Origin of the sequence: Marinomonas sp. UCMA 3892 (assembly GCF_012726345.1) — a bacterium.
Taxonomy (GTDB): Bacteria; Pseudomonadota; Gammaproteobacteria; order Pseudomonadales; family Marinomonadaceae; genus Marinomonas.
Genome location: NZ_PTXN01000012.1, coordinates 1 through 115,343 on the forward strand (window position 1 = coordinate 1; position 115,343 = coordinate 115,343).

The 115,343-nt window shown below is 44.4% G+C and carries 104 protein-coding genes (1 of these 104 running past the window's edge); 28 read left to right on the top strand and 76 right to left on the bottom strand.

The window, feature by feature from the left end:
* The coding region (locus B6N13_RS16345; protein WP_282434087.1) for a group II intron maturase-specific domain-containing protein at positions 1-314 on the top strand (314 nt) is incomplete at its 5' end.
* A gap of 99 nt (positions 315-413) precedes the next feature.
* Here the strand turns inward: B6N13_RS16345 and B6N13_RS16350 are convergent.
* The 15 genes from B6N13_RS16350 to B6N13_RS16420 all read right to left on the bottom strand — a co-directional run bounded on the left by B6N13_RS16350 (position 414) and on the right by B6N13_RS16420 (position 15,870).
* Entirely contained in the window at positions 414-1,607 is a 1,194-nt protein-coding gene (locus tag B6N13_RS16350) for an O-succinylhomoserine sulfhydrylase (protein ID WP_169459987.1), read from the bottom strand.
* A 79-nt stretch (positions 1,608-1,686) separates the two neighbouring features.
* Positions 1,687-3,195 (bottom strand): amidophosphoribosyltransferase, encoded by a 1,509-nt coding sequence (gene purF, locus B6N13_RS16355; protein WP_012069749.1) that lies wholly within the window; start codon positions 3,193-3,195, stop codon positions 1,687-1,689.
* 77 nt (positions 3,196-3,272) lie between these two features.
* Entirely contained in the window at positions 3,273-3,788 is a 516-nt protein-coding gene (locus B6N13_RS16360; protein ID WP_157036077.1) for a CvpA family protein, read from the bottom strand.
* Positions 3,789-3,881: 93 nt separating this feature from the next.
* On the bottom strand, positions 3,882-4,487 hold the full coding sequence (locus B6N13_RS16365; RefSeq protein WP_248280364.1) for an SPOR domain-containing protein: 606 nt from the start codon (positions 4,485-4,487) through the stop codon (positions 3,882-3,884).
* Between the two features lie 2 nt (positions 4,488-4,489).
* Positions 4,490-5,746: a bifunctional tetrahydrofolate synthase/dihydrofolate synthase gene (gene folC, locus B6N13_RS16370; RefSeq protein WP_169459988.1), complete on the bottom strand. Its 1,257-nt coding sequence runs from the start codon at positions 5,744-5,746 to the stop codon at positions 4,490-4,492.
* A gap of 4 nt (positions 5,747-5,750) precedes the next feature.
* Positions 5,751-6,614 (bottom strand): acetyl-CoA carboxylase, carboxyltransferase subunit beta, encoded by an 864-nt coding sequence (gene accD / locus B6N13_RS16375; RefSeq protein ID WP_012069745.1) that lies wholly within the window; start codon positions 6,612-6,614, stop codon positions 5,751-5,753.
* A gap of 31 nt (positions 6,615-6,645) precedes the next feature.
* Positions 6,646-7,452, bottom strand: coding sequence for a tryptophan synthase subunit alpha (gene trpA, locus B6N13_RS16380; RefSeq protein ID WP_169459989.1), 807 nt, complete (start codon positions 7,450-7,452; stop codon positions 6,646-6,648).
* A complete protein-coding gene (gene trpB, locus B6N13_RS16385; RefSeq protein WP_012069743.1) occupies positions 7,449-8,660 on the bottom strand; it encodes a tryptophan synthase subunit beta in 1,212 nt (403 codons plus the stop codon). Before trpB ends, trpA begins: the two co-directional genes overlap by 4 nt.
* Positions 8,653-9,270 carry a phosphoribosylanthranilate isomerase gene (locus tag B6N13_RS16390; RefSeq protein ID WP_169459990.1) on the bottom strand — a complete coding sequence of 206 codons (618 nt, stop codon included), beginning with the start codon at positions 9,268-9,270 and terminating at the stop codon, positions 8,653-8,655. Before B6N13_RS16390 ends, trpB begins: the two co-directional genes overlap by 8 nt.
* Positions 9,254-10,078: a tRNA pseudouridine(38-40) synthase TruA gene (gene truA / locus B6N13_RS16395; RefSeq protein WP_012069741.1), complete on the bottom strand. Its 825-nt coding sequence runs from the start codon at positions 10,076-10,078 to the stop codon at positions 9,254-9,256. The genes B6N13_RS16390 and truA overlap by 17 nt, the downstream gene beginning before the upstream one ends.
* Positions 10,071-12,290, bottom strand: a complete 2,220-nt coding sequence (locus B6N13_RS16400; RefSeq protein ID WP_169459991.1) for a FimV/HubP family polar landmark protein — start codon at positions 12,288-12,290, stop codon at positions 10,071-10,073. Before B6N13_RS16400 ends, truA begins: the two co-directional genes overlap by 8 nt.
* 146 nt (positions 12,291-12,436) lie before the next feature.
* Positions 12,437-13,159, bottom strand: coding sequence for an EAL domain-containing protein (locus B6N13_RS16405; protein ID WP_169459992.1), 723 nt, complete (start codon positions 13,157-13,159; stop codon positions 12,437-12,439).
* A 111-nt stretch (positions 13,160-13,270) separates the two neighbouring features.
* Entirely contained in the window at positions 13,271-14,914 is a 1,644-nt protein-coding gene (groL, locus tag B6N13_RS16410; RefSeq protein ID WP_012069738.1) for a chaperonin GroEL, read from the bottom strand.
* 56 nt (positions 14,915-14,970) lie between these two features.
* Positions 14,971-15,261: a co-chaperone GroES gene (locus tag B6N13_RS16415; protein ID WP_012069737.1), complete on the bottom strand. Its 291-nt coding sequence runs from the start codon at positions 15,259-15,261 to the stop codon at positions 14,971-14,973.
* 129 nt (positions 15,262-15,390) lie between these two features.
* Positions 15,391-15,870 (bottom strand): FxsA family protein, encoded by a 480-nt coding sequence (locus B6N13_RS16420; protein ID WP_012069736.1) that lies wholly within the window; start codon positions 15,868-15,870, stop codon positions 15,391-15,393.
* A 47-nt stretch (positions 15,871-15,917) separates the two neighbouring features.
* On the opposite strand from B6N13_RS16420, the gene B6N13_RS16425 reads away from it, so the two are divergent.
* Positions 15,918-16,238, top strand: coding sequence for an MGMT family protein (locus B6N13_RS16425; RefSeq protein WP_012069735.1), 321 nt, complete (start codon positions 15,918-15,920; stop codon positions 16,236-16,238).
* 43 nt (positions 16,239-16,281) lie between these two features.
* Here B6N13_RS16425 and B6N13_RS16430 read toward each other — a convergent pair whose 3' ends face one another.
* The gene (locus B6N13_RS16430; protein WP_012069734.1) at positions 16,282-16,767 is read right to left on the bottom strand and encodes a YajQ family cyclic di-GMP-binding protein; all 486 of its coding nucleotides are present in this window, start codon (positions 16,765-16,767) and stop codon (positions 16,282-16,284) included.
* Positions 16,768-16,850: 83 nt separating this feature from the next.
* On the opposite strand from B6N13_RS16430, the gene B6N13_RS16435 reads away from it, so the two are divergent.
* Positions 16,851-17,798: a 2-dehydropantoate 2-reductase gene (locus B6N13_RS16435; RefSeq protein ID WP_012069733.1), complete on the top strand. Its 948-nt coding sequence runs from the start codon at positions 16,851-16,853 to the stop codon at positions 17,796-17,798.
* Positions 17,799-17,819: 21 nt separating this feature from the next.
* Here the strand turns inward: B6N13_RS16435 and B6N13_RS16440 are convergent, their stop codons facing one another.
* Both B6N13_RS16440 and B6N13_RS16445 read right to left on the bottom strand, forming a co-directional pair.
* Positions 17,820-18,653, bottom strand: coding sequence for a S1-like domain-containing RNA-binding protein (locus B6N13_RS16440; RefSeq protein ID WP_012069732.1), 834 nt, complete (start codon positions 18,651-18,653; stop codon positions 17,820-17,822).
* A 79-nt stretch (positions 18,654-18,732) separates the two neighbouring features.
* A complete protein-coding gene (locus tag B6N13_RS16445) occupies positions 18,733-19,293 on the bottom strand; it encodes a DUF1415 domain-containing protein (RefSeq protein WP_169459993.1) in 561 nt (186 codons plus the stop codon).
* A 181-nt stretch (positions 19,294-19,474) separates the two neighbouring features.
* On the opposite strand from B6N13_RS16445, the gene B6N13_RS16450 reads away from it, so the two are divergent.
* A complete protein-coding gene (locus B6N13_RS16450; RefSeq protein ID WP_248280365.1) occupies positions 19,475-20,728 on the top strand; it encodes a DEAD/DEAH box helicase in 1,254 nt (417 codons plus the stop codon).
* A 432-nt stretch (positions 20,729-21,160) separates the two neighbouring features.
* On the opposite strand, the gene B6N13_RS16455 is transcribed toward B6N13_RS16450, so the two are convergent.
* A complete protein-coding gene (locus B6N13_RS16455; RefSeq protein ID WP_248280366.1) occupies positions 21,161-21,703 on the bottom strand; it encodes a TetR/AcrR family transcriptional regulator in 543 nt (180 codons plus the stop codon).
* A gap of 361 nt (positions 21,704-22,064) precedes the next feature.
* Between B6N13_RS16455 and B6N13_RS16460 the strand changes: the two genes are divergently transcribed.
* A complete protein-coding gene (locus B6N13_RS16460) occupies positions 22,065-23,582 on the top strand; it encodes an MFS transporter (protein ID WP_169459994.1) in 1,518 nt (505 codons plus the stop codon).
* Between the two features lie 883 nt (positions 23,583-24,465).
* On the opposite strand, the gene ribA is transcribed toward B6N13_RS16460, so the two are convergent.
* Together ribA and B6N13_RS16475 are read right to left on the bottom strand one after the other, a co-directional pair.
* The gene (gene ribA / locus B6N13_RS16470; protein WP_012069727.1) at positions 24,466-25,074 is read right to left on the bottom strand and encodes a GTP cyclohydrolase II; all 609 of its coding nucleotides are present in this window, start codon (positions 25,072-25,074) and stop codon (positions 24,466-24,468) included.
* A 97-nt stretch (positions 25,075-25,171) separates the two neighbouring features.
* Positions 25,172-25,645, bottom strand: coding sequence for an Lrp/AsnC family transcriptional regulator (locus B6N13_RS16475; protein WP_012069726.1), 474 nt, complete (start codon positions 25,643-25,645; stop codon positions 25,172-25,174).
* Between the two features lie 211 nt (positions 25,646-25,856).
* Here B6N13_RS16475 and leuA point away from each other — a divergent pair, with 211 nt between their 5' ends.
* The gene (gene leuA, locus B6N13_RS16480) at positions 25,857-27,530 is read left to right on the top strand and encodes a 2-isopropylmalate synthase (protein ID WP_169459996.1); all 1,674 of its coding nucleotides are present in this window, start codon (positions 25,857-25,859) and stop codon (positions 27,528-27,530) included.
* A 99-nt stretch (positions 27,531-27,629) separates the two neighbouring features.
* Here the strand turns inward: leuA and B6N13_RS16485 are convergent, their stop codons facing one another.
* The 15 genes from B6N13_RS16485 to B6N13_RS16555 all read right to left on the bottom strand — a co-directional run bounded on the left by B6N13_RS16485 (position 27,630) and on the right by B6N13_RS16555 (position 47,503).
* Positions 27,630-28,568 (bottom strand): diguanylate cyclase, encoded by a 939-nt coding sequence (locus tag B6N13_RS16485; RefSeq protein WP_169459997.1) that lies wholly within the window; start codon positions 28,566-28,568, stop codon positions 27,630-27,632.
* Entirely contained in the window at positions 28,568-32,344 is a 3,777-nt protein-coding gene (locus tag B6N13_RS16490; protein ID WP_169459998.1) for a response regulator, read from the bottom strand. Before B6N13_RS16490 ends, B6N13_RS16485 begins: the two co-directional genes overlap by 1 nt.
* Positions 32,345-32,465: 121 nt before the next feature.
* On the bottom strand, positions 32,466-32,717 hold the full coding sequence (locus B6N13_RS16495) for a hypothetical protein (protein WP_157035964.1): 252 nt from the start codon (positions 32,715-32,717) through the stop codon (positions 32,466-32,468).
* 184 nt (positions 32,718-32,901) lie between these two features.
* Complete coding sequence (locus B6N13_RS16500; protein ID WP_169459999.1) at positions 32,902-34,290, bottom strand: ATP-binding cassette domain-containing protein; 1,389 nt, start codon at positions 34,288-34,290, stop codon at positions 32,902-32,904.
* Positions 34,287-35,069, bottom strand: coding sequence for an ABC transporter permease (locus B6N13_RS16505; protein WP_169460000.1), 783 nt, complete (start codon positions 35,067-35,069; stop codon positions 34,287-34,289). The genes B6N13_RS16500 and B6N13_RS16505 overlap by 4 nt, the downstream gene beginning before the upstream one ends.
* Positions 35,066-36,001, bottom strand: coding sequence for an ABC transporter permease (locus B6N13_RS16510; protein ID WP_169460001.1), 936 nt, complete (start codon positions 35,999-36,001; stop codon positions 35,066-35,068). Before B6N13_RS16510 ends, B6N13_RS16505 begins: the two co-directional genes overlap by 4 nt.
* Entirely contained in the window at positions 35,998-37,554 is a 1,557-nt protein-coding gene (locus B6N13_RS16515; protein ID WP_248280367.1) for an ABC transporter substrate-binding protein, read from the bottom strand. Before B6N13_RS16515 ends, B6N13_RS16510 begins: the two co-directional genes overlap by 4 nt.
* Positions 37,555-37,788: 234 nt before the next feature.
* Positions 37,789-39,015, bottom strand: a complete 1,227-nt coding sequence (locus tag B6N13_RS16520; protein WP_169460003.1) for an extracellular solute-binding protein — start codon at positions 39,013-39,015, stop codon at positions 37,789-37,791.
* A gap of 111 nt (positions 39,016-39,126) precedes the next feature.
* Positions 39,127-41,100 (bottom strand): beta-galactosidase, encoded by a 1,974-nt coding sequence (locus tag B6N13_RS16525; RefSeq protein WP_169460004.1) that lies wholly within the window; start codon positions 41,098-41,100, stop codon positions 39,127-39,129.
* Between the two features lies 1 nt (position 41,101).
* On the bottom strand, positions 41,102-41,971 hold the full coding sequence (locus tag B6N13_RS16530; protein WP_169460005.1) for an SMP-30/gluconolactonase/LRE family protein: 870 nt from the start codon (positions 41,969-41,971) through the stop codon (positions 41,102-41,104).
* Between the two features lie 40 nt (positions 41,972-42,011).
* Positions 42,012-42,647: a 2-dehydro-3-deoxy-6-phosphogalactonate aldolase gene (locus B6N13_RS16535; protein WP_169460006.1), complete on the bottom strand. Its 636-nt coding sequence runs from the start codon at positions 42,645-42,647 to the stop codon at positions 42,012-42,014.
* Positions 42,648-42,651: 4 nt separating this feature from the next.
* Positions 42,652-43,611, bottom strand: coding sequence for a 2-dehydro-3-deoxygalactonokinase (locus B6N13_RS16540; protein WP_169460007.1), 960 nt, complete (start codon positions 43,609-43,611; stop codon positions 42,652-42,654).
* Positions 43,604-45,772 (bottom strand): alpha-galactosidase, encoded by a 2,169-nt coding sequence (locus B6N13_RS16545; RefSeq protein WP_169460008.1) that lies wholly within the window; start codon positions 45,770-45,772, stop codon positions 43,604-43,606. The genes B6N13_RS16540 and B6N13_RS16545 overlap by 8 nt, the downstream gene beginning before the upstream one ends.
* Positions 45,773-45,776: 4 nt before the next feature.
* Positions 45,777-46,628 (bottom strand): carbohydrate ABC transporter permease, encoded by an 852-nt coding sequence (locus B6N13_RS16550; RefSeq protein WP_169460009.1) that lies wholly within the window; start codon positions 46,626-46,628, stop codon positions 45,777-45,779.
* A complete protein-coding gene (locus B6N13_RS16555) occupies positions 46,628-47,503 on the bottom strand; it encodes a sugar ABC transporter permease (RefSeq protein WP_169460010.1) in 876 nt (291 codons plus the stop codon). Before B6N13_RS16555 ends, B6N13_RS16550 begins: the two co-directional genes overlap by 1 nt.
* 203 nt (positions 47,504-47,706) lie before the next feature.
* On the opposite strand from B6N13_RS16555, the gene B6N13_RS16560 reads away from it, so the two are divergent.
* Together B6N13_RS16560 and ugpC are read left to right on the top strand one after the other, a co-directional pair.
* Positions 47,707-48,489, top strand: coding sequence for an IclR family transcriptional regulator (locus B6N13_RS16560; protein ID WP_169460011.1), 783 nt, complete (start codon positions 47,707-47,709; stop codon positions 48,487-48,489).
* Between the two features lie 16 nt (positions 48,490-48,505).
* Positions 48,506-49,609, top strand: coding sequence for a sn-glycerol-3-phosphate ABC transporter ATP-binding protein UgpC (gene ugpC / locus B6N13_RS16565; RefSeq protein WP_169460012.1), 1,104 nt, complete (start codon positions 48,506-48,508; stop codon positions 49,607-49,609).
* A gap of 22 nt (positions 49,610-49,631) precedes the next feature.
* On the opposite strand, the gene B6N13_RS16570 is transcribed toward ugpC, so the two are convergent.
* The 5 genes from B6N13_RS16570 to lysA form a co-directional block, all read right to left on the bottom strand.
* Positions 49,632-50,579, bottom strand: a complete 948-nt coding sequence (locus tag B6N13_RS16570; protein WP_169460013.1) for a LysR substrate-binding domain-containing protein — start codon at positions 50,577-50,579, stop codon at positions 49,632-49,634.
* A gap of 35 nt (positions 50,580-50,614) precedes the next feature.
* Positions 50,615-52,180, bottom strand: coding sequence for an MFS transporter (locus B6N13_RS16575; protein WP_169460014.1), 1,566 nt, complete (start codon positions 52,178-52,180; stop codon positions 50,615-50,617).
* Positions 52,181-52,182: 2 nt separating this feature from the next.
* Positions 52,183-53,325, bottom strand: a complete 1,143-nt coding sequence (locus B6N13_RS16580) for an HlyD family efflux transporter periplasmic adaptor subunit (RefSeq protein WP_169460015.1) — start codon at positions 53,323-53,325, stop codon at positions 52,183-52,185.
* Positions 53,326-53,643: 318 nt separating this feature from the next.
* Positions 53,644-54,354, bottom strand: a complete 711-nt coding sequence (locus B6N13_RS16585) for a dienelactone hydrolase family protein (RefSeq protein WP_012069704.1) — start codon at positions 54,352-54,354, stop codon at positions 53,644-53,646.
* A gap of 127 nt (positions 54,355-54,481) precedes the next feature.
* Positions 54,482-55,729: a diaminopimelate decarboxylase gene (gene lysA / locus B6N13_RS16590; RefSeq protein WP_348981553.1), complete on the bottom strand. Its 1,248-nt coding sequence runs from the start codon at positions 55,727-55,729 to the stop codon at positions 54,482-54,484.
* A gap of 128 nt (positions 55,730-55,857) precedes the next feature.
* On the opposite strand from lysA, the gene B6N13_RS16595 reads away from it, so the two are divergent.
* Together B6N13_RS16595 and B6N13_RS16600 are read left to right on the top strand one after the other, a co-directional pair.
* Entirely contained in the window at positions 55,858-56,784 is a 927-nt protein-coding gene (locus B6N13_RS16595; RefSeq protein WP_012069702.1) for a LysR family transcriptional regulator, read from the top strand.
* Between the two features lie 102 nt (positions 56,785-56,886).
* Positions 56,887-57,288, top strand: coding sequence for a GFA family protein (locus B6N13_RS16600; RefSeq protein WP_169460016.1), 402 nt, complete (start codon positions 56,887-56,889; stop codon positions 57,286-57,288).
* A 92-nt stretch (positions 57,289-57,380) separates the two neighbouring features.
* Here B6N13_RS16600 and B6N13_RS16605 read toward each other — a convergent pair whose 3' ends face one another.
* A complete protein-coding gene (locus B6N13_RS16605) occupies positions 57,381-66,218 on the bottom strand; it encodes a glucoamylase family protein (protein ID WP_248280368.1) in 8,838 nt (2,945 codons plus the stop codon).
* 130 nt (positions 66,219-66,348) lie between these two features.
* On the opposite strand from B6N13_RS16605, the gene B6N13_RS16610 reads away from it, so the two are divergent.
* On the top strand, positions 66,349-67,176 hold the full coding sequence (locus B6N13_RS16610; protein WP_169460017.1) for a PRC-barrel domain-containing protein: 828 nt from the start codon (positions 66,349-66,351) through the stop codon (positions 67,174-67,176).
* Between the two features lie 67 nt (positions 67,177-67,243).
* Here B6N13_RS16610 and B6N13_RS16615 read toward each other — a convergent pair whose 3' ends face one another.
* Positions 67,244-67,972, bottom strand: coding sequence for a VIT family protein (locus tag B6N13_RS16615; RefSeq protein WP_012069699.1), 729 nt, complete (start codon positions 67,970-67,972; stop codon positions 67,244-67,246).
* A 52-nt stretch (positions 67,973-68,024) separates the two neighbouring features.
* A complete protein-coding gene (gene corA / locus B6N13_RS16620; protein WP_169460018.1) occupies positions 68,025-69,212 on the bottom strand; it encodes a magnesium/cobalt transporter CorA in 1,188 nt (395 codons plus the stop codon).
* A gap of 253 nt (positions 69,213-69,465) precedes the next feature.
* Between corA and B6N13_RS16625 the strand changes: the two genes are divergently transcribed.
* Positions 69,466-69,681 carry a hypothetical protein gene (locus B6N13_RS16625; RefSeq protein WP_169460019.1) on the top strand — a complete coding sequence of 72 codons (216 nt, stop codon included), beginning with the start codon at positions 69,466-69,468 and terminating at the stop codon, positions 69,679-69,681.
* Positions 69,682-69,702: 21 nt separating this feature from the next.
* On the opposite strand, the gene soxR is transcribed toward B6N13_RS16625, so the two are convergent.
* A complete protein-coding gene (gene soxR / locus B6N13_RS16630) occupies positions 69,703-70,137 on the bottom strand; it encodes a redox-sensitive transcriptional activator SoxR (RefSeq protein WP_169460020.1) in 435 nt (144 codons plus the stop codon).
* Positions 70,138-70,284: 147 nt separating this feature from the next.
* Between soxR and B6N13_RS16635 the strand changes: the two genes are divergently transcribed.
* Positions 70,285-71,478 (top strand): MFS transporter, encoded by a 1,194-nt coding sequence (locus tag B6N13_RS16635; protein WP_169460021.1) that lies wholly within the window; start codon positions 70,285-70,287, stop codon positions 71,476-71,478.
* Between the two features lie 100 nt (positions 71,479-71,578).
* Here the strand turns inward: B6N13_RS16635 and B6N13_RS16640 are convergent, their stop codons facing one another.
* The 4 genes from B6N13_RS16640 to umuD all read right to left on the bottom strand — a co-directional run bounded on the left by B6N13_RS16640 (position 71,579) and on the right by umuD (position 75,055).
* A complete protein-coding gene (locus B6N13_RS16640) occupies positions 71,579-72,670 on the bottom strand; it encodes a sodium:proton antiporter (protein WP_211172910.1) in 1,092 nt (363 codons plus the stop codon).
* Between the two features lie 12 nt (positions 72,671-72,682).
* On the bottom strand, positions 72,683-72,853 hold the full coding sequence (locus tag B6N13_RS23210; RefSeq protein ID WP_211172911.1) for a hypothetical protein: 171 nt from the start codon (positions 72,851-72,853) through the stop codon (positions 72,683-72,685).
* Between the two features lie 484 nt (positions 72,854-73,337).
* Complete coding sequence (umuC, locus tag B6N13_RS16645) at positions 73,338-74,609, bottom strand: translesion error-prone DNA polymerase V subunit UmuC (protein ID WP_169460022.1); 1,272 nt, start codon at positions 74,607-74,609, stop codon at positions 73,338-73,340.
* Complete coding sequence (gene umuD, locus B6N13_RS16650) at positions 74,609-75,055, bottom strand: translesion error-prone DNA polymerase V autoproteolytic subunit (RefSeq protein ID WP_169460023.1); 447 nt, start codon at positions 75,053-75,055, stop codon at positions 74,609-74,611. Before umuD ends, umuC begins: the two co-directional genes overlap by 1 nt.
* Positions 75,056-75,258: 203 nt before the next feature.
* On the opposite strand from umuD, the gene B6N13_RS16655 reads away from it, so the two are divergent.
* Positions 75,259-75,588 (top strand): helix-turn-helix transcriptional regulator, encoded by a 330-nt coding sequence (locus B6N13_RS16655; RefSeq protein ID WP_169460024.1) that lies wholly within the window; start codon positions 75,259-75,261, stop codon positions 75,586-75,588.
* 20 nt (positions 75,589-75,608) lie between these two features.
* On the opposite strand, the gene B6N13_RS16660 is transcribed toward B6N13_RS16655, so the two are convergent.
* Positions 75,609-75,998, bottom strand: coding sequence for a type II toxin-antitoxin system RelE/ParE family toxin (locus B6N13_RS16660; RefSeq protein WP_211172912.1), 390 nt, complete (start codon positions 75,996-75,998; stop codon positions 75,609-75,611).
* Between the two features lie 885 nt (positions 75,999-76,883).
* On the opposite strand from B6N13_RS16660, the gene B6N13_RS16665 reads away from it, so the two are divergent.
* Positions 76,884-77,777: a cation diffusion facilitator family transporter gene (locus B6N13_RS16665; RefSeq protein WP_169460025.1), complete on the top strand. Its 894-nt coding sequence runs from the start codon at positions 76,884-76,886 to the stop codon at positions 77,775-77,777.
* A gap of 125 nt (positions 77,778-77,902) precedes the next feature.
* The gene (locus tag B6N13_RS16670) at positions 77,903-79,237 is read left to right on the top strand and encodes a sorbosone dehydrogenase family protein (RefSeq protein ID WP_169460026.1); all 1,335 of its coding nucleotides are present in this window, start codon (positions 77,903-77,905) and stop codon (positions 79,235-79,237) included.
* Positions 79,238-79,332: 95 nt separating this feature from the next.
* Here the strand turns inward: B6N13_RS16670 and B6N13_RS16675 are convergent, their stop codons facing one another.
* The 7 genes from B6N13_RS16675 to B6N13_RS16705 form a co-directional block, all read right to left on the bottom strand.
* Entirely contained in the window at positions 79,333-79,620 is a 288-nt protein-coding gene (locus B6N13_RS16675) for a hypothetical protein (protein ID WP_012069680.1), read from the bottom strand.
* A gap of 50 nt (positions 79,621-79,670) precedes the next feature.
* The gene (gene arcC, locus B6N13_RS16680) at positions 79,671-80,600 is read right to left on the bottom strand and encodes a carbamate kinase (protein ID WP_169460027.1); all 930 of its coding nucleotides are present in this window, start codon (positions 80,598-80,600) and stop codon (positions 79,671-79,673) included.
* Positions 80,601-80,629: 29 nt separating this feature from the next.
* Positions 80,630-81,631 carry an ornithine carbamoyltransferase gene (argF, locus tag B6N13_RS16685; protein WP_169460077.1) on the bottom strand — a complete coding sequence of 334 codons (1,002 nt, stop codon included), beginning with the start codon at positions 81,629-81,631 and terminating at the stop codon, positions 80,630-80,632.
* 93 nt (positions 81,632-81,724) lie between these two features.
* A complete protein-coding gene (locus tag B6N13_RS16690; RefSeq protein ID WP_169460028.1) occupies positions 81,725-82,966 on the bottom strand; it encodes an arginine deiminase in 1,242 nt (413 codons plus the stop codon).
* 115 nt (positions 82,967-83,081) lie between these two features.
* Positions 83,082-84,488 carry a YfcC family protein gene (locus B6N13_RS16695; RefSeq protein WP_169460029.1) on the bottom strand — a complete coding sequence of 469 codons (1,407 nt, stop codon included), beginning with the start codon at positions 84,486-84,488 and terminating at the stop codon, positions 83,082-83,084.
* 200 nt (positions 84,489-84,688) lie between these two features.
* Complete coding sequence (locus B6N13_RS16700) at positions 84,689-85,624, bottom strand: OmpA family protein (protein WP_012069676.1); 936 nt, start codon at positions 85,622-85,624, stop codon at positions 84,689-84,691.
* A complete protein-coding gene (locus tag B6N13_RS16705) occupies positions 85,621-86,037 on the bottom strand; it encodes a DUF4398 domain-containing protein (RefSeq protein ID WP_012069675.1) in 417 nt (138 codons plus the stop codon). Before B6N13_RS16705 ends, B6N13_RS16700 begins: the two co-directional genes overlap by 4 nt.
* Before the next feature lie 430 nt (positions 86,038-86,467).
* Between B6N13_RS16705 and B6N13_RS16710 the strand changes: the two genes are divergently transcribed.
* The 8 genes from B6N13_RS16710 (at position 86,468) to B6N13_RS16745 (ending at position 93,740) form a co-directional block, all read left to right on the top strand.
* A complete protein-coding gene (locus tag B6N13_RS16710) occupies positions 86,468-87,850 on the top strand; it encodes an NAD-dependent succinate-semialdehyde dehydrogenase (protein ID WP_169460030.1) in 1,383 nt (460 codons plus the stop codon).
* Positions 87,851-87,860: 10 nt separating this feature from the next.
* The gene (locus B6N13_RS16715) at positions 87,861-89,012 is read left to right on the top strand and encodes an NAD(P) transhydrogenase subunit alpha (RefSeq protein ID WP_169460031.1); all 1,152 of its coding nucleotides are present in this window, start codon (positions 87,861-87,863) and stop codon (positions 89,010-89,012) included.
* Positions 89,013-89,083: 71 nt separating this feature from the next.
* Positions 89,084-89,425: an NAD(P) transhydrogenase subunit alpha gene (locus B6N13_RS16720; protein WP_169460032.1), complete on the top strand. Its 342-nt coding sequence runs from the start codon at positions 89,084-89,086 to the stop codon at positions 89,423-89,425.
* A gap of 10 nt (positions 89,426-89,435) precedes the next feature.
* The gene (locus B6N13_RS16725; RefSeq protein ID WP_248280369.1) at positions 89,436-90,386 is read left to right on the top strand and encodes an NAD(P)(+) transhydrogenase (Re/Si-specific) subunit beta; all 951 of its coding nucleotides are present in this window, start codon (positions 89,436-89,438) and stop codon (positions 90,384-90,386) included.
* Positions 90,364-90,855 (top strand): zinc-binding dehydrogenase, encoded by a 492-nt coding sequence (locus B6N13_RS16730; protein WP_248280370.1) that lies wholly within the window; start codon positions 90,364-90,366, stop codon positions 90,853-90,855. Before B6N13_RS16725 ends, B6N13_RS16730 begins: the two co-directional genes overlap by 23 nt.
* A gap of 96 nt (positions 90,856-90,951) precedes the next feature.
* Positions 90,952-91,800, top strand: a complete 849-nt coding sequence (locus B6N13_RS16735) for a PRC-barrel domain-containing protein (RefSeq protein ID WP_169460033.1) — start codon at positions 90,952-90,954, stop codon at positions 91,798-91,800.
* Positions 91,797-93,416 (top strand): NAD(P)H-hydrate dehydratase, encoded by a 1,620-nt coding sequence (locus B6N13_RS16740; RefSeq protein ID WP_169460034.1) that lies wholly within the window; start codon positions 91,797-91,799, stop codon positions 93,414-93,416. Before B6N13_RS16735 ends, B6N13_RS16740 begins: the two co-directional genes overlap by 4 nt.
* Before the next feature lie 78 nt (positions 93,417-93,494).
* The gene (locus B6N13_RS16745; protein WP_169460035.1) at positions 93,495-93,740 is read left to right on the top strand and encodes a DnaJ domain-containing protein; all 246 of its coding nucleotides are present in this window, start codon (positions 93,495-93,497) and stop codon (positions 93,738-93,740) included.
* 5 nt (positions 93,741-93,745) lie between these two features.
* Here B6N13_RS16745 and B6N13_RS16750 read toward each other — a convergent pair whose 3' ends face one another.
* The 15 genes from B6N13_RS16750 to B6N13_RS16820 form a co-directional block, all read right to left on the bottom strand.
* Complete coding sequence (locus B6N13_RS16750) at positions 93,746-94,486, bottom strand: Crp/Fnr family transcriptional regulator (protein ID WP_012069666.1); 741 nt, start codon at positions 94,484-94,486, stop codon at positions 93,746-93,748.
* 296 nt (positions 94,487-94,782) lie between these two features.
* Complete coding sequence (locus B6N13_RS16755; protein ID WP_169460036.1) at positions 94,783-95,670, bottom strand: F0F1 ATP synthase subunit gamma; 888 nt, start codon at positions 95,668-95,670, stop codon at positions 94,783-94,785.
* Positions 95,667-97,199 carry an alternate F1F0 ATPase, F1 subunit alpha gene (locus B6N13_RS16760; RefSeq protein WP_169460037.1) on the bottom strand — a complete coding sequence of 511 codons (1,533 nt, stop codon included), beginning with the start codon at positions 97,197-97,199 and terminating at the stop codon, positions 95,667-95,669. Before B6N13_RS16760 ends, B6N13_RS16755 begins: the two co-directional genes overlap by 4 nt.
* On the bottom strand, positions 97,196-98,008 hold the full coding sequence (locus B6N13_RS16765; protein WP_169460038.1) for a F0F1 ATP synthase subunit delta: 813 nt from the start codon (positions 98,006-98,008) through the stop codon (positions 97,196-97,198). Before B6N13_RS16765 ends, B6N13_RS16760 begins: the two co-directional genes overlap by 4 nt.
* A gap of 3 nt (positions 98,009-98,011) precedes the next feature.
* Positions 98,012-98,293 (bottom strand): F0F1 ATP synthase subunit C, encoded by a 282-nt coding sequence (locus B6N13_RS16770; RefSeq protein ID WP_072842229.1) that lies wholly within the window; start codon positions 98,291-98,293, stop codon positions 98,012-98,014.
* 61 nt (positions 98,294-98,354) lie between these two features.
* A complete protein-coding gene (locus tag B6N13_RS16775; protein WP_072842227.1) occupies positions 98,355-99,050 on the bottom strand; it encodes a F0F1 ATP synthase subunit A in 696 nt (231 codons plus the stop codon).
* Entirely contained in the window at positions 99,050-99,403 is a 354-nt protein-coding gene (locus B6N13_RS16780) for an ATP synthase subunit I (RefSeq protein ID WP_169460039.1), read from the bottom strand. Before B6N13_RS16780 ends, B6N13_RS16775 begins: the two co-directional genes overlap by 1 nt.
* A complete protein-coding gene (locus tag B6N13_RS16785) occupies positions 99,393-99,785 on the bottom strand; it encodes an AtpZ/AtpI family protein (protein WP_169460040.1) in 393 nt (130 codons plus the stop codon). The genes B6N13_RS16780 and B6N13_RS16785 overlap by 11 nt, the downstream gene beginning before the upstream one ends.
* A complete protein-coding gene (locus B6N13_RS16790; RefSeq protein WP_169460041.1) occupies positions 99,782-100,198 on the bottom strand; it encodes a F0F1 ATP synthase subunit epsilon in 417 nt (138 codons plus the stop codon). The genes B6N13_RS16785 and B6N13_RS16790 overlap by 4 nt, the downstream gene beginning before the upstream one ends.
* On the bottom strand, positions 100,173-101,642 hold the full coding sequence (atpD, locus tag B6N13_RS16795; protein WP_169460042.1) for a F0F1 ATP synthase subunit beta: 1,470 nt from the start codon (positions 101,640-101,642) through the stop codon (positions 100,173-100,175). The genes B6N13_RS16790 and atpD overlap by 26 nt, the downstream gene beginning before the upstream one ends.
* Before the next feature lie 188 nt (positions 101,643-101,830).
* Positions 101,831-103,024: a transaldolase gene (tal, locus tag B6N13_RS16800; protein ID WP_248280371.1), complete on the bottom strand. Its 1,194-nt coding sequence runs from the start codon at positions 103,022-103,024 to the stop codon at positions 101,831-101,833.
* Positions 103,021-103,737 carry an HAD family hydrolase gene (locus B6N13_RS16805; protein WP_169460043.1) on the bottom strand — a complete coding sequence of 239 codons (717 nt, stop codon included), beginning with the start codon at positions 103,735-103,737 and terminating at the stop codon, positions 103,021-103,023. Before B6N13_RS16805 ends, tal begins: the two co-directional genes overlap by 4 nt.
* Positions 103,737-104,816, bottom strand: coding sequence for a class I fructose-bisphosphate aldolase (locus B6N13_RS16810; protein ID WP_169460044.1), 1,080 nt, complete (start codon positions 104,814-104,816; stop codon positions 103,737-103,739). The genes B6N13_RS16805 and B6N13_RS16810 overlap by 1 nt, the downstream gene beginning before the upstream one ends.
* Positions 104,809-107,202: a phosphoketolase family protein gene (locus tag B6N13_RS16815; RefSeq protein WP_348981554.1), complete on the bottom strand. Its 2,394-nt coding sequence runs from the start codon at positions 107,200-107,202 to the stop codon at positions 104,809-104,811. The genes B6N13_RS16810 and B6N13_RS16815 overlap by 8 nt, the downstream gene beginning before the upstream one ends.
* Positions 107,203-107,218: 16 nt before the next feature.
* Positions 107,219-107,443: an SHOCT domain-containing protein gene (locus tag B6N13_RS16820; protein WP_169460045.1), complete on the bottom strand. Its 225-nt coding sequence runs from the start codon at positions 107,441-107,443 to the stop codon at positions 107,219-107,221.
* Between the two features lie 267 nt (positions 107,444-107,710).
* Between B6N13_RS16820 and B6N13_RS16825 the strand changes: the two genes are divergently transcribed.
* Positions 107,711-108,568 carry an endonuclease gene (locus B6N13_RS16825; protein WP_169460046.1) on the top strand — a complete coding sequence of 286 codons (858 nt, stop codon included), beginning with the start codon at positions 107,711-107,713 and terminating at the stop codon, positions 108,566-108,568.
* Positions 108,569-108,693: 125 nt separating this feature from the next.
* Here the strand turns inward: B6N13_RS16825 and B6N13_RS16830 are convergent, their stop codons facing one another.
* Complete coding sequence (locus B6N13_RS16830) at positions 108,694-109,605, bottom strand: AraC family transcriptional regulator (protein WP_169460047.1); 912 nt, start codon at positions 109,603-109,605, stop codon at positions 108,694-108,696.
* A 267-nt stretch (positions 109,606-109,872) separates the two neighbouring features.
* Between B6N13_RS16830 and B6N13_RS16835 the strand changes: the two genes are divergently transcribed.
* From B6N13_RS16835 to B6N13_RS16845, 3 genes are all read left to right on the top strand, one after another.
* Positions 109,873-110,979 carry an alpha/beta hydrolase gene (locus B6N13_RS16835; RefSeq protein ID WP_012069649.1) on the top strand — a complete coding sequence of 369 codons (1,107 nt, stop codon included), beginning with the start codon at positions 109,873-109,875 and terminating at the stop codon, positions 110,977-110,979.
* A 96-nt stretch (positions 110,980-111,075) separates the two neighbouring features.
* Positions 111,076-112,281, top strand: coding sequence for an MFS transporter (locus tag B6N13_RS16840; RefSeq protein ID WP_169460048.1), 1,206 nt, complete (start codon positions 111,076-111,078; stop codon positions 112,279-112,281).
* A gap of 42 nt (positions 112,282-112,323) precedes the next feature.
* Positions 112,324-112,863, top strand: a complete 540-nt coding sequence (locus B6N13_RS16845; RefSeq protein WP_169460049.1) for a cyclophilin-like fold protein — start codon at positions 112,324-112,326, stop codon at positions 112,861-112,863.
* A 168-nt stretch (positions 112,864-113,031) separates the two neighbouring features.
* On the opposite strand, the gene B6N13_RS16850 is transcribed toward B6N13_RS16845, so the two are convergent.
* The 3 genes from B6N13_RS16850 to B6N13_RS16860 form a co-directional block, all read right to left on the bottom strand.
* Positions 113,032-113,172 carry a hypothetical protein gene (locus B6N13_RS16850; protein WP_211172914.1) on the bottom strand — a complete coding sequence of 47 codons (141 nt, stop codon included), beginning with the start codon at positions 113,170-113,172 and terminating at the stop codon, positions 113,032-113,034.
* Positions 113,173-113,403: 231 nt separating this feature from the next.
* The gene (locus tag B6N13_RS16855; protein WP_169460050.1) at positions 113,404-114,237 is read right to left on the bottom strand and encodes a carbon-nitrogen hydrolase family protein; all 834 of its coding nucleotides are present in this window, start codon (positions 114,235-114,237) and stop codon (positions 113,404-113,406) included.
* Positions 114,237-115,343 carry the 3' end of a YhdP family protein gene (locus B6N13_RS16860; protein WP_169460051.1) on the bottom strand. Its footprint extends 2,712 nt past the window's final position, so the window shows 1,107 of its 3,819 coding nt (coding positions 2,713-3,819); its start codon lies beyond the right edge, outside the window; it ends in the stop codon at positions 114,237-114,239. The genes B6N13_RS16855 and B6N13_RS16860 overlap by 1 nt, the downstream gene beginning before the upstream one ends.

Below are 115,343 nucleotides of genomic sequence, written 5' to 3' on the forward strand. Positions count from 1 at the left end.
GGTTCAGACAGTACTTCAGGATTGCCAATGCGAGTGGTGAATTCAAGAAAATCGCCCAATGGTTAAGGAGACGGCTTCGCAGTGCTCAACTAAAATTATGGAAGAAACCTAAACGGCTGCATCGAAGGCTCAAGCAACTGGGCTACAAGCCGCCGTTTAAGTACATCTCGATGACCAGTTGGAGAAATGCAGCGAGTCCATTAGCCAGCCACGCGATGCCAAACAAATGGTTCGATGAGCAAGGTTTGGTGAATCTTGAAGAAGTGAGAACGGGGTATGTGTTCAGTGTTTATACTGAATGGAAGTTTGCATGAGCCGTATACGAGGTCCGTACGTACGGTTCTGTGAGAGGGATGAGGCGGCAACGCCTCACCCTACTCGATATAATAGATTATTTGGTTAAAAAATAAGGCTTAATCCAACTGGTCTAACGCTTCTTTAAGATCTGCAATAATATCGTCGATATCTTCCAAACCAACAGAGATACGAATCAATCCTTCTGTAATACCAGCCTTGGCTTTTTCATCGTCCGTCAATCGCCCATGAGTCGTAGTAGCCGGATGAGTCACCAAAGTTTTGGTATCACCCAAGTTGCCTGTAATCGACATCAATTTCGATGCATTAATGACGGCCCAAGCAGCTTTACGACCACCCTCCACTTCAAAAGACAATAATCCACCAAAATCTTTTTGCTGCTGTTTAGCCAGCTCATGATATTTATGGCTTGGCAATCCACCGTAATTTACTTTAAGTACTTTAGGGTGCGTTTCTAAATATGTAGCCAGCTTCATAGCGTTTGCGGAATGTGCCGTCATACGCAAAGACAAGGTCTCTAAACCATTTAACAACACCCAAGCATTAAATGGGCTCATACATGGCCCAGCACTACGCATAAAGGCAGTGAAGACATCAACTATTTTTTGGCTGGAAATTAAAGCTCCACCCAAACAACGACCTTGACCATCAATAAACTTAGTTGCTGATTGCATGACAATATCAGCACCTTGAGTCAATGGGTTCTGCAGTGCCGGTGTCGCTAAAACCGTATCAACACAAAGCAACGCGCCTTTAGCATGCGCCAGGGGAGCCACACGAGCGACATCAACCACCTCATAGAGTGGATTAGAAGGTGTTTCGAAATAACAAAAACGTGTATTTTCGTTAATTGCCTCTTCCCATGCAGCATAATCTGTTGCATCCACATACAGAACTTCAACACCAAATTTTGCTGTGTAGGCATTAAAAAACTTAACTGTTGAGCCAAAAATATTGCGGGAACAAACAACACGATCACCTGCGCTTAACAAACTATACGCAAGCGTCATTAACGCCGCCATCCCAGAACTTGTTGCAATGGCAGCCTCGCCTTTTTCTAGGGTCGCTAAACGCTTTTCAAATAATTCCACCGTTGGGTTGGTAAAACGAGAATAAACGTTGCCATCTTCTTCACCAGAAAACTTCCCTGCTGCCTCTTCTGCACTGCCATAAGCAAAGCTCGATGTCATAAAAATGGCTTCGCTGTTTTCTTGCTCTTGAGTTTGACGAATACCTGCACGAATCGCATTCGTTGCGTCTTTATAATCAGCCATTACTTCACTCCAAGCCATTCTTCAAAAAATCATTGCTAAAAACAACTAAGCCAGGCGTGACCTGGCTTAGCTTTATCCGTCACGAGATAATGCAATATTACATAGGGTGCATCATATCACTAGCTTCTTGGTCTTCAACCGCAGCTTTATTTAAGTCATTTCGCGCACCTTCAATGCCCGCTAAGTAAGCAGCATCAATATTGCCTGTAATATATTTTGCGTCAAATACCGACGTATCAAACTCGCGAACATCTGAATGTTTCTCGTCGATACATGCATCTATCAAATCTTGCAAATCTTGGAAAATTAATTTATCAGCACCAATTAATTCGCAAATTTCATCAACATTACGATCATGGGCAATAAGCTCTTTTGCCGCAGGCATATCTATACCATAAACATTCGGATAACGAACTTCTGGCGCAGCTGATGCGATATATACTTTTTTAGCACCCGCTTCTCTTGCCATCTCTATAATTTCTTTACTCGTGGTACCACGAACAATGGAATCATCAACAAGTAATACCGTTTTATCTTTGAATTCAAAAGGCACAGGATTTAGCTTTTGACGCACAGATTTTTTACGAATAGCCTGACCAGGCATGATAAACGTACGACCGATATAACGGTTTTTAACCAAACCCTCTCGGAACGGAATATTTAATGCTTGCGCGATTTGCAACGCAGCAGTTCGGCTTGTATCTGGAATTGGAATAACCACATCAATATCGTGATCTATCCATTCACGCTGGATTTTTGCTGCAAGACGATCACCCATGTTAATACGTGCTTTATAGACAGAGATGCTGTCAATGACCGTATCTGGACGAGCAAAGTACACATATTCAAACAAACAAGGACGTGCTACTTTTTTTGGTGTGCACTGACGCACATGAACATTGTGGTTTAGATCAAAAAAGATCGCTTCACCTGGCTGAATATCACGCTCAATTTTAAAGCCAGCTGCATCAAGCGCCACACTTTCAGAAGCGACCATATATTCAACACCTTGATCGGTTTGACGAGAGCCATAAATCAATGGACGAATACCGTCTGGATCACGAAAAGCTAAAATACCATAGCCTGTAATCAAGGTAACGACCGCATAACCGCCTTCGATACGCTTATAAACGCGTTCAAGCGCGTTAAAGATATCTTCAGGTGTTGGCACCAATTTACCTTCTTCATGGAGCTCATGCGCCAATACGTTAACCAAAACCTCAGAATCGGAAGTTGTATTAATATGACGCAAGTCAGATTCAAAAACTTCTCGTTTCAATTTGGCGGTATTCGTTAAATTACCATTGTGCGCAAGTGAAATGCCGTAGGGAGAGTTAACATAGAAAGGTTGAGCTTCTGCTGAACTAGAAGTCCCTGCCGTTGGATAACGGACATGCCCAATACCTATGTTACCGTGTAGTTTTTTCATATGGCGAGTGCGAAATACTTCACTCACCGGACCATTGTCTTTGCGTAAACATAATCGCCCATTATGGCTTGTAACCATACCCGCAGCATCTTGCCCACGATGCTGAAGAAGAGTTAACGCATCAAAAATTGCTTGGTTAACCACAGACGTGCCTACGACACCAACGATACCACACATGTTCTAGATCCTCGTGTTGGGGAATTGCGACAAACGCCGCAAAAGTTCTTTATCTATTTGGTTGCTACTTAGAACAACTAATTTCCAAGGGCGCGATTAATGAGAGACGAATCCATAAGATCCGAGCTCTTGCCTAACATATCACGCGTCCAATCATTCAACTGGCCCAATTGAGGGATCAATTGTGAAGTTTTCCAAAACTCTGTTTTTTCTATTGCTGGACTCAAGCTCAATAGAGAAACGAAAGCCACAACAATTAAACCACCACGAGCAAAGCCAAATAACATGCCTAAGACTCTATCAGTGCTCGACAAGCCCGTTACTTGAATCAGAGAACCCAGTAAAAAACTTACTAAGGCTCCAACAATTAACGTTGCTATAAATAAGGAAACAAAAGAAACAATATAACGGATCTGGTCATTTTGAACTTGCTCAAGAAGCAATGCCTGCATCTGATCTGAGAACTTCACCGCTACCACAAAGGCAACAACCCAAGTCAGAAGTGATAAAACCTCTTTAACAAAGCCTCTTTTTAAACTCAAAAGAGTAGAAAGGACCACTACAGCAATAATCAACCAATCAATTGTCGACATTGAACCAACTTGCTCCATGAATACCTCTAAAAAACGCTGCGAAGTCTAACAGATGCCTGGGATTTTCCAAATACCATGACACCAAACCTCGAACTAATTCACTGAATATTTAACAACAATGCCGTTTAAGCTAAACTTTTTCTTAATCTCTTCACGCATTTTTTCGGAGGTTTCTCGCTTGAACTCAGGACCTACATATACTTTATAAAGTGAATTAGTCGTCAAGCTATAGGCATCGTAATTTGCCCCTTTAAGCTTTTCGACTAAACGAACAGCATTTTCTTTGCTCTTAAAAGTAGCAATCTGAAGCACCCAGCGATCAGCAACCTGTATAGGTGCCGTTTTTTCAACAGGCTCTTTAACAGCAGGTTTTGCTTCTGGTTTTGCTTCTAACTTAGCAGAAACCGTAGGTTCCACGCTGCTAATACTTGAAACATCCTTCGCAGACTGAGGAACTGGAATCAAACGAATATCCTCTGCCGACTTATCTTCACCAATTGATTGCTCTACCGGTAAACTATCAACAGACTGAACAGGGGCTATTTCTACGATAGGAAAAGCTGGAGGTGTAGTGACCTGAACCTGAACATCAAGCTCAGCTGGACGCTCACCATCCAAAAACAAAGGTAATATTATGGCCGCTGATAGCACCATAATGCCGGCACCAATAAGTCTGTATGTAATGGTTCTGTCTATCATAATTACTCTTTTGATTGATTAAGCGCCAAATAATTCGAGACAGTTACAAAGGAGCCAAAAATAATCACTGAACGCTGCTCATCCTGAGCTTTTACTAAAGCAGAACTAAAAGCATCACCAACGGATTGAAAAGCCTTTGCGTTTAGGGCGAGTGAAGGTGAACTATGCACAATATGCTTAATAAGCTCACTTGCTTTCGCGCCTCTTGGTCCAGCTAAATCACAGCAAAACCAATCCGAGAAACTGCCTGCAAGATGCTCCATGACACTTGCTATGTCTTTGTCTTTCAACATACCGCAGACTGCAACTGGCTGAATCGGCAAATTACTTATGCGCTGAGCTAATTCAATAGCAGCTTCCGGATTATGGGCTACATCAATATACACATCAGGAGACGTTGCTACTTTCTGAAAACGCCCCATTAACTGCGCACTATCAAATAAAGTAACTAAATCCGCATACGCAGGAGAAAATCCCATATAAACCAAAACAGCAATCACAGTAGCTGCATTTTGCAGAGGAAGTGCTGGAATCGGCAATTTTTCAAACTGAACCCCATCACCGGACCATGACCAAGTACTGCCATCTAACTCGAAGTGAAAATCGACACCTTTTTGACGCAAATGCGCCCCCACCTCTAATGCAGTGCTCGCAATAGTACTAGGAGGATTAACAACACCACTAATAAGTAACTTATCTTTTCTCGCAATACCTGCTTTTTCGCGTGCAATAACATCTAGGTTATCGCCCAACCAATCGATGTGATCCAAAGAAATAGAGGTAACAACAGCAACGTCGGTGTCCATCATATTGACAGAATCTAAGCGCCCACCTAACCCCACTTCTAGTACCCAATAATCCAAATTAGACTGGTCAAAAATCCATAATGCAGCAAGAGTACTGAATTCAAAATAGGTTAAAGAGATACCTTCTCGCGCCTCCTCAACAACCTCGAAAGCACGACAAAGAATTTCATCGTCACAAGGCGAATCATTCAATGCAATACGCTCGTTAAAAGCAATAAAATGGGGTGAGGTATAGGTACCAACAGAATAATTTTGCGCGCACAGATACTGAGTCAACATGGCGCATGTTGAGCCTTTACCATTTGTTCCAGCTACTGTGATCACTTTATGCTTAGGTCTAGATAAATTTAGTCGAGCTAATACTTTGCTCCCTCTCTCTAGGCCTAACTCTATTTCTGAAGGATGCTGACTCTCAATATATGAGAGCCAGCTAGCTAATGACGTATGCGCCATCTTATTAAGCAACCTTATTCGTTAGCAAAGACAGGATATTATATAAACGATTACGCATCTCATCACGCTTGATAATCATATCTAACGCGCCTTTTTCCAACAAAAACTCACTACGCTGAAAGCCTTCAGGTAGCTTTTCACGAACTGTCTGCTCAATAACACGCGGACCGGCGAAACCAATCAATGCATTTGGCTCAGCAACATTCAAGTCACCTAACATAGCCAAAGAAGCAGATACACCACCGAAAACTGGATCAGTCATAACAGAAATATATGGAATACCCTCTTGCTTCAAACGCTCCAAACCAGCACTGGTTTTTGCCATCTGCATCAAAGAGATAAGTGCTTCTTGCATACGAGCACCACCACTTGCAGAAAAACACACTAGAGGAATACGCTTTTCCAAACAAACATTCACCGCTTGAATAAAACGCTCTCCAACAATAGCCCCCATTGAGCCACCTAAGAAGCTAAATTCAAACGCAACAGCCACAACAGGCATACCATTCAAAGCGCCCTGCATAGCAACAAGAGCATCTTTTTCACCTGTCGCTTTTTGCGCATCCGCCAAACGATCTTTATAACGCTTAGAATCTTTGAATTTTAATTTATCTTCAGGCTCAAGATGAGCGGCGATTTCATGACGACCTTCTTTATCTAAGAAAATATCCAAACGACGGCGCGCACTAACACGAAGGTGATGGCTACATTTTGGACAAACATCTAAGTTTTTTTCCAACTCTGGACGATATAGAACATTTTCACATTTTGGACATTTTTTCCAAAGACCCTCAGGTACAGAACCCGCACTACGCTTTGATTCACTACGTACTATAGAAGGGACAAATTTATCTAACCAGCTACTCATTTACTTCTCCACATTTCTCGTTTGCTATCGCTTAAGCATCCATTTCATTTCGCATAGGCAATAAAATAGCGCTTAAAGCGTCAGCTATATATTCTTTTTGATGATCTTTATTTTCAGCGATAGCATTCACTAATACACTACCAACAATCACGCCATCAGCACATTTACTTACTGCCGCTGCAGTTTTCGCATCGCGTATACCAAAACCAACACCAATAGGTAAGGTGGTAATTTCACGCAATGAATCCACATGCTTCTTAACACTATCAACATCCAGTTCAGCAGAACCAGTTACACCTTTCACAGAAACGTAGTACACATAACCTGATGCCAAGTCACAGATTTTCTTTGCGCGATCTGGTGTTGTCGTAGGTGACAGCAAATAAATAAGATCTATCTCGTTCTCTCGGAAGCATTCTACTACATCTGTCGCCTCTTCAGGAGTCAGATCTACTAATAAAATACCATCAACACCCGCTTCTTTTGCTGCATCTGAAAAAGCTTGATAGCCAAAAAACTCAATTGGATTTAAATAGCCCATCAAAACAATAGGCGTTTGTTTATTACTTTGTCTAAATTCAGTAATAATTTGCAGTACTTTTTTAACACTGGTACCAGCTGCCAAGCTACGCTCACAGGCTAACTGAATTACTGGGCCATCAGCCATGGGATCCGAAAAAGGCATACCAATTTCAATAACATCAGCCCCAGCATCAACCAAAGCATTCATCAAGGTCACTGTATAATCAGGACTAGGATCACCCGCGGTAATATACGGAATGAGCGCTTTTTTACCAGACTTTTCTAAATTTTCAAAACATTGTTTAATGCGACTCATACTTCAATCCCATCCAATTCTGCAACGGTAAGAATATCTTTATCACCACGCCCCGAAAGGTTGATTACAACAATCTTATCTTTATCCATGGTCGCCGCTAATTTCATACCGTAAGCCACAGCATGACTTGACTCAAGTGCAGGCATTATGCCTTCTAAGCGAGTTAAATCTCTAAAGCCAGTCATCGCTTCATCATCATTAATCGCCACGTAGTTAGCGCGTCCGATATCTTTTAACCAAGCATGTTCAGGACCAACACCAGGATAATCCAAACCCGCAGAGATAGAATGAGTACCAATAATTTGACCATCATCATCCGCCATGACATAAGTACGGTTGCCATGCAGAACACCAGGACGCCCAGCACTTAATGGAGCCGCATGGCGACCTGTTTCAATACCATCACCACCTGCTTCAACACCATACATCGCGACACTTTCGTCTTTAATAAATGGATGAAACATACCAATGGCATTTGATCCGCCACCAACACACGCAACAAGAGCATCTGGTAAACGCCCCTCTTGAGCCAAACACTGAGCCTTAGTTTCGCGACCAATTACAGATTGAAAATCTCGAACCAATTTAGGATAAGGATGAGGGCCTGCAGCAGTACCTATAATATAAAAGGTATCATCCACATTCCCCACCCAATAACGCATTGCTTCATTAAGCGCATCTTTTAACGTCTTAGTGCCAGACTCAACGGAAATCACTTCCGCACCTAATAGCTTCATACGATATACGTTAAGTGATTGACGACGAATATCTTCCGCCCCCATAAATACCTTACACTTCAAACCCAATCGAGCAGCAACAGTTGCAGAAGCCACACCATGCTGACCAGCCCCAGTTTCTGCAATAATGTTTGGTTTGCCCATATGTTTCGCAAGCAAAGCCTGGCCAATTGTATTATTTATCTTGTGAGCACCTGTGTGGTTTAAATCCTCACGCTTAAGATATATCTTTGCGCCACCAGCTTTTTTCGTTAACCGCTCAGCAAAATATAAAGGCGATGGACGACCAACGTAATGCGCTAAATCATGATCAAAAGCAGCCTGAAAAGCGTCATCTTTAGATAGACGCTCATACATTTCAGCCAAATCCTCCAAAGCCGACATCAATGTTTCAGAAACAAATATGCCGCCATAGGGACCAAAACGACCATGAGAGTCTGGTAAATCTAGATTAATATCTTTGCTATCCACATTTTGCTCCACTAATAAATTCTTGAACCAGAGGCTCACTCTTAATGCCTTTAGATAATTCAACACCACCACTTACATCGACGGCGTACGGCTTAACTTGTTTTATTGCTTGCTTCACATTACTTGGCGTTAAACCGCCCGCAAGCACAATTGGTTTAGACAAGCCAATCGGTATTAAAGACCAATCAAAGACTTCCCCCGTCCCACCAGGAACACCAGCTTTATAAGCATCCAGTAACATAGCACTAGCACTTGGGTATTGATCTACCAAAGCAGCAACATCATCCCCTCGCTGTATCCTCAACGCCTTAATATAAGGACGCTGATAAGAAATGCATTCAGACTCAGATTCACTACCATGAAATTGAATTGTCCAGCGCGAACTGCCACTTATTACAGAATTGACCAACGATGTATCCGCATCTACAAATAAAGCAACAGGAGTTATAAATGGTGGTAACTGAGCAACAATGGCATTCGCCATATCAGGAGCAACATATCTAGGACTTTTTTCGTAAAAAACAAAACCCAAAGCATCTGCACCATAGCGACATGCAACCATTGCGTCGTCTAAATTTGTTATCCCGCAGATTTTAACTCGGCAATTCATAAACTGGCTCGTCTACATAGGGTAAAAAATGAGGACCTAAAGGTCGTTTCGGCACATTAAAGACATCAGGGTATTGAGCATCAACAAAATACAACCCTGTCGGTGGCGCTGTAATTCCACCCTTTGTACGATCCTTTGCTTCTAAGGTCTGTTTTGCCCAAGAAACTGGTTTTTCGCCTGCACCTATAGACATCAGGACGCCAGCAAAATTTCGGATCATATGATGCAAAAATGCATTAGCTCTTACATCTAGCACTATATACTGACCAAGCTGGTGAACCTCAAAATTAAGAATTGTTCTAATAGGTGTTTTGGCCTGACAGCCAACCGCCCTAAAGGAGGAAAAGTCATGTGTCCCCAAAAAAACTTTGGCAGCTTCTTTCATGGCAGAAACATCAAGATTTTTATACGTCCAAGTAATCCCCTTGGATAAAATTGCGGGACAAAAATCGGATGAATAAATAACATATCGATAACGGCGACTTAGAGCACTAAACCGAGCATGAAAATCATTCGATACAGGGCTTGCCGCTACAACGGTAATATCACTTGGTAGATGTGTATTAACTCCTAACGTCCATGCTCGCTCATTACGCTCAACATCCGTTTCAAAATGAACGACTTGGGCGCTTGCATGGACACCTGAATCCGTTCGACCAGCACAAACCACCTTAACAGGATGATTTGCAATTATGGCCAACGCTTTTTCTAAATTCTCCTGAACACTTGGAACACCAAATTTCTGTGCTTGCCAGCCCTTATACTCAGAGCCATTATATTCAACAACTAGTACTACTTTTTTAGTCACTTGGGAACATTCGCTCCATCATATTCTGTGCTTCAGCAATTTGCTGTTCATTACCTGACTCAATAACATCATCCAGAATAACTCGAGCACCCTCTTCATCCCCCATATCCATATAGGCTCTTGCTAAATCAAGCTTGGTTGCAACCTCATCACCACTAGCATCAAAGAAGTCGAACTCTTCCTCTTCATCGCTAACTTCTTCATCTGCAGCCGCTTCAGCCTCGCCAAATGAAGGAACCTCTATTTCATCTTCCTCCTGCTGAGCCTCAGCTAATGTTTCTTCTATTGAGTTAGCCAAAGAATCATTTGGAGTACCACTAAAGATAGACGATTCGTCAACATCATCTTGATCAACATCATTCAATAGACTCGAAACAAAAGACTCTTCTTCGCTTTCGGCTTCATCCTCCACCTCATCAGAAGCCGGCTCTGCAGCTTCTGGTGTCATTGTTGGTATATCATCTTCAGCAAAGGTTTCCAGTTCATCTAGCTCATCATCTTCACCAAAATCTAACACTGGATCAGACAAATCATCTGGCTCATCAAAAGACGCAAACATGTCATCGTCAATAGCATCATCTTCTGCTGCACTTTCAAGTTCATCTTCTGGATCTTCAGACAAGTCTATTTCGTCATCGACCATTTGATCAGTAAACTCTACAGAAGCTACATCGTCCCCAAAAGAACCAAAATCTTCAAGATCATCATCTTCATCTGGCGTATCAAAATCAAAAGCGAAAGGATCTTCTTCTTTTAACTCTTCTTTCTCTTCAATTTCATCGTCTAATGCATAATCTGCTGCCGCAGCGACAGCAACTGGCGCGACAACCCCTGCTGAAGAGAGATCAAATTCATCCTTTTTTAATGAGTCTTGTTCCTCTTGCTTCTTGCCAGCTCTTCGCATTACTAGCCCAATCAAGAAACCAAATAGCAGCAACACAACTGCACCTATCGATACAACGATTGGATTGCCAAATATCTTGTTAACAAGAGATGACTCTTCCGCCAATTCTTTCTCTCGACGTATTTGATCTGCCTCTAAAAGCTGATCAACAGTATTCTTTTGCTCTTGAAGAGCCTGCTGAGCGCTGGCAAATTGCTGCTGCAAATCTGCCATTTGTTTATCTTTTAAACTAATTAGCTTCTCAAGAGTTTCAAGCTGTTTGTTCAAATCGCCTAATTGAGTTGATAATTCACCTTTTTCACGTCGCTCTTTGTCTAACATTTCCTGTGAGGCAGATAACTCCCCTTGCAGAGCATTTAAGGCAGCACTTTTATCATCACCGGCATTTGAACTCGCAGTATTTTCAGGTAATAAACTTTGTCCAGAAGCCAAGGTCAATTTATCACCATCAGCTGCAGGAGCATTAGCCGCAGCCTTAGCTTTCGCCTGAGTATTTAATTGAGCTTGCTCTATAGCAGTATTACCTTTGGAACCTTTCAGGGCCATCCAAGCATCATGCTGACGCTTAAACTCTGTTTCTGAAATTGTTTTGTTAAAAAGTGCAATTTGATCCTGAGTTGGCAAACGCAGAATGGCACCTTCTTTCAATAAATTTATATTATCTGAATAAAAAGCGTCTTTATTAAGTGCCTGTATCGCCATCATTGTTTGATAAATGGTCAGCTGATTCGAAGGACGATTTTGCCCCGCAATAGACCAGAGGGTATTTCCTTTGACCACATTGAGCTGACCTTTAGAAGATAGCTTCTCTGCAGCAATAGTTGCTTTACGGAAGACAACTTGACTTGAGATAGCAGAAGCAGAAGAGGATGCAACAGGAGTAGATTGAACGACTTCTTTTTGAGACTTTTCAACCAATGCAGATTGGTTTAATGGAGCTTGATATTCTCTAACAACCTGGCCACTAGGCCAACGAGCAGCCAAAATAAAGCGCAACTCATCTACTTGTAATGGCTGATCAGATGACACAGCCACAACGAGATTACCACCTTCACGCACAACGTCAAATTTTAGCTGTGATAAAACTCTTGTCTGAGCAAAGCCAGCTTGACGAAATTCACTTTCGCTACCAAGACGAATCAATATATCATTGTTTGTTAAAGACCCAACATCAGAAAGTTCAATTTTCCCGCGATAAGGCTCGCCCAAATTTGATTGAGAGGTCAACTCACCCAGTTCCAATGCGTAACTGCTGGACACATATAGCGCACCTGACACAGCAATACTAACGAGGGTTTTTCTGAGCATAAGCTTCCCTTTATTTACAAATTATGGACATAAATATCTAAACAAGTATCTTACACAGGTGATCATTTATCAATAGCTTTAGAATCAATGGTTTGCACTTAATGCAACAGAGAGATAAAAAATGTAAAAACAATACATTTTTACACCTAATAACTCAAAAAACCACTTCGATAATAAAACCCCTGCACATAATCTACATCTATCTGCCGGGCAAAAGCTAAGTCTTCCTCTACCTCGACACCCTCAAGAATAACCTGCTTCCCGGTAGCATGAGCGAAATCAATTATCTTTGATACAAACACCATAAAATTAGCATCTAATCTCTTTTCTAGCACACATTTATCCAATTTAACCCATTCTACTAACTGCAACACGGCAACAGATAACATAGATTTTGGGTTACATAGATCATCAAGCGCAGTCCGAATACCCAATCCATTAAAGAGTTCAATCATAGACAAACTCATCAAAGCATCATTTATTTCAGAATTTTCTATTAACTCCACCACAACCCGTTTTCGCCCCGCCTCCTGTATAAGCTCAACAAAGGGATTATTTCCGCCATTATGGCCACAAGCATAAAAGGCATCCTGATCTAAATTGACAAAAACCCTTTCTGAATTGGATAGATGCTCTAACTGTATCTTTTTTTGAGCCAACTCAACTTGAAACAAGAGCAAAGGATTATCGTGTAACGCAGCATAAACATAATCAGGCCGTATTAATTCACCGAAAGCAGTTCTAAACCGTGAAAGAGCTTCATAAGCAAATATATTACCCGTTTTTAGCTCCACAATAGGCTGATACTCCACCCCAAAGCGCTTAGATTCAACCAACTCTAACAGCGTATTTTGTGACAATAAATCCATTTACAAAACTCCATCAACTGAGAACAACACTCATTAACATAAAAAAATATTATAAAAAAAAACCTCACTAAAAAGCGAGGTTTTCTTTTATATCAATGAGTTAGAGAAGGATCACATCATCCCGCCCATACCACCCATTCCGCCCATGCCACCCATATCAGGCATGCCAGCGTCATCTTTTGGCAAATCAGCAATCATTGCCTCAGTAGTGATCATAAGACCCGCTACAGAAGCTGCCGCTTGAAGTGCAGAGCGAGTTACTTTAGCTGGATCTAGGATACCCATTTCCAACATATCGCCATACTCACCAGTAGCAGCGTTATAACCGAAGTTACCTTCACCTTGCTTAACTTTATCTACAACAACAGAGGCTTCAGCACCTGCGTTGATGACGATTTGGCGCATTGGCGCTTCCATTGCACGTAAAGCAAGAGTGATACCTACGCTTTGATCTTCGTTCTCACCTTTAAGATCAACAATTTTAGTAAGAGCGCGAACTAGAGCAACACCACCACCAGCAACAACACCCTCTTCAACAGCAGCACGAGTTGCATGAAGAGCGTCATCTACACGCGCTTTTTTCTCTTTCATTGCCAACTCAGTTGCTGCGCCAATTTTGATAACAGCAACGCCGCCAGCCAATTTAGCAACACGCTCTTGAAGTTTTTCTTTGTCATAGTCAGAAGAAGAGTTAGCAATTTCAGCACGAATTTGCTCAACACGACTGGTGATGTTTGCTGCATTACCAGCACCATCTACAATCGTTGTACTTTCTTTTGTCAAAGTAACACGTTTTGCTGTACCTAGCTGATCAAGGGTCGCTGTTTCTAGACTCAAACCCACTTCTTCAGAAATAACGGTAGCACCAGAAAGTACGGCGATATCTTCAAGCATTGCTTTACGACGATCACCAAAGCCTGGCGCTTTAGCTGCAGCTACTTTTACGATGCCGCGCATAGTATTCACAACCAAAGTTGCTAGAGCTTCGCCTTCGACATCTTCTGCAATAATCAATAATGGACGAGAAGCTTTTGCAACACCTTCTAATACTGGTAGCAAATCACGGATATTAGAGATTTTCTTATCAACAAGAAGAATGAATGGGTTTTCAAGTTCCGCACTCATAGTCTCTTGGTTGTTGATGAAGTAAGGAGATAGGTAGCCGCGATCAAACTGCATACCTTCTACCACAGCCAGTTCATCCTCAAAACCTGAACCTTCTTCTACTGTGATAACACCTTCTTTACCAACACGCTCCATCGCTTCTGCAATGATTCTACCAACAGAAGAATCAGAGTTAGCAGAAATAGTACCAACCTGCTCGATTGCACGAGTATCAGTACAAGGCGTAGATTGTGCTGCAATCTCTTTTACAACTGCCGCAGCAGCTTGGTCGATACCACGCTTAAGATCCATTGGGTTACGACCCGCAGCAACAGCTTTAAGACCTTCAGCCACAATTGCTTGCGCAAGAACAGTTGCTGTAGTCGTACCATCACCAGCAACATCATTGGCTTGAGAAGCAACTTCTTTCACCATTTGCGCGCCCATGTTTTCAAACTTGTTCTCAAGCTCAATTTCTTTCGCTACAGTCACGCCATCTTTAGTAACAAGTGGTGCACCATAAGATTTCTCAATAATAACGTTACGACCTTTTGGCCCCAATGTTACTTTCACTGCATCTGCAAGAACGTTTACACCTTTCAGCATCTGCTGACGAGCGCTATCTCCAAATTTAACTTCTTTAGCTGCCATTTTCTTATACCTTAACTGTTTAAATGCTATGAATCGTAATAGAACCGCAAGGAGACTTAGGCTTCAACAATGCCGTAAATTTCATCTTCTTTCATGATAAGCAGTTCATCACCTTCGATTTTAACGGTTTGACCGGAGTATTGGCCAAACAACACGGTATCACCAACTTTAACGGCTAAAGCTTGCACATCGCCATTTGATTGAATACGGCCAGTGCCAACAGCCAAAACCTCGCCTTGAGTAGGCTTTTCTTTAGCAGATCCGGGAAGGACGATACCAGATGCAGTTGTTGTTTCTTCTTCTTTACGTCGAACAACGACACGATCGTGCAAAGGACGAATATTCATTGATCAATCTCTCCAATTAAAAACGATACCAGGACTCCCCTGGCTGGATAACCCTACTGATACATAGTAGGAATCTTTAACAAGGTTCTATATACGGCTATACAAGCCAATTTCAACCCTGAAAATAAATTATTTTTTATCTATTAAGTCATTGTCATCTTTAGGTTCTTTTGAGTACTCGCCATCAATCGTTTCACCTTGAGATTGAGCGTCATAACCACTATAAGGCGCCCATTTAGACCCTTTTTTGACCATAGATGCAACAAAGTTAACCAAAAGACCTGCCGCAAATAATTTACGTAATGGCGGAATCAATAGTAAGCCACCAATAATATCTGTTACAAAACCTGGCATTAACAAGCACAAGCCTGCAAAAATCAGCATAATGCCTTCAGCAACTTCAGAGGCTGGCAACTCGCCGCGGCGCATTTTCTCTTGCGCTTTAAGAGATGTTTCTAAGCCTTGCTTACGAATTAAGGTCACGCCTAAAATAGCTGTCAGGAATACCAAACCAACTGTTGCTAATGCACCAATTTGACTACCAACTTTTATTAATACGGATAGCTCAATAACGGGAATGAGTATGAAAAGCAAAAGTGCAAATCTCATATTTACCTTCTTTGTTTTAAATGTAGCTATTTATCTAAGGGCAAAAAGTGACGAATCAACCAATAGATAGATTTAAATCTCAGGTGTTTCATATTTTAAGCGAAATTCCTAAGGGCGAATGCATTGCTTACGGAGAACTTGCAAAACTAGCGGGGTTCCCAGGTTATGCAAGACAAGTTGGCAGTTTAATGAAAAATCTCCCCAATGACACTAAACTACCGTGGCACAGAGTCATAAATGCCCAGCGCCGCATTAGTTTCGCAGAAAACACAGATGGTTATTTAAGGCAAAAAGAAAAATTAGAAAAAGAGGGCTGGGTTATTGTGGGTAGTAAGCTGGCTTTCAATAAAAACTTAATAAAGAAATAAAAGAGCCACCAACTAACAATGAATGGCGGCTCAGCAAATATATTTAGTCTCTGAAGTTGGTAAATTGAACTGGCTGTGCTAAATCAGCACCGCGCAATAAGGCCATCACTTGCTGAAGATCATCTCGTTTTTTACCGGTTACACGAAGCTGGTCACCTTGAATCTGCGCTTGAACTTTCGCTTTGCTATCTTTGATCATTTTAACGATCTTTTTCGCCTCATCTGTTTCAAGCCCTTCTTTCATTTTAACCGCTTGAGATGCGCGCATATTTCCTTTAACAACATCTTCTTTTTCCAAACTTTTTAAATCAATGCCACGGCCAACCAATTTTTGATTTAAAATATCAGACATCTGGCGAAGTTGAGGCTCTGCCTCGGCTTCCATAACAACGCTTTTTTTGTCTTTAATTTCGTAGTGTGCTTTTACGCCTTTAAAGTCATAACGTGTTGTAATCTCTCTGTTTGCCTGATCGACTGCGTTAGTGACTTCGTGCCAATCTAACTCAGATACTACGTCAAATGATGGCATTTTCTGCTCCTTTGCATTTTCAATAATGTATTTTGGGGTGATAATAACAGGGATTGAAATAAAACACCTAATGGAAACCTATTATGAAGAACACGCCTTGGTTAATCATCGGCGCTGGCGCTATCGGCCTATTTTGGGCTTGTAAGCTAGAAAAACTCGGCAATAAAGTCCATCTAGTGTATCGATCGGAGAACCCCGGTAAGAAGATCACCCTAGAATCTCTTACTGATGAAGAAGGACAACAGCAAGTAAGTGTCTCTACACACAAAATAAAAAGTTTCAAAGCGGAAGAATTAAAAGCTCAATACGATAAGGTACTGCTCTGCACTAAGTCGTTTGATCTAAAAAATGCTTTCTCGCAAATTGCGAACCACGTAACGAATAATGCTGACATTGCCTGCCTATGCAATGGCATTGGCGCCCAAGAAGAACTTCAAAGCATTTTATTAGACACTCAAACCCTGTGGGCAGGAACAACCAGCGAAGGTGTTTTGAAAATAGAAGCAAATCACATTAAACATACAGGCTTAGGTGACTCCTACTTCGGGCAATGGAGAATTACTTCTCCCGCGAAAGAATTCCCCATTGAAAACATGACAGTAACAAACATCCACCAAAGAATGATCGAAAAGCTCGCAGTCAACGCAGTAATTAATCCAATTACAGCTATTTTCAACATACACAATGGCGATATTTTGAACGATGAGTTCAAGCCTTTAATAAACGCCACATTATCTGAACTTTCGAGCGTTCTTACTCATCCAAAATTTAGTTATGCGCAAGAGAGCCAACACCTTACCCAAGAAAACCTCAAAAACCGAGTGCACACTATTGCTCAGCTCACTCGTCTAAATAGGTCTTCTATGCACGAAGACATTAGATTACAGCGCCAAACTGAAAACAGCTTTATTTCAGGATTTTTGCTTGATAACAGCCCTATCGAATTGCCTGTACAGCGTTTACTTTTTGATGGCGTTGCCTATGCAGAGCAGAGAGAAGAGGTCAAAAAAAAGCTGCTAAGTCTTCCTTAGCAGCTTTTTTATCAATTAAAACTAAATCTTAGAGATCTTTTCCTTAGTAAGCAGAATTTTCTTCTCTTTATAAAGTGCTCCTAATGCTTTTTTATAGGTTGCTTTACTTACTTTAAACACTGCATAAATGGCTTCTGGCGACGCTTTGTCGGTCAATGGAGATTCACCACCATGAGCATCTAAGTAATCCAGAATATCATCTAATATGTTACGTACTTTCTTATAACCAACTTCTTGCAAGCTCAAATCAATCTTGCCGTCTTCACGCATCTGCTTGATAAAGCCAACCGTTTTTTCGCCCTTACGAAGCTGTCTAAAAGCATCTTCGAAAAACAGAACCCCCCAGAAGCGATTATCAATAACACACTTAAAGCCAATATTGGTTTTATCGCCGATAACAATAGAAACCTTATCACCTACACGATAAGGTGCTTCTTCGCGGTTCAACAAAGCATCTACTTTGGTGGTTGCAACAATACGGTTTGTCGCTTGATCTAGGTAGATGAAAAGCAAATGCGTTTCACCCTCCTCTACACGGTTTTTCTGCTGACTAAAAGGGACCAATAAGTCTTTAGGTAACCCCCAATCAAAGAATGCTCCAACTTGATTTACTGCTATTGCAGTTAACGCGGCAAACTCTCCAACTTGTGCCTTAGGAAATTCAGTAGTTGAAATTAATTTATCATCTGAATCCAAATAAACGAACACTTCCACTTCATCGTCTACCGTCACGCCTTTTGGCACGTAACGCTTAGGAAGCAAAATTTCGCCTAATTGGTCGGCGTCTAAATACACACCAAAATCTTTTTCTTTAACGACTCTTAATGTATTTAAGCGCCCAATTTGTGTAGCCATGAGTTCTCCGGCAAGCAATTTTTTTCGCACTATACGCACTTCATTAATAAGCGCAATACAGATTTCTTTAAGTCATAAGTTAGCTATTATCTGCTTTCATGCAACCAGCAAATATAGTATCTAACTTAGACTTCCCAAGCTCTTCCATTTTTTCAATATTTTGATTCGGTATATCTGCGGTATCGCCATAAAACTCAATCGCCTTATCAACACTAGCCTCCCTTAAAAGGTGCAGCATCGGATAAGGAGAACGGTTGGTGTAATTAGATACATCATCTGGCTCAGTGCCTGAAAAACAATAATCAGGATGAAAGGTCGCTAATTGATAAACCCCTTCACAACCTTGATCAAACATAAGATTTTCAGCAGTTTCTACAAAATCTAAATAGCGATGAAAATCTTTAAATAAAGTTGGAAAAATCAGTAACGTCGTTTCTGTTTCTGGATGCTCATCCAGCCACTGAACCTCTGTCATCAACTCTTCAAGCGCCACATCCATCTTTTTAGATCGCAACACCACGCAACGAACGCTGTCTCGTTCCACTTCACGTTTAGCAAAAGGACAAACATTCAACGCCACAATAAACTCTTTTACCCATGTCATCGTTTGGGCGGTGACCAATTCATCTGATAGCAGCATAACGTGTCTTCTTATAAATATTTGTTAGTATTTTAGAGCAAAGCGTACAAAGGGTCTAACTTATCAAGCCATATCTGAGGTTTAGATTTCGAATCCTCACAAAACAAGGTATCATGCCAGACAATACAGTCCATTATAGTGGTCATACGCCCAAATTCATTATGATTTTCATAGTTAATTTATGACATTCATAGTTGGTCGTACCACTTATCCGCTACAGAGAGTTTACATGTCATTTGCTGAATTAGATTTGGATTTCACCATAGAACAAGCGATTAGTGATCTTGGCTTTGAAGCCCCAACAGAAATCCAAGAACAAGCAATACCAATTGCTTTAGATGGTTCCGATTTACTTGCAACCGCACCAACAGGCACTGGAAAAACCATCGCCTTTTGTGCACCGGCCGTTCAGCATATTCTTGACCGTGATGAGCAATCTACCACTGCACCGAAAGTATTGATATTAGCGCCAAGTCGCGAGTTGGCGCGCCAAATTTTCAATGTTGTAGAACAGCTAACAAAGCATACCCGCATTCAATCCCACCTCATCATTGGTGGCACACCTTATGGCATGCAGCAACAACAACTAAGTGAACCGTGCGATATTTTGGTTGCGACGCCTGGCCGATTGGTTGAATTAGACGAAAAACAATGGCTTGATCTAACAGATGTGTCTTATTTCGTTATCGACGAAGCCGACCGCATGTTAGATATGGGTTTTGTAAGCGCCATCAACCGCATTGCCAAAGAATTACCAAAAGAACACCAAACGTTGATGTTCTCTGCTACGCTAGAAGGCGAAAAAATGGGACGTTTTGCCAGCGCCCTATTAAATAGCGAGACACAGCAAATTCGCCTAGGCGAATCATCCCGCACAGTGCCAAGCCAAATTCGCCAAATAGCTTACCGTGTAGACAGCGAAGAGCATAAAGAAGCCGTACTAAAACACCTATTAACGCAAGAGCGCGTTCAACAAGCAGTGTTGTTTGTCTCTAACCGCGAGCATGTTGACATATGGGTTCAACGCATCCGAAAAATGGGCTTAATGTGTGATGGCCTGCATGGCGAAATGAAACAAGGCGACCGTAGCGAACACATGAAACAAATGAAGCGTGGACGCTTGCAAGTATTGGTTGCAACCGACGTCGCCTCACGTGGCATCGACCTTCCAGAAATAAACACAGTAATCAACCTTCGCCTTCCACGTAAAGCTGACTCTTACATCCATCGTGCTGGGCGTGCTTCACGCGAAGGTGAGCCGGGCGACTGCATTTCGTTGATCGACATTAACGACTTGCCAATGATTGAAAAGATTCAACGCTTTATGCAAGCCAACATTAAATTTGGCCGCATTGAAGGACTTGAAGCAAAAACAAAAGCTCGCTCACCAAGCAGCAAGAAGAAAAAGAAAAAACCAGCCCCTAGTAAAAAATAAGGCTAGTTCAGCACTATAGAAACAATAAAGGCGCTTCACTAGCGCCTTTATTGTTTCTATCTTTATACATTTCTATCTAAAGCACAAAACTTGTACGTTACTCTTAATCAAACTTCAAAACATGTTGTTTATGCCTAGGGAACATGCAATAAGTCGGCAACATGAAACAGTCACACCAACTTAAGCCAACTTTGATTCCAAATCATACTACCACCATCGATTTCCGCCACTTTTTAGAGAAGTATATTCTTCGTTTCTTATGAGGGCTGCTGCTTGTTTCTTATGTATAATTTAATCTTTTCATATCGGGAAATTAACGCTTTAACAGCACACACATCCATTCGCTATATTTGGCATACTACAGTCTGTTTAGCTCACTGATATTTTAATAAAACAAACACAATACCAGTCTCGGAAGTCTCTCGAAAGTTTTCATCGCTCCGAGCCCCCGACCATCCGCAGGCAATCAGCAAGGACCGCGTGGATAAAATGTTCACGATCGGTTTCCGGAGAAGCAATAATGTCGTCGGTCACACCGTGTACTCCGGCATAAATCAGGAGCGAGGTAATACGTGGTTCAGTAATCTGCCACACACCAACACGGGTGCCGTTTTCGAGAATGAGCTGCAACTGCGCGAGAATCGCATTCTTCTCCCGGTTCGAGCGGTTATGGTGATGATGATTGGTGTAAACAATATCATGCAGACAGTACGTGTCTGCGTAAGCCTCAATGCTTTCCTCAATCCAGGCACAAAGTCGGCCCAGCCAGTCATCTGCTTGACAAGTATCGATTTTCTCTTCAACCCGCTGTAAAAACTGGGCGGTGTAGCGCTCTCCCATGGCGGCAAGCAACTCATTCTTAGAAGCGAAATAATGGTAAAAAGTCCCCTTGGCGACCTGTGCCAACTCGACAATCTCGTTGATGGTCGTCGAGTCAGCCCCTTTGACAAGAAACAGTTGTTCGGCGGCTGACATCAACTCATCCAGGCGAACTTCCGCAGGTTTGACACGCCTGACTTTCGAAGGAGCAGACGCCGTATGGTTCGTTTTATATCTCATCGTAAGCAGTGTTTTCCATTTCAAACTGTGCCGCTTGCACATTCGTGGCGCGTGAACTTGAGGTTATCGCGAATATCAAGCAACGGATTCAAAGTGATACGACCAAAGTTACCTTAGATTCATTCACCGGAAAGTTTTCGTAAGCATATCAAAAACGACAGGCCAAATCCTCTGATTATGGTGCTTTCCCATCCAAGTTACGACGCTATCTACATATTGACCGACCGACGGTCGATATATAGTATTGAGATTAATTCTCATTAAATGGAAGAGACTCATGCAACAATATCGAACTCATGCCCTGGTCATCGCTGCGTATCTTGGGACCTTTCTGGCGACACTGGACATCAGTATTGTCAATGTCGCGTTGCCGACACTTCAGGAAGCTCTCCATGCAGATATGGCAGGGCTTCAGTGGATCATTAACATTTATGCTATCGCACTCTCTGCAGTGATGCTGTCCGCAGGACCTCTGGGCGATAAATATGGCCACAAACGAGTGTGGCTAAGCAGCGTTGCCCTATTTGTTATAGGCTCTGTGATTTGTGCTTTCTCCACCGATCTGAACACCCTGCTGTGGGGTCGTGGAGCACAAGGGGTTGCCGGTGCACTGCTGATCCCCGGCGCCATGCCTATCCTGACCCACGCATTTCCCGATCCCCGCCAACGTGCACTGGCCATCGGAGGATGGTCGGCTTGTAATGCCTTGTCATTGGTTTCGGGGCCTTTAATCGGTGGCTTGCTGATTGAGCATATTGGCTGGTCAAGCATCTTTCTGGTCAACGTCCCCATTGGTCTCATTGCGGCTTTACTTGGGGCCTGGGGAATTGTCGAGCGCAAATATCCTGAACATGCAGCGTTTGATCCGGTTGGCCAGATATTAAGTATGATTTGGCTTGGGATGCTCAGTTATGCACTCATTGAAATTGGCGAACATGGCGCTTCCTCGGAGAAAGTCCTGCTTCCGTTATTCTGTGCCGTGGTGGCTTTTGCAGCCTTTGTCCGGACAGAATTGACCGTCAAACGGCCACTGTTCCCCATTCAGCTTTTTCGCAATATCTCTCTGGCAGTGGCAAATTTAGCCTCTTTTGCTCTGGGCTTTTCGGCCTATGCCAGCCTCTTTTTCCTGTCACTCTACCTACAACAGGCTCGGGGAGACACACCATCGGTAGCCGGGTGGCATCTGATGCCTCAGTTCATGGTTATGGGGGTGTCATCGCTGCTATTTGGCCGAATGACCCTATATATTGCGCTGAAAAAACTGATGGTCGGCGGATACGCGCTGATCGGTGTGTCTCTGTGTGCAATGGCGCTGTTTAGCGCTAATACACCTTACATTTTCGTCGCCGTTACTCTGGTATTCCTTGGCTTGGGAATGGGCATCACCGTCCCTGCGACCGGGATGATGGTCATGGGGTATGCACCAGCCGAACGAGCAGGAATCGCCTCCGCGACCATGAATGCCCTGCGGCAGGTAGGCATGACGCTGGCAATTGCCGTACTTGGCAGCATCATGAGCCTCTATGCGATCCAAAATATGGCCGGAATAATCAACACCGGTAACATGCCAGATGCCATTGAAGTTGCCCGTCGCGCAGTCGTCAGCAATGATTTCCCAGCTGAACATGAAGCGCTCATCTCAGCCTACCGAACAGCTATAGCAGCGGGGTTTGGGATGGTCATGTTCTATGCTGGCTTACTCAGCCTACTCGCCGCAGTCTTACTAGCAATTTTCACCAATGACAGACAAAACTCGTATCGTCATACAGACGGTAAAGACGTTACCGTTAAATAAAATCACTCTATTCAAAGAGCAACAAATCGACTCTAACAGGACATATATAGACGCTCCGGTGCCATCAAAGCCTCACACTTAACTGGATCACTCTTTTTAGATTGATCCGATAAGTTTCTTTGTCGCTATCGCTATAATAAACACTTGTGTTCTTCATATTTTGATCAAAAATGGCACGGGATGATTCATAAACAAGACCTCCTGTGTCATTTATATTGACATCATTTATGTAAAAGTTACTTGTTTATTCTGAATGAAAACCTGCCTAGGCATCAAGATCGCCATTTTCGTCTTTAGATAGAGATTTCATCCGCAAAAACAAGAATACTCACATTACTGTAAGTACCTGGCTGTATTTTGAGTTCAACTTCTTGAGTTGGCAATCTATTTAGTTGATCAGCAGGTTATCCAATATACCTAAGATTTAAAATCTTCCCTTCTTGTATATTGATCAACAAAACATGCGAGGCGATATTTTGCTCAGGCAGCACAGTTCTAGAAGCAATATAACCTTCTGCTAATAATTTCTGATTAATCAAACGTACTTGAGTTTAAAAACTCTCAAACCTAATACGCTGGCCAATATAATAAGCACCTTGACATTTTTCATCTACAATCAAGTAAAGGCAGAATGGAGCGCCAATGAGAGTGCCACGGAAGGAGAAAGGAAAAGTTTTATTGACCTAGATAAAGCATCAGGATTTGTCGTGCCGATTTTTTGTCAGCATACTTTCATTTAAGAATAAATCGCAACCTACGAAAGCCATTTAGCAATGCGCTCAAAGGAGCTTCTTACAATTGGAGTAAATAAACCCGAGGAAATTAAAGTGCATCTCTTCGAGTTTATTTATTTTTTCACCTGCGGTATTTTTCGCATTAGTGTTTAATCAAACTTCAAAGTATGTTGTTTACGCTTGGCCTTAGTTTCAAGATAAGAACGGTTATGCTGATTCACATGCACCTTGGTCGGAACCAATTCTGCAACATCAATACCGTGCTCTATTAGCTGCTGCGCTTTATCAGGATTATTTGTTAACAAACGGACTTTGGAAACCCCAAGCGCTTGCAACATTTCTGCGGCAATACCGAAATCACGACCATCATCTGGTAGATGCAACATCTCATTGGCTTGATAAGTGTCATAACCTTGGTCTTGCAAAGCATAGGCTTCTAGTTTTGCGTACAGACCAATGCCACGACCCTCTTGACGTAAATAAAGAATGTAGCCACCTTCTTCATTAATTCGATCAATCGCTTCATCAAGCTGCTCGCCACAATCGCAACGGCCAGAACCAAAAACATCACCGGTCAAACACTCTGAATGCAATCGAACTAATGGAATGCTGTTGTCAGCTTTTGCTTTTGTACCTTCGAAAAATATCCCTATATGTTCTTTGCCAGAATCATCTCCATTGAAGGAAATAAATTCCGCCATCACGTCGCCCGCCCTCACGGGAATCATCACTCGACGCTTAATTGTCAAATCACTCATACTACTTCTCTACTAGGGACTTTTTTACTGTAACAAGTATAACGCCCATTAATTTGGTCAAAAGCTAAAATATCAATGCGAAATAAGGAAATAACTCCTAAATCAAATGATCTAGAGGTAAAGATGTGCTCTCTTTTACACTGCGCAACAAAAAGCTCGACTGAACACCGGTAACGCCAGGGATTCGCGTTAACTTCCCTAATAAGAAATCATGGTACTTTTCCATGTCTTCTACTACAACTTCCAATAAGTAATCGCAGTTTTGCCCTGTCACCAGGTTGCAATTCCTGACCTCAGGAAACACATCCACCTGATCTTCAAAAACACTAAAGCGATCTGGAGTATGTCTATCCATGCTGATTTGCAAAAATGCAGTCAATTTTAAGCCCAAGCTCGACTTTTTCAAGATGGTTACTTTACGATCTATAACACCATTTTCTTCAAGTGCTTTCACTCGACGCAAACATGGTGATGCCGATAACCCAACACGATCCGCCAACTCCTGATTTGTCAAGCTAGAATCTTGCTGCAACTCGCGCAAAATATTCAAATCAATTTTATCAAACCCCATAACAGCAACCCCAAATCACCAATTTTATTATTTAATACGCAATATAATGCCATAGAAATTGTTTTTTTCATAAAAAACGCAATCTTTTACTCATATTTTTTGGGTACACTATACATACTGAAAAACAATGAAACACCAAGAAAAAAGCGCCTACTCAAGACGCACTAATAACAACGAGGTTTACCGACCTCCTATTAATAAGGACAAAATCATGTCGTCTTTTGACCATAAAAAGTACACGCCATTCAAGCCAGTCGCTATCACAAACCGCACATGGCCCGATAAAGAAATCACTAAAGCGCCTATTTGGTCTAGTGTTGACCTTCGTGATGGTAATCAGGCGTTAGTTGAGCCTATGACGGTGGAACAAAAGAAACAGTTCTTTGCACTATTAGTGGACGTAGGCTTTAAAGAGATCGAAGTTGGTTTCCCTGCAGCTTCACAGCTAGATTTTGACTTTGTCCGCTGGTTGATTGAAGAAGATCAAGTGCCAGATGATGTTTACATTCAAGTGTTGACTCAAGCGCGTCCAGAATTGATTGAACGTACTTATGAATCTCTTAAAGGTGCCAAGAAAGCCATCGTTCACGTTTACAACTCAACGTCTACAACACAACGTGAGCAAGTATTCCGCATGGACATGGAAGGTATCAAACAAATCGCGGTCAATGGCGCTAAATGCGTAAAAGAACACGCGGCGAAACACCCAGAAACAGAGTGGGTATTCCAATACTCACCAGAAAGCTTTACTGGCACAGAAATCGACTACGCCATTGAAGTTGTCAATGCCGTTACCGATGTGTGGAAACCAACTCCAGACAACAAAATTATTATCAACTTGCCCGCAACCGTAGAAGTTTCTACCCCTAACCGTTATGCAGACCAAATTGAATACTTCTGCCGCAATGTTAAACAGCGCGACAGTATGATTGTAAGCCTACACACGCACAATGACCGTGGCTGTGGTGTGGCGGCAGCAGAATTAGGCGTTATGGCTGGCGCAGACCGTATCGAAGGCACATTGCTTGGTAACGGCGAGCGTACAGGTAATATGGACGTAGTCACTATGGCTATGAACATATACAGCCAAGGTATTGATCCAGAGTTGGCGTTGGGCGATATGGACCGCATCATAAGTGTTGTTCAAGCTTGCACCTTGTTACAAGTTCACCCGCGTCATCCATACGCAGGCGAATTGGTGTTCACCGCCTTCTCTGGCTCTCATCAAGATGCGATTAAGAAATGTTTGGCTAACCAGACAGACGACAAACCTTGGGATGTAGCGTACTTGCCAATAGACCCTCGCGATGTGGGCCGCAGCTACCAAGAAGTCATTCGTGTAAACAGCCAATCAGGTAAAGGCGGTGTCGCTTATACTCTTGAACAAGAATACGGTTTGGCTTTGCCACGCTGGTTACAAGTAGAATTCAGCCCAATCGTGCAACAGTTTGCTGAGAAAGACGGCGGCGTTGTGGATGCTGAATCAATGAAAAGCTTGTTCGAAAGCAGCTTTATGACGGGCTCTACGCCATATAAATTGGGCAAATACGATCTTGCCAAAGACGATGTTGATACCGTTCACGCTGAACTTATTGGCAACAACTCTGGTGTAAAAATTACCGGTAACGGCAATGGTGCGTTGTCTGCTTTCAGCGAAGCTCTAGGCAAGCATTTCAATATGCGTGTTGATATCATCCAATATCAAGAACACGCCTTGACAGTTGGCAGCGACTCACAGGCCATTGCCTATGTTCAAGCTAATATCGACGGTGACCGTTACAACGGTGTCGCTATTGATAACGATATTGTGTCTGCTTCCATCCAGGCTTTATTGGCAACTGTGAATCAAAAAATCATCGCAAACCAAAACTCCGCTGTTGCGTAATCAATAATTCTCTGCGAGTAGAAAGAAACAAAAAAACCGAAAATCACATCGATTTTCGGTTTTTTTTATGTATTTTTTTAGTGTTACTAAGTTTTAATTTTATTCACAGGACGACAATGGGTGGTAAATCACTTTATTTCGACCTGTCGCTTTCGCTTCATATAATGATTGATCTACTCGTTTCAATAGAGCAACTTTATCTTCTAATTTACCTGCATACATAGTCACACCGATACTGGCTGTAATAGGTATTTCAGCACCTTCATACAAAATTGGATGATCGGCAACAATCTTACGATAACGGTCAAATACCTTGAAAACATCATCTTCTTTAACATTATGCAAAATAATACCGAACTCCTCTCCTCCTAGGCGTCCAATAATATCACAGTCTCTTAGAGCTATTTTGATTCGCTTTGACACTTCCACCAAAACAGCATCCCCAGCATCATGCCCAAAAGTGTCATTAACCAGTTTGAATTTATCAAGGTCAAACATGGCTAAGGCCATGGGCACACCATAACGACGAGTAAAAGACATTTCTCGATCTAACATAAGCTCAAAAGAACGACGATTGGCAACACCCGTTAGATGATCGGTTGATGCTAACTGCTCAAGAGCCAGGTTTGAATCAACTAGACGACGTCTCATATCTGCAATACGCTGCATCGCCAACATTTTTGCCGACAGAACTTTTTGACTGATTGGCTTCATAAGATAATCATCGCCGCCGGCTAAAATAGCCCCTTCTATGTCATCGTCTTCTGCGCTAGCACTTAAAAAAATAACTGGCAACCACTCTTGATTTTTTTGCTCTTGTATTTCACGAATAGTCTTTACTGCATCAAAACCATTGATATAAGGCATTTGGACATCCATTAAAATAAGGTCCAAATCCTGAGAATGCTCTAGAAATAGATCTATAGCTTCCTGCCCGTTACTGGCCTCTAGAGTTGTATAACCTAACTTTGACAAGTGAAGCTTCAGCAACAAACGGTCCGTGTTGGTATCATCAACCACTAACACTTTCATTGGCATTACAGCATACCCTGAAGTTTATTTTTCACATTCTGATACATTGATAGAATCTCTTGCAGTTTAGCCTTTAGATCCGGCACATCACCCTGGCGGCTTTCTTGCTCAAGTTGCGCAGCCATTGAAGACATTGTCATTGCACCAACGTTTTGACTTACAGATTTCAAACTATGGGCAAGACGAGAGACTAATACGTAGTCGGCTTCATCTTCTTTGCTCAACATCTTATCAAATGAAACCATGATGTTCTGTGCATCATCAAAAAATGCATCAATCAATAGAGTAAAATCATTACCCAACAATACTTTTAATTCGTTCAAAACAGATTCATCAATGATAACATCTGATTTAACATCAAAAATAGAATTTGTAGACTGATGCTTATTTAATGACTCATCCGGTGATTGATGACCACTTGGTAACCACTCATCTAACATACTTATAAACTCCTTTTGCTTAAAAGGCTTTGGCACTAAGCCATCGCCACCAGCACGAAATACTTCCGCTAGTGTTTCTGGCATAATATCAGCAGTCAATGCAATAATTGGAACGCGACGATTACCACTGTTTTTTTCAGCCTGCCTAATAGCGCGCATAGCTGACATCCCATCCATTACAGGCATGTGTAAATCCATAAAAATAAGGTCTGGCTGATGGGTACCCCACATTTCTACGCCAACTTTACCGTTTTCTGCTGCAATAACATCAAAACCCATTCTAGTTAGAATACCCTGCGCCACGGCTAAGTTAGCTTTCATATCCTCGACAACCAAGATTAGGCCTTTTTTCTCACCATTCAGGTTATCTTTCAGTTCGTCCTCGTCACTAACCTCTGTACAAGGAAGCTGATGACCTAATAAATTAGAAGACAGTGCGGACACCAGACCTTTCTTTAGTGTCAAAGCACTCATTGGCTTAACAATACTCATATTAACGCCAGCGGTAGAAAGCTCATCCTGAGATAATCGTCCTACTGAAGACGTCATTAAAATAATAGGTTGATATAAAGATCCACTCACCTCTCGAATGAGTTTAGATAGCATCAAACCATCTAATTCAGGCATCAAATAATCTAAAACAATAATCTGATATGGCGAATCGTCATTAATTGACTGCTCGATTCGTGATAAAGCATCGACAGGGCTTATTTCTGCATCCGCATAAATATCACAGGACCTAAGCTGGTTTTTAAGGATGGTTAAATTCGTTTCATTATCATCTATAACTAAGGTTTTCTTACCAAGTAATAAATTTTCATCGACTATAGTTTCGATGTAGGACATTGCATGACTTTCTGGCAACGCAAATGTCACGGTAAAAGTAGACCCTACGTTCAGCTTACTTGATAAAGAGATATTACCATTCATCAGGCCTATTAGCTGTTTAGTTATCGCCAGCCCTAAGCCAGTTCCCCCAAACTTGCGAGTCGTTGAACTATCAGCTTGAACAAAGGCTGTAAACAAATGCGGCTGAACCTTATCTGCAATGCCCACTCCAGTATCAGCAACACTGATAGTGATAGAAACCATTCCATGCTTGTCAACAATCCCTTTAACAGAGACCAATACATGACCGATACTGGTAAATTTAATCGCATTACTGATTAAATTGGTTAATATTTGTTTAATACGGAAAACGTCTCCCACCAAAAACCTAGGGCAAACCTCATCATATTCAACCAATAAATCAATGCCTTTTTCGTCAGCTCTCATCATTAGCAAACGAATAACATCATAAATCGCTTTTTCCAGATTAAAATCTACACGTTCAATTGAAATATGCCCGGCTTCTATTTTAGAAAAATCCAATAAATCATTTATCAGACCCAAAAGCCCTTCACCAGATTCTTTTAACACATTTAACTGCGTGGTTTGCTCTGGGTTCAGTTTTGTACCTGAAAGCAATTCAGCCATACCTAACACACCATTCAATGGTGTTCTAATTTCATGACTCATGGTGGCTAAGAAGTCACTTTTCGCTTTGCTGGCTGCAACCGCTTGATCACTCGCATTACGTAACAACACCTCAGTTTCTTTTCGTGAGGTAATGTCCATATTCACACCGACAAGATGTGATGCTTGGCCTTTTTTATTAAATACAATGGCACCATTAGATTTCAAATAACGTACCTGCCCGTCTTTACGTTTAATCCTGAAATCAAAATCTAACTCTTTAGAAATATGTGAAGCATCTTCTTTAGTCGTAAAATACGCACCACTCCTTTCTAAACTAGAAAATACTTCTGCCAATCTATTTTTATCTTCTGTGTAAACACAATCATCCCAAACTTGAAGTGGCGAAGTACGTTCATCCTCAGCAAAACCATAGAGACGGTACATCCAATCATCCCACTGTAAAGTGCTGTCTTGCAGATCAAACTCCCATACACCGATTCCCGCGGCATCAGCAGCAATAGATAACCGTAAATTAGTATCTATCATCTTTTGCTCAACAGCTAAACGCTCCGTCACATCTCGAATATGTGCGATATAACCACCCAAATTACCGTCGGCATTTCGGATAATACTGCCTATCGTTTCAGCATGAAAAATCTTACCTTGCTTGCTCTTATAGCTAACACGATAGCGATTTAATACATCTTTCATATCAGCGTTATATGCTTGCCCTCTTTTAATAAAATCACTTTCTTCGGCATAGAGAACCTGAGTTGTCTGACCCTGCAATTCATCAAGTCTATAGCCAAAAAGTTCTGTAAATGCCGGATTCAGCATTTTAATTTCACGGTTCGCTCCAACATGAATAATCGCTTCAGGCGCATTATCAAAAAGTGATTTGAAAAAAACCTTTTGCTCACGCAATTCATTCTCATATTGAATCTGTACTGTTCTATCCTGAGAGCGTGTCATTTCATTGCCAACCCACTGAGCAAGCAATTTCATCACTTCATAATCATCCTCACCAAAAGGCTGATTCTTCGGGATTGGACTAGAAAAATTAAGCGTTCCCCAGCGCTTACCACTGACATAGATAACAATGCCAATGTAAGCTTCTAACCCAAAGCTCTTATAACAAGGATGCTCTTTAATATCACTAATCGCTGTATGGTAATAAGATGTCGGCAAATCACTACCAAGAGTGTGAACACAATAGGTGTTTCCTAGTTCAAACTGCGCTCCAGGAAGCACTTCTCCATTTGGTGTATGACTGTATTCAACTTGATAAAGGTCACCATCAATTGAACTGATCAGTCCAAAAGGTAAGGTAAATTGATCTACACCCACTTTTAGAATTTTTTGCAGCTTCTCATCTAATGACAAATCTGAGTTAGCCGTCACTTCATGCAAGTTCTTTAACGTCTTCAACGTTCGTTTTTGTGCAGTTGTACCATCATCAATTGATATGGAGCTTCCATCTACATACGACAGCGAAGATAATTGCGCTGAAGATGAGGCCATTAAGGTTGAAAAAAGACCTACTAAAGAATCAATATATTCTTCCAGCAACTCATTATTGAGCAAACAAGGAGTATCGCTTAAGGCAATAAATCGAGCATCATAAATACTTAAAGGCTCGACAATACAACTAGCAATATTGGGTAAATCAGAAAACAAAACGTGTGCGGAAGGTTTGCTTTTTATATCGGAGTATCGGGAGGAAGGAAAAGCATTAAAGCGAGATAGTTTAGCGGAATAATTTTTCTGATGAAGGCCATCGACCTCACCAGAAAAAACGATTGTACCATCTTGAAAAAGCAATCCACTCCAAGACATTCCTAAAAGAGATCTGGCCACCTTTAAAGCAGCTTCTAATTGATCCATCCATTTCCCCTAAACTCGCCACATTGTAAAAGGCATTTAACAACACTCATTAATGTATTGCCCTGCCCGATAGAACATAACAGAAAATCAGGGATCTGCTAACCAAAACCTTCCAAGAAAATTATGGCAGTAACTTATCAATCAGTACACAATCCTTAGTATCATTACGGCTGGCTTTAACCTTATCCAACACCTTTTGTGCAACGTCTTTTTGACGCTCTGAAACATATTTAGAATCAACTGTCTTTTGAACGTTACTCAAGTAAGCATCTAACTTTGGCGTGCAATAATCGTCAAATGCCAAGGCGCTAGTTGAAGTAAGGAATGCAGAAATACCAATCAAGCCAACAGAGAGCGAAGTTTTGAACAACATAATTTTTCCCAATACGATGTTAAGTTAGAAAAAATTAGACCATAGACTAGGGTAAAGTGAAACCTCAAGGTGGATTCGAATCATTCATTTACTTGTTTAAATCACGAACTGACCTAATCATAATGACATTGAGCAAGAGTACCAAGAATACTCTACTCAATGTCATTAACACTTTTTTTGCGTACTATAAGGTTATAACTTGATGGCAGGTTTTCTGCACTAGCGCTGGGTCATGGCTAACAAGTAAAACCGCACAACCCGCTTCACTGGCCAATTCAACCAATAAGGCAGTCACCTCTTTGGCAGTAATAGGATCAAGCCGAGAAGTCGGCTCATCAGCGAATAAAAACACTGGATCCAATAACAAGGCCCGCAATATAGCAAAGCGCTGCAACTCACCACCTGACACCCCCAAACAGTTACGTTCTAGAATGACTTTTGGCAAAGACAAACGATCCATCAAAGGCGCGATACGTGCTCTATCAATGCCATGCAAATTGATCAAGTCATCCAATAACTTGCCAAGGGTGACACTAGCCGAAAAAGCAGATGGCGGATCTTGATACAGTTTCAGCCATTGATACGGTTTAGCCGTTTTATCAAAGCGAGTAATGCTTCCCGACGCTACAGGCAAAAAGTTAAGCAAAGCATCGCCAAGTGACGACTTACCACAGCCACTATCACCAACAACGCCGACCACTTCTCCTTTTTTTATAGAAAAAGACAAGTCATCGAATAAAGTGCGACCGCCACGTTTAACACTGACCTTATCCGCTACTAAGATATTTTCAGCGCTGTCTTTGCGTACCGATGGAGCGATATCTGTCCAAGCACTAGGCTCAGCAGTAATCAATTCTCGCGTGTAATCATCTTTTGGATAATCCAACACCTGACTCGCTTCACCCTGCTCTACCAAACGACCTTCTTTCATTACCAAAAGCAGACCACCCAGCTGTCGAGCCACCGCCACATCATGCGTGATGGTCAATAAACTTCCTAAGGCTGAGCGAGTTTGCAACAAACTCACAATGCCATCACGACGTGATACATCCAGACCTTTGGTTGGCTCATCGGCCAAAATCACATGCGCACCGCCTGCCGTTGCTGCGGCAATAGCAAGACGTTGCGCCATGCCTCCTGACAATTCACCAGGTCGTTTGTGACCATTATCCTCTAAGCCAACATGCTGTAAGTCATTTTCAGCCAATGAAAGCGACTCTTCGTCCGTTTTTTCCCTGACGAACTTATACACCTCCTGCACTTGATCGACGCCTTTCATTAAAGGGTCAAGTGAGTTCCAAGGCTCTTGAGGCAGCATAACCAAATCCCGCCCCCATAAAGCTTTACGCTCGTCGATTGTCATCGTACGACCGAAAACTTCCACGTCACCAGAAACCGTCAAATTTTCTGGTAACAAGCCCATAATGGCTTGTGCTAACAAGCTTTTACCGGATCCAGTTTGACCAAGAATCGTTAATGGCTCACCTTGATGCAACGTTAAAGACATGGGTTCAAGCAAACAGGTTTTATCTGCGTATACGGCCACATTGGTTAATTTCAGCAACACACTCATGCTCGTTTCCCCGCCAATAAATGAAATGCAAACACCATCAAAGCAATCACCACTAAAGGTTGTGCTAATAGCCAAGGCGCATCACTGTAATACGGGAATAACTCAACCGTCATCAAACCCAACTCAGCCAATGGCGGCTGTATGCCAACATAAACAAAACCTAATGACGCCATGGTTAAGATGGCACTTGCACCGCCAAATGCAGCTAAGGTAAAAACTGAAGGTGATATTGCAGGCCAGATGTGCCGTTTAAACTGATACCAACGACCAAAGCCCATCATCGCTGATGATTGTCTAGCTGGGCTCTGAATAACGCCTTGCGTTATGGCTCGTACAACACGGAAATACTCTACCCATTGCACCAACGAAATCGCCAAGTACAACATCAAGAAAGACCCTGGAACAATGGCAGCAAATAGCAAGACAACAACCAAACCAGGTAGAGCGAGTAAAATATTCACCACCACACCCAAGACAGAATCGACTTTTTTACCACCCCAAGCGGCCCAAACTCCGAATGCCGTCCCCACTATGGATGAGGTCAGCATACACATCAAACTGAGCGCAAAAGACAAGCCGACGGCATGAGCCATACGTGTTAACATGCTACGACCATATTGATCGGTACCAAGCCAATGAACCGCCGACGGTGCTTCCATAATCGCATTTAAGTTTTGTTCTGACATACTGTACGGTGAAAAAGAAACACCCAAGACAGAAAACGCCAAAAGGCTCAGTAAAATACCTAAACCAAGCCATTGTGAAGATCTCATTTTCATTGATTTTTCACTCCTCTTGGATCAATCCATAGGCAAATAATATCCACCAGGGTATTGAGCAAAACAAACAATATTCCCATCATCAAAGCAGAGCCTTGAATCACCGGAATATCACGAGCAAAAATCGCATGCGCCAAACCATGGCCAATTCCAGGCCAAGAAAATAGCGACTCAATCATCACAATCCCTTCAATCATACTCACCAGCTGGATGCCGAAAAACGCCACCACAGGTAAGGCAATATTGCGCGCACCATGACGACGAAAGGTTTGCCACAATGACAACCCTTTCACCTGTGAAAACTGATAAAATGCTGACTGAAACGTTTTTTTAGCCGAATCTCTCACCACTCGATTTGAAACCGCAGCTAAACTTAACGCTAAGGTTATGGCCGGAAGCACAAGGTGCGCTGGAGAACCAAAACCCGCCACAGGAAATAAGTTCCAATTCAACGCAAACAGCAAGATAAACAACACTCCGATAACAAACACAGGCATTGAACGAATCACACTCGATAATCCCATCAAGATAGAATCTAACGGATTGCCACGCCACGCACTTAATAACCCCAAAGGCACAGCGATTAAAACCGATACGATCAAGCCAGCGAAAGCCAGTAATAATGAATGCCCAAGCATGTGCTGTACTGTATCAATCACAGGCAAACCACTAACCAAAGAGTCACCTAGTTTTAGCTGCATAAGGTCAGTCAACCAATGCCAATAAGCAGTTAATGCACTTTGATCCAATTTGAGTTCTTCACGAACGAGAGCAGCTGCTTGAGAATCCACATTATCTTGACCATAACGACTGGCCGCAATTCGGTAGGCCATGTCACCGGGCAAGGATCGCATCAAAATAAAGGTCAGCGTTCCGACGCCCCAGATCACCGTAATCAACTGCAGCAATCTTTTAAAAAGCATTACCTTCATAGATTTACGAACTCCATTTCATTCAAGAAATAACTGCGCTCAAATGGGTCAAAACGGAAACCTTTAATTCGCTTATTGACGGCCGTTTGCTGCACATAAGATGACACAGGAATGACAGGACGCTCGTTATAAATTATTTGAGCACTGCGCTGAGCAATTTCTTTGTACTTTACTGGGTCAGAGGTTTGCTCTAGCTCTAATAAATCAGCGCTTAATTCTTTATTGTTCCAATTCATTGCGCCCCAATCACCACCGCCATCAGAGCCATAATCGGACAACATCACACCAAGTGGATCGGCAATAAAACCATAGTTTCTCGCCATCAAAGCAGCTTCCAACGATCCATCCTGATGGCCCATTGGAATTGCACTAGAATTGGTTACTTCTACATTGGTCTTTACACCAATTTTTTCCCACTGGGCTTGAATTGACGTGGCAACCGTTGTCAACTCAGGTCGATCTGCATAAGTAATCAGTGTTAACTCAAACAGCTCGCCATTTCTTTCTAAATAGCCCTGTGCATTTTTCTTCCAGCCCAATTCAGCCAATAGTGAATCAGGCATTCCGGCGGAGGCTTCCGTTTCATCAGAAACATCATCTAAATACCAGTTCGTCATCGAAGCAGGTAAAATCTGCTCAGCTTCAGAGCCTGGAATGTGCAAAACACCTTTAGCAATGCCCTTTCTATCAATGGCTAAGCTCAGTGCTTTACGCGCTCGCACATCCTCTAAAAAACGATGGCCGCTGTTTAGCTTCAAAACAATGGTTCTTGGAATTGGGTTGGAATGTACCGTTAGAATATCCATTTTTTCAAGAGACGCTAAACTGGCTGGGTCCAAGCCAAACACGATATCAGCTTGACCGCTTTTCGCCTGAAGAACACGACTTTCTGCACGATGACCCGTTAGATAGCTGGCATATTGGATACTGGCTTTTTTCCCCCAGTAATCATCAAATCGTTCAACAACTAGCTTATGGGGTGGCTCAAACTGAAACACCTTGTAAGGACCTGTACCTGCCAAGGTAACAACTTCACCATTATCGTCATAAGCCGCTGGCGATAAAATGCCATTCGCGTAATTCGCTAAAACGGCACCCAATGGCGTAAATGGACGAGTCAAAGTAATAATGACCGTGTGATTATCTTTAGCATAGATTTTTTCAATTGGCGCTTTACGTAACGCGCCATGTTTAGACTTAGCAATCTCCAAGCTATTAACAACGGCATCTGCGTCCATCGCAGCGCCATCGTGGAAACGTACGTCATCGCGTAGATTAAACGTCCAAATTTTTGCATCATCACTAACTTTCCAATCTTTAGCCAAAGCTGGAATTAGTAAGCCCTTTTCATCTACGTCCAAAAGGGTTTCTAAGACCTGCATTCGGCTAAAAACAAAGCCATTTTTAGAAGGTGATAGACTGGTAAACTCAAATGCACCACTGATTGAAACGGTATTTGATGACGTTGGGCCCGAGCAGGCAGACAAAGCCAATGCACCACTAACAAGAGAGACGCAAAAAAGCATTCGCTTTAAAAAAGGCATTACTTTCATATCCATATTTTCCATAACAACAAAATAAAAAAGTTATGATATAACATATTAAACAATTCTGACAATCATTTGAGAACAACTTGCATCAAAGTCTAAAATTTAATCAGAACTGATATAAGTAACTCATCTGATTGATGTACAAATCAAAAAAAACCAGCTCAACAGAAATTGAACTGGTTATAACAAACTTATTACCTAAGACCTTTTGATTATTAAGCAGAAGTAAACTTATATCTATTTTTTGAAAACGCGTTTTCTCACACCTTCTAATCGTTTAAGGATTGCATCAAGACGCTCTGGTTTTACCATAAACTCTTGGAAACCTTTCATGCCTTCTTGAGCCATGCTTGGATCAGTATCACGATCATAGAACTGAGCGGTACCAGCAGCACTGTTTAACATTGCTACACCTTTATTCAAGAAAAAGTCATCCGGAGCTTTCGCTTTAATATTAGGTGGAATCTGTAACAAGACAGCATTTAGCATAGTTTGATTATCGGCACGTGCCATGAACTCCAAGAATTTCCGTGCATCAACTTTGTTTTTTGCTTTTGCTGGAATATGAACTGTTTCCATTGGTGCATCTTCGGCAATGGGAATGGCTGGATCAATGGTAGGAAATTGGAAGAAGCCCATCTTACCGTCAAGTTCTTTAGGGAAGTTTGGCACAATAAAGTTACCAATCAAGTACATGGCTGCTTGGCCGTTGTACATAAATGGCTGCGCTTCTTGCCAAGAATAAGAAGCATGGTTTTCTAGGAAATAACCTTTATCAATAAGTTCTTTCCAATGCTCAAACGTCTTACGAACCCGAGGATCTGTATAAGGAATTTTACCGTCCATCAAATCGATATGAAAATCCAAACCATTGGTACGCAAATTCAAGTAATCAAACCAACCCGCTGCTGTCCATAAATACTTAGTGCCTATTGTAATAGGAGTAACATCATTGGCTTTTAGCTTCGCGTTGACAGCAAGAAATTCGTCCCACGTTTTAGGTTCAGACAAACCTAACTTGTCAAAGATATCTTTACGGTAATAAATTCCCCATTGATAATAACTGTAGGGAATGCCCCATTGCTTATTGTTCAATGTAGAAGCGGCAGTCGCTGCAGGCATAATTTCTTTCAAACCGAGTTTTTGCCAAATATCACTAACATCTTCAAACAAATCACGGTCAACAAAGCTTTTCATACGATTGCCTGAATACCAGAAAACAATGTCTGGTGGCGTAGTGGAAAGCCAATTACGAATAGCCGTTTTATAACCTTCTTTGTCATACAGGTTGTATTTCACTGTAATGTCAGGATTTTCACTTTCGAACTTCTGCACCATTTCAGTGAACGCTTTCTTTGGCGCTGGATCTGCCTGATCAGAGTTAATCACCAAGGTACCAGCATTAGCAATAGAGACAGCACCTAATGCCATTGCCCCTACTAATAAGGATTGTATTTTTTTCATGTAAATAAGCCCTCTTCTTGTTTTTATTAATTGGAACCAAGTTTCAGTATTGACCAAACAAAAAAAATTAATCAATAAACGAAACAAAGTTCCATTTAAATAGCTATTTTACTATTTATTGTTTTTCCAAATGGCGACATCTGCTGCACCTAAAGACTTAGAACCAATGACAAGCTCTGCATCTTGTGGCTCAAAAACAACCGTATTTAAGCTGTAATTAAATACAAAAATTACATTGCCTCGCTCTCTCACTCGAACGCCTTTTGGCAAATAGCAAGTCGATAATCCCGCCACCCCAGACAGCTTAGCTAAGCTGGCTTTTAACAGAGTATTATCAATACAAGAGCCAAGATAATAGTGACGGCCTTCTCCCATTAACACTGGATTACCACCATCATCTTTTAACAAACAAGGTAATTGCGTCTTAATTTGTTCATGCCAATGCTTCAAGCTACCCGCGCCCCAACGGCCAGAAACAGCTGGCTGAGTATGCTCAGGCAAGGCATCAACACGCTCCACCGTTAAAGGAAGCAAACTTGCCAATGGACCAGGGGCAAGGTTCTCTGGGATTTGATAGGTTTCTGTTTTACTACCTGTTCTTGGCCCTGCAAGCAAAACACCTTGATAAGCATTCAAACGCTCTTGCAACTCTGGAGTAATATGTGCCTGAGCAGGTAAAACCAACAATTCATAGGTATCCAATGACCCAGAGCTTGGAATAATGTCAACGGATAAGCCAAGCTCACGAATGGCCTCATACATTCGGTAACACCAGAAAAAGTAGCGATATGCACGGGACTGAGGCTGAATATCTAAAGACCAACAAGCGTCATAATCAAACATCAATGCGACTTTTCCAGCACTTGGCAGGGACATTAACTCATCTGCATCAAGGCCAATTGATTCAGCCAAGACTTTCACCTCTTGCGCCACTAAGGTCGCTTCTTTTGCCGCTTCAGCTTCTTGCGCATCAGGACGCAACAAGCCAGCATGCATTTGCTCTTGACCAAATGGCGCCTGACGCCAGCGGAAATACGACACCAGTTCAGCGCCATGGGAAAAAGCTTCCCATGTCCATAAACGTACTGCGCCCTCTGCTGGTGTTGGGTTATGAGGCGCCCAATTCACCGGACCTGGCTGCTGCTCCATAATCCACAAACGACCATTACCACAGCCACGATACAAATCATGATGAAATGCACCCGCATCCGGATGACCGACTCGCAAATAAGTATGTTTTTCCTCTTCAGTATAAAGAGGCTCTTTATCTAAAGACCCCAATGGATAACTGTCCCAGCTCGCCACATCAAGATCTTGACCGACTTTATGATGATCAAATGCTGTAAAGAACCCCATGTAGTTATGCACTAAATCGCGATCTGCAGAATGCTCACGCAAAATATCCACTTGCAGCTTATTGAAAGCAACCACTTGATCTGAACAACAACGTTGAAAATCTAAACGATGGGAAGGATTGGCTTCGGTCACGGTTAAATTCGGCAATTCGATTTCATCGAAAGAGCGATAATCCATACTCCAGAACACGTTGCCCCAGGCTTTATTTAACGCTTCTACCGTGTCGTATTTTTCTGCCAACCAAAGACGAAACGCAGCAAGATCAGCTTCGGCATAACTTAAAATAGTGTCATGGCAGCCGTATTCATTGTCTGTCTGCCAAGACGCCACGGCGGGGTGCTGACCATAACGCTCTGCCATTAATGTCACCATGCGACGACATTCTTCTCTATATTCCAAACTCGCAAAAGTATAATGACGACGAGAGCCAAAACCTCGTACTCGCCCCGCTTCATCTTTTGCCAACATAGACGGATGACGATCAACCAACCATTTTGGTGGTGTCGCGGTTGGCGTACCTAAAATGACTTTTAAACCCTGAGAATGCAAAATATCTAGCGACTCATCCAGCCACTCCCAATGCAGTTCACCCGGAGTTGGCTCAATCGTACTCCAGCTAAACTCGCCAACTCGAACATACTGAATACCAATGCGTCGCATATGTTGAGCATCTTCAACCCAACGACTTTTTGGCCAATGTTCTGGGTAATAACACACACCTAATTTCATTTTAAGCTCCTGCAAATGACTGGCTTGGCGCGCCAGTAATATTTATTGTTGCTAAATCGATCGCAACGACGTGACCTGCAAGCGGCTGCTTAGCCAAGTCGTCTTCACTGGTCGCCACGCTGGCGGATGTAATAAATAGAGTGTTGCCATCAGGGCCACCAAACACGCAGCTTGTTGGCTTAGAAAAAGGTAATTCAATTGTCTGCAGCACTTCGCCTTCAGGGTTGTATCGCACAACACGAGCCCCATCCCAATTGGCGTTCCAAATACAGCCTTCCGAATCAATACAAGAGCCATCGGCTCCGATGCCTTCTTTCACCTCAAAAAATGGTTTTTGGCTACGGATGTCATAAAATTCTGGGTACGGAAAAATATGCACTTTTCTTGTCATGGAATCGCCAAAATAAAAGCGGCCACGAGACTCGTCCCATGCCAAAGTATTGGAAATACCAACCCTTTCCAGCATCAATGTCTTTTTGCCTTCCGGCGTAATCTTCCATAACCGACCCGACGCTTTCTCTTCTGCATCATCCATAGTGCCAAGCCACAACACACCGTTTGGATCACATTTAGCATCGTTACTACGATTACCAGGAATATCGGTGTCCAAATCACACAAGTGCTCTAATTCACCTGTTGCTTTATCCAGATAGGCGACAGAGTCTGCCAAAGCCACTAATAAACGATCGCTTTGAGTAGTGAATACCGCGGATACTTTTTTGGGCAAAGTCCAATGTTGGTATTCATTAGATGCCTGATGCCAACACCATACTTGGCAAGCTGGAATATCTACCCAGTACAAAGCTTGTTCTTGTTGACTCCAAAATGGCCCTTCGGCTAATTGGTGACGTTGCGTACTAATTTGTTTCATTGTTTTTATTCTCCAACTTGTCTTGTCTATTTACAGAGAGCTATTTTTGATAGGTCTTCCAAGCCGTCATAAAGGCTTCAGCATTCGCTTTCGTCGTTTCTACAGATTGGCCTTTTTTATATAAAGCCGAACCTAAACCAAAGCCACGAGCACCAACATTCAAATAATCAGCGACATTATTTGGCGTCACACCACCAACAGGACACAGCCAAGTCTCAGCGGGAATCACCGCACCCAAGGCTTTAACCACATTGATCGTAGGCAAAGCTTCAGCAGGAAACAGTTTCACCGCATCTGCACCAGCGTGTAATGCTGCAAACGCTTCACTAGCGGTAAAAAAACCTGGCATAGCGTATAAACCAGCTACTTTGGCAGCTTTAATCAGCTCGACATCCGTATGTGGGCAAACCATTAATTTTGCGCCTGTGGCAACCAATTCGGTCAATTGCGTCATGGTCAAAACCGTACCAGCGCCAATCAATACTTGCTCTCCAAACTTATCCTGAAGAGAACGAATACTAGTAAAAGCATCAGGCGAATTAAGCGGCACTTCGAGTAAGCGAAAGCCCGCAGCAATTAACACTTGAGCATGCTCAATTACTTCATCAGGTTTAATACCACGAAGAATGGCAACCATCGGAAACTCTTGCATCAATGCATTAAAAGAATGTTTCATGTTATTACGCTCCTATTGTCGAATTGTTTTCCGACCTAACCTGACGATTCGCCAAGCGCTTTAAACCACGAATACTGGCTTCGCTAGCTGCTAAAAATTCAGAAGTAAGATCTCGCGAAGACAAAGCCAGAGCATAACGAGCACTAAGCGTTTCACTACCTATAATAAATACTGGGGCTGTTGGCGTATCGATAGATGACAAAATGTCATTCACATCATGACCAATCACCACGCCAGACAAGTAATCTCGCACTTCTTCTGCAGCTAACTCACCACCCACAAAACGACTACGAGCACTGAATAAATGATGCAAAATACCGCCCGCTTGCTGGCTCGCCAAAACGCCTTTTTTAAAGGCCGCTTCATTCAGCAGATCCGACTTAGGTAAGCCTTTTACCAAACTAGATTCATCATTCAAACGCGCAAAAAGCTCGCCTGTAATTGAAGTAGAAAACCGCGTCACCTTGCCTTCAGTGATTTGCGCCCATTTACAGTGGGTTCCCGGCAAGCAAAATACGGGGGATTCATCGGCACGACCTTGCTCTTCTAACCAATCAAGCGCACCCAATAATTGCGTTTCTTCGCCACGCATAACATCAAGCAAACCTCCGACACTCGTACCTCGTAAGCCCGGCACAATCGCCACCTTATTTGGTAACGACGTGCTCAGCCAAAAAAGATGCTCAGACAAATCGTCTAACTTGATAGGACATTGTTGGTAAGGTACTTCTTGCCAACCACCACGACTGCCAACCATTCCAGCCATATAAATAGGTAGATCTGGTGTGAGCCAATCTCCCAACAAATCAGATAAGACACTTTCAAATTCAGCAGAACCGAGCTTTAACATACCTCGGTCACTGTCGCGCTGGGCTTGAATACAACCATCATGATTCATCAAAAAGACACGTAAATTGGTGGTTCCCCAATCAACGGCAATAAAGCGGGAACGCCTATCATTCATTATATTCTCCATCGCAATTTTCCGATTCAGGCTCGGCTTGAATCGCTAGCAATACTAGAGATTCAGGGTCAAATATAGGTAATCTGAGTCCAACCTGACTCAAACTCGCACCGTTTAAAATAAGGTCTTTTTTCCACCATTCAGGTAAGGCTTTCATTAAATGGCCTGGCAATGGGCTATGCTCCAAAACGTTCACTCGATAGAGCTGATCTGGTAATAAGTTAGGTAGGCGAACAGGTAGAGTTTGCGCCTGCTTTGGCATAGCCAATTGACTATAAACGGCCAAACCTTGTAGTCGGTCTTGACTCAATGCCCACTGGGTTTGTGCCCGACCGTCAGCGCTTGGCAAACGCCAATTCTTACCTTCATGCAACAGTGCTCTATGACGCTTGTAATGAGACAACCAGTTCGAAATCGTCGCTTTTTGCTCGTCATTGGCGTCTAACAAATTCCATTCAATACCTAAATGACTAAGCATGGCTGTGCCTGCTCGGAATGCTACGTCATGAATACGGCTTGTAGTGTGGCTCTTATCAGGACCAATGTGAGAACCCATCACTTCAGGCGGTAAGAAGTAGCTAAAGCCACGTTGGATAGTTTGACGCTCTAACGCATCATTACAGTCAGATGCCCAAAAACGTTTAGTGAAATTCAAAATACCAAAATCCACTCGCGCACCACCAGACGAACAACTTTCAATTTCCATAGCAGGAAACGCTTGATTGAGCTCGCTCAACAATCGATACAAAGCTTCAACTTGAGCATGAGCTTGCGGTGCAATATCACCACTTGGCTGAGAATAATCTCGATTCATATCCCATTTCACATAATCGATGGGATATTCTGTGAAGAGTGAAAATAAACGCTCGCGGATATATTGATAGGCTTCCGACTTCGCTAAATTCAGAACCAATTGATTACGCGCGAGAGCGGGTTCGTATTGGGGAAGTTGTAAAGCCCAATCAGGATGAGCACGGAATAAATCGGAATCTGGGTTAACCATTTCAGGTTCAAACCACAAACCAAACTCCATACCCAGTTCCTCTTTGACATAGCTGATCAAAGGCATTAATCCATCTGGATATTTGCTTTCATCAACAAACCAATCCCCTAACGCGGCTTTGTCATTGTTGCGACCGCGAAACCATCCATCGTCCAAAATATAACGTTCAACCCCAACGTCAGCGGCGGCTTTAGCCAGCGCTTTTAGTTTGGTCATATCATGATCGAAATAAAAAGCTTCCCACGTATTCAAATGCACTGGACGAGGCTTAGATAATTGCAAACGAGCTCGTGCTTCTTGATGGAACTGCTGGCTCATGGCATTTAGCCCAGTGCTACTGTGTGCCGCCAAAAATTCAGGCGTCGAAATAGACTCATTGGCAGCGAGGATAATTTCACCAGATAAATACAAGACTTCCGCTTGTAAATAACGATGACCTTCCGCGGTGTAATCGGCTTTTAATCTGTGATTACCGCTCCACGCAAAATGCGCGCCGACAAGCTCGCCTTGTTGTTCACCAAAGCCTTGTTCACCGACAATCACCGCAGGAAAGTTGGCCTGAGAATTACGGCCGTTGCGGTTTTCTTGCAACCAGGTGGCATGCCAATCACTGCGCTCTTGTTGAAACTCTTGGCACCAACGACCATAAAAACCCATTCGCTCAGTAAAACTCGCAGCAACAGGCAAGGTACAGGCCAAGCGCTGCACCATTACATCACCCTGTCCTTGGTTAGTTAAGGTCAGTTGTTGGCGTAAGACGCCAGATGGTAATAAACCAATCGTCAGCGACACCGACAATTGAGCCACTTTATCTTCCAAGCGAATCTTAAAGCCGCTTTCTAGCGCTTCCACATAAAGCAAGCTCCAACAGGCAGCCCAAGTTGGGCGATCTTCTGCACTGGCCTCCACGGCTGGCGTTTGCAGCCAACCGCGCCCTGCTTCAGGAAGTAAAGACATAGGAACAGGCTTGTCCATCATGGCTTGTGGAATGGCGGCTTGTTGCGACATATACACCGCACTTAAATCCGTCTGCGCTGGTAGTGCATCACCAAAGTAGAGCAACTCTGGCGAGCCTTGTTTTGGGCAAGCAATCACCAAGGTCTTGCTTTGGTCTTTTGAGTCTTGTCTATAAAACCCTATGTTCAATCCATTTTTCATCGTCTTATCCCTTCGTCGCACCCAAGGTTAAGCCAGCAATAAAGTGACGCTGCATGGCGAAGCACAAGATGACAGGTGGTAATGCGGCGACAATTGAACCCGCAGCAATAAGTTGCCAAGACGCCATCCACTGACCTTTTAGAGCACTAATCCCTGCTGTGATCGGGCGCACTTCATCACTCTGCACCAGCACCAGCGCCCAGAAGTAATCATTCCAAATAAAAGTAAAAATCAGCACAGACAAGGCGGCCAAAGCGGGACGAACTAATGGTAAAACCACATGCCAAAATATTTGCCATTCGCTCACCCCTTCCACCCGCGCCGCTTCAATTAATTCATCGGGTAAACCGACGATAAAGTTGCGCATAAACAAGGTACAAAATCCTGTTTGAAAAGCGATATGGAAAAGAATCAAACCAGACGCCGTGTCATACAGCCCCATACTAATAGTGAGATCGCGCACTGGAATCATCAGGATTTGAAAAGGTACAAAATTACCTGCTATGAAAGCGGCAAAAAGCGCCACATTGCCACGAAATTTAAACTTAGCTAAGGCGTAACCGGCCAACGTCGATAAGGCAACCGCGCCAAATACCGCAGGCAAGGTAATAACAAGGGAATTGATTAGATAGCGCAGCATGGGCGTTTGCGTAAACACCATGGCGTAGTTTTCGAACAACATCCACTCAGTCGGAATTCCCCAATAATTACCGCCATTAATATCTGCCATTGAACGAGCAGATGTCATCATGACGGCAATCAAAGGCAATAACCAAAGTAACAAAGCGATCCAAACAGCCACGCGGTAGCTTAAATTAAAAGGTAACGATCTTTTTTCTATAGGAGTTGGAAACATTAGGCTTTCTCACTCTTCAGCATACGCCATAAGAAATAGGCGATATAAATATCCATTATCAAGAACAATACAGTCGCAATCGCTGCACCGTATCCAGCACGATAGTTAAAGATGGATTGTTCATACATGAAGTAAGCTAGAACACTAGAAGTCCCAAATGGCCCACCACTGGTCATGGTGGCAACCAGGTCGAAACTTCGTAACGCACCAATCACGGTTACCACGATGGCGATAAAAGTGGCTGGGCGTAATTGAGGCAAAATGACATGGCGTAACATCTTCCAGCCGTGAGCACCGTCTAAGCGAGCCGCTTCGATTTGATCTGGATTGAGATTATTCAAGCCTGTCAGGTACAAGATCATGCAGTAGGCAATTTGCGGCCAAAGGCCCGCCACAATAATCCCAAAGGTCACCCAGTTTTCATCAGATAAAACCGCCACCGGTTCCATTCCAAATAAACCTATGGCCTTATTGAAGAGACCAAAAGACGGGTCATAAAACCAAGAGAAAACCAAGCCAACAACAACTTGAGAAATAACGAAAGGAAAGAAAAACATGGATTTAACTAAACGTATGCCCATGATTTTTTGATTAAGAAACAGTGCAATTCCCAGTCCAATGGGCGGGGCCAGCATAAAGAAAACCATCCAATACAGATTGTTTTTTAACGCTACCCAAAACTGATAATCATCAAAGAGTTCGACATAATTACTAAAGCCTACGAAGGTTTTTTCACCAATCCCATCCCATTCATAAAAGCTCAGCCAGATACTTTGCAGAATAGGAAAGATAACGTAGACCACAAACAAAATGACTGCTGGCGCTAAGAACAAAACCGGCATCCATTGCTGTTGCTTGCTATGCAACTTTTGCATGGCGCACTTACCTCTTATTTTTATTAGTTTATAAATTGCTCTACTTGTTATCTAAGTTTATGGCCTGATAACTCGCCCAACAAAATAATGGAATAAAGTTCCATTTTTTGCAATACTCAAATTAGAACATTTTTCAGCCCTACTTTTTGGGGGCAAAATCAACCTTAAAAAATTATAAAAACCGAGATTAAGGAAAAGGAATAATGGCCGAGCAAGATTCCAAAAGCGGAGGCTCATCATTAGACAAAGCACTTAGCCTGCTGCAAGAAGTTTGCATGACACCTGTGCCATTACGCTTTGCAGAATTGGTTGAAAAGACAGACTTGCCGAAAGCCACAGCGCATCGCACCCTGAACTCGTTAACAGACAAAGGTTTGGTTCGTTTCGATGAAGCCACTCAGCTGTATCACCCTGGATATGGTTTACTGGAACTTGCTCACCAAGCTTGGTCAAAAATCGATGTGCGTGATATTGCCGCCGATCAAATGAAACGGTTATGGGATGAAACCGGCGAAACCATCCATCTTGCCGTTCTTGATCGCGGTGATGTGATTTACATCGATAAACTCGAAAGCCAAAAAAGTTTGCGTTTGTTTTCAGCCGTGGGCAAAAAAGGCCCCGCTTATTGCACTGGCGTGGGAAAAGCCATGATGGCCTTTCTCAGTGAAGATCAGCTGGCGGCCGCCATTAAAGAACAACGCTTTATCCAGCACACAGACACCACACTGATTAACGAAGACATGTTAAGGGACAATCTTAAAATAATTCGTGACAGCAAAATCTCACTGGATTTAGAAGAGCATGAAGAAGGCATTCAATGTGCCGCTTCTGTGATACTAAACCACCGAAATGAACCTATTGCCGCGCTCAGTATTACCGCACCTAAGTTTCGCGTAGACGAGGCGCGCTTCCAACACTTTCAAGCATTGGTCAAAGATGCCTGTCAGAAAATATCCACTCGAATGGGGGCCATGGCCTCTAACTAGCATAGGAAAGTCCATTATGGCGACGATAAAACTAACAAACGTCATCAAACGGTTTCATGACATTGAGACAATTCATGGCGTCAATTTAGATCTTCAAGACGGTGAATTTGTGGTCTTTGTAGGTCCTTCTGGTTGCGGCAAATCCACCCTACTACGCTTAATTGCCGGTCTAGAAGAAATCACAGATGGTAAGCTAGAAATCAATGGCACTAACATGAACGACGTAGCCCCCGCTGACCGCGGAGTCGCTATGGTATTTCAATCCTATGCGCTGTACCCACATATGACGGTGGAAGAGAATATGAGTTTTGGCTTACGCATGAACGGGGTTGATCCAGAGAAGATCAAAGCGCAAGTCAGCAATGCGGCGAATATTCTTCAATTGAATGAATTGCTGGACCGCAAACCTAAACAACTCTCAGGCGGCCAGCGTCAGCGTGTGGCGATTGGACGTGCCATCGTACGTCAGCCAGAAGTATTCCTATTTGATGAACCCCTTTCTAACTTAGATGCCGAACTGCGTGTCGACATGCGTATTCAAATTGCACAGCTGCATAATCGTTTAAAAGCCACCATGATTTATGTAACACATGATCAGGTAGAAGCCATGACCTTGGCCGATAAAATCGTGGTATTACGGGCTGGCAATGTTGAACAAGTTGGTTCACCACTAGAGCTCTATCACAACCCAGCTAACGAATTTGTCGCTGGTTTCATCGGCTCACCCAAAATGAACTTCTTGGAAGGCAAAGTTATCAGTATTGATAATAAAGATCTGGCCGTTATCGATGTATATGGTCAACGTATTGAACTAGAAGTCGATGGCACCAAAGTATCCGTAAACGAGACAGTCAAACTCGGCATTCGACCAGAACACATCAAAGAAAACACAGAAGATGCTGACCTAACGATTGATCTAGAGATTGACGTAGCGGAACACCTTGGTGGCCTCACCTACCTTTATGGCCAATTCCAAGGCAGCAAGTTAACGATAGAAGTCAGTGGCGCAAATCTAACCCGTAATGGCGAAAAGGTTACCGTTGGCATCAAAAAAGAAGATTGCTATTTATTTAATGGCAACGAGGAAGCCTTGATAAGTCGCCCCGTACCTGCCCGTTAAATAGAGCCAAGAACGAAACAGCTTATATGGATGTAAGCTGTTTCGTTTGAATCTCGCGATTTACATTTACGTCCTGTGCAAAATAATGCAGCAAGCTGTCCAAGAAAACGCGCACCGCGGGAGTCATACTTTTTCGATACGAATAAACGGCTTGGACAATACTGACATTGGTCGTCCAACTAGGTAAAACGTGTAATAAGTTTCCTTTCGCTAGATCGTCACTGGCTACTATTTCTGGTATCAGCCCCACTCCAACACCTTGAACAGCCGACTTCAGTTGCAGCCAGCGATTTAAACACACTAACCTAGGATGATGCGGCACCGAACACACGGCACCATCAGGACCAAGTAGCTCCCATTGATAAAGTGTACCATCTTGCCTGCCTGCCATTTCTGTCAAAGTCGGCATTTTGGTTAGTTGGCTTGGGTGTGTTGGCATTCCATATTCTTTAATAAAATCAGGACTTGCCACCAAAATCATTTTGCTCGTTGCCAATTTTTTTGAAACGATACCCGCCTCTTGGGCTAAATCGCCACGAGTACGCAACACAATATCCACTCGCTCTTCTAGAATTTGAACCTCCCTATCGGTCACATCCAAATGAACAGAGACCTGAGGGAAACTTTTCATAAACTCTGGCAGAAAAAATGTGAAATGGTGCTGAGCTAATAGCACAGGACAACTGACACGCACGACACCGGAAGGAACCGATTGCAATAAAGCCACAGACTCGTATGCAGACTGCCCTTCAGCCACCATATTAATGGCGCCTTCATACAATTGCACACCGGCATCCGTTAGAGAAAATTGTCGACTATTACGGTGTATCAATTGAATACCTAAGCGCTCTTCCAATTGAGCAACTCGTCGACTCAACAGAGATTTGGTAATACCTGACACTCGCTCGGCAGCCGTGTAACCGCCATGTTCAGCGGTCAGATAAAAATAGTAGATATCGTTAAAGTCCATAGCTCAGTTAACAATCCAGTAAAAGCGAGAAAGATTTAGTTTAAACGCTTTTGCTTAGCCATCACAATCGCACCGATTAAGCCCACCACCATCAGCAGAAAGAAATAATCAATTCCAGATAACAACACCGCGTTTTGCTTAACATGCTGCGAAATCCACCCCATCGCTGCATTATTCGCAAAGCTCGAACTAACTTGCGGACCATAAGCATTGGCCACCTGTTTGAGAGTAGCCATAAAAATAGGGTCATTACTGGCCACATGCTGATTTAAAATACTGTAGTGCACCGTACTACGCCATTGTAAACCAATAGTCGCCAATGAAATCCCTAACGCCATACTCATTTGTGACAACATGTTTTTGACCTGCTGGGCATGAGAAAACATAGTCTCGTCATGCTGAAGCTCGGTGAACGCTTTGGATGCCACCGTCCCCTGCACTAATACAGTAAAAAACATAAACGCGCATAAAGACGGAACGATATAACTTTGCAGACTGGCATTTGGCGTCAACCTAGTCATCAAAAACCCATACAAAGCCAAAGAAAGAAAGCCGACCACATAGAACTTTTTCCCGTGAGGTTTTTTGGGAAGTACCAGCATTACCAAGAAAAGAGAGACAACAGCAAAGCCTTGCCCAAGCGCATACCAGTTCCCAATCGTTCCCCAACCGATTCCCAAACCATTAGACAAAATTTGTGGAATTAAATAGTTATTGGAGCCCATGATTAAATAGCATACGAAAAACAACAGCACGCCTCTTCGATAAAGCGGACTACCGAAAATGGATTTCATAGACAAGAGCGGACTATTTTCATGATGACGAACCATACTGCGCAAAAAATAATACAAACTGGTGAGCCCGAGCAATATAAAAACGCTAACCAGCATTGTGTTACTAAAAAAGTCGTATTTAACGTGTTGAAAACCATACAGCATCAAGAATGAGCCAGCCGCTAACGCCATTAAAATGAATGGATGACTTTGACTACGAGTTTCATTTTCAGGCGGTATTCCCGGCAAACAAAAAGCACCAGAAATAGCGGCCAACAAGGACACAAACATCAGAACAAGGAACAGTCCATGCCAAGAACTGTCAAGAAACAAATGCGCCGCTAAAAAAGGCGATACAGCCATGCCAATGGTAAGCCCATAAGCATAGGCTTTTATCCCACTCAAACGCAGTGGACTGGGTGGGAACAAATTAATAATCAAGCGCGCTCCCGTCATAAAAGAAGCGCCGCCAAATCCCATGATTACATACGCGGTTAAAAAGCCATTAAACGTAGAACAGTTATAACCAACAAGACAACCAATACAAAATATAAAGATTGACCCAAGCATGTAATATTTCCATCCTATGCGCTCAACAAGCCATCGTTGCTTAGAAATGGTGACGACAGCCACACAAGCATAAGCCGCTGTAACTAAACTGTATTCCTGAGGAGAAACACCAAGCTCGCCCATTAGTGGCGCCGCCGAGAACACGACCATGCCAGTCTGCATAAAGTTCAGCAGCATCAGTAAGAAAATAGTCGCCAACATTAGCCATTCATGAGAAGGCGCAGGCACAAGTTTGTGTTGTGTGATTCGTCTAATCATATCTACATACTTTCTTTGATAATTTTCTGAATAATCACATCCACTTTTGCATCATTATGATCGAACACCTTAGTTCGCCACGGCGCTTTAGTATCGGCCAGCGGCGTCAGTGTTGACTCTCCAGCATTATGAGTATCGACCGCCACACTCATAGAAAGACCTGGTCGTAAAGGGTGTGCGGCCAATGTCTCTGGATCTAAGACGATTCGCACGGGCACTCGTTGCACTACTTTAATCCAGTTACCAGTGGCATTAGACGCAGGCAATAATGAAAACGCGCTGCCTGTTCCTGGCTCTATACCTTTGACGGTGCCTTTGTAAATGACATTGGAACCATAGACATCGGACGTTAATGTGACCGCCTGCCCTGCTCGCAAGTTACCTAACTGGGTTTCTTTAAAGTTTGCGGTCACCCAAACATTTTTTAAGGATATAACTGACATCAAGGCGTTGCCTGCTGAGACATGCTGACCGACCTGCACACTACGTTGAGCGATATAACCATCAGCTGGGGACAAAATTTGGGTACGGTTAAGTGCTAACCAAGCGGTCTTTAAAGCAGATATGGCCTTTAAAACATCTGGATGAGTTAACACCGTGGTGTTATCGACTTTGGTTTTACTGGCTTCATAAGATTTTTGGGCGACATTAAAAGAGGCTTGCGCACTGGTTAAAGTGCTTTCAAAATGGCTCAGATCTTCATTCGATATAAGGTTATTTTTTTTCAAATTTACACGACGCTTATAATCCTGCTGTGCTTTTTCTAGCGCAATGCGTGCCAGTTCAACACTGGCTTTTTGCTGCTCTAAACCCGCAAAATCATTACGAACAGCACGAATAGTACTCGCGAGATTCGCCTCAGCTTGCTCTAATGCCAACTTGGCATCAACAGGATTCACCTGTACTAATAAGTCCGACTCGTGCACGGAGCTGGTGTTATCAACCATAATATCAGTCACTGTGCCTGATATCTGAGACATCACATTAATCACATTCCCTGAGACATAAGCATCTTCTGTTTTTTCGTAATATCGTCCTATATTTGCCCACCAAATATAAATTGCAATACAAGCGACAATGGCGCTTAAAATTAACACAAAAACGGTGCGCTTTTTCTTTAGTGAGTTGAGGTCTAACTCTGACATATATTGGTGCCTTTTACTCTACAGAATCATTTAATGAAGGGGTCAATGAGGCTAGGATAAGGCGATGACAGAGCAAGAACAACGGCAAAAAACAGGATCAATCATCCTAAATATAGAACAATTATAAACAGCAAACCTTTCCTCATTTCTTACCTTAATATTGTGAAAAGAGTGGATTTTCAGCGATTGATAGCTGTTGCAAATATAAATTTTTATTATTTTTAGAAGAAATATTTTTGAAAGGACAGAAAGACAAAGCGCGTAGAGACAAAGAAAACGCAAGTGAACTAGTATCCACTTGCACGTTTATTGGTTAACTCAAATAAATTCGTTCAAGAAGTTTTCCAAATAACTATAAGCACGCTGTGCAGTTAGTGGATTATATTGACTTCCATGATCTGGATTATCAGCACTTGGTAACATAAATGAGTGCATAGTGTTACTGAAGTCAACAAATTGAAAATCCATTCCCAACCCAGCCCAATAGTGTTTAGCTTCTTGAGCATCCTCGTCCATCACCAGTGGGTCTTGATAGCCATTTAAAACCATGATTTTGGCTTTTGTGTTGGCTTTTTCTTCTGACTGAGCACGGAAAAAACTCATCAAGCCATGAAAACTCACCGCTCCAGCACTGCTTTCAAGATGCAGACCTGCTTCCAAAGCCAATCGACCACCTAGACAAAAACCAATATGCACGATGGTTTTACCATGAATAGCATCACAAGCTGATTGTGTTAGCTCATTTTGTAACTCGTGCAATGGGTCGGCCTCTGCGACCAAGGCCCCCATTTTGGCACGCTTCTGCTCCATCTCTACTGGATTCTGATCTATACCATACAAATCAAGCGCTGTTACTGAAAAACCTAGTGATGCAATATGATCTGCAATACCCTTTTCAAAATCTGTCAATCCAGAAAACGTTGGCCAAATAACCACCTGAATATGGCTTTTGTCTGAACTTAGCCCATCCACCTGGTAATGCATACGTTTCACTCTGTCTTTAAATATTGCTTCAAATGACTGGTCCATTGGCAACCCCTTAAAGAATTTATAAGTAATGTTTATCCAGTGTAACCAGCAAAATAGAATGAAATCAATCGAACGCTTCCTGAGTTCCTTGTTTAATATCATTTAGGGACTGTATGGCCTACTAAAATCATAGGTTTTCTAGCGCCAATAGGTCACTTATTTTTTGTCTTTTCCTGATCAAACGAAATTGACCTTCATCAATCATAATCTCAGGAGCAAGCGGACGGCTGTTGTAGTTTGAAGACATTGATGCGCCATATCCACCAGCATCGTTAAATACCAACAAATCCCCAACCCTTGGGTTATCTAATATCTGATGACAAATCACGCCATTGCCATTTTGTGTAAAGACATCCCCAGATTCACATAAAGGCCCTGCCACTGCATATTCAAGAGCATTAGATATTGACTCTAAACCCTGCTGATTCGAGTGTTGATGAACCACCTCTATTTTATGATAACTTCCATACATGCTAGGTCTTATTAGGTCATTAAAACCAGCATCAACTAAAACAAAATTATGCTCCGCTGTTGATTTCAAACAATGCACTTCTGCCAACAAAGCACCAGCATTACCGACCAAATAGCGCCCCGGCTCTACTTCTAATTTCACACTATGACCTAAATGACTTTCTATCTCTTTACGTGCATCATTCCATAAGCGAAAAAATGCCTTGGCATCCAATTCTTCATCATCACTTAAATAAGGAACAGGCAGACCACCTCCAGTAGAGATAGCGCGTATATCCACATTAGCCAACTTCACTATTTCCACCATAGCTTGGCAGGCTTGTGACAGGTGTTCGAAATCTGAGCCTGAACCAATGTGCATATGAATACCAATTAAGTCCAAGCCATATTGCTGAATTAAAGCAACAGCGCGAGGCAAGTCTTCAAGCGTTATACCATGCTTGCTATTTGGCCCACCAGTATTGGTTTTTTCACTATGCCCATGGCCAAATCCAGGATTCACACGAATCCAAACTGAATGATGAGGAGCGACTTCTGCAATTCGGTGCAACATATCCATAGAGCCAATATTGACAGGAATGTCGTGCTGAATAACCAATTCTATTGTTTCACGATCTATCAGATCTGCGGTAAAAACAATGCTGTCAGGATTGTCACTGTTGCTGTAGCCCGCCACTAAACTTCTTTCAATTTCTCCAGCAGACACAGCATCAACCATTACACCTTCTTCTCGCATCAATCGTAAAATATGTGTATTTGAGCAGGCTTTTTGCGCGAAACGGATGACATCAAAATCCCTTAACTGTCTGATCTGATGACGAATGGTTGCCGCATCGTACACCCATGCAGGCGTACCAAATTGCTGGGTTATTTCTACTAGTGTATTGGCATTAAAAATAGTCACTTAGCCTTGCTCCTATAGATTACTCGAATCAATTTTTTAAGTTATTTAAGATGAATCAATCATAGCGTCCGTCCAAAAATACAAATAATATCTATTTATTCGAATTCTATTCATTTCTGATATGGCTTATGAAACTAACATTCCGACAAATTGAAATATTCAATGCTTTGATGACAGCAGAAAGCGTAACCAGCGCCGCCGATATGTTGCATACCTCACAACCAACCATTAGCCGAGAATTGGCCAGACTTGAACAGGTATTAGGGTTCAGCCTATTCGAACGAGTGCGCGGCCGACTCAAACCCAGTAACGCCGCTTACACGCTTTTTGAAGAAGTAAAACGTTCGTATATTGGCTTAGAACGAATTTGGTCAACCGTTGAAGATTTACGCACAGATCAGATAGGAAGACTCTCAGTACTAACATTGCCAGCTTTTTCCCAGTCTTTATTACCAGGCGCTTGTCTCAAATTTTTAGATATTCACCAGAGGGTTGGGGTTTCTATTGCGGTTCAAGAATCACCATTTTTAGAGCAAAGTTTATCCTACCAGCAATACGATCTTGGTTTGACCGAAAATAACGACACGCCTTCCGGTACCACACTTAAGCCTTTACTTAGTGTTGATGAGGTGTGCATTTTGCCAAATGACCATCCACTATTAGCAAAAGACATCATTGATATCCGTGACTTTGAGGGACAAGCTTTTATAAATTTATCACCCACTGATCCTTATCGAATAAAGCTGGATCAGGAACTATATCGGCTTGGTATCAATCGTAAAACCGTGATAGAAACACCAACTGCCGCGTCTGTCTGTCAGCTAGTAAGTAAAGGCGCGGGAATTGCCATCATCAATCCACTAACAGCATTAGACTTTATTGATCATGGTCTGCAAATTCGGCCATTGAATGTGTCTTACCCATTTACCATCAATATACTTTTGCCCCTGCACCGCCCTTTTAATCCTCACTTAGACGATTTCATTACGGCTCTGGAAGCAGAAGCAAAAGAAATAAAAACTAAAATCAGTCAATACACGCACGATTCGAGGTAAAAATGCCTTTTAATAGACATAAGTTGTCTGTTAAGTACAAAAGGTTTAACCTGAAACTACAGCTAAACATAGTTATAACCCACTGATATTTAGGAGAAGAGCATGTTATCTGGAAGCTGTTTATGTAATGGCATTCAATACGAAATAAAAGGCGATCTGGGTGACATAATGCAGTGCCATTGCCAAAAATGTCGCAAAGCTAATGGTTCTGCCTTTGCCGCCAATGCGGCCATTCCAACCACCGCTTTTACCCTTTTAAAAGGGAAAGAACTACTGGCTGAATACGAATCTACACCTGGTGTTTTCCGTGTCTTTTGCAAGCAATGCGCGTCACCACTTTATAGCCGACGCCCAAACATGCCAGAACTGCTTCGCCTTCGCATTGGCACACTCGACACAAAAATAGAAGGCAAACCGTCTTCACATATCTTTGTTGGTTCAAAAGCCGAATGGCATGAAATCTGCGATGATATCCCGCAATACGAAGAACGCCCTGTTGTTTAATTGCTCAGTATGACATCAAAAAAAGGCAAGTCGATACAGACTTGCCTTTATTATTAGCCAGAAAATATAACTACCTGCTCTATTTATTAAAATTACAAATATGAAATATTCAACTTATGTGTTCCACCATCCAGCGGTACGCGCACAATGTTGTTGGTAATTTGAATATCCATGCCATCCACCACAGCTCGGATTCCACTTCGTACTAAAGAGTCTTCTATGGGGTCTTCAGTTTTTGAAAAATGAGCGCGATCAGCCGATTGCTCGACGGTTATAAAGTATTCCGTATCGTCGACTTTTACGGTGGCTTCAAATCCCGGCCAACCTAACGGAATACAAGGCTGAATCGTCAGTTCCTTGCCTTCTCGATGAATACCAAGTATGCCTTCCATTCCTGCACGATACATCCACCCTGCTGAGCCTGTGTACCAAGTCCAACCGCCGCAGCCTGTATGAGGCGCAACCGAATACACATCCGCTGCGACCACATAAGGTTCAACTTTATAACGCTCGGTGTCTTCCGCATTCAGCGCGTGATTGATCGGGTTGAGCAAATTAAACAAGTCGCTGGCTTTGTTGCCATCACCCAGTTTGGTGTAGGCTAAAATCGCCCACATGGCGGCATGACTATATTGACCACCGTTTTCCCGTAAGCCCGGTGGATAGCCTTTGATATAACCCGGATCATGACTGGTTTTATCAAATGGCGGCGTAAACAATAACGCCAATTTTGACTCAGGTTGAATCAAATATTGCTCGACTGATTCCATGGCTTTCGCGGCGCGTTCTGGTTCGCCCGCTTCAGACAATACCGCCCAAGATTGCACAATAGAATCAATTTGGCATTCGTCGTTGTCTTTAGACCCCAACCAACTGCCGTCATCAAAGTTTGCTCGACGATACCATTCGCCATCCCACGCTTTTTCTTCAATGGCTTCTCGAACTTTACTGGCATGCGTCACCCAGTTTTGCACTCGTTCGTCTTCATCACGAATTTGCGCCATGGGCGAGAATAAATTAATAGTACGAATCAGCAACCAACCTAACCAAACACTTTCCCCTTGGCCGCCTTCCCCAACACGGTTCATGCCATCATTCCAATCGCCCGTGCCCATTAATGGCAGGCCATTTTCGCCCGTCAGTTCAAGACATTGATCCAACCCGCGAGCACAATGCTCAAATAAGGTTGCCGACTCGTCCGATTCCGTAGGATGAAAATACGCGTCATGCTGATCCGCCGCCAATAATGGTCCTTCGATAAAGGCGATTTTTTCGTCCAAAATAGACGCATCACCGGAGGTTTCAATGTAAGTTGCCGTGGCATACGCTAGCCAGACTCTATCGTCAGAAATATGCGTACGCACGCCCTGCCCGGTATGAGGCAACCACCAATGCTGCACATCGCCCTCAATAAACTGACGGCTCGCTGCACGCAAAATATGCGCTCTGGTCATATCCGGTCGTCGGAATGTCATCGACATACCGTCTTGTAATTGATCCCGAAAGCCATACGCGCCGCTAGCTTGATAAAACGCTGAACGCGCCCACATGCGACACGCCACCGTCTGATAAAGTAGCCAACCATTGAGCATGATATCCATCGCTCGATCAGGCGTTTTCACCTGAACTGCGCCTAACAAGGTATCCCAATGCTGTGTCACGTCAGCCAGCACTTGATCCAAATCCGCATGGCGATATTTCTCGATCAAATCGCGGGCTTTGCCGACCGAAGCACATTGCCCCAGCAAGATCACCACTTCCACCGATTCATCTGGTTCCAGCTCAACGATAGATTGCTGTGCAGTACAAGGATCCTGTCCTGCGCCAATGCTGCCAGACAAAGACGAATCCCTAAGCAAAGCCGCTGGTGCATTCATGCGACCATTGCGTCCCAGAAACTCGGTGCGATCTGTCGTCCAGGTCGACTGCATCCCGCCCATATCGGCAAAAGCAACACGCCCCGGAAACGCCACATTCCAGCGATTACAGACGAACAAGGCGTTTGAACCAGCAGAATCCAAATCCGTGGTAATAAATGGTGCAGACGTTCCACGAGCTGTGCCTAACACCCATTCGGCGTAAGACGTAACAGAAAATCGACGACGTCGCCCCGTTTGGTTATGCAGAGTTAAGCGTGAAATTTTAATCGGATCTGCCAAAGGTACGTATTGCAATAAGGTCAGCGCCAAGCCATCCGCTTGATGTTCAAAGCAGCTATAACCACGACCATGATGAGCAACAAATGCACTTGGATTAGCTTTGTTGTTCGCTTGATTAATAGAACTAAGCGGCTGAGCCGTGGCGCCAAACAATTCCAAGCTGTCTTCATCGCGCACGTAAATTGCTTCGCCAGACGGATTAGAAACGGGATCATTACACCAAGGCGTTAGCTGGTTCTCGCGGCTGTTTTCCGCCCACGTATAACCACTGCCTTCGACCGACACATGAAAGCCAAAACTCGCATTGGCAATGACATTGATCCAAGGTACAGGCGTCGAGGCGCCGTTTTCAAGAATCACCGTATATTCCCGACCATCTAAACCAAAACCACCCAAGCCATTGAAGAACTCTAGCCCTTGTTTCAGGGCTGCTAACTTGTCCCTGGCTGTTGAATTCTTTGCCTTGAATGGAATGACATTACCACCAGTCGATTCATTCAGCGAACGAATCTTCGGCGGCCAAGTCGACGCTGGCGGCAAGCGATGAATATGTTTACCAATAGATCCTCGACGAGCAATAAGCACCACCCGAGCAACCGATTTCAGCAAATCACGAACCTGCACATCCACCAAGTCTGCACGCAAAACATACACAGCGCCTTGCACATGATCACCGTTAGACTTATCGATTAGTCGAGGCCGTGATTGGCTACTTCGTACTGCGGTTTCAATGGCAATTTGCAAGTCTTGTAAATAAGAACACGCGTGCTCATTGATGATCACCAGATCCACTGCCAGACGCTTCATGCGCCAGTATTCATGGGCGCGCAATAATTGCTTCACTTGATCAATGTCTTCGACGTCATCAATGCGCAACAGCACAATGGGCAAATCACCACTAATCGAATGCGGCCAAAGTACAGACTGACCCGCCATGCCGCGATGAATGGAGTCGGCTGAAACACGAAAACGCGGATCGGCGTAAATAATCGGCGCAGCAAGTCGTTGGAAATCGCCTGCCTCGGTTGGGCTAATATCCAAATGACGCAATTGCACTTGCGCCTGCGTCCACGCCAAGGTTTTCGCTCTGTCATAGGCACTGCGGTCATGATGTCGATCAATAAGATCCATTAATTCTTCACGAGAAGACGCCACAACTGTCCAAAACGCCACTTTCACCACACTGCCTGCTGGCACATGAACGGCATAGCGTAACGAGAAAATAGGATCTAGCACGGTCCCAATTGAATTGTTCAGATCGACACTTTCAACCGACGAATCGTCACAATCAAACGCCGCGGCGGTGGCAATGGAATTACCTCGTCCAATAAACAAGGCACGGTTGGTTTCATATTGAGGATCGGCCGTCACTTCCCCTTCTACAATGGCAAAATGCGCCGCCCAAATTGAAGGCTCCTGCGCAGCCCGTTTGCGCCGAGTCGCGATTAGCGCATTGTATTCAGGAACATATTCCGTTTGCACAAACATCTTGGCAAAGGCCGGATGAGCGTTGTCTGAGGCTGGTGTCGTTAACACCAATTCAAGATAGGACGTCAGTTCAATGTCATAAGCCGCTCGACCATTGTTACTCAAGGAAATACGACGTACTTCGCCATCGTCTTCACCGGAAACCAACACATCCATTGTTGTGGTTAGCTCACCATCATGACGCACAAATTCCGCATGATCTTCTTCAAACACACCTGCCGGATAATGACCTTCGTCTTGCAAAGGCTGAGCAGAACTCGACCAAAGCTGACCTGTATTTTTATCACGTAAGAAAATGAAACTGCCGTAATAATCGCATGTGGTATCTTCCTGCCAGCGGGTCACCGCAATGTCGCGCCAACGACTGTAGCCTGCGCCAGTGGCGGTCAACATCACCACATAGCGACCGTTCGATAACAAATGCGTAATGGGCGAGCCTGCAGCTGTTGGGCTTAGGCGTCGAACGATCGGCGCAATTACCGTTAAAGTGGACGCGAAGGTTTTCACTTCTTCTGCCCGGGGATGACTAATACAAACATCTCTTGGCATACGTTCTTGCAATAAGAGTTCGCACGCCTGAATCATCGGTTCTTGATGAAAACGTTGTCTAAACACGCCTTCCAGCAAGGTATTGGCAATGGCAACAATGGTCATGCCCTGATGATGGGCCATAAAACTGCGTACAATGGCGACATGGCTTTCAACGGGTAAACGCGTCGGCGTAAAGTCCAGCGCCTCGTAAAAACCATAACGCCCACAAGCGCCCATGCTGTTTAAGCGCTCATAATTATCAACCGCCGCCTGAGGATCAATCATGGTTGCAAGCCCCGTGGCATAAGGCGCGATCACTCTATTTTCCGCCAAACCGCGTTTTAGACCGAGTCCCGGCACACCAAAGTTGGCATATTGATAAGTAAACTCGATATCACGGGCATTATAAGAAGATTCCGACACGCCCCAAGGAATGCCAAGCTGTTTGCCGTATTCCTGCTGACGCTCAACGATCAGCCGATTGGTCTGTTCAAGCAGACTGCCCGTTGGCGCTCGCATAATCAGAGACGGCATCAAATATTCGAACATGGAACCCGACCAAGAAATCAGCGCCGAGCCATTGCCCATGGGCGTTGCCGCTCGACCAAGACGGAACCAATGCTTGGTCGCCACATCACCTTTGGCAATAGCAAACAAACTTGCCAATCGTGCTTCCGAAGCCAATAAATCGTAACAACTTGGATCGAGACTGTTTTCGGCAAGAGAATAACCAATAGACAAAAGCTTGCGCTCAGGATCAATGAGAAACGCAAAGTCCATATCTAGCGCCATATTACGTGCCGTGCTCGCCAGTGTTGTTAATCGAGCAAGCAAAGCGTCTGGCGCTTCACGCTGTTCAAGCGTATCGCGCTGCTGTTCAACCATCAGCTTATTGGCGGCTTCAATCCAATAAATGAAATCAGCATGACGCCCTTTTGCAATCTCTTCGCCCGAACCCAATGGTCGTTCACGAGCCAATTTCGCGGCTTTATCGGTCAATCGAATTAAAATCGGCGTTAACGCCTCGATAGTCTGTCGGCTGTTTAATCGACTCTCCATATCATCCAAGGTTGCCAACAATGGATGTTCGCTGTCCGTTGCAGTAACACTCAAATCTGGACTAACAGAATGAATAGCTTGTTTTGATTCAGCCACTAAGGATTGTCTAGCCAACGCAATGTTGTCCATAAAACCCGAGCGCACCGTGGAGTGTAGCTTAGCGGTTAAAGTGTCTTGAGATTGTCCATGAGAAGCTCCAACTTCAGATTCCTCGTGCCATTGCTCGCAACTGTTAGCCAGCGCAATCAAATGCCCCGCGAGATTGCCGCTGTCCACCGAAGAAATGTATTCTGGCAACAAGGTATGCAAGCTTTGCGTGCCGTACCAATTGAAAAAATGGCCGTTGTGCTTTGGCAGTTTTTCCAGCGTAACAAAGGTCGTTTCGAGTCGCTCAATCGTTTCGATTAGCCCCGCCCAACCAAAATCTCGCGCCGCCACTGAAGACAACAAATACAAACCAATATTGGTCGGCGAGGTTCGATGCGCCACCACAGGCTCTGGATCTTCTTGGAAATTATCCGGTGGTAAAAAGTTATCTTCTTCTGTCACAAAGGTTTCAAAATAACGCCACGTTTTGCGCGCAGTAAGACGTAAGGTGACCGCACCGACATCGAGATCATCAGGTCGCAACACTTCGGGGGATCGACTAACAAACACGGCGACCAAAGGCGCAAGACACCAAAGCAAAGCAAACGGCAACACCAGCAGCCATACCGCCGGATTCACCACAATGACAAACAAGCAAACCGCTAAAGCAAGCAAGGTTCCACTGGCCATATTTTGATAAAAACCCATAACCTTGAGTCGTGGGCTCGCATTACTCTGCGCCGCGGTTGCCCATTCCAAACAACGTCGATGGGTCACACTCAAACGCAACAAGGTACGTGTGATCGCATCCAATGAGCGCCAGCTTTGATCAGGCAGAAAGGCGATAGATAAAAAAGTCTGACTCAAAGCAAGGCGTAAATCCCCTAACCACAAGCGAAAATGATTGCTAGTGTCGACGCCTGAACGATGAGGAATCATCGAAAAAACGCAGGGCAACAAGGGTGGAATGGCCATGACGGCCAATAATACAGCGCTAAAAAATAACGCCGACGACGGAAACAACAACCAACTTAACGCCAAGGCTAACAGGGTTGTTGGTGCCACCAGCGAACGCCTTAAATTATCGAGTAGCTTCCAACGCCCCAAACTAGAAACGCCCTGCTCTGTTGGTTTGCTCATAATCCACGGCAACAGCTGCCAATCGCCTCGCATCCAACGATGCTGACGTTTCGCAGCGGCATCGTATCGAGCAGGAAATTCTTCCACCACTTCCACATCTGATACCAAACCGGCGCGCGCAAAAATGCCTTCGAATAAATCGTGGCTCAGCATGGTGTTATTGGGCACACGATCCGCCAGCGCGGCTTCAAACATGTCAACATCGTAAATGCCTTTGCCAGTGAAAGAACCTTCGCCGAAAAGATCTTGATAGACATCGGAAATCGCCGCGGCATAAGGGTCCATTCCGCCGGGAGTAGAAAATATACGCTGGAACAAAGAACCTTCCGTGCCCACCGACAAAGACGGTGTGACGCGAGGCTGAAGAATTCCGTAGCCTGCAACAACTCGCTGTTTGACTTTATCCAAACGTGGACGATTCAATGGATGCGCCATTTTACCGATTAATCGCAACGCCGCTTCTCGTGGTAAACGAGTGTCGGCGTCAAGAGTAATCACGTAGCGAACATCACTCGGCACACTGGGCGCTTTGCCCTGAATGGCCATAAACGTGGTGTCCGTCGCGCTGCGTAATAATCGGTTCAGCTCATGCAACTTGCCGCGTTTACGCTCCCAGCCCATCCACACATTTTCGCTTGGATTAAATAATCTACGGCGATGCAACAAGATAAAACGCGGGCCGGATGGACCTTCTTCGTAACGTTGGTTTAATCGCTCTATTTCCAAAGTCGCCCGTTCTAACAATAAGGCGTCACTTTCTAATTCTTCCAAATCAGCATCTTTGCCGTCAGTTAACAAAGCAAAACTCACATCACCGTCGATACCGCTCAGATAATGCACTTCCAATCGTTCAATTTGTTCTAATAAATCCGCTTCCGAGGCTAGCAAAGTCGGCACCGCAATTAAGGTTCGTAACGAGGTCGGCACGCCCGCTTTTAGTTCAAGTCCCGGCAACATCACCGCACCAAAGCGCCAGGTCACTAAACGATTAACGATGGCAAACGCCACTTCTGTGGCGGGAATAAAGGCCACTACTGCCCATAGCAACCAAGATTGTGCAGGAAACGCCATGAATCCCGCGAAGAAAATACTCATGGCAAGAAAAGCCAAAGCGACAATGGTAATCGTGCCACTGTAACCCGCGACGCCTAGGCGCACATGAAAACGCCGGACTCTTAATCGCATAGTGGGTCTGTAAGCGATGGTTTTCTCGAAAGCCAAACGTCCTTGTTCAATCAAATAATAACCTGGGTCACCAAGACGACTTTTTTCTACCTTGGCTTCTTCCGAAAGTTTCTGTCTCGATTCGTCATTCTTTGATTCAGCATTCTTAGATTCAAAAGACTTTACGCTGTCTTTCGCCATTTCTACGGCGCGCTGGGCAATGTCTATTTCCGAATAATCACAACCTCGCGCCAGTTCTTCCACGGCGCTGCGATACAAGTTACGTGTTGGGAAATCCATTTGGGCAAACAAGTTGTATCGATAGAACTCTTGATCGACGAGACTGACTTTTTCAAACAATTCCGACCAATCAATGTCAGAAATCAACCGCATACTGGTGATTACATTTCGAATAGTGACGTTCGATGCGCCTTGGCGTTGTTGGGCATGTTGCACCACTTCTTCAACCGAAAGACCTTGCAGTTGTAGTCGCTGCTCTAGCCAATCTAATGCTGGTGTAGTTTTCGGATCTTGGTCACGTAATCGCTTCGCCAATTGCGCAGCAAACACTTCTGATAGCGGTTCCGGTGAGCGGGAGGCGATGTCTTCTTGTAACGCCGAATGGGCACAACCTGCCACCAAAAGCCGCTCGGTAAAATGATCGGCGTCGTGGCGAGCGTCGCGTCCGACGGCAATTTGATCAGCCAAACGTCGCAGGTTTTCAATTAATACAATGCGCAGCGTAATCGCTACTGCCCATAGTTCACCAATAGTAAGCGGTTGGACTGTTTGATAAGCATGAATAAAACGCACAAGAATATCAGGATCTATATGGCTATCGGTGTGCGCTACAAACGCCCAGGTTAAACCAAATACCCGCGGATAACCGGCAAAAGGTCCATCGGCTAGCTTAGGTAATTGTCGATAATAACTGTCCGGCAAATCATCTCTGATCTCGCGAATTTGCTCTTCCACTAAATGATAGTTATCCAGCAGCCATTCCGCTGCGGGAACCACACTTCCACCTCGCTCTAACTCAACAGCACTTTGACGATAAGACGCTAATAAGGCCTGGGCGTTTTCATCAAGTCGCGTCTGCAAAGGCAATACAGAAGGTTCAGAACCAAATGCTTGCTGAGCTTTGGCCAAACTTTCTGCGTGTTCTTCAAGCCGTTCCAAACCAAACAACTCCTCTCGAACAGGAATCGTGCTGTCCCAAAGCGAGTGAGAAAATCGTCGTCCAAGTAGAGAAGAAAAAGTGTTTAACATCATCGCCTTAAAATCATCTGATGAATGGCGCAATCAAGCGTCTTTTCATCTTAATAAAACAAGCGATCTAGCGTCTGTACGCCAGCGAACTGACACCAAAAGGCAGGAAGGTTAGTTTAATAGGAAGACAAATCCGTCAGACAAGACAAAAGGACAATCAATTATGTTACGCAGCATGCACGATTTAGAGAGATACACCATAGCCGCCACTGATGGCAATATAGGCGAAGTGACGGATTTCTTGTTTGATGACGAGGAATGGGTTGTACGTTATTTCGTCGTTGAAACCGGCAGCTGGCTATCAAGTCGTAAGGTCTTGATCTCCCCTATCGGAATAGAAAAAGCCAACTGGCGAGAAAAAGTCTTTCCCGTCGCTATCACCAAAGAGCAAGTGAAAAACAGCCCAAAAATTGACACAAACCAACCTGTTTCCCGCCAACATGAGATCGATCATTTAGGCTACTACGGCTATCCGTATTATTGGGGCGGAACTGGATTCTGGGGTGGCGGCATGTATCCATATTCATTGTATCCAGGCTTTGGCCATTACCCAGACTCTAAAGAAGAATCAGACAATGCAACGCTTGCTCATGAAAAAGCCAAACGCGAATTACATCAAAACGATGATCCAAACCTACGCAGTTGCAAAGCCATCATTGGTTACAAAATCCACGCTATCGACGGTGAAATGGGGCATGTTTCTGGGCTTCTAATTGAAGACAATACCATGGCGGTTCGCTACTTCATGGTCGATACCACTAATTGGTTTGGCGGTCACAAAGTGCTTATCTCTCCAGAGTGGATAGAAGACATGGATTGGACCGATAATTCAGTCACCATCAACTTAACTCGCCATCAAATAAAAGAAGCACCCGAGTACCACACCACCAAGGATCTAAACCGAGAGCACGAGCTAGCGGTTTTCGATCATTATGGTTTAACTGGCTACTGGGCGAGAGGCGAAAAAGCCAATTTAGTTAAGAAGGATTAATAGCTAATAGCTAATAACTAAGCTTTTAAGAACAACTAAAAATGGACTGCACCTCGCAGTCCATTTTTTAAACCGCAACGTCAAAAGCAATACCGACCAGTGCCGTCGTCGCCATGGCTAACGCGCCCCAAAAACCGACCCGTACTATACCAGTGAGCATTTTCGCACCACTCAAATAAGATGAAATCGCCCCTAAAATAGCGAGAAACACCAAAGACAACACAGCGGTAACAACGGACAAATTTGCTTCATCATGATAAAAATACGCCGTCATCAAGGGCAATGCCGCACCCAAGGTAAAACTCAACGCTGAAGAAAAAGCCGCCGTTATAGGTTGCGCTGCTGATAAGTCAGAAATCCCGATTTCATCTCGAGAATGAGCCGCAAGTGCATCGTGCGCCATTAGCTGTCGCGCCACAGTGACGGACAGTTCTGGCTCCACACCTCTCTTTTGATAGATATCAGCTAACTCTATCACCTCTTCCTCGTAATTCTGTTCAAGTGACTTTTTTTCATCCTGCAAATCAGACTTTTCCGTATCAGCCTGAGAACTCACCGACACATATTCCCCCGCCGCCATAGAAATAGCACCAGCCACTAAACCTGCCGTGCCTGCAACCATGATCGCCGTGTGTCCAGAATTGGCCGACGCCACACCGATAATCAAACTTGCCGTGGAAACAATACCGTCATTCGCCCCTAAAACAGCGGCTCTTAACCAACCGACTCGATGTTGGCGGTGATGTTCCTGATGAGACCCTGTGGCTTGATTAGATCCAGTTACTTGATTAGACATAGAAACGTTATTCCTCTGTTAAGAGATTGAAGTAAAAAACGAAATGAAACGCTTAACTATTATTTCCCAACCATCCCTTACGCTTGAAGAAAAGCAGCATGCCAAGCGTCAACAAGATAAAAAACACCCAAAGCGTAGGATACGCCCAGTGTTTACTCAGCTCAGGCATATACTCAAAGTTCATGCCGTAAATACTGGAAATAAAGGTCAGTGGAATAAATACCGAAGACATAATGGTCAGCACCTTCATTATTTCGTTCATGCGATTGGACACCGCTGACATATAAAGATCTGTCAGACCACTAACCATCTCGCGATAAGATTCAATAATCTCAACAATCTGAATAGTGTGTTCGTACACATCTCGAAGATAAGGCTTAGTGGCCTCCCCCATACGCCCATCTTCTTCACGATAAAGATGATCAATCACCTCACGTATTGGCCAGACAATCCGCCGCAACAACGACAACTCGCGTTTTACCGCATGAATACGATGTAATATCACCGGAGTGGGCTTTTCTAACGTAGTTATTTCAAGTTCTTCGAGGATATCGCCATATTCTTCCAACACCGGAAAACAATGATCAACCATGGCATCTAACAAAGCATAAAGCAGATAACCAGTACCATTTTTGCGGATACGCGCATTTTCTTTCAGTAATCGCTCACGAATCGGCTGCCAGACATCGCCCGGCTTTTCTTGAAAAGTAATCAGCACCTTGTCATACAAAAACAAACTCACCTGTTCTGCGTCAAGTACACTGCCAGCGGAAGGATTGTCCGATTCTTGTTTATTAAGTTGCAACATTCGCAAAACAACAAACAGATGATCATCAAAAAACTCAACCCGAGGGCGTTGCGGAATATGCATAACATCTTCCGCAGTTAGCGTATGAAATCCAAAATGTTGGCGGAACTGATTGATCACATAAGGATGCGGGCGACTAATATTTAACCAGCGTGTTGTCACCCAATCTGGTATTGGCTTAGCAAAATACTCAGCAAGATCTGTCACATAGCCAGTTTCATACTTAGTTCCCGAATAATCGATGTAACTGATGATAACCGTGCCAGCTTCCGGTGGTTCGGACACATCCGCCAGATGCTCAATTCCAGGCATTTCACCGGGGGTTACTTGGCGATAAGGCATATTTTGCCAAGCACCAGAACCCAGCAAAGACGCAGCATCATTGGTTTCACTAATGTCTTGATCCACTAAGGTATCAGCATCTTTCGTCATTCTTCACCTCTATCCTTCTGACTTTCAATGGCTGACATCTTAAGAGCTTCAAAGCCCACAATAAAGAGACCTAACGAATAAACAAGCAAGATAAAACGAATAGAAAAATCTATCGGTGCGCTGACGAACAAACGACAAAAAAGAGAGATTTGCATTCTATCCGCTACACCCGTAGTGTGGTTATTGGAAACAAGCAGCGTGATGATTAGAAACAAGCTAAACCTTTAATTTAACTAAAGAGGAAGCACGACAAATGGAAACTAACAACACTCACAAGCACAGCCAAAGCATCGCCAACTTTGCCGCAATCAAAACTGCCATCGCGAACAATGAACAAGCACTACTCAAAGAATTAATCGCAGACCAAGCAATACCAGAGCTCGAAAAAAGCTACCTCCTCGACTTAGCCGGGCTCAGAAACAATCCTGCGATCTTGAAAATAATCAAAGACATTCCCGTAGAGAAATAAGCGTTAACAAGTCGAATTGGGCTATTCTGTCATCAGCCGTGGGCCGGTGCCTTTATTGCCAAGCTCATCGTATGGGTTGAGAAGCTGGCACTTTTCTAGAGAAAGGCAACCACAGCCAATACAATCGGCCATCATGCTTTTCAATTCCGTTAATTGAGTAATTTTTCTATCAAGCTCGCTTTGCCATCGGGAACCCAACGCCTCCCAATCTTCTAGGGAAACGCGAGTTCTATTTGGTAGTCCTTCAAACTCCAACAAAATGTCTTCCAAAGAAAATCCTGTCCGCTGAGCAACCTGAATCAGAGAAACTATCCGAATAACATGTTTTGGGTATTGCCTATGATTGGATGTGTTTCTTTGGCTCTTTATCAAGCCTTTCCTTTCATAGAAATGCAAAGCCGACACCGATACGCCGGTCCTTTCGCTCAGTACGCCCACAGAAATCCATTCAGGCATTATTATTTCTTGCACTTGACGCTTGACCTCAACTTAAGTTCAGGTTGCAGAATAGCTGCAAATCGAAGCTTGCTCAAGCTCAGCACTTAATAAAACAGCTAGAAAATACTTGAAAGAACATTATCTATATCTAGAAAGAAAGCCCTAATGAAAACCAATCTATTAGAATACAGAACACTTTGCCTACTGTTAATTTCCACGCTAACTGTGATGTCTAACGCCACTATTGCTCCGGCGTTACCTGGTTTAGCGAATGAATTCTCAGGAACACCCTCAGCCGATTTTTGGGTAAAAATGCTATTACCCATCCCAGCCTTGTTTGTGGTGATTTTTGCGCCGATCTTAGGCTGGACAGCGGATAAGTTCGGTCGCCGAAATCAAATAATCATTGCGACTACCGTCTTTGCCATCGCCGGTGCTGCTGGCGCACAGCTGCAAGACTTAGAAGCCATTATTATCAGCCGAGCCATTCTGGGTATATGTGTCGCAGGACTGATGACCGCCGTAACGGCGTTAATAACCGATTATTATTCTGGTCAGAAAAGAAGCCAATTTATGGGACTGCAACAAGCTTTTTCTAATATTGGCGGCATTCTTTTCATCGTCACAGCGGGCTATTTAGCAGGTATCAGCGCTCGGCTGCCTTTTTATATCTACGCAATCGCTATTCTGTTGCTTCCACTTATATTTCTAACTGTTCGTGACAGCAAGCAAACCAATCAACCAAGCGATGACCCGCAAGACGATGCCAATACGAACTGGAAACTACCGCTCATCGGATGTTCTATTCTGATTTTTTGCCACTTAATCGTCTTCTATATCCTACCAACGCAAATTCCATTTTTTATGGCGGATATTGGCATCACTGATCCAAGTAAATCAGGCTTGGCAATCGGAATGGGAACATTAGTCGCCGCGATAACGGGGGTATTCTTTGGTAAGCTGGTTGCCAAAATCCAAAGCTATGGCGTCGCACTCATCGGCTTTATTGCCATGAGTATTGGCATGCTCGTGCTATCACAAGCCACATCGTTCAGCTTGGTGATTCTCGGTTGCGGCCTCATGGGCGCTTGCATGGGATTAGTAATGCCAAATTTCATGGTAAAAGGCATGGAACTTGTACCAAGCCACAAACGCGGACTCGCATCTGGCGTACTGACCAGCAGCATCTTCATTGGGCAATTTGTTTCACCTTTTGTCACCTCAGCTCTTATCGCCAAATTGGGATACAGCGATTTTTACTTATTAGCAGGGACCTTCACTTTAGTGCTTGCCCTTGCTGGGGCTACCACTCTGAAAAAACAATCTACTCCCACTACAAACGTCAACACAGGAAACTAAAATGAAAGTACTGACCTTCGGCACAAGCAACAGCAGAAACTCTAACTTTGTCTAGTTTGAAGGGAATGTATCTCTTTATTAAATAAATATCTGCAAGCAGTCACTCTTTCGTAGAACGACTGCTCATGCGGATCACCTTACTCATGGTTAACCCTTGCACGACAATCGAAAATATGACGATGCAATAAGTCAGCGTTAGTATCAAACTACGAGATTCACTGACTGGTAACGACAGAGCCATTGCCACCGAAATACCACCGCGTAAGCCGCCCCAGGTAAGAATAGTGATAGCCCCTTTTGACTGACTTGTCAGCTTACTAAGCGGACCAATAATGCTTGCTACGCAGAACCAACGAGCCGCCAATACAACCAATATCGACAAAGCACCCGCAAACAACCACTCACTTTCAATGGGTAAAACAAGCAGTTCCAAACCAATTAGGAAAAAAAGCACCACGTTTAGAATCTCATCTATCAGCTCCCAAAAGGTATCCACGTGTTCCCGTGTTTTATCCTTCATAGCAAACAAACGACCATGATTACCAAGAAACAAGCCAGCAACCACCACAGCAATAGGCGCAGACAAATGCAAACTATCCGCCAATGCATAGAGCCCCATAGCAAGGGCCAAAGTAAGCAGAACTTCCACTTGGTAGTTATCCACGCGTTTCAGCATGAGATACGTCGTATAACCTGTTATCGATGCCAGCAACAACGCGCCACCCACTTCTTTTAGCAACAAGATACCGATCGCTGCCATGTCGATGGAAGAGGAAGTAACACTGCCATCCGCCGCTGGAGTCTCCAAACCAGACAATTGCAACAGTATTAGAAAAATCACCACTCCCAGTCCATCGTTAAAGAGCGATTCTCCCGCCATCTGGCTTTCGAGCTGTTCAGAAGCCCCCACCGATTTCATAATGGCAAGCACAGCAATAGGATCCGTCGGCGAAATCAAAGCGCCGAACAAAAGAGCATGCAAAAAAGGAATGGCTAAACCAAGCCAACCGAGAAGCAACCAAGTTACCCAGCCGACAATAAAGGTCGACATCAAGGTGCCAACCACAGCAAGCAAGGCAATAGATAACCACTCACGCCCTAAGCTATCCAGCTTGACATGAATCGCTGCTGCAAAGAGCAAAAAGGCCAACATACCGTGCAATACTACTTTATCGAAATCGATACGCGACACCAGCGACGCCGCCTACTCACGAACTCCCGATGTGTAAGGACCAATAATTATTAGCGTAAGTGACGCTACCAACGCCACCAGCATGACACCAATGGTCGTCGGCAACTTGATATATCGATAATTGAAATAACTGGATACCGCAGCAAGCGTGATCAAAATACTGACCAAGGAAAAGAAACTCATTAAACCCTCTAATGTTTGTTATTGATTTGAAAAAGTGCCACGCCCTTTTCTGACTAAACACTCATAGAGACCTAGCATTATCGACATCTAGCAGGGCTGTTTATATAGCATGTGAAGCATATTGATTAGCAATAAAGGTAATGAATTCTGGAGGATTTATCTGTGCTCTATCGTACAGAGCATGGGATTAACACAAGAGATTGTCTTATCATTCAAGCTCATTTTCCGGTGCTATATAGTGGTTTCAGCTCCTTCCCCGTTTTTTATCACTAACTCTTTTGTAGCAATAAAACAATTCGTGGCATAAGCAGTGCCACAACTTTATTCTGCACTTAGAACAATAACAATGAATAATGGAATCAATACCGCCATGAATTTCTAATGTCACCACCCCACATAAACAACTCCCCTGATACATAAGATTCCTTTTAATCAATTGGCGTAATTTTCAAAATTAAATCGAATATACAATAACCGTCCTTACTCACCAAACCTTGGACAGTTCTTCCCAATTGGTCGTATAGGCTGGCGATAGATGTTCGCGTTTCATTGCCCATTGAGGCGAAACACCTTGCGAGGCGAAGAAGACGTTGCCGAGGCCGCTGTGGTTGATTTTGTCCACGACGTTCATTAGGGCTTTTGAATTGATTTTCGTGTTGTCGGCTCGGAATAAATCTTGTTGAAAGGCGCCATGTTCGTAGAAGTCCGCCAACATCACGCCGCCTTTGGCGTAGCGATAACCAGCCCGATAGATGCGACGAAACAGCACGTCGGCCACTTCTAATAAGTCTCGTGTGTCGTCGGTTGGGTTGGGGAGTTCTGCAGACAAGGTTTTCGAGTACTGCGGTTCGTTTGGAATAAATGGACTGGTACGAACGAACACACTCACCACACGGCAAAGGCGTTTTTCTCCGCGTAGTTTCTCGGCCGCTCTGGTTGTGTACTTGGCGATGGCTTCCCGTAGTTCTCGTTTGTCTGTCACTTTGTGACCAAATGACCGACTGCAAATGATTTGCTGCTTTGTTGGCCTGAGCAATTCCAAATCCAAACACGACACCCCATTCAACTCTCGAATGGTTCGCTCCAACACCACAGAAAACTCGCTTCGAATTGATTTAGGATCAGCATTCGCCAAATCCAACGCGGTATGAATTCCCCTCGCCTTTAACTTCGCCGTTGTTCGACGGCCAACGCCCCACACGTCACTTACATCAACAATTGCCAATAAACGCTTTTGTCTATCTGGGTTCATCAAATCTACGACCGAACCGGTGGCTGGGTATTTCTTCGCGGCATGATTGGCCAACTTCGCCAGCGTCTTGGTTGGCGCGATGCCCACGCCTACCGTAATGCCCGTCCATTGATCGACCTTGGCTTTTACTCGTTTGCCAAACGCTAGCAAATCCGTCACGTGATCAACACCGGTTAAGTCCATGAACGCCTCATCGATGGAATACACTTCAAGCCGTGGCGCTTCCTCTTCTAAGATGGTCATTACCCGATTCGACAGATCCGCATACAGCGCATAATTCGAGGAAAAGCACACAATACCGTGCTTTCTTATCTCGTCCTGAACCTGAAACATCGGCACGCCCATCTTAATGCCCAATGCCTTTACCTCTTTGGAACGCGCGACAATACAGCCATCGTTATTCGACAACACCGCAACAGGCGTGTGTTTTAAATCTGGCCGGAACAACTTCTCGCAACTGGCGTAAAAGTTATTACAATCGACCAAGGCAAAAACCGTCTTCATCAACCGCGCTCGTACTTACGAACCACGCCCGTCACCACACCGAAGATTTCCAATTCGGACTCTTCGGTAATATGAATCGCTTTGTAGGCTTTATTCTTCGGGCGAAGCAACACATTGGGCTTTAACTCCAACGTCTTCACGGTCATTTCTCCATGAATGCAGGCGATCACAATGTCTCCATGGCGCGCCGTTAATGACCGATCCACCACTAATACGTCACCAGAATGGATGCCCACATCGATCATCGAATCGCCCTGAGCACGCACGTAAAACGTCGCGTTCGGGTGAGCCACACAGAACTCATTCAAATCCAAAGATTTTTCAACAAAATCCTGAGCGGGCGAAGGAAAACCCGCCGATACCGAATCCACATAAAGTGGGATTCGCACACTATTGGCCGCGATAAACGCCGCCGACTCAGACACACCAAGATAAGTCACACGCATGATCAACACCAAAATACTGTATGGATATACAGTATAGTTTTAACCAGTGGGAATGACCAAGTGAATTTTTGTAACGGAGATAGTTTCGGATTTTGCGACTAGGAATGAGGAATATTTATATTGACGAGCATATCGATAAAACCTAACATACAAATTATACAAAAAAACGTATATTTATATTTCGTTAACAGCAGGCTACCATTATGGAAAAATTACAATATACAAACATTTTTGATGCAATTGCAGATGATCCAGCGGAAGCTGCTGACCTCGAGTTCCGTGCAGATATGATGCTTGTGCTTAGAAACTACTTCCAATCAAAAGGCTGGAAACAAGCGGATATAATGGCTAACTTGGGCATCACTCAACCTAGAGTAAGTGAGCTAACAAGAGGTAAAGTAGACAAATTCTCTTCTGATAAACTCATTGGTTTTCTTGCGAAAGTTGGTTATACGATCAAACCAACGCTGACACTGCAGGATAATCAGGCTCCTATTTTCGAATGCACTACACGGTCATTAAACGAAGCATGATTTCATGACAAAAGAGAGCGTTATAAACTCTCTTTGTTAACAATATCCATCATATCTTTGTAACGCTTCTTAGCGGTATTCATAGCCTTTTTATCAACACCGTTTGTCGTTTTCACAAAAGAATGAAGTAAAAAAATAGTATCTCCAAATTTCGCACAATAAACAGCCCGATAAGCTGGACTACCATTCTCTATAAGCTCTATCGCGCCCTTTCCAACGCTACTCGCAATATGCTTGAAATCTACTAACGGATCCTGATCCTGCACTACAGCATTTAAACTCGTAGCAAAAAGTAACTGTATATCTTTTGGTAACTTACCAAATTCACGTTTCGCTGCGGCATTAACAAATCTAAAAACCTTCATAATTCTTCCTAGAAAAGCCGCCGCACGAACGGCGGCTTTTAACACCTAAACAGAAACCACCTAACCCAGCGAATAGATCAAGATGGTTACGCTATCCACTAGCTCATTGAGAAGCAAAAGCACCTCAACTGCCTTTTCAAGGATGTACTGTAACCTCATCATAGATATTACCTCTATAACGTACAGATTAATGAAAAGGCTTCGATGGCATTAACAGGTTCTTGAGATCCCAGCCTAAGTACGCTACGATCTAATTTCTATAGGTTGAGCCTGTCTCAGCAAGTGCTGATTGCTTTGTCGAGCAAGGTTGCACATCGAAGCCGCTTTTTTAGTTCCGCTAAATAAGCGGCTTTTTTATGTCTTTTTCATATTAACCTCTCTATAAAAATCCAATTTAGAACACCCAAATAAGCCCATCGGCTAAATGAATATAGAAATATAATAACCAATAAAAGTTTGACTTACTCGTCAACTTGGAACTTAAACCACAATTTCGTATGTATTTGATTAATCTTAGCTGCCTAGATACAAGGAAGAAAGGCCAAAAACCCGTAAGTCATTGATAAGTATATTAATGTTCCCGTAAATAAAGACACCAGCATAAAGGTTCCCAAACTTATCAAGCACTTATAAGTGCCTCAAAAACATTAATATAAGGGATTATTTTTTTATCCCTCCAACGCTTTGCGCATCTGCTCTCTCGAATGGGTGTGCATGTAGCGCTTGTACAGTCCGCCCCGTTCGTGGTTGAGTGCCTTCCCCTCTTTTCATTACAAGAAAGCACAGTCGATCTATCCCTTTTGCCTTACCGGCTGTCGCGGGCGAGTTTGCGTATGTCGTGGCTGGTGAATTTAATGTACAAACGATTTCCTCAACTCTAGCTATCCTGTAAGTTAGAAAAGAAATTCTGTTTTTTGAATAAGAGGATCTATGAGCCACGATCACAGTCATCATGTTAGTAATTACAATCGTGCGTTTGCCATTGGCATTGTTCTCAATGTCTTTTTTACAACGGTCGAGTTTATTTATGGTTTTGCGGCAGACTCACTCGCGCTGATTGCCGATGCTGGGCATAACTTAAGTGATGTGCTGAGTTTATTGCTAGCTTGGGGCGCAAGTATATTAGCCAAAAAAGCCGCGACCGAAAAACGCACTTATGGTCTTCGTAAAGTGACTGTGGTGGCATCTTTGATCAGTGCTGCCATGCTATTGGCTGCATTGGGAATTATTGCTTGGGAAGCGATAGAGCGTTTCTCAGAACCCGCGCCTGTTGCGAGTATTACCATGATGGTAGTGGCGGCGATTGGGGTGGTGATAAATACAGCCACTGCCCTATTGTTTCTAGGAGATCATCAGCACGACTTAAACATCAAAGGCGCATTCTTGCACATGGCGGCCGATGCTGCGGTGTCTTTAGGTGTGGTGATTGCTGGCGCACTTATTTGGTGGAAAGGCTGGTTGTGGGTCGATCCTGTTATCAGTCTATTGATCGTCGCGGTGATTTTCATAGGCACATGGAATCTACTAAAAGATTCCATGAACTACACATTAGATGCTGTGCCAGACAAAATTGACATGCCAGCACTGAAAAAGTACCTAGAAAACTTGCCAGACGTCGCCCGTATTCACGATCTACACGTTTGGCCGTTAAGTACCACAGAAGTGGCCTTAACCGTGCACTTGGTGATGAAAGGCAGCACACAGGAAGGTTTCCTGCATCAAATCCAACATCATCTACACGATGAGTTCTCGATAGAACATGCTACGATCCAAATAGAAAGCGAAGCAGACGAAGCGCATTGCTCGTTGGAGCGTCCGCACTGAAGTATGATTTAGCATTTCTATATCGAGCCCAGTGCCAAAGGGTGTGTTTACTTTTACTCTTTGGCTTCGCTCGTAACCATGGCAGTCATGCCATCCCTGCATACCATTTTCGTCAGGAAAAAATAATGAAAGATTTATTGCTCATAAATAATAGATTTGCTGCTTCTGCGGTGCTTGTTATCGGAGCATTGTCGATTAATGGCTGCGCTGAAAAATCCCCCCATCCAGAAAATTTTGGCGTAGGTGCAAACCCAACGTTACCTGAACCAGAGCACGACTTGATACCGACGTTAAAAATTGCGCCGGCGATAGGATGGCCTGCTGATAAAACGCCAGTAACTGTTAAAGGCACACAGGTAAACCTGTTTGCCAAAGGATTAGACCACCCTCGTTGGTTGTATGTTTTGCCCAATGGCGATGTGCTTGTTGCCGAAACTAACGCTCCGGCCAAACCAGATGGCAACAAAGGATTGAAAGGTTGGGTGATGGGATTGGTCATGAAGCGCGTTGGAGCAGCTGTACCAAGCGCTAATCGCATCACTCTACTACGCGATAGCACTGGCGATGGCGTTGCTGATATTCAAACTGTATTTTTACAAAACCTTAACTCCCCTTTTGGCATCGCCTTAGTGGGTAATACTTTGTATGTCGCTGACTCAGATGCAATTTTAGGTTTTCCATATCACACGGGCGATAAGCAAATTACAACACCTGGAAACAAGCTAGTAGATTTGCCAGCGGGCCCTATCAATCATCATTGGACGAAAAACATTCTCGCCAGTGCCGATGGTACTAAACTTTATGTCAGCGTTGGCTCTAACAGTAATGTCGGCGAAAACGGCATGGAAGCGGAAGCAAAGCGCGCGGCGATTTGGCAAGTGGATATTAACTCTGGCGCCTCTCGGGTCTTTGCCAGCGGTTTGCGCAACCCAAATGGTATGGCGTGGGAGCCTACGACAGGGAAATTGTGGACGGTAGTTAACGAGCGCGACGAACTGGGTAATGACCTAGTGCCAGATTATTTAACCTCAGTAATCGATGGCGGATTTTATGGCTGGCCGTACAGTTATTACGGGCAACATATTGATACCCGAATTCAACCGCAACGTCCTGATCTTGTCGCGACAGCCATTGCGCCAGATTACGCGCTAGGCTCACACGTGGCGCCTCTAGGTTTAACTTCATCTACCGGAACCAGCCTACCCTCAACGTTCAGCAATGGTATGTTTATCGGCGAACATGGTTCATGGAATCGTCGCCCACCGAGCGGCTATAAGGTTGTTTTCGTTCCCTTTGTTAATGGACAACCTTCCGCTGATCCAATCGATGTCGTGACTGGCTTTCTTAGTGAAGATGGCGATGCCTATGGTAGACCAGTTGGCGTAACCATTGATAAAACTGGCGCATTATTAGTAGCGGATGATGTGGGTAATACAATTTGGCGAGTGAGCAAAAACTAAGGCTCAACATTTATTTATCAACACTCGAATGTCAGACAAACTTTGCTCTGACATTCGACCACAAAACAAACATCGGTATTCCTCTTGCCGCTCATTTATTTAAATTTAGAGCGAGCCGACTTAACCGCTTTACTGAGCGAGTTCCACGCACTGTCCATACCAGCTTTTAGATCCTCCCATGCATCGTCGTTGGCTTCTTTCAGTTCGGTAATTTTGCTGTTGGCCGATTCTCGCATCGCATGCAGTTCCTCGATTTGTTTGGAGTACTCAATTTGCGCGTCAGCTTCTGAACTGCGAGCTTTTGCTTTGAGCAAATCAATTTCTGCGCTCCACTCGTCTAATTGTGCCTGGAGTTTTTTTTGGTAAGCTTCTTTCATGTTCATTGTCTGACCCCTTTTTAAAAAACATTTAATTACTGTTTTTACGATAGTTGCTAATAGCTTTCCATTGGTCCAACCAGCTTGCTCACTCGCGTGCCTGCGGTGCCTTTGACGATTGATTCAAGCTCTTCTAATGATCCAATGGCGGCGACTTTGCCGGTCTTCTCGGCAAACTGTCTGGCGGCGTTAACTTTCGGTCCCATGGAACCAGTAGCGAAGTCGTAGTTGGCGAGATCAGCAGGATTTATGCTTTTAATGCCACGCTGTTGTGGCGTCGCCCAGTCCAAGTACACCGCCTGAACATCAGTCGCCATGATGTATAAATCGGCCCCCAGTTCCCGCGCGAGCAGTTCGCTGGATAAGTCTTTATCTATCACGGCTTCGATGCCTTTTAGATGATGATCCGCGTCATACATGGTAGGAATGCCTCCGCCGCCGCTGGCGATAACGATGGTATTTTTTTCTAATAACCAACGAATCGGGCGAATTTCAAAAATGCGCTTTGGCAAGGGCGAAGCCACGACTCGACGCCATTTTTTTCCGTCTGGTTTTATAGTCCAGTTGTTGTCTTGGGCGAGTTTATTGGCTTCCGCTTCTTCGTAAACGGGGCCAATAAACTTGGTGGGATTCTTAAACGCCGGATCTTTTGGGTCGACTTCTATCATGGTTAAAAGTGTTGCCAATGGCCGTTCAGCGGGAACAAGGTTGCCCATTTCTTGTTCTATCATGTAACCGATCATACCCTCAGTTTCGGCACCTAGAACATCCAGCGGATAAAGCTCATCCGGCTTATAGGCGTTGCCTTGCAATGCCAACAAGCCGACTTGCGGGCCATTGCCGTGAGTAATAATTAACTCATTATTGATGGCGATTTTTGCCAAAGCTTGCGCCGCGATTTTAATATTCTCGCGCTGGGCTTGTGCCGTTAATGGCTCACCCCGTTTCAGCAAGGCGTTACCACCCAAAGCCACGACTATTCTCATATTCCAGTCCTTTTAATTAGGCGTGAACGTTAGTGACCCAAAGTGGCGACAAGCATCGCTTTAATCGTATGGAGACGATTCTCCGCTTGCTCGAACTGAATACCTGCTTCCGATTCAAACACTTCGTCGGATACTTCCATTTCTTCGATGCCAAATTTCTGGAAGATTTCTTCACCCACGTCGGTGTCGCGATTATGAAAAGCAGGTAAGCAATGCATAAACTTGGTGTTGCTGTTGCCAGTCGCCTTCATCAAATCGCTATTTACACGGTAAGGCGTGAGTAATTTGATGCGCTCTTCCCAAACGGAATCCGGCTCGCCCATGGAAACCCACACATCCGTATGAATAAAATCACAGTCTTTCACGGCGGCGTTTACATCTTCGGTAATGGTCAGCGTCGCGCCATAACGTTTTTCTAATTCGCGCGCAGGTTTTAAGAACTCGTCGCTTGGCCATAAAGATTTAGGCGCAGCAATGCGTACATCCATGCCCATTAAACAGCCCGCAATCATCAATGAATGTCCCATATTGGAATGGGCATCGCCGACAAAAGCATAGCTAATTTTATTCAACGGTTTACCGCTGTGCTCGCGCATGGTGAGCAAATCGGCCAACATTTGTGTTGGATGAAATTCGTCGGTCAACCCGTTATAAACTGGCACGCCAGCGTATTTCGCTAACTCTTCCACGACTCCCTGACCAAAGCCACGGTATTCAATCGCATCGAACATACGACCCAACACGCGAGCCGTGTCTTTCATGGATTCTTTCTTACCGATTTGCGAACCAGAAGGGCCTAAATAGGTGATCTGAGCACCTTGATCAAACGACGCCACTTCAAATGCACACAAGGTACGAGTCGAGGACTTCTCAAAAATCAGACAGATGTTCTTGCCCTTCAAGTCCTGCTGTTCCATGCCTGAGTACTTTGCACGCTTTAAATCGCGGGACAAATCCAACAAAAAACTCACATCTCGCTGGCTAAAATCCAGCAATTTTAAAAAATTCTTATTTCGTAAATTAAACAAAATATTTACACCTTATATCTTATTGATCAAAAAATGGCCACAACCCTTTTAATTAAACTGATAACCCAATGACGTAGCGAGCGCAGTAGTCATGTTTTAATAAGAGACGGGGTCACGCCATACCGGACACGTCATACAATGACCGCCGCCACGGCCTCGGCCTAGCTCTGCCCCGCTCACGGTAATCACTTCCACGCCCGCTTTGCGAAGCAAGGTATTGGTGTAGGTATTTCTGTCATAAGCGACGACAACGCCGGGTTCTAGGGCGATAACGTTGTTGCCATCGTCCCATTGCTCGCGTTCTTTCTGATAATGATCGCCACCAGTTTGCACGACGTTGAGTTTTTTGATGCCTAAGCAGTCTGCTGCAAGTTCAAACAGGTGTTTCTTTTCTTTACGGAAATCAATTTGTCCAGCGTGATCGCCTGGCCGCAAGGTATAACATTGGATCTCATCACAAACATCGGTAAAGGCGGTGACAACATCCCGATCACAATGACTAAACACGGTATCCAGATGCATTGCCGAACGAGAACGCGGCATTTGGCAGGCAATCACGCGGGTTGCTGCGCCCTGCTCAAACAATCGTTTAGCAATTTGCCCAACCGCTTGAGGTGAAGTACGTTCGCCCATACCGATTAACACGCTGCCATTACCCCACGCCATAACATCGCCGCCTTCTGCAGTGGCTGGACCATGATCCTGATCTGGGTCACCCCACCAAATTTTGAAATCACCATTATTAAAGGCTGGCGCAAATTCGGGGTGGAAACGATATACAGCTGTGACCAACAAGGTTTCTGGTCGACGTGCAGGCCAAAACATCGGATTCACTGTAACGCCGTTGTAAATCCAACTACTGTTATCACGCGGAAACTGAGTATTGGGTAATGGTGGAATAACAAAACCATCGCCGCCGAGATAATTACCAAACATGCCATGAGGTTTAAAAGGCAATTCGTGAACGGAAATCCCGCCAATCAAGTAAATAGCTAATTGCTCGGCAGACATATCATCAAGCCAGCTGCGCAATTCATTTAGCATGCCAACGCCCACTTGATTTTCGTTAATGCGGCGGTCAAGAATCCAATTTCGAGCACCTTTATCGCGCACGGTTTCTTCTAATAATTGACCAAACTCCAGCACTTTAATGCCACGATTTTCCATTTTCATGCAAAAATCCATGTGGTCCGTACGTGCCTGCTGAACCCATAACACATCGTCGTACAACAATTGCGCGGCATTGCCGGGAGTAAGACGAGAATGAGCAAGACCCGGACGACAAACGATAACTTTACGCAGTTTGCCAACTTCGGAGTGAACGCCAAATTCGATCATAGTTTTTCCCTTTTAGTAAGAACGTACTAATGAGAACGTCTCACGACTATTGATAGGTGAAAATGTGCTTTATTTAGTTTTATGTATTGATTCACATAGCCGAATACGTAACGGCTTATTCAATTAATGAGATAACACTGAGAGAGCCCATAATGATGAGACAAAGAATTAACAGCAGCGGCCAAATGAAACGCAGCCATCTTTCGTAAGGCACTTTGGCGATAGCAAGACCTCCCATCACCACAGCAAAAGTAGGATTAAATAAATTCACCAAACCATTGGCAGACTGGTACGCCGTCACCACCAATTCTCGGCCCACACCAGAAAAATCAGCCAGTGGCGCCATGATCGGCATAGTTAACACCGCCAAACCAGACGAAGAAGGAACAAAGAATGACATCAACACTTCAATACCAAACATCACGTTGATAAACATCACATTCGACAAACCGCTTAGGCTTTGTTCCCCCAAATGCAAAATGGTATCTGTCATGTGACCTGCGTCCATGATGACGACTATGCCACGAGCAATACCAATAATGATGGCGACACCTAATAGATCTCGTGCGCCATTAATAAAGACTTCCGTGAAGGTTTTTTCGCCCATCCAAGTAACAAAACCGATCAGCACAGACGAAGCAATAAAGAGCGCCCCCATTTTTGCCATCCACCAGCCTTGGCTCGACACCCCCCAAATCATCACCGCAAAGGTTAAAGCGAAAATCACCAAGACAAACTTCTGATTTAGCGTCAACATTGTCTCGCCATCGGTATGAACTTTTTTACAAAATTGCGCTTCAATGTCTGCTTTATGATCAGCCACAATAGAAAATTCAGGGTTTTGTTTAATTTTTGCCGCATAGCGCATCACATACACGACACATGCTAACCATCCCGTTAGTAAAATAAAGAAGCGTAAAACCATGCCTTGCGTGAAGGGAATATCGGCAGCATTAGCGGCGATAACGGTCGCAAACGGATTAATGGTGGAACCAAGCGTTCCTATGCCAGCACCCAACAAAATAATGCCCACCACCACTACAGAGTCATAACCTGCGGCGATCATCACTGGAATCAACAAGGCATAAAACGCCAGCGATTCTTCCGCCATACCATAAGTGCTACCACCAATCGCAAACAGCGCCATCAAAATCGGAATCATCCATTTTTCATGACCTTTCAGCTTCACCATTGCGCGGGAAATACCCGTATCAATCGCGCCTGTTTTAGTGACAACACCTAGAAATCCACCAATAATTAACACAAACAAAGCCACATCAATGGCGGCGGCTTCGTAATTGTCTGGATTATAAAAACCGGCAATCGGCGCAAGGAAAACATCCACCACACCTTGCGGGTTAGAATCCACTTGCTGATACGTGCCGGGAACCGGTACTTCCTTCCCCAGCGTCACGTTTTCAACACGTTCGTATTGGCCTGCAGGCACCACCCAAGTACCAGCTGCTACCAAAGCGATTAGCAAAAACAAAATGGTATAAGCGGTTGGAAATTTAAATGTCATTATTAACATCCTGTAAAAATACGGATACTTTAAAAAAACCACAAACTGAACATTCAAAAAACGATACAAACCATGCTTCTATAGAATCAAAAAGATAATTAAAAAATTTTAAAAATCTGATGGTGGTCACGTTTTTGTTAGATACAAAAAAAGCACCTTGACAATATCATCTACTATCAAGATGCTTATCTTTGAAATTATTATTCTTTATTTTCTTTTAATATATCCGCTGGAAATTCTACTGAATTAATAGTTAAACCATTTAAAATAGCAGTTGGCCTAGACATTTCGGTATTCGAAATAACAATATCTACTCGACGATTATGCTGACGCCCAAGTTTAGAATCGTTGGTATCTAATGGATTACCCTCGCCATTCGCTACCACAGTTAAACGAGCAGAATTAATGCCTTTTCCAACTAAATAATCTCTGACTGCTGAAGCTCTATGTTGGGACAACCTAAGATTAAGCGCCTCGCTGCCAACGCTGTCGGTGTTACCCTCTATTACGATGCTGCGATCTGCATACTTATTGAGGAATACAACTAACTTATCGAGATCAATCAATACACTCGGCTGTAGTTTTGCTTTGCCTGTCGCAAAAGACAAATCCCCTAACGTCATGATCATGCCGCGATTGGTCGCTTTTGCATTTAGCATTCCAAGTTGTCGCTGAAATTCTTGACTACGATTGCGCTCTGCATTGGCTTCCATACGCAGCTTTTCGGCATCGGCTTTAGACTGCATTGCATCATTACGCGCCACGCCCAATTCCCGGTTTCTTGCTGCTAATGTAGCCTCATTACGCTGTTGGCTGAGCTGTTTACGCTCTAAAACCAGCATTCGACTTTTTGCGCGATTTTCAGCAATCTCCACTTTTGAGTAAGCAACAAACATTAAATGACGACCTAACATTTCGTCAGTTCTTGGCTCTTCAGCCGTTTTAACCGCTTGCTCAGCTTCATTGAATTCCAAAGGTGCCAGTTGAATGAGCTGAGAGTCGCCTTGCAAATCCATCAACTTAGCTCGCACGTTATTCATTCCCTCTGGCTGAGTAGCAGGACCAGCACACCCAGCAAGCGCCAACAAAGAAGCCATACCAGCCACTTGATAAAACCGAATATTTAATACACTCATGAGCCAGCTCCTATATTGCGATCCATTTCTTGTTTAAGTGCCTCAATGCCCTCTTCAATTTCCGCATTGACTTGCTGCTCTTTGAGCAAGGTCGCTTTAGCCGATGCCAATTCAGCGCCAACTTGCGACTCTTTAGCCAAATAAACAGCTAGAGGCATTTGTTCCTTCTCTACCGCTGCTCGAGCTTGCTGCAACTTGTTTCTCGCTTCTACTAATTCTGGTGAGGGATACCCATTCACACCATTTCTATCAGCATCGGCAATGGCCGTTTCTGCAGCTTGTAAAGCGCCGTACACCCGTGGCTGCGGGTTATGCGAACAAGCAGTCAGTAAGACAACAACAGCCAACAAAGATGAGCCTTTCAGCACATTGCGGCGCAGCGAAAAAAACGGTTCCTGCATAAATTTACTCATAAACTATGTCCTCTTAAATCCCTTAAGCGTGCTCTAAATGAGCTATGAGGGTGTTGAAATAAAAACTATCGAGCTTGAACTCAGGAATATCTTTTAATTATTAAGATTTTAATTTTTAACAATTAGATACAACTTAACCAATTTACATCACTTTTTAATCCCTTGTATGTGCGCCACCACACAAAGAAAAATCATTCAACAAAAAAACCACTACAAAAAATTAAAACAATAAAAAATATTAATAATTAATAGAACACTGAAAAATTTAATCTGAAGATATGTTCATAAAAACTCACTCTATAAAAATTCATATAAATTCGTTGTGTACGCAAACGCACTGACGAGATGAATTAAGAAGAATAGGCTCTAATAACAAATCATTTAATCACCAGCATCAGCTGACTAAATTAAACATAAGGAATGCTTCACCATGAATTACCAAAGTGTTAACCCTTACGATGGCAAGATTCAAAAATCCTTTGAGAATATCAGCGATAAAGAACTTGAAGATAAAATGGCAACCGCCGCTGAGTGTTATCAAATCTGGCGTAATAAAAGCTACGCCGAGCGTGCCGTTATCATCGCCAAAGCGGGCGAAATACTGCATGCCCGTGCAGATGAATTCGCAAAAATAGCAACACTTGAAATGGGTAAACGAATCGACGAAGCCCGAGGCGAAGTAGAATTTAGCGCCAGAATCATGGCGTATTACGCAGAAAACGCCGAACGCTTTCTCGCTCCTGTTAAACTCGACCCAACTCGTGGCGAAGCGCACATGGAAAGCAGCCCAATTGGTTTGATCCTTTGTGTTGAACCTTGGAACTTCCCTTACTACCAATTAGCACGAGTCGCAGGCCCGCATCTCATGGCTGGCAACGTCATCTTGATCAAACATGCGGCCTGCGTACCACAATGCGCTGTTGCCTTTGATGAATTATTGACAGAAGCTGGCGCTCCTGCAGGCTTGTATACCAATTTATTTATCTCTCACGAACAAGCCAACAATCTAATTGGTGATCCTCGTATAAAAGGCGTAGCGCTAACTGGCAGCGTCCCAGCTGGCAGCGCGGTTGCTTCTAGTGCAGGCCATCACCTTAAAGTATCGTCCATGGAGTTAGGTGGCAGCGATGCGTTTATCGTCCTAGAAGATGCCGACTTAGAAAAAGCCGTCAAATGGGCTGTATGGGGGCGCATGTACAACGCAGGCCAAACCTGTTGCGCGGCAAAACGCTTTATAGTTATCGAAGAATTGGCCGACAAATTTCTGGATAAATTTCAGGCTGCACTTAGCGCACTCAAACCTGGCGACCCAATGGACCCAAAAACCACCCTTGGCCCTTTGTCTACTGAATCCGCATTAATCGGTTTGCTCAAGCAAGTGGATGCAGCTGTCGCTCATGGTGCAACCGTATTGATCGGTGGCAGACGCTTCGATCACAAAGGCGCCTTCATGCAACCCACTATTCTCACCAATATCACACCAGACAACCCAGCATACCGAGATGAGTTCTTTGGCCCAGTTGCGATGTTTTTCCGCGTCAAAAACGAATACGAAGCAATTGCGCTGGCAAACGACTCTGACTTCGGTCTAGGCGGTTCGGTTTACACCAAAGACATCGAACGAGGCAAACGTGTCGCCAGCCAAGTTGAAACCGGCATGATGTTCATCAACAACATCGATTGGACGGATGCAGAATTACCTTTCGGTGGTATTAAGAATTCGGGTTACGGACGTGAACTCGGCAACATGGGGATTCAGGAATTTGTTAACAAAAAACTGGTACGACTAGCCACCCTCGACGCGCCAGAATAAGGATCTCGTCATGTATGTGAACCTTGCCATTTTAAAAGAAACGCATCCCCATGAAAAACGCGTTTCCTTAGTACCATCACTCACTGCTAAATTAATCAAACTTGGCGCTCGGTTGCATATGCAATCGGGCGCTGGTGATGCGGCTAAGCTGTCAGATTCCGCCTATCAAGACGTCATTTTCATGGATGACCGCCATGCCTTGGTAGAAGACGCAGATGTGGTGTTAGCAGTTCAGCCACCGGCTATGTCGGTCATTAATGCCATGAAACCGGGCGCGATATTGATTTGCTTCGTTTATGCGGCGAATGAGCCTGAATTTGTTCAATGCCTGCTCACCAAAAAAATCACCTGTTTTGCCATGGAACGCATTCCACGTATCTCTCGTGCTCAGTCAATGGACGCATTATCCAGTCAATCGGCTTTAGCAGGGTATTATGCGGTCGCCCTTGGTATGAGCAATATGACTAAGGTGCTACCTAAAATCACCTCGGCGGCAGGTGTCATTGGCCCAGCCAAAGTCTTAGTGATGGGCCTTGGTGTCGCAGGACTCGAAGCCATCGCTACAGCGCAACGACTTGGTGCGGTTGTTGAAGGCTACGATGTTCGCCCAGAAACCAAAGAACAAGCATTGTCTCTAGCAGCGACCTTTGTCGACACCGGCGTTGATGCCACTGGCAAAGGCGGTTATGCCCGCGAACTAACGCCCGAAGAAAAAATCACCGTCAATAAAGCCCTAACAAAACACATTCAAGCAGCCGATTTGATCATCACCACAGCCGCTATTCCTGGCAAAGCGTCTCCTAAACTAATTAGCAAAGCACAAGTCTCTGGCATGAAACGCGGCTCAGTGATTGTCGATTTATCTGCTGATGGCGGCGGTAATTGTGAAGCATCAACACCCGGCGAAACGACTCATATTGATGGCGTCACGATAATCGCTCCATTAAACGTGCCATCCATGCTCGCAGCGGATGCCAGCGAGCTTTACGCCAAGAACCTGTTCAACCTGCTCGCCCTAATGATGAAGAACAACATAGTCACCATCGACTGGGAAGACGAAGTGCTTGCCGATACTGCTCTGACCCACGATGGCAAGCTTTGCGACGCAACTAAAACAGATAAAACAGATAAAAAAGCCAAAGCAAAATCTCAATCTAAATAACCTAAAAAAACCGATAACCAAATTAGACAACCAAACCGCAAAAACGGTTTGAATAGCATAGGAAGTGAGTGATGAGTTTTGATTTCACGATTACGGGCTTTGTCGCCCTGCACATATTCATGCTGGCAGGATTCGCAGGCTGGGTCATCATCGGCAATGTGCCAGCTATTTTGCATACACCGCTGATGTCCGGTTCCAATTTCATACATGGCATTGTGGTCGTTGGTGGGCTTTACACACTCATTAACGCCAGCACGACGCAGGAACAAGTTATTGGCTTTTTTGCTGTTCTGCTAGGCGCTGGCAATGCTGCAGGTGGCTACGCAGTGACGGATCGGATGTTGGCGATGTTTAAGAGCAGTGAACCAGCCAGCAAACCACATCGCAGCCACGCTTCGAAAAAGAAACACTAAGGACACAATCATGCTCACTCTTTTAGCGCAACTGACTATCGGCGCTGCCAACCTTGTGGCCGCTTTTCTTTTTCTCTTTGGTCTCAAACGCATGTCCTCACCAGCCACCGCCGCGTCTGGCATTCGTTTGGCTGGCATCGGCATGGTCGCCGCTGTGTTGGCAAGCTTTCTCTACGTTTTGAACATTGATGACAGCGTAAAGCCTTATCTACTAATGAATATCACCCTCGCCTTGCTGGCCCTTGCCATTGGCGGTGTCGGCGCATGGCTTGCCGGACGTAAGGTCGCCATGACGGCTATGCCGCAAATGGTCGCCATTTATAACGGTATGGGCGGTGGTGCAGCAGGTGCCATCGCCGCAGTGGAGTTATTTGGCAATAACGCCCATGACGCTAGTCAATTGATTGTTACCTTACTTGGTGCATTAATCGGTGCCATTTCTATGTCCGGCTCTGTGATTGCCTGGGCAAAACTGCAAGGCGTAATCAATAAGCCATTAAGAATAAAGAGCCAACAAATCATCAATGGAGTGGTCTTTCTTGCTGCCATCGCTGTGGCAGGCTGGATCGTCTTTGTCACACTGAGTGGCGTTGATCCGCTTCTATCCATTTCAAGCTGGACTTATATCTTCTTCGCCATTGCTCTGATATTCGGCATATTAATGACCCTACCAATTGGCGGTGCAGACATGCCCGTGGTGATCTCTATCTACAACGCCTTCACTGGTCTGGCAGTGGGTATTGAAGGCTTCGTTTTAGGCAATCCGGCTTTGATGATTGCCGGTATGGTAGTTGGTGCAGCCGGCCTATTACTAACCTTGCTAATGGCAAAAGCCATGAACAGATCCGTCGCTAATGTATTGTTTACCAATTTCGGTGACATTGTTAAGGCCAAACATAGCGCGATAAAAGGAACCGAGCGAGAAACCGCAGCGTCAAATGCTGGTATTGAAATGCGCTAAAGCCATGGGCTTGCACGTTTGTGCGGTTGATATTGATGATAAAAAGCTCGAACACGCCACCCAACTTGGCGCGGATGCAGTGGTCAATGCCAAACACGAAGGCGCGATTGAAGCCGTAATCAAGGCAACAAACGGCGGTGGTCATGGCGTATTAATCACCGCACCTTCACTGATTGCTTTTAATCAAGGGGTTGCCATGACACGTAAACGTGGCATTTGTGTATTGGTTGGTTTGCCACCTGGTGAATTCCCAGTGCCGTTATTCGATGTGGTTGCTAACTGCGTCACCATTCGCGGCTCGTTCGTGGGCACACGCCAAGATATGGCCGAAGCATTAGCCTTTGCTGCCGAAGGCAAAGTAAAAGCTGACATTGAGCTACAGCCATTGTCTGCCATTAACGATGTCTTTAAACGTCTGGAAAATGGTGATGTTCCGTCACGAGTGGTCATTAATTTCGCATCGAGCTGAGCTAGTCCATTAACAGCTAAGTACTAACACCCTTCCCTCGGTTAACGCCGAGGGATTCTTTATTACAAGCGACCTAATTTAAAGGGATAACTTCTTATGCTACGCAGCATGAACGATTTAGAAAAATACACCATTGCTGCCAGCGACGGCCATGTGGGTATGGTAAAGGACGTTTTGTTTGATGACTTAACGTGGGTGGTACGCTATTTCGTCGTGGAAACAGGGCTTTGGCTGATGCATCGCAAGGTTCTTATCTCTCCGATTTCCATTCAAAAACCCAACCGCTGGGAACATATCCTTCCAGTGTTAATTACCACAGACCAAGTAAAAAACAGCCCAAAAATCGACACAGACCAACCCGTCTCACGCCAGCATGAAATGGATTATCTGGGGTTTTATGGCTACCCAAATTATTGGGGAGGAACGGGATTATGGGCTGGTGGCATGTACCCTTATTTGATGTATCCGGGCTATATCGATTCGCTCAATGGAGACGAAGAAATCCATAAGGCAGAAGTGGCTCATCAAGCCGTTTATGACGCAAAAAACCAAGAAAACCAAGAAAACCATAAAAACAAAGACCCTAATTTGCGTAGTTGCCAAGCCATCATCGATTATCACGTACACGCAAAAGATGGCGACATTGGCCATATTGCAGAAATCTTAGTAGAAGAAAACACTTGGGCGGTGCGCTATTTGGTGATCAATACCAGCAATTGGTGGGGAGGACATCAAGTACTGATTTCGCCAGAATGGATCAAAGACATTGATTGGCTAGACGAATTTCTCACTATTGATCTGACTCGTCAATTGGTCAAAGACTCACCAGAATACAACTCAACTGAACAGATTAATCGACACCAAGAAGCGGAAATGTACGAGCATTATGGGCTAACGGGTTATTGGGCTCGTGCGCCAAAAGCCAATCTAGTGGCACCACAATGAAACCATTAACGATTCCTCAACCAAGCCATTGGGAATCAGGCTTTGACTCACAACGTGGACAGTCTGATCGACTGCCACATGTCCTTCTCAGTACAGCTCAAATGACCGAAGCTGACCGATTAACCATTGCCTATGGCATCAATGCAATCACTCTAATGGAAAACGCTGGCCGTCCTGTGGCAGACGCGATTATGAATCGTTGGAGCTTGCGTCCGGTATTGGTGCTTTGCGGTCCCGGCAACAATGGCGGTGATGGTTTTGTCGCCGCTCGACGTTTGGCTGAAGCAAACTGGCCAGTTCGAGTCGCGTTACTTGTTCCTCGTGATCAGCTTCGTGGCTCTGCGGCACATCATGCTTCTCTCTGGAATGGACCCGTTGAAACGCTCACGCCCGATGCTCTAAACGGCGCGGAGCTGATTGTCGATGCTATATTTGGCGCTGGTCTAACTCGTCCTTTGGAAGGCGCGGCAGCGGAGACCCTTGCTGCTGCAGCTGCTAGAAAATTGACCATCATCGCGGTTGATGTGCCAAGCGGATTAATGGGCGACACTGGCGAAAATATGGGCGCTGTGCCTTGTGCCCTCACTCTAACCTACTTTCGTAAAAAGCCCGGCCACCTATTACAACCTGGGAAAAGCTTGTGCGGTGAACTGGTCGTCGCCGATATAGGAACACCCGCTTCCGTGTTTATCAGCATTCCCCCTGATACTTTTGAGAATCACCCCGCGTTATGGGCTGACGATTTGCCATTATTAAATCAACACAGCAACAAATACAGTCGAGGTCATGCGCTGGTTTGGGGCGGCTGGCCAGCCACTGGCGCGGCTCGCATGGCGGCTTTGTCAGCGGCTCGTGTCGGCGCTGGACTGACAACAGTCGCGGTGGACATGAGCCAGAGTTACCTTGCCCTTTCTGTGTATGCTGCAACACTGACCAGCATTATGGTCAAGCCAATTCATCGACATCAAGACTTGGCTATACTGCTTGCTGATAAACGCATTACAGGTTTACTGATTGGTCCCGGTGCAGGTGTTGGCCCCGACACCCAAGCACGAGTATTGACCATGTTAAAGTCTGGACAGGCAATCGTTCTCGATGCCGATGCGCTTACGTCATTCCAACATACGCCAAGCGATCTGTTTGATGCCATCACCGGCCCATGCGTGCTGACACCACATGAAGGCGAATTCAGTCGTTTATTCAAAGGCGTGGTTAATTCTTCGTGTAATGACAAGCTATCTCGCGCTCGTGCTGCAGCTAAAGCAAGCGGTGCCATCGTCATACTTAAAGGCAATGATACCGTCATCGCCGCCCCAGATGGACGAGCCATCATCAATGCTAATGCGCCATCAACTTTGGCAACCGCAGGATCTGGCGATGTGTTGGCAGGCATAGCGCTCGGTCTACTTACACAAGGCATGGAACCTTTTCTCGCCGCCGCAGCGGCCGTTTGGTTGCACGGTGCAGCAGCAAACAACTTTGGAACAGGATTAATTGCAGAAGATTTGCCCTATCGCTTGCCTGCCGTCTTTAAACAACTGGCCCTGCTGATGAAACAAACAGAACGCCATTTTTCAGAAATAGAAATGACAACCGAATTTTCTGCATCTCATTAAGGGAAATGGACAGATTCGCACAGCTAAAAACGAACGGCTCTGTACTTTTTATTCATCTATTTTGATCGGAGACTGACCATGCAATTCAATGATTATTACAAAACCCTAGAAGTAGAACTCACCGCATCGGCGAAAGAAATCAGAGAGTCTTATCGCAAGCTCGCCCACAAATATCATCCAGATATTTCTGAGCAATCGAATTGCGAGCCCTTGTTCAAAGAAATTACCGAAGCCTATGCGGCGCTAAAACCAGCAAACAAACAATCGGCTCACAGAAGCTCGTCAATGAATGATGTCATCAGGTTAAAACACCATTTAAGATGATTGAGTCAGGCTGACTTTTTCGGCACCACATAAGGCAACAAACGATCTGTCTCTGTCTTCACCACGGCGTAACATTCGCAGCTTAACTCTTCGAGTTTCGATCTGTCTAGCACGGTGATATGACCTCGATGATAATCAATCACCCCAAGCTTTTGTAATTTGCCAGCGGCTTCGGTGACGCCTTCGCGGCGCACGCCTAACATATTGGCAATCAATTCTTGGGTCATGGTGAGATGGTTATCGGGCAAACGATCAAGTGACAATAACAACCAGCGACACAATTGTTGCTCGATAGAATGGTGCCGATTACATACAGCGGTTTGCGCCATTTGGGTGATCAAAGATTGCGTATAACGCAGCAGCAACTCCAGTAACTTACCGTGGCGATTAAATTCTTCCGTTAACATGCAGCCCTTTAAGCGATAAGCATATCCAGCGCTTTGCACTACCGCTCGGCTCGACGTACTTTCGCCACCCATAAACAAGGCAACGCCAATCAAACCTTCATTGCCAACCACGGAAATTTCGGCTGACGCGCCACTTTCCATCACGTAAAGCAAAGAGACGATGGCATCAACAGGAAAGTGTACATAAGCCAATTTGTCGCCCGCTTCGTACATCACCTGCCCTAATTCCAGTTTTTCCAACTCAAGAAAAGGAAAGATACGAACTTGAACTTCCTCAGGTAAAGCGGCTAATAAATGATTCTGTAATGGTGAAAAGGTCGTATCGATTGCATCATGCATAGGATAATTCTTAAATATTTTTCAAGTGAAAATCAGGTCGCAACAAAGCGATAGAATGAGATCGTTTCACGAAGTCGCGAGCGAAGCCAAGACGAGGCAAAAATAGACGAAACAGCGGAGTTTATGAGTTATAAAATGAGCATTTTGAGTCTATTTTTAACAAAGTATTGGCAAGCACAGTAGTCGTGCAATGATCTCAAGACATTTTCTATCGCTTTGCTACTCAAAGTTCTGTGCGCTAGCGAACACACTACTCTTTATTTTATGATTTACTCACTGAAATCATGATCTAGATTCTAATTTAAAGCATTAAATCCAGATAACACATCGGATAACTCTTCATCGATGTCACTTTGACGCAGACGGTGAAAGGTTTGATTAAGGTTTTCTTGTATTTCATCGATATTTTTTTCTGCTCGCTGCATGGCGGCAAGTCGGCTGGCGTTCTCACTGGCAAGCGATTCCGCACAGGCTCGAAAAAGACTAACAAACAGATATTCACGTACAAAAGCACGACGTGTTTGATCTTGATCTGGCATCACTTCCACAAGGTTATTACTTGGCCAGTCAATAGCAACAAGCTCTCGCTGCCAAGCGGCGTCCAAAGGCAAAAGTTGCTGACTCACGGGGCGAGAAATCGAATTGGCTTCAGGCTTATGATGAAACAAAAATACTTGGTCAATCAGTCCTTGATCTCGTTTTGCTTCCAGTTCGATTAAAATCTCGCCTACCAATCCAGTAATAGTGTTGATGGAATGAGGTAACTCAAAGCTTGCTTCGGTGTTTAAATCTGTCTCTATCAAGCGAGACTCAACCCGCTCGCCTACGGCCCAAAGCATCTTATTACCTGATAATTTTGCCAAAGAATCGACCACAAACTCGACCATGACTTCATTGAACTGTCCGACTAGACCTTGATCCGAGCCAAACACAATCACGCCGATGGCGGGTGCGTCCTTCTGAGATCGATTAACGATTACCGCAGGCTGTTCTAATTGTGCAGTTTGCGACAAACACGCCGATAATCCCAATTGCACGTTTCGATAATAATCATCGAGCGAATGCACGGCCTTTTCATATTGACCAATGCTCGACGATGCGATGGTTTTCATACTTCGCACTACAGATTCTAAGTCTTGGGCGCTGGTAATTTTGTGACGCAAACTGGCGATACTATCTGTCATCTTGGCTCACCTAAATCTGTGTCAGTGCTGAAGGTTTCAAGCGCTTGGCGTGCAAGTTCTAAAATCACTGCTTTATCATCTTTGCTTAATTTGTCGGTGCTTTCTAAACGCTCAACCATATCATCGGTGATATTCGCAGCAGCATCCCGAACGGCTTGCTCCGCGGCTGGCATATTGTCTAAGTTAATGTCATCAAACAAATCTGCGGTCAAAGCGACTAACACGGCGATTTGTTCTGCCATAGACACAGGCGCAAATTCAGGCTGTTTCAAGCAGGCTCGAATGCGTCGACCATGTTCAATGATTTTCAGCGTGTCGTCGTCTAACCTAGCGCCAAAACGCGCGAAGGTTTCCAGTTCCTCGAATTGCGCATAAGCCAATTTAAGATCCACCGTGACACCGCGATACGCGGCTCTTTGCGCTTTACCACCCACCCGAGACACAGATTTCCCCACATCAACCGCAGGCAAAATACCCAGTTCAAATAAGGCCGGCGAAAGGTAAATTTGCCCATCGGTAATGGAGATAAGATTGGTCGGAATGTACGCCGAAATATCCTGTGCTTCGGTTTCGATAATCGGCAGCGCCGTCAATGAACCGCCGCCGAGTTCCTCGCTCAGATGGGTCGCTCTTTCTAACAAGCGCGAATGAATATAAAAAATGTCGCCTGGAAAGGCTTCTCGTCCTGGTGGACGACGCAACAATAAAGACAATTCACGATACGCACGAGCGTGATGCGTCAAATCATCGTAGACAATCAGCACATCACGACCCTGTTCCATAAAATATTCCGCGATACTGGTCGCCGCATAAGGTGCAACATAGGCTAAGCCCGGTGGCTCGTTGCCTTCTGTCACAACCACGACTGTGTATTCCATCGCACCTTGTTCGCGCAAAGTGGCAATAACCTTGGCAACTCCAGACGCGCGTTGACCAATAGCACAATAGACACACAAGACGTTTTTGCCGCGCTGATTGAGAATCGTGTCCATGGCAATCGCCGTCTTGCCAGTTTGTCGGTCACCAAGAATCAATTCTCGCTGCCCACGCCCGACTGGTATCAAGGCATCAATTACCTTAATGCCCGTTTGCAACGGCACACTCACGCCAGCTCGATCCATAATGGCTGGCGAAGGTCGTTCGATTGGTAAGCGCTCGGTAGTCGCCAGATTGCCCTTGCCATCCAAAGGTTTACCGATTGGATTGATAATGCGACCAACCAAGCCATCGCCAACCGGCACATCGACCACGTGACCAAGTCGTTCGACTTCATCACCAGCTTGCAAATGCCAGTACTCGCCAAGCAATACCACGCCAATTTCGTCTTCATCGACATTAAACGCGATGCCATAAATATCACCGGGAAAAAGCAATAACTCGTCGTAGCCAACATTAGGCAAGCCAGATACCTTGGCAATCCCCGTGGCCACACTGGTAATCTTACCGATTTCCCGTGGTGACAAAGCGGGTTCGAACGATTCCCGAGCCTGTTTTAAATCAGCAAATAACCCGTCAAACATCGACATCATGAAGCCTGCTCTTGGCTTTTCTCAAGCTCAGGGCTTTCGTATTGAACAGCATTATGAGAAAGCATCACGTCATTGACTCGCTTAGTCAGCGTAGTCAGGTAATCAGCGATGCTCCAACCAATTTTCTGACCGTGGGAATCGATCTCAATCCCGCTGATCAAATTAGCATCCGTGGCAAATTCAATCACAACACCATCGCCCAATAAGCCATGTAACGCCTTGGTAATCTGGGTAATTTGTTTTTTAGGCAAATCAAACGCCGTATGCACGATTAATGCTTCGGTCGAATCTTGAAAAGCCGCTTGCAAATTGGCCTTTTCAGCGTCCGCTAATGCATCTAAACGCTTCACAAAAACATCTGCAATACTGGCTTCCAAACTGGTGCCAGCCATATCACTAAGCGCTTTACGGACGATGGCAAACACTTCTTCTCGTGCTCGCTGGCTTAGGGAATCTTTCAAGCTCAGTTGTTCGTTTTTAAGCGCCAATTCCAATTTACTGCGCAGCGCGTCAGACTCTTGTCGAACCGATTCCAACAAACGTGCTCGCTCGGTTTTCGCTTCTTCGCCTACTATGTTCATCTTCGCAGTACGTTGTTGGTCGAATTCCGTGTTCTTTTGTTGGAATTCCTCGCGCTGCTGATCAGCCTCGGCTCTTTTGCTATCAGCGTCGGCTAGCTCATCAGCAATGCGTTTTTCACGAGCGTCAATCGTGTTCAAAATAGGACGATACAAGAAGTGTTTCAGCAACCAAACTAGGACCAGAAAATTAATCAGTTGCGCAATGATGGTGAACCAATCGATTAGCATGATTTATTGGCCTGCAGTTTGGGCTATGACATGATTCCAAAAAGGATTAGCAAACAACAAAATCATCGAGACCACAAAACAATAAATCGCGGTGGATTCGATCATAGCCAAACCCACAAACAGGGTTCGCGTAATCGTCGCAGAGGCATCAGGTTGCTGAGCCAATGACGTTAACGCCGTCGCCACCGCCTTACCTTCCCCAAGTGAAGGCCCTAAAACACCGATGGCAATCGTTAGTCCTGCCGTAATGATAGAAACCATTGCAATCATTGTCATGCTGTCCATAGTTACTCCGTAAATGTTCATAAGGTTTAATCAAATAAAAAGTTAAAATTAAAGCTCAAAGCTAACTTGTCTCAGTGCTTTGGACTTCTGTTTTTGAGGAGCTTGTAGCCGCTGCGATGTAGACAGTGGCTAGAATGAAAAAGATATAAGCCTGAACAATGCCAGTAAGCAAACCAAGCACTGTCATCACAATCGGAAATAAGAACGGGGTAATGGTGAGCAGTATCGCGATGATCATCGCGCCACTCATCATGTTACCGAATAGTCGCACAGCCAGTGCTAAGGTCCGCGACACTTCGCTAATAATATTGAACGGCAGCATAATAATAGTCGGCTGAGTATAGGAAGACAGATATCCGCCCAAGCCAGTTTCCTGAATACCAAACAGCGGCACAGCAACTAACACACACAGAGCTAACGCCGCCGTAGTGGAAAGCGAACCTGTCGGTGGTTCAAAACCAGGAATAATGGTGCCAAGAGCAGACACGGCGATAAACAAAAATAAGGTTCCCAGAAAACCGATGTATTTTTGTGGTTGGCTTAAACCTACTTCTTCAATTTGTTTGTTAATGGTGATCACCACCACTTCTAGGGCATTTTGCCAGCGGGAGCGCTGCAAATTGTTAGATAAGTTTCGAGTGATCAGAATCGATCCAACCACCAGCACTAACATTACCAACCAAGTAAACACAATGGTGGCATTGAGCTTTAAAAAGCCCAATTGCCAATAAATAATTAGATCTGGTGTCAGGTTCATTAGCGCTCTTCTGTCTGAGAATTTTTTTCTTTAAGCGTGTGAATCGGATTGATAATGACGGGGTTGTCTTTCAAACGAATCAGCCGCGTCGCGAACAAACGCAAGACCATAAAGCCAAGTAAAGCTAACAATAATTTCTGCCAGTCATTACCCAGAAACACATAAAAACTCACCATTACCACGCTAATGCGAAACAGCATACTGAACAAGAATAAAGGTGCGACCACGCGACTAGAACCCAGTCGGCGTACTGTCCACCACAACCCAGCAAAATAAAAAACCCCTAATAGCATGCCAACAAACACGGCATAGGCAACGCCACCCCAAAAGTTGTCACCAAAATCAATTAACATTATCGTTGTCCTCAGGTTGGTGAATGTCTTTGTCTTCTTTTTGCACCCAATGCCAAGCATTGAAGCAGCCCAAACACAGGCCAACGACTAGCAAGGCCAGCGTCCATGAACGATCACTTGGGTAAGCACTATCCAACCAAATACCCAGCGCCGCACCAAGCACAGTAGGAATAGCAATCGACCAGCCAACCAATCCCATCATCCCTAAGCCAGACCAGACAGTTCTAGTCACGTGTCGCTGAGCTTTTAGCTTGCGAGCGGCGACTGAGCCAACTTGCTTGCTGTAGTTGTTTGTCGGTTTGTGATCTAGAGAGCGATTTAGATTGTGATCTAGATTACGGTTTGATTTAGTCGCGTTTTTGTCTTCATCATCGTCTTTCATGACACACTCGCATCCTGCTTAAAGGCCACTAAACGCTGAACAAAACCGCTTTCCATCTTGGTCAATGCCGAACGCAGTTTTTGCTCTTGCTCATCAAGCTGAATAAACTCATCTTCTAGAGCGTGACGTAAATCTTCTAACCCCATGCCATTCATAGCGTTACGCACGGAAATACGCACATCGGCTCCGGCTTTCACCAATACGCCTTCATCAACAGCAATATAAGCTTCTTCCTCGCCTTCCACTTCAATCACTAAAATGCCCGCCGACAAAGACGCCACACAATCCAATCGATTCGGTAAAATGCCAAACGCTCCTTGTGGTGTGGTCGCGACAATTCTCAGTACGTTTTGCTCTTCGCTAAATACTTTATGAGGCAGCAAAACCTTAAGCGTCATGTAGGCTTGTGGCATCTTTGTCCTCCTCGGCTTTTGGTTTATCTTCTGGGGCTTGTTTGCTTTTTTCATGGGCTTCATCAATCGCACCAATCATGTAAAGCGCGCTTTCTGGATAGTCTGCAAATTCATCCTGTAAAATGCGCTCGCAGCCATCTAAGGCATCATCAAGACTGACCAATTTGCCAGACATGCCAGTGAATTGTTCGGTGGTAAAAAAGGGCTGAGTAAGAAAACGCTCTAAGCGACGAGCACGTCCGACAACCTTGCGGTCTTCGGGTGAGAGCTGTTCCATGCCAAGCATGGCGATAATGTCTTTTAACTCGCTGTATTGCGCCAAGGTGCGACGAATCTCTTGCGCGAGATCGTAATGGCGTTTGCCAATAATGCTCGGCGTCGCCATTTTAGAACTGGACTGCAAAGGATCAATAGCGGGATATAGCCCTTCACTAGCGCGTTTACGGGATAAAACGATGGAAGCGGAAAGGTGAGAAAAGGTATGCACGGCGGCAGGATCTGTAAAATCATCGGCAGGCACATACACCGCCTGAATCGAGGTAATCGCACCACTGCCGGTATTGGCAATACGCTCTTCAAGTTGAGACAACTCAGTGCCCATGGTTGGTTGATACCCCAAACGCGCTGGCATTTGCCCCATCAAACCAGACACTTCCATGCCCGCCTGAATAAAACGAAAAATATTATCCATCAGCAACAAGACATCACGATGTTCGTCATCACGGAAATATTCCGCCATGGTCAAGGCGGCATGACCAACGCGAAAACGTGCGCCCGGTGGTTCGTTCATTTGACCAAACATCATCACCATGTTGTCCAGCACACCTGCTTCTTTCATCTCGCGATAAAGCTCTTCACCTTCTCGGCAACGCTCTCCGATACCGCAAAAGATACTTACGCCAGCATGTTGGCCGACCATGTTATGAATCATTTCGGTCAGCAAGACAGTTTTGCCCACGCCAGCGCCGCCAAACAAGCCAGCTTTGCCACCTCGTTCTAGCGGCATTAAGACATCAATCACCTTGATGCCGGTTTCGAATACTTCGGTTTTGGTGGAACGTCGTGCTAACGGTGGCGGCTCGTTATGAACCGAACGCCATGCAACGTCGACCGGCGCGTCTTTTTTATCAATCGTATTGCCGAACACATCAAACATGCGCGACAAAATCCCCTTGCCTACGGGTGTTTGTAGTGGCTCGCCAGTGTCTTCCACTGGCATACCACGAGCGAGACCTTGGGTTGGCGTTAAGGCAATACCGCGCACCCGCTGATCATCCAATTGGGAAAACACTTCAATGGCAATGCTATTGTCTTTGCCCGTACGTAATAAAGTACGAATCGGAGGTAACTGATTGTCTGACGATATATTGTCAAAGCGGATATCCACGACACTGCCGCGAATCGAAATCACAGTGCCGATCTTTTGAGACGTGGTCGATGGCATAGGCTTCGAAAAATCCTTGGTCTAAAAATGGAGACAGAGAAATGCCAACACAGTGTAATAAAAAAGCCCTTGTTCACTCTGTGCACTAGCGAACATATACGCCTTTTAGCCCACCTTATTTAGCACATCACTGATAGCAAGCTGGTCGAGCATTAACTGTTTCACTTTGGCTGACTCCTAAAAAATCGTTAAAAAGGCGCTTCGTCGTTTTCTGAGTCGCTATTTTTAGACGAACTGTTTTTTGACGTACTGGTTTTTACTTGCTGACTTTTTTGCTCTATGACTGCCAATAAATCGTTCCAAGACTGAGTAAAAGCGTCCGCGTCCTCTTGTTGGAGCTGATCAGCCAGTGCGCCAACATCAATGCCTTCTATGGCGAATTCCAACAGCTTGCTTTCAGCATCAACACCATCAATCGACATCACGCTAGACAAAGCTCCGTCTTTCGAGAAGCTTAGTAATGTCTTTTCTGGAATCGTATTAATGGTGTGTGGCGCAGCAAGCGCTGAGACGTAATAAGAGTCAGAAATAGTCAGATCTTTGCTTCCCGTGCTGGCCCAAAGTAAGCGTTGTGAGTGGGCGCCAGCCGCCTTTAGCGATTGCCAATGTGGCTCGGCCAGTAGCTCGCAGTAATCTTTGTAAGCTTGTTGGGCAATGGCGGTACCAAGATGATTACGTAAGTCAGAAGACACTCGGTCATTGACGGCAACATCCCAACGACTGATAAACAACGAAGCGACTGAGCCGACTTTCGGATCAAGTCCTTTTGCAATTCGTCGTTCGATACCGCGCATGTAAGCTTCCGCCGCGGCGACATATTGCTCGCTGGAAAACAACAAGGTCACGTTAACGGGAACACCAGCAAAAATCGTTTCTTCGATGGCCGCTAAGCCTGCTGGTGTACCGGGAATTTTAATAAACAAATTGGGGCGTTTAGCGCGTTTATGCAGATCCACCGCCGCCGCAACGGTGCCAGCGGTATTGTTCGCCAAGAGTGGAGAGACTTCTAACGAGACCCAACCATCCATACCATCAGTATTGTCGAAGATAGGACGCAATACATCCGCTGCACGGGTTAAATCTTCTAGCGCCAGTTCGAAAAATAGCGCTTCACCCGATAAACCGTTTGCGGCTTTTTCGGCGATGGCTTGGTTGTAGTTATCACCGTCCTTTATTGCTTTGTCGAAAATGGTCGGATTCGACGTCAGCCCCGTCACATTCAGATGATCAATATAGTGCTGTAAGGTGCCGCTGTTGAGCAGCTCACGAGTAATATTATCGAGCCAGATACTTTGACCTAGCATATGCAATTGATTGGTTGTGTTCATTCCTTCAAATGGATTGCTGCCTTCAAATGGATCGCTGTCTTTTATAACATTCATAGTGCCTCCGATGGCGCAGAACGCGCTTTCACAGCGTCAAGACCAATGCAAAAATCGTAATGGATCAGCTCGCCGATGTGTTCAATGGTGACATCGGCCGCTGGATAAGGATGTGTCTTTTCTGGATCGTGGGCGTAATGACCTTGTCTTGGAAAAACGGTAGTAAGGCGGCTTCCCCAAGCTTGTTTCATAGCGGTCAGAATACGCAATTTATCGTCCACCATGACATAACGCTTGGCGGGATAATGTTGCTCGACCGCATCGAGCATGGTTTCTTTGTGGATATAAATCAGCACCTGACCATGCACTGCTTCCCATAAGCCTGAACGCTTAATTTTGCGTGGCTGCAGGACGGCTTCGCCATCAGTCAAAATGACGGTTTTGCCTAAGGTTTGCAGATGTTTAATGAGTGCCAATGCATCGGCATAAAGCCGATCCACAAAGGGATATTCAAGAAAAAACTCAGCGATTAAGAGCCCACGAACATCATCAAGATGTTCAAGGCGATACTGTTGTAGCGCGCCTAGATAATCCACATAACCACGCTCTGTGCGTAATGTTTCGAATATCACCCAATAACGAGCGCTGTTTTCCACGCCAATTTCACGAATTAAAAACGCCCTCAACTCCACTAAAATGCGGTCGTTGTCGAGCAAGGTGTTATCAACATCCAGCAGAAAAACAATCTCGTCTGTTGCTCTACTATTCACCATTAGTTGGCCGCAACGGAATATTCGCCACGGCGCGCTGCTTTGTCGTTGGCCGCGCCTTGAAGTAAGACTTTTTGAGCCGCTTCAATATTGTCATCTTGTCCGAGCCAAACTTCTAACGCGGGCAGTTCAATCGCCCGAGAGAATGAAAACGTCAGCGCCCATGGCAAGCGAGATCTGTATCGGCTATTCATGGCATTTAAACGCGCCGAAGCCAGTTCTGGTGTTTGTCCGCCGGATAAAAAAGCAATACCCGGCACCGCCGCAGGGACAGTACGCAACAAGCAATGTACTGTCATATCAGCGACGGTTTCGACACTTTCCTGTATTGCACAACATAATCCGGGCAACACCATGCTGGGTTTTAACAACAAGCCTTCTAGCAACACGCCTTGCTCATTTAAGTGTTGGAAAACCGCCTGTAAGACCGCTTCTGTCACTTGCGCACATTGTTGCAAGGTATGGCTGCCATTCATCATCACTTCAGGCTCGACAATAGGAACCAGCCCAGCTTCTTGGCACAAAGCCGCATAACGTGCGAGAGCATGAGCATTGGCTTCAATACAAGCTTTAGATGGCGTGACTCTATCAATCACCCTTGTTTGAATAGCGTCGACATCAATGCTGAATACCGCCCGCCATTTTGCGAAGCGCGCGCCCATCAGGGCATAAGCCTCCAGCCGTTCACGCAAACCGTCTAAGCCTTCGGTGACTTTTTCGCCCGGATGCCCCGCCATATCGACAGCACCGGCATCGACCTTGATGCCGGGAATAATGCCGGCATCCATCAGTACATTTATGAACGGCGTACCATCTTGAGTGTGTTGGTGAATGGTTTCGTCAAACAAAATAACACCACTCACGCTATCGCTTAATCTTGGTGTGGTGACGATCAACTCTCGGTAAGCCCGTCGCATGTCTAAGCTTTGTGCGATACCCAATTTGGCAAAGCGGCGATTGCACGTCGCCACACTTTCGTCCATTGCGAGCAGGCCTTTATCATCGGCCATCAAGCGCTTAGCCGTTTCTATTAAGTGACCTGTAGAGCCGATTGCTTGGCTTGATGAGCTCGAATCATTCATCCTTATTACTCCATTTCCAATCGCGAATTTCCGGCATATCGACACCGTATTCATTGATGTACTGACGATGCTCTATCAGTTTTTCGCCTAACATGTGTTTTAACTCGACGCCTTTCACGCCGGTTTGCGGTAGTCGGTCAATCACATCCATTACAAGGTGAAAGCGATCCATGTCATTCAATACGGTCATGTCAAAGGCCGTAGTGATTGTGCCTTCTTCTTTGTAACCGCGAACATGGATATTGCGATGATTGGTACGGCGATAAGTTAATTTATGAATGAGCGATGGATAAGCATGAAAGGCAAAAATCACCGGTTTATTTTCGGTAAACAAAAGATCAAACTCGGCATCATTCAAACCATGTGGATGCTCGGTTTGAGGCTGCAGCTTCATTAAATCCACTACGTTCACCACACGAATATTCAACGTGGGTAAATGCTTTCGCAAAATAGATACAGCCGCTAAGGTTTCTAGCGTTGGTACATCGCCACAACAAGCCATCACCACGTCCGTTTGGTCATGTTGATTTAAACCTGTGTCGTTGCTCGCCCAATCCCAAATGCCAATGCCTGCCGCACAATGTTTCGCTGCGGCGTCCATGTCCAACCATTGCGGTGCTGGATGCTTTCCGGCAACAACCACATTGACGTAATGCTTGCTGCGCAAACAATGATCCATCACCGAAAGCAAACAGTTGGCATCTGGTGGCAAATAGACTCGGACTATGTCGGCTTTTTTATTCACCACATGATCGATAAAACCCGGATCTTGATGAGTAAAGCCATTGTGATCCTGACGCCAAACATGAGACGCCAATAGATAATTCAACGAGGCGATCTTAGGCCGCCAAGACAAAACAGCGGTGACTTTTAGCCATTTCGCGTGCTGGTTAAACATGGAATCAACGATATGAATAAAGGCTTCGTAACAATTAAATAAGCCGTGTCGGCCTGTGAGCAAATAGCCTTCTAGCCAGCCCTGACACTGGTGTTCGCTAAGCATTTCCATCACGCGACCATTGGGCGCTAGGTATTCGTCATTGATTTTTGTGGTCGCTTCCCATTGTCGATTAGTGGTTTCGAACACCGCCTCAAGCCCATTAGAAATGGTTTCATCTGCGCCAAATACTCGAAAGTTCTCTTGGTTAAGCTTAACCACATCTCGCACAAATGGCCCGAGCACATGGGTATCGCCAACGCCGCGCACGCCGTGTTTCGGCACCGTACAAGCGTAGTCACGAAAATCTGGCATTTGTAAGGGTTTCAGTAGCAAACCACCGTTGGCATGAGGGTTCGCCCCCATGCGTCGCTCGCCTTTTGGCGCCAGTTCGACTAGCTCTGGTAACAAGCGGCCGTTGCTATCGAATAATTCTTGAGGGCGGTAACTGCGTAACCATTCTTCTATCAATGGCAAATGTTCTGGTTTCGACTCTGGATTAGAGATTGGCACTTGATGGGCATGAAAAGTGCCTTCGATCTGTACGCCATCAACTATTTTAGGGCCTGTCCAACCTTTCGGAGATTTTAGAATAATCATCGGCCAACGTGGACGCTCAAAGACACCATTGTCTTGGGCATTTAATTTAATCGCTTTAATTTCTCGAACGGCTTTGTCGAGCGCCGTCGCCATGGCTTGATGCATGTAGTTAGGATCACTGCCTTCGACAAAAATTGGATGCCAACCATAACCACGAAATAGCTGCTCTAGCTCTTGGTGACTGATTCGAGCCAGAACAGTTGGATTCGCGATCTTGTAGCCATTCAAATGCAAAATGGGCAAAACCACACCATCGGTATTAGGATTTAGAAACTTATTAGAATGCCAAGCGGTCGCCAAAGGCCCTGTTTCAGCTTCGCCATCACCCACCACACAGGCGGCGATTAATTCTGGATTATCAAATACCGCACCAAAGGCGTGACTCAATGAATAACCCAATTCTCCACCTTCATGGATGGAACCGGGACATTCGGGTGACGCATGGCTAGGAATGCCACCGGGAAAAGAAAACTGTTTGAACAGCTTTTGTAGGCCGACTGTGTCTTGACTTATATCAGGATAAATCTCGCTGTAACTGCCTTCCAAATACGTATTTGCCACCACGGCAGGACCACCATGACCGGGGCCAGAGATATAAATCATGCTTAAATCGTATTGTTTAATAATGCGATTCAAATGCACGTAGATAAAATTCTGTCCGGGCGTCGTGCCCCAGTGGCCTAGCAAGATTCGTTTTATATCAGCCAAAACCAAGGGCCGAGTCAACAGCGGGTTGTCATGAAGATAAATTTGACCAACCGACAAGTAATTACTCGCTCGCCAGTATCGATCCAGTAAGCTTAATTGATCCGGAGCTAGCGTTGCGGTTTGCATCGTCGTTTTTGGCACAGTGAGATGCTCCCTATTATTTGCTGGCGATTTCTTTCTTGATGCGAGAAAACTCTGCTTGTTCGATATCACCGCGAGCATAACGCTCGTTCAATATATCCAGCGCCGTTTTTTGAGTTTGTGCAAAGTAACGTCGATTAGATCGATAGCTGTAACCCCAATGCCCGAAACTAGAAATCAGCAAAAACCAAAAACCAATCCACAGCACCCAGCCCCAACCGTTCCAATATTCGTTATACATATCAATCTCCATGTCAAAACGTCGAAAGCCAGATGACTTTCAAACAAACTCGATAGCTCACTCTATAACGATAGGAAGACGAGATTCTGTGCGGTAACGAACGTTTAAAAATTCATCATCAAATATAGAAGAAAAAGCTCATTTAATATGGTCAAGATCAAGCCTTTACGCAGAACACACATTTGCTAACAAATCCTTTCAAATCCCCAGAATCTAAACACCCTGCACTTCCTTACAATGCTCGCATTATCCAAATGAGGTCTTGTTATGTGGCGCAAAGCGTTTGTTTTTCTTATGTTTTTTTCGGCATATGCGTCGGCGGGTTATTACGATGACACACAAGGGTTAACAGGCGATGCGCTCAAAGCAAAACTGCACAGCATCATTGATGGTCAAAAACCTCTGAAGTACACACAAAGTGGAAATACCGATTGGTACGACGGTAAGAATATCGACGTGTGGGAAGCACTGGTTTACACCGATTCCGCCTGCCCAGATGACAAACCCAAATGCGGCCTAGTGCAAATGCTTTACCTAGATGACGTGAGAAACATCAACCAAGCAAACCGAGGCAAAAGCAAAGACGATGCGTGGGACAGAGAACACGTTTGGCCAAAATCCCGCGGCTTTGCCAAACAAAGCCAAGACGGCTACACAGACCTTCATCACCTGCGCCCTGCTGACCGCAACCTAAACGGCGCGCACAGCAACTATGGCTATGGCATGGGCGGCGAAGCGATTTACGATGAGCTAGCTAACGGCAGCAAAGTATTGTCTGGCGCCTACCTAGATAAAAACAAAGAATCCTTCGAACCAACTGACCACGCCAAGGGCCAAATCGCCCGTATGGTCTTCTACATGGCTGCTCGATACGAAGCTGGCGACGACGCATCACCAGAAAACATGCCCGACTTAATTATAACCAAAGGCAATGACAAACAAAGCGGCCAACCCAGCATCGGCGACCTTTGTACACTCGTAGCGTGGAACGACAAATTCCCCGTCACCGCCTTTGAAAAACGCCGTAACGACCGAGTACAACAACTACAAGGAAATCGAAATCCGTTTATCGATCATCCAGAGTTTGTGGATGGAATATGGGGGAAAGAGTGCTCAACGAAATAGCTTTGTACAAATAAAACGAAGGGCTAAATCAGAGTTTCACCGGCGCTCATAGAAAAAGCCCAACCGACGTTCTAGACAAAGATCAGGTAAAACAGACGAAATTTGTTTACATTCGTGGCGATTCGTCAAATATTAGACTCAGCCCCTTTTCGTAATACTTCGATATGTCGCTTTGGCGATTGCCCAAAGAGGCGAGCATATTCGCGGCTGAAATGAGAAGGACTTTCGTAACCTACTTTGAATGCTGCACTTGAAGCATCAAGACTGTCATTTAGCATCAAGCGCTTCGCTTCGTTCAGGCGTAACCATTTCTGATACTGCAAAGGACTCATCGCTGTGTGTTCACGAAAATGATGGTACAAAGTGGTGCTACTCATTTGAACATAAGCAGCCAACTCTTCAATCTGAAAGGATTTTGCATAATGTGTTCTAAGCCAAGTGACGGCTCGTGAAATTCTGTGGGCCTGACTACCTGTCGAGGCAATCTGCCAAAGCCGACCCGCTAGATCACTATTCAACAGTCGATAATGAATCTCTCTCACAATGAGAGGAGATAACGTGGCTATGGCATCAGGCTCATCAAGTAAAGCCAATAAACGAGTAAAAGGCTCCAATAACGATGAAGTAACCGTTCCTATTGCCGAGCTTCCACTAATAGAACCTTCATAAGGAGGAGGCATACCATTTTGCGCAATAATATCTGCCATAAGTAGCATATCTAGCTTGAGCATTAGCCCTAAGCAAGGAAGATCTGGACTGGCATCGAGCACTTGTGAACTTGCAGGCAAATCGAGTGAGTTCAATAAAAAATGCTGAGTGTCATAAATGAAGTTTTGCTCCCCGACCAACAACTGCTTAGTGCCTTGAACGACAAAAAGAACACTTGCTTCAATCGTGCAAGGACAAGGTTCCGTTATTACTTCTCGGCGAAAAAAAGATAGGTTTTCGATTAACGTAGCGCAATCTTCCTGCCCTATTGTTTTTTCTTCGATAGCCTTAGCCAAGTCTTTTTGTATGCTGCTGATATCTCTATTCATGTATTTACTTCTAGTCTTTTGAGTGCGTTGAGTCGCATTGAATATCTTCAAAATATGATCTTTCCATAATAATTAGTGCACTACCCTAGGTCACGTGAAATTCTGCCATTCAGGAGTATCAGGCAAGAATCAGGCAGGATCCTGCTAACCCCCAAATACCCAGAGCTGTAAAACTAGATGCTAATGAATGCTTTCAGAAAGACGATGTTCAATGCCTCTTTGTGATCGACAACCGTTTTGCCTAACTTACTTATCTGGAGAATGACCATGGATAAACATACTGAAATTACAAATGTTTTAACTGAAAAGGATGTTCCTGATGAGGGACGTCGCAATATGATGAAACTAACTGGCGCAGGTATGGTTGCACTAGGCGTTGCTTCTCTAACTACTGGCAAAACCTTTGCTCAGTCATCAATAAAACTAAGCGATGAATGGGATAAAAAATTCGCCAAAAGTGACAAGGTTAATCATAAAAAAATAACGTTCAAGAACCGCTATGGTATTACCCTTGCCGCTGATCTTTACCAACCCAAAAATGCGTCTGGCAAATTACCAGCCATTGTCGTTGGTGGCCCTTTCGGTGCGGTGAAAGAGCAATCTTCTGGTCTGTATGCTCAAATAATGGCAGAGCGTGGCTTCGTCACTCTTGCTTTTGATCCATCTTATACAGGTGAAAGTGGTGGTGAGCCTCGTAACATTGCTTCGCCAGACATCAATACAGAAGACTTTAGCGCTGCAGTAGACTGCATTGGTATGCAAGGCAATGTGGATCGTGAACGTATAGGAATGATAGGCATCTGTGGTTGGGGTGGAATGGCATTAAATGCCGTTGCTGTCGATAAACGCGTCAAAGCAGTTGTAGCAAGCACTATGTATGATATGACTCGAGTCATGTCAAAAGGCTATAACGACAGCGTCACCCTAGAACAGCGTACACAAGGACTGAAACAATTAAGCCAACAACGTTGGGAAGATGCAGGTAAAGCTTCTCCAGCTTACCAAGCACCCTACAACGTATTAAAAGGTGGCGAACCGCAATTTATGGTCGACTACCATGATTACTACATGACACCTCGTGGCTATCACCCACGTGCGGTGAATTCTGGTAACGCTTGGTCACAGACGACGCCACTATCCTTTATGAACATGCCTTTACTGACCTATATCTCTGAAATTTCTCCTCGTCCGGTTTTGTTCATCCATGGCGAAAAAGCACATTCGCTTTATATGGGCAAAACAGCCTATGAAAATGCGGCTGAACCAAAAGAGATGATGATCATTCCTGGGGCAAGCCATGTTGATTTATATGATCAAGTGGATGTCATCCCATTCGACAAGCTAACAAGCTTCTTTAAGCAACACCTAGCTTAACCGTAATCAGAATAGTTAAAGTAACTTCTGCACCATGTGCGCTCTTTGGGCTCGCGTGGTGCTTTTTTTATAGAAAACAAGGCGTAACAAAAAACTATGGCGCTCACCACATCTGATATTCATGATGGAACATCAACAGACAAGACTGATAACACGGCTCATTGGAGTGGCGTTTTTGCCATGTCGCTATGCGTATTCACGCTGATAGCGTCCGAATTTATGCCTGTTAGTCTGCTAACCCCCATTGCCAGCGACTTACAAATTACAGAAGGAATGGCTGGCCAAGGTATTGCGATTTCTGGCGCCTTTGCCGTACTAACCAGCCTTTTACTGCCTATGCTAATTGGCACTATGGACCGCAAAAAGTTAATGCTGATGCTAACAGTCTTGATGGGGATCTCTGGAAGCATTGTCGCGCTAGCGCCAAATTATCCGACCTATATGCTTGGTCGTGCGCTCATCGGCGTAGTCATCGGTGGATTTTGGTCGATGTCCGCCGCCATGGCGATTCGATTAGTTCCAACGAACAAAGTACCTAAAGCTCTGGCCATTTTTAATGGTGGCAATGCACTGGCAACAGTAATTGCCGCACCATTGGGCAGCTATTTGGGCTCTATCGTAGGATGGCGAGGCGCATTTTTAGCTATCATTCCCATCGCACTAATCACTTTAATTTGGCAGTGGATCGCATTACCCTCTATGAAGGGAAAGGCACGCGAACCAGGTTCCGGCAATATTCTCAAGGCACTAAAAAGCCGCGCGGTTGCCTATGGTATGGCTGGATGTGGCGCCTTCTTTATGGGTCAGTTTGCCCTCTTCACTTATCTACGCCCTTTCCTTGAAACCGTCACACAAACCAGCGTATCAACACTATCGCTTCTATTACTTACTATTGGATTTTCAGGGTTTATCGGTACGTTAATCATCAGCTCAATACTAAAACGTACTTTATATGGTCTGCTTATTGGCATTCCCGTTTTTATGGCAGCAATTGCTGTAATGCTGATTCCGGCTGGAAGCGATGTTGCACCTGTCGCTTTATTACTGGCAATGTGGGGGCTATTCGCAACTGCTGCACCTGTCGCTTGGTGGACTTGGCTGGCGAAAGCAATGCCACATAACGCAGAAGCTGGCGGCGGTCTGATGGTTGCAGTGGTTCAATTATCCATTGCATTGGGTTCGACAATAGGCGGCATCCTCTTCGACGCAGACGGCTACCAAAGCACCTTTATTGCAAGTGCTGCTGTCTTACTCATTAGCGCCTTTCTGACGTTTCAAGCGTCTCGCATGCCAATACAGTAACGTACCTATCTATATACAAAATAAAATAACGAGGGCCCTATTATGAATAAATCCTTTCAAACCTATTCGGATAAAGCAAACATTTCAATCTTAATTACGGGCCGTCAGCATGTAAGAATTCTGAAGCGAGTTGGCCTTTCATTGCTGCTTTTACTGACGATCGGTAAAGGCTATACAGCGCAGTCAACAACAAAACCTGTCGCTGCTCAACCAGCATCCATAAACTCGGAGGAATCACGCATATGGATAACCATTGGAGAACATCGTTTCGCAGCGACCTTAGCCGACACTGATGCGGCACGTGAATTTGCGGCTATGTTACCGCTAACCCTAGACATGGATGATCTGAACAGTAACGAGAAGGAAGCCGATTTACCAAAAGCACTGTCAACTGATACCTATCGACCTGGCACAATTAATAACGGGGATCTAATGTTATGGGGATCGCGCACTATGGTTGTCTTCTATAAAACGTTTAATACTTCATACTCATACACACGTATTGGGCATATAGAAGAGGCTACCAATCTACCACAAGAATTAGGGTGGAGAAATGTACAGATAACATTTTCCAAAGAGTAACGTCTAACGATTATTAGATGTTACTCCAATAAATCTACGCTTATCGATCAACGAAAAAACGGCTAAAAAGATAAAAAAAGAGCCTCATCAGAGGCTCTTAGTATAATAAGTTGCGCAACAACAATACCCTGTAAGAACTAAAAATGCTTATCGACAGTTCTCTAATAGTCAATCGTCGTTTGAGTCATCCCAGAAGTCATCATCGCTATCACTTGGATCACCATAATATGATTCATCGTCGCCTTCATCATACTCGTCATACTCATCATATTCGTCGTATTCATCACTTAGAGAATAGTAACTAGCCATGGCTGACTCCGAGATAAAGATAGTACTTGGTAGTGTTATGGTTTGTGTAGTTTGTAGATACATCAGACAGCCCTCCATTCTCAGGCCAATCAAACAGGAATATTAAGCTTAGCAGGGAATATCTGATTTGGTAAAAGCAAATAATCTGAATTAATATTTCTACAATCTATAGTGATTATTTTAAAATTGATGCCCTATCAAAGGTCTTAAGAATGCTTGGGAGAAGGCTTGTTATGGGAGTCTACGGTGTGAAAGACAAGGCATTTTTTGTCGACAATCACTTAATGCCGTCTTTGTCATATTAAAAACAAAATACCCAGGCTCTTCTTCCAAATTAGCTAGACGCTCGCCGAATGGAGAGTACAGAACACTGTGACCATAGGTTTGTCTGGTTTCGTTATGCCAACCACATTGACCAACGCCAAGAACGTAACACTGATTCTCGATCGCTCGTGCGGCCAAAAGAATATCCCAGTGGGCTTTTCCAGTTACATAAGTAAATGCTGCTGGCACTAACAATACTTCAGCGCCTAACTTAGTCAATTCTCGGTAGAGCTCCGGAAATCGCAGGTCGTAACAAATGCTCAAACCTACTTTAAAACCATCTACGTCAATTACTTTTAAGGCCAACTCTCCCGGTTCAATAACTCCGGACTCTTTGTAAGACGTCGCTTTATCATCAACGGTTACATCAAACAAATGAATTTTATCATAGCGCTCATGCAAGAGACCGTCAGGCCCAATAACCCAACATGTTTGTCTTACTCGTTCATCTACAACCAGATCGCCGCTGGGTCTTAATAGCGAAGGATGTGATCCAACCACAAGATAGATTGAGTGTTCTTGAGCAAGTGCTGATATTTCTTTGAATATGATGTTCTGATCATCAGATTCAGCTAGGCTTCGCATTCCTTTACCATGAAACAAAAATACGTTTTCTGGTAATACAACCAATCGAGCACCGTCTCTTACTGCAGAAGCAACAAGATGCTTCACTTCTCGTACGTTGTCTTGCCAACTTATCCTACTTGTTAATTGAATAGCAGCAACACATAAAGTACTCATTATTTCGTTTTCTCTAATGGTTGATAGCGGATCGGCGTCATAACAGGGTCATTAAATGAGCCCTCTACTTTGTATTGCACACTGGTTACTTTTGACAACTGATCACCGATTAATTTGTCAGTAATAAACAGCAATCCAGCTAATTGTGGTGTGCCCCATAACAATCCAGCCAATGGAAGAGTACCTGTTAAAGGAAAAGTTGCGGTCAGCTTTTCATTTAATGTTTCAGTCACAATATTCGCTTCCCCAGCAACAACTAGCTCAGCTGAAGGAGCAATAATTGAAATTGGTGATGTGGTTTTTAAAATTCCCTTATCAAGAGAAAGCGTGCCACTAAATTTGTCATAAGTTAAGCCTGGTTCGTACACATCAGAGAAGTCTAATAATAAACGTCGACTAAGCGCGCCAATATTAAAGATACCTAATGCTTTTAAGAATGCCGGTAACTCATCTACTTTACTAAAATTACCATCTTCAGCCGAGAAGCTAATACGGCCCGAAACAGACTCACGATCAAAGTAGAACGGATGCCCTTTCCAGCTCAAACCGACATCAAATTTATATTTTTTAGAGGATACAAATGCATCATTCGAAAACTTTTTCGTCAATTCTGCTAGGTCAGCACCACTTGCCGCCATTGCTAGCTCGACACTGGAATTGTCTCCTTTGTCTTGCCAAAACAAACTACCTTTAAGACTACCTGTTTTTAATTTAGACGAAATAGGATCTATACGAACAACATCACCTTCTCTGGAAATAGCTAATTGCCAATCACCGTAAGGATTTTCATTAAAATATAGCTGATCAACAGACAAGGTCATATTAGGAATTTGTTTTGCTGAAATCGGCGATGACTGAGATTCAGGCTCAGAAGGGTCAGCTGGTGAAGTGTTCCAACTTAAAAAGCCAAAATGAAGATCAGGAGATCCATCTTTATTCAATAGAGAAAAGTTCATTTCATCAGAACTAACGAATAACGACTTATTTGTAGCCGAGTTATAAGCGACTTTAAAGTTGTGCCAAGTATTACTAGGATTAACAATTACTTCATCAACAATTAGGTCTACTTTACTTAGCCATTCAGGGACTTCTGGAACCTCAGCGCC

Coding starts and splice junctions, on each gene's coding strand:
- B6N13_RS16740 (WP_169460034.1), top strand. CDS start 91,797: ATGAAACCATTAACGATTCCTCAACCAAGCCATTGGGAATCAGGCTTT.
- B6N13_RS16820 (WP_169460045.1), bottom strand. CDS start 107,443: ATGTATAACGAATATTGGAACGGTTGGGGCTGGGTGCTGTGGATTGGT.
- B6N13_RS16610 (WP_169460017.1), top strand. CDS start 66,349: ATGTTACGCAGCATGCACGATTTAGAGAGATACACCATAGCCGCCACT.
- ribA (WP_012069727.1), bottom strand. CDS start 25,074: ATGAGTGATTTGACAATTAAGCGTCGAGTGATGATTCCCGTGAGGGCG.
- B6N13_RS16450 (WP_248280365.1), top strand. CDS start 19,475: ATGACATTCATAGTTGGTCGTACCACTTATCCGCTACAGAGAGTTTAC.
- B6N13_RS16770 (WP_072842229.1), bottom strand. CDS start 98,293: ATGGACAGCATGACAATGATTGCAATGGTTTCTATCATTACGGCAGGA.
- B6N13_RS16530 (WP_169460005.1), bottom strand. CDS start 41,971: ATGAAACAAATTAGTACGCAACGTCACCAATTAGCCGAAGGGCCATTT.
- B6N13_RS16710 (WP_169460030.1), top strand. CDS start 86,468: ATGAATTACCAAAGTGTTAACCCTTACGATGGCAAGATTCAAAAATCC.
- B6N13_RS16665 (WP_169460025.1), top strand. CDS start 76,884: ATGAGCCACGATCACAGTCATCATGTTAGTAATTACAATCGTGCGTTT.
- leuA (WP_169459996.1), top strand. CDS start 25,857: ATGTCGTCTTTTGACCATAAAAAGTACACGCCATTCAAGCCAGTCGCT.
- B6N13_RS16615 (WP_012069699.1), bottom strand. CDS start 67,972: ATGTCTAATCAAGTAACTGGATCTAATCAAGCCACAGGGTCTCATCAG.
- B6N13_RS16725 (WP_248280369.1), top strand. CDS start 89,436: ATGCTCACTCTTTTAGCGCAACTGACTATCGGCGCTGCCAACCTTGTG.
- B6N13_RS16535 (WP_169460006.1), bottom strand. CDS start 42,647: ATGAAACATTCTTTTAATGCATTGATGCAAGAGTTTCCGATGGTTGCC.
- B6N13_RS16840 (WP_169460048.1), top strand. CDS start 111,076: ATGGCGCTCACCACATCTGATATTCATGATGGAACATCAACAGACAAG.
- B6N13_RS16805 (WP_169460043.1), bottom strand. CDS start 103,737: ATGGTGAATAGTAGAGCAACAGACGAGATTGTTTTTCTGCTGGATGTT.
- B6N13_RS16755 (WP_169460036.1), bottom strand. CDS start 95,670: ATGACAGATAGTATCGCCAGTTTGCGTCACAAAATTACCAGCGCCCAA.
- B6N13_RS16635 (WP_169460021.1), top strand. CDS start 70,285: ATGAAAACCAATCTATTAGAATACAGAACACTTTGCCTACTGTTAATT.
- B6N13_RS16690 (WP_169460028.1), bottom strand. CDS start 82,966: ATGATCGAATTTGGCGTTCACTCCGAAGTTGGCAAACTGCGTAAAGTT.
- B6N13_RS16850 (WP_211172914.1), bottom strand. CDS start 113,172: ATGGCTAGTTACTATTCTCTAAGTGATGAATACGACGAATATGATGAG.
- B6N13_RS16405 (WP_169459992.1), bottom strand. CDS start 13,159: ATGGATTTATTGTCACAAAATACGCTGTTAGAGTTGGTTGAATCTAAG.
- B6N13_RS16390 (WP_169459990.1), bottom strand. CDS start 9,270: ATGAATTGCCGAGTTAAAATCTGCGGGATAACAAATTTAGACGACGCA.
- B6N13_RS16520 (WP_169460003.1), bottom strand. CDS start 39,015: ATGAAAAAAATACAATCCTTATTAGTAGGGGCAATGGCATTAGGTGCT.
- B6N13_RS16510 (WP_169460001.1), bottom strand. CDS start 36,001: ATGAAGGTAATGCTTTTTAAAAGATTGCTGCAGTTGATTACGGTGATC.
- B6N13_RS16825 (WP_169460046.1), top strand. CDS start 107,711: ATGTGGCGCAAAGCGTTTGTTTTTCTTATGTTTTTTTCGGCATATGCG.
- B6N13_RS16695 (WP_169460029.1), bottom strand. CDS start 84,488: ATGACATTTAAATTTCCAACCGCTTATACCATTTTGTTTTTGCTAATC.
- B6N13_RS16720 (WP_169460032.1), top strand. CDS start 89,084: ATGAGTTTTGATTTCACGATTACGGGCTTTGTCGCCCTGCACATATTC.
- B6N13_RS16505 (WP_169460000.1), bottom strand. CDS start 35,069: ATGAAAATGAGATCTTCACAATGGCTTGGTTTAGGTATTTTACTGAGC.
- B6N13_RS16810 (WP_169460044.1), bottom strand. CDS start 104,816: ATGAATGATTCGAGCTCATCAAGCCAAGCAATCGGCTCTACAGGTCAC.
- B6N13_RS16765 (WP_169460038.1), bottom strand. CDS start 98,008: ATGCTAATCGATTGGTTCACCATCATTGCGCAACTGATTAATTTTCTG.
- B6N13_RS16715 (WP_169460031.1), top strand. CDS start 87,861: ATGTATGTGAACCTTGCCATTTTAAAAGAAACGCATCCCCATGAAAAA.
- B6N13_RS16420 (WP_012069736.1), bottom strand. CDS start 15,870: ATGAGATTTGCACTTTTGCTTTTCATACTCATTCCCGTTATTGAGCTA.
- B6N13_RS16670 (WP_169460026.1), top strand. CDS start 77,903: ATGAAAGATTTATTGCTCATAAATAATAGATTTGCTGCTTCTGCGGTG.
- B6N13_RS16830 (WP_169460047.1), bottom strand. CDS start 109,605: ATGAATAGAGATATCAGCAGCATACAAAAAGACTTGGCTAAGGCTATC.
- B6N13_RS16440 (WP_012069732.1), bottom strand. CDS start 18,653: ATGGCTACACAAATTGGGCGCTTAAATACATTAAGAGTCGTTAAAGAA.
- B6N13_RS16415 (WP_012069737.1), bottom strand. CDS start 15,261: ATGAATATTCGTCCTTTGCACGATCGTGTCGTTGTTCGACGTAAAGAA.
- trpA (WP_169459989.1), bottom strand. CDS start 7,452: ATGAGTCGCATTAAACAATGTTTTGAAAATTTAGAAAAGTCTGGTAAA.
- B6N13_RS16435 (WP_012069733.1), top strand. CDS start 16,851: ATGAAGAACACGCCTTGGTTAATCATCGGCGCTGGCGCTATCGGCCTA.
- B6N13_RS16790 (WP_169460041.1), bottom strand. CDS start 100,198: ATGCCACAAGCCTACATGACGCTTAAGGTTTTGCTGCCTCATAAAGTA.
- atpD (WP_169460042.1), bottom strand. CDS start 101,642: ATGCCATCGACCACGTCTCAAAAGATCGGCACTGTGATTTCGATTCGC.
- B6N13_RS16400 (WP_169459991.1), bottom strand. CDS start 12,290: ATGCTCAGAAAAACCCTCGTTAGTATTGCTGTGTCAGGTGCGCTATAT.
- B6N13_RS16575 (WP_169460014.1), bottom strand. CDS start 52,180: ATGATTAGACGAATCACACAACACAAACTTGTGCCTGCGCCTTCTCAT.
- B6N13_RS16760 (WP_169460037.1), bottom strand. CDS start 97,199: ATGATGTCGATGTTTGACGGGTTATTTGCTGATTTAAAACAGGCTCGG.
- B6N13_RS16580 (WP_169460015.1), bottom strand. CDS start 53,325: ATGTCAGAGTTAGACCTCAACTCACTAAAGAAAAAGCGCACCGTTTTT.
- B6N13_RS16780 (WP_169460039.1), bottom strand. CDS start 99,403: ATGTTAATTGATTTTGGTGACAACTTTTGGGGTGGCGTTGCCTATGCC.
- B6N13_RS23210 (WP_211172911.1), bottom strand. CDS start 72,853: ATGAGTTTCTTTTCCTTGGTCAGTATTTTGATCACGCTTGCTGCGGTA.
- B6N13_RS16560 (WP_169460011.1), top strand. CDS start 47,707: ATGGCCGAGCAAGATTCCAAAAGCGGAGGCTCATCATTAGACAAAGCA.
- B6N13_RS16845 (WP_169460049.1), top strand. CDS start 112,324: ATGAATAAATCCTTTCAAACCTATTCGGATAAAGCAAACATTTCAATC.
- B6N13_RS16775 (WP_072842227.1), bottom strand. CDS start 99,050: ATGAACCTGACACCAGATCTAATTATTTATTGGCAATTGGGCTTTTTA.
- ugpC (WP_169460012.1), top strand. CDS start 48,506: ATGGCGACGATAAAACTAACAAACGTCATCAAACGGTTTCATGACATT.
- B6N13_RS16365 (WP_248280364.1), bottom strand. CDS start 4,487: ATGATAGACAGAACCATTACATACAGACTTATTGGTGCCGGCATTATG.
- B6N13_RS16750 (WP_012069666.1), bottom strand. CDS start 94,486: ATGCATGATGCAATCGATACGACCTTTTCACCATTACAGAATCATTTA.
- B6N13_RS16855 (WP_169460050.1), bottom strand. CDS start 114,237: ATGAGTACTTTATGTGTTGCTGCTATTCAATTAACAAGTAGGATAAGT.
- B6N13_RS16350 (WP_169459987.1), bottom strand. CDS start 1,607: ATGGCTTGGAGTGAAGTAATGGCTGATTATAAAGACGCAACGAATGCG.
- B6N13_RS16540 (WP_169460007.1), bottom strand. CDS start 43,611: ATGAATGATAGGCGTTCCCGCTTTATTGCCGTTGATTGGGGAACCACC.
- B6N13_RS16545 (WP_169460008.1), bottom strand. CDS start 45,772: ATGAAAAATGGATTGAACATAGGGTTTTATAGACAAGACTCAAAAGAC.
- B6N13_RS16495 (WP_157035964.1), bottom strand. CDS start 32,717: ATGTTGTTCAAAACTTCGCTCTCTGTTGGCTTGATTGGTATTTCTGCA.
- B6N13_RS16445 (WP_169459993.1), bottom strand. CDS start 19,293: ATGCTGCTATCAGATGAATTGGTCACCGCCCAAACGATGACATGGGTA.
- B6N13_RS16595 (WP_012069702.1), top strand. CDS start 55,858: ATGAAACTAACATTCCGACAAATTGAAATATTCAATGCTTTGATGACA.
- tal (WP_248280371.1), bottom strand. CDS start 103,024: ATGAATGTTATAAAAGACAGCGATCCATTTGAAGGCAGCAATCCATTT.
- B6N13_RS16360 (WP_157036077.1), bottom strand. CDS start 3,788: ATGTCGACAATTGATTGGTTGATTATTGCTGTAGTGGTCCTTTCTACT.
- corA (WP_169460018.1), bottom strand. CDS start 69,212: ATGACGAAAGATGCTGATACCTTAGTGGATCAAGACATTAGTGAAACC.
- B6N13_RS16745 (WP_169460035.1), top strand. CDS start 93,495: ATGCAATTCAATGATTATTACAAAACCCTAGAAGTAGAACTCACCGCA.
- B6N13_RS16525 (WP_169460004.1), bottom strand. CDS start 41,100: ATGAAATTAGGTGTGTGTTATTACCCAGAACATTGGCCAAAAAGTCGT.
- B6N13_RS16550 (WP_169460009.1), bottom strand. CDS start 46,628: ATGTTTCCAACTCCTATAGAAAAAAGATCGTTACCTTTTAATTTAAGC.
- B6N13_RS16490 (WP_169459998.1), bottom strand. CDS start 32,344: ATGGATCAATTAGAAGCTGCTTTAAAGGTGGCCAGATCTCTTTTAGGA.
- groL (WP_012069738.1), bottom strand. CDS start 14,914: ATGGCAGCTAAAGAAGTTAAATTTGGAGATAGCGCTCGTCAGCAGATG.
- B6N13_RS16675 (WP_012069680.1), bottom strand. CDS start 79,620: ATGAACATGAAAGAAGCTTACCAAAAAAAACTCCAGGCACAATTAGAC.
- B6N13_RS16475 (WP_012069726.1), bottom strand. CDS start 25,645: ATGGGGTTTGATAAAATTGATTTGAATATTTTGCGCGAGTTGCAGCAA.
- accD (WP_012069745.1), bottom strand. CDS start 6,614: ATGAGTAGCTGGTTAGATAAATTTGTCCCTTCTATAGTACGTAGTGAA.
- B6N13_RS16500 (WP_169459999.1), bottom strand. CDS start 34,290: ATGAGTGTGTTGCTGAAATTAACCAATGTGGCCGTATACGCAGATAAA.
- B6N13_RS16835 (WP_012069649.1), top strand. CDS start 109,873: ATGGATAAACATACTGAAATTACAAATGTTTTAACTGAAAAGGATGTT.
- umuD (WP_169460023.1), bottom strand. CDS start 75,055: ATGCGTGTGACTTATCTTGGTGTGTCTGAGTCGGCGGCGTTTATCGCG.
- B6N13_RS16655 (WP_169460024.1), top strand. CDS start 75,259: ATGGAAAAATTACAATATACAAACATTTTTGATGCAATTGCAGATGAT.
- B6N13_RS16460 (WP_169459994.1), top strand. CDS start 22,065: ATGCAACAATATCGAACTCATGCCCTGGTCATCGCTGCGTATCTTGGG.
- B6N13_RS16735 (WP_169460033.1), top strand. CDS start 90,952: ATGCTACGCAGCATGAACGATTTAGAAAAATACACCATTGCTGCCAGC.
- soxR (WP_169460020.1), bottom strand. CDS start 70,137: ATGCCTGAATGGATTTCTGTGGGCGTACTGAGCGAAAGGACCGGCGTA.
- B6N13_RS16785 (WP_169460040.1), bottom strand. CDS start 99,785: ATGAAAGACGATGATGAAGACAAAAACGCGACTAAATCAAACCGTAAT.
- purF (WP_012069749.1), bottom strand. CDS start 3,195: ATGTGTGGTATCGTTGGTGTCGTAGGCACGTCTGTGGTTAACCAAGCA.
- B6N13_RS16600 (WP_169460016.1), top strand. CDS start 56,887: ATGTTATCTGGAAGCTGTTTATGTAATGGCATTCAATACGAAATAAAA.
- B6N13_RS16455 (WP_248280366.1), bottom strand. CDS start 21,703: ATGTCAGCCGCCGAACAACTGTTTCTTGTCAAAGGGGCTGACTCGACG.
- B6N13_RS16700 (WP_012069676.1), bottom strand. CDS start 85,624: ATGAGTGTATTAAATATTCGGTTTTATCAAGTGGCTGGTATGGCTTCT.
- umuC (WP_169460022.1), bottom strand. CDS start 74,609: ATGAAGACGGTTTTTGCCTTGGTCGATTGTAATAACTTTTACGCCAGT.
- B6N13_RS16515 (WP_248280367.1), bottom strand. CDS start 37,554: ATGAAAGTAATGCCTTTTTTAAAGCGAATGCTTTTTTGCGTCTCTCTT.
- B6N13_RS16570 (WP_169460013.1), bottom strand. CDS start 50,579: ATGGACTTTAACGATATCTACTATTTTTATCTGACCGCTGAACATGGC.
- B6N13_RS16555 (WP_169460010.1), bottom strand. CDS start 47,503: ATGCAAAAGTTGCATAGCAAGCAACAGCAATGGATGCCGGTTTTGTTC.
- B6N13_RS16430 (WP_012069734.1), bottom strand. CDS start 16,767: ATGCCATCATTTGACGTAGTATCTGAGTTAGATTGGCACGAAGTCACT.
- B6N13_RS16485 (WP_169459997.1), bottom strand. CDS start 28,568: ATGCCAATGAAAGTGTTAGTGGTTGATGATACCAACACGGACCGTTTG.
- B6N13_RS16705 (WP_012069675.1), bottom strand. CDS start 86,037: ATGAGTAAATTTATGCAGGAACCGTTTTTTTCGCTGCGCCGCAATGTG.
- arcC (WP_169460027.1), bottom strand. CDS start 80,600: ATGAGAATAGTCGTGGCTTTGGGTGGTAACGCCTTGCTGAAACGGGGT.
- B6N13_RS16625 (WP_169460019.1), top strand. CDS start 69,466: ATGGAAACTAACAACACTCACAAGCACAGCCAAAGCATCGCCAACTTT.
- B6N13_RS16730 (WP_248280370.1), top strand. CDS start 90,364: ATGCTGGTATTGAAATGCGCTAAAGCCATGGGCTTGCACGTTTGTGCG.
- B6N13_RS16585 (WP_012069704.1), bottom strand. CDS start 54,354: ATGGACCAGTCATTTGAAGCAATATTTAAAGACAGAGTGAAACGTATG.
- folC (WP_169459988.1), bottom strand. CDS start 5,746: ATGGCGCATACGTCATTAGCTAGCTGGCTCTCATATATTGAGAGTCAG.